We start from the raw sequence: 115,343 nt of genomic DNA on the forward strand, positions 1-115,343 counted from the left end.
TATCGATTAACAGCACGGCGCAGTTCACCAATCTCATCCTCGCGATAGATCGTTAGCTCTCGACTCGAGTTATCCTGACCCAACTGATCAATTTGACGAGTAGTACTGCGTATTTGCGCCAGCAAAATACGACCACCCCACCATCCAAGCCCCAGTAAGAGTGCCAGCAAGGGGACAATAAATAGCAGTAGATCACGTGTTAGCGTACGTGCCAAAGCCGTGACTTGTTCGCTAGGGGTTACTAATCCAAGCGTCCACCCCGTACGCGGCATGTCAAACAAACGTACTTCAGCAGGTTCTGCTAACACGCCTGCGCTTTCGATACTGGCCTGTTCATGGCCAGCACTCATCGCCGCAACAACAGGCTGAAGCCAGGGCATATCGCGGACAACGTCAGATAAACCCTGCATCTCATCCGAGGACTGCTCAACGCCCGGCAGATCAATCACATTGCGCTCTTTATCCAGCACGAAAGCGTAACCGCCTGTACCGCCGCCGTTTTCTGCAAGAAACTCAGCCACGCCGCCTAGCTGCATATCAATGGTGGCCACCCCTGAAAAAGCGCCATCGATATAATACGGAACGCTACAGGTCACCATGGCAACCCCTGTCGCTGGGTCGCGGTAAGCGGCAGACCAAACACACTGCCCTGGCGTCGCATTCCGGGCGCTGCTGTACCATGCTTCGTCGTGGTAAGGCGCAATAGTGCTCGCGTTATAATCATCCAGGAACTCCAGCTCTCCCTGGGTATTACGTGCCCAGAAGAAGCTGAAGCGCTCTACCCCTGGTGAAAAAGCGCCCGGCTCAGGCCAGATACCGCCTCCAGCAATCGTCATATTGCCGTTATCATCGACCACATTTGGCAGTGCTTGCTGGTAAATCGCTTCATCTTGAGGAAGCGACTCGGCTAGCGCTGCTAAACTAGAGGTATTCCCCTCAACGCGAGCCAACTGGCCATTCAGTGCATTCACAATAGAGCCGCCGGTACGCTCAATTAGTGACTGACTTGCATCGATCACCAGCGGCTGACCGCGCCATGCCATTACGCCGTAAATACTGACAGCCATCAGTAGTGTTAACACCACTGCAGACAACGTTAACTGCCGAGAGATTGTGTTGAACAAAGCCATTCCCCTGTCTATGAGCGTTTTGTACGCGTCTTAGTATGTAATAAGCTACATATTCAACTATCGGCCAAATAGCACGGCACTGTAATAATGCCTGTTAACGTCTACCTGACGGGTTGGCTTCACGCTTCTGGTCGTTACGATTAGGCTGATGGCGCCTCTATAGGTGTAACTACACCTCTACATCAGCAAGGTTACCGTAATCCTCCAGCCATTTTTTACGGTCACCGGCGCGTTTCTTGGCCAGCAACATATCCATCATTTCCATGGTGCCATCGCCCTCTTCCAGCGTTAACTGAACCAGACGACGGGTTTCCACTGACATGGTGGTTTCACGCAACTGTAGCGGGCTCATTTCACCCAAGCCTTTAAAACGTTGAACATTGGGCGTGCCACGCTTTTTCGCCAGCTGTTTGAGAATGGCGGCTTTTTCGCTCTCATCCAGGGCATAGTGCACTTCTTTACCTAAATCGATTCGGTAAAGCGGCGGCATAGCGACGAACACATGTCCGGCATCCACCAAGCTGGGGAAGTGCCTTACAAATAGCGCGCACAACAGCGTCGCAATGTGCAGGCCATCGGAGTCAGCATCAGCCAGGATGCAGATTTTGTGATAGCGCAGCTTTTCAAGGTCTGCGCTACCGGGGTCAGCACCAATGGCCACAGCGATATCATGCACTTCCTGGGAACCGTAGATATCGTGGGTATCGACTTCCCAGGTGTTGAGGATTTTTCCACGCAGCGGAAGAATGGCCTGGGTTTCCCGATTACGTGCCTGCTTAGCACTGCCGCCCGCCGAGTCGCCTTCGACTAAGAACAGCTCGCTTAGGGCAGGGTCCTGGCCGGAACAGTCGGCGAGCTTGCCTGGCAGCGCGGGGCCGGAAGTGACTTTTTTACGGGCGACCTTCTTGGACTTTTTCTGACGTTGCTGGGCGGCGCTGATCACCATTTCCGCCAACTGTTCGGCCTGTTCGATATGGTGGTTAAGCCATAGCGAGAAAGCATCTTTCAACACCCCAGAGACAAAGCCCGCAATCGTGCGCGACGACAAGCGCTCTTTGGTCTGCCCGGCAAACTGAGGGTCAAGCATTTTAACCGACAGCACAAAGGAGGCTCGCTCCCATAAATCATCGGCGGTTAGCTTAATGCCTCGGGGCAATAAGCTGCGGTATTCACAGAACTCCCGCAGCGCTTCCAGCAACCCTGAGCGAAAGCCATTAACATGCGTGCCGCCCTGGGGTGTGGGAATCAGGTTGACGTAGCTTTCTAATAACGCTTCGCCACCTTCGGGTAACCATTGAATCGCCCAGTCAACACCATGCTCGTCGTCACTAAAATGGCCTACGAAGGGTTCGTTGGGCACCACTTCATAGCCATCGGTAGCTTCAGCCAAATAATCTCGCAACCCATCGGCATAAGCCCATTCAGTTTTAGTACCGTCAGGCTCTACCAGCGTAACGGCCAACCCAGGACACAGTACCGCCTTGGCACGTAGCAAGTGTTTTAACTTTGAAAGCGCAAGCTTTGGGCTGTCGAAGTAACTCTCATCTGGCCAGAAGCGCACCAAGGTCCCTGTTGCCTTCTTGGCGGCTTTGCCAATTTCATGCAACTCTTCAACTTTCTCACCAAACTCAAAGGCCATGGCGTGGCGCGCGCCATTACGGGTGACTTCAACATCTAAGCGCCGCGATAAGGCGTTAACCACCGACACGCCAACCCCGTGCAAGCCACCCGAAAAACGATAGCTGGAGGATGAAAATTTGCCACCAGAGTGGAGCTTGGTAAAGATTAGTTCGACGCCCGACACGCCATGTTCAGGGTGCAAATCAATCGGCATACCACGGCCATTATCCTGCACTTCAATGGCACCATCGCGATGCAGCACTACGCTGATAGCCGATGCATGCCCGGCAAGGGCCTCATCAACACTGTTATCGATGACCTCTTGAGCGAGGTGGTTAGGCCGCGAGGTGTCGGTGTACATACCGGGACGCTTACGCACCGGCTCGAGCCCTGATAGGACCTCGATGGAACTCGCGCCGTACTGGGAGGCATCAAACTGGGTCATGTAGCGTCGGTTCCTGAAAATCGTTTCCTGAAAAATAGTCCTGGCAGCCGCACTGCGTCATTAAACCTACTGCTTCAAAGCGCGACAAGCCTCCGACAAAGGAGCACAGGATAGCGGAAAAGCAAAAAGCTGTATATCCAGCCATGACAATCGGGGTAGCGTACTATTCCTGTTCTGCCGCCCAAAACGCCTCAATCAAGCCACGGCTGGAAACATCCATGCGGGAAATATCACCCTCTCCATCAATTATCGCCTGGGTGTCGGTGGCAATTTTTTTGCCCAGTTCAACGCCCCACTGATCAAATGGATTGATATCCCAAATGACCGCCTGAACAAACACTTTGTGTTCATACAGGGCTATCAGAGCGCCCAGGGTGAAGGGTGTTAGCTTATCTAGCAGTACCGTCGTAGAGGGCTGGTTGCCGCGGTAGCGCTTATGCTCCGGGCGGGGGCCATCATCATCCAGGGCGTCATCCCCCAGCATCAAAACCCGCGACTGGGCAAAACAGTTAGCCAGAGCCAACCGGTGCTGCGCTTTTAGATGGCGACGTGTATCTGGGTCTTCCACCTCATCGTAGCGCTTCAGCGGCGCGATAAAATCGCACACGACCGGCTGGGTGCCTTGGTGAAGTAACTGATAAAAGGCGTGTTGAGCGTTGGGGCCAAGTTGCCCCCACAGCACTGGGCAGGTCGAGTAGTTAACTGCCTGGCCTTGGCGAGTCACCGACTTACCGTTGGACTCCATCTCAAGCTGTTCAAGATAGGCAGCAAAGTATTCCAAACGCCCATCGTAAGGCAGTATCGAGTGGGCACGAATATCCAGGAAATTGACGTTCCAGATACCAGCTAACCCCAGTAGCACTGGTAGGTTGTCTTCCATTGGCGCATCACGGAAGTGGCAGTCCATGGCATGGGCCCCCGCCAACAGTTCGCGGAAGTTATCCATGCCAACGACAAGCGCAATCGGTAGGCCGATGGTGCCCCACAAAGAGTAACGCCCACCGACCCAGTCCCAGAACATCAGTTGGTGGTCTGGGGAAATCCCCCATTCACTCATCTTTTCAGGGCTCGCCGATACACCAATGAAGTGCTGGCGAACAATCAACTCTGCGCTCAATGGTGCTGCACTGGGGAGATCACCATGTGCCGAGAGCTTTCCTAACAACCAGTCTTTGGCCGTATTAGCATTGGAAAGCGTGTCGATGGTGGTAAACGACTTGGACGATAAAACGAACAGAGTTGTTTCTGGATTAAAACGACTTAGATAATCCGCCAGTTGGGAGCCATCCATGGTAGACGCAAAGTGTACGTCCAATGGCTGCCCCTCTTTTGGCCGATAATCCGCCAGCGCATGGGTGACCATTAACGGGCCAAGATCCGAACCACCAACACCTAAATTCACCACATGGCGGATAGGTTTGCCGGTTGCACCACGCCACTGCCCCGCTTGCAGTCGCTGCACCAAGTGTTCCATCTGGGCAAGGCTCTCGTGCACAGCGGCCACCACATCTTCCCCTTCTACCTCAAGTGTGGCATCAGCAGGTAACCGTAAGGCCGTATGTAGCGCCGGGCGATTTTCACTGACGTTTACACGTTTCCCACTTAGCAGTGCATCAATCGCCCCAGGCATACCCGCTTCGTGCGCCAACGCGAGCAAATGTTCAAGGGTGTCATCATCCCAGCGCTGTTTGGATAAATCCAAGGTCAGTCCGGCTACCTGACGAGTGAAGTTCACCCAGCGACTGTCGTCATCACCGAACAAGTTTTTTAAGTGTACGTGCTGTAGCGCTTCAGCATGATGCTTCAACGTCTGCCATGCGGGTAGCGTATCGGGGGTTGTGCGTGTTGCTGAAGCCATATGCCTTCTCCTGTGGCGTCATTCCATGCAGCAGGAATCTGTTATAAACAGGCCTGTTCTGGTGTATCAAGGGCGCGTAAACTACGCAGCCTCATTAATAATCCTGGCTTGCCCATGAGTGATGCATCTTACCGCGACGCTATCTTTTCAACACCCTTAGATAAGGTGGCAAGGTTCTCCTTCGACGAACAGGTCGTTGCGTGCTTCCCTGATATGATCCGCCGTTCGGTGCCCGGTTACGGGCAAATCCTCGGCATGTTGAGCTTAATTGCCCAACGCCATCTGCGCCACGGCGCTCATGTTTACGACCTAGGCTGCTCGCTGGGCGCATCAGGCCTGGCGCTGGCTGGCGCACTCCCCGCCGATGCCTTTCGCTATACTGGAGTGGATCTTTCGCCCGCCATGGTAGCTAGGGCCAAACAGACTTTTTTGGAAGAGTGCCCAGACCACGCCATGCAGATCAAGGAGGCCGACATACGCACCCTTGATTATGCACCTTCCGGCATGATCATTCTTAATTTTACGCTGCAGTTTCTACCCCCCGCTGATCGCGATGCGCTGTTAAAGCGGCTTTACGACGCCCTTGAACCAGGCGGCGTGCTGATTTTGTCGGAGAAAACCATCGATGCCGATGAGCGGGACAATGCCTGGCGAGTCGAGCGCTACCATGACTTCAAGCGCGCCAATGGCTACAGCGATATGGAAATCAGCCAAAAACGCACCGCGCTGGAAAACGTGCTGATTCCCGACACACTTGATGCCTTGCATGGCCGCTTAGCCCAAGCGGGCTTCCCCCGCTCCATGACCTGGTTCCAGTACTTGAACTTTACCTCGCTGATCGCCTTCAAGGAGGATTAAGGTGCCGCTGTTACCCGACGATCATCGCGCGCTTTATCAGGCATTTTTAGATCAAGCCAGTCAGGATGCCACACTGACACCCTGGCTTGCCAAGCTGCCAGAGCAGTTGGCCAATGGATTAGATCGCCAGCGCCATGGCGACCTGTCCGCTTGGGAGAAAGCGGTTGCCAAACTACCTGCTCTGCCCGAGGAGCGCCACGTCGATCTCACCAGCGACACGGTGAGCATTGATGTCGCTTTGAGCGATAGCCAGAAGCGCCAGTGCTTTAACCTACTGCGCAAACTATCCCCCTGGCGCAAAGGCCCCTTCCGACTGGGCGGCATCGATATTGACACCGAATGGCGCTCCGACTGGAAATGGCAAAGAGTTGCTCCGCATCTCGCGCCGCTTAAGTACCGTAAGGTGTTAGATGTTGGCGGTGGCAGCGGCTACCACGCCTGGCGCATGACTGGTGAAGGCGCAGCTTTTGTGCTGGTCATAGACCCTTCGCCACGCTTTTATTGGCAGTTTCAGGCAGTGCGCCACTTCGTTGGCGATGCCGACGGTGGCCGCACGCAGTTTCTGCCGGTAGGCATTGAAGAAGTACCAGAAAAGCTAGGCTTTTTCGATACGGTATTTTCCATGGGCGTGCTCTACCATCGCCCTTCACCACTTGAGCATTTGCAGCAGCTAAAAGAGGCGCTAGCCCCCGGCGGCGAGCTGGTGTTAGAAACGCTGGTCGTTGAAGGCGATGAGCAAACCGTGTTTGTGCCTGGCGAACGCTATGCTGCCATGCCTAATGTCTACTTCCTACCCTCTTCAAAAGCGCTATGCCACTGGCTGGAGCGGTGTGGTTTTACCAATGTGCGAGTGGTCGACGAAGCGGTAACAACACTTGACGAGCAGCGCTCAACTGAGTGGATGACCTATCAATCGCTAGCGGATTTCCTCGACCCCAGCGACCCAACACGCACCATTGAAGGCTATCCCGCCCCACGACGGGCGGTAATCATCGCCAATCGAAACTAATGCGGATACGTTATGTCGTATTTTAGGCAAAACTGATTTTAATGAAACAGTTCTTAATTACATAGCCAGTAATGTCCTAGTTCATAATGACATGGCTAGTAACGACATAGCTCATAACGACTGAGCGGTTCTTGTCGGCACAAGCTCACTAACAGAACATCGAGGAGTGAAGATGGGTTTTTTAGCGTGGATTTTGTTCGGCCTTATCGCCGGTGTTATTGCAAAAGTAATTATGCCTGGTAAAGATCCAGGTGGCCTTATCATTACTATTCTACTCGGTATCGCCGGCGCATTCGTTGGCGGCTGGATCGGCTCACTGGTTGGGCTTGGCACCATGGGTGACTTTAGCTTTGGCAGTTTTGTGACCGCTATTGTAGGTGCATTGGTATTGTTGGCTGGCTACCGGATGATCAAGAAGTAATTTGTCTGCATCCAACGCACAACGCTGAAAAGCCGCTCAAACAGAGCGGCTTTTTCGTTACTCATTTAGACTACCCAAATCTCAACGCCGCAAAATCACCAGCCAGCGACCAAGATTCATCACGCTGGCCAACGAAGCAGCGACGTAGGTGAACGCACAGGCGGTAAGTACATGGCGAGCACCCGGCATATCATAGGGTGGCACGTACTCTTTAAGCAGCGGCAGCGCGCGGTTAAAACTAGCATCAAACTCGACAGGCAGCGTCACCAGGTGCACCAGCGCGGCGGTACCAAAACTGATGACTGCCATGGCGATGACCGCTGCCAGCCCACCCGGCAGCCGTGTGAGTACAAACAGAAACGGCGCTGCCATCATTAAAATAGCACCTAGCTTTTCTGCCTTTTGCGCCACTTGTACCAAGCGGCTACGAGCTAGCAGCGGCGCGTAGCCCTCATGATGTTGAATAGCATGTCCGACCTCGTGGGCTGCAACGGTCACCGCCGTCAGCGAGCGGCCATCATAGTGGTCCGGGGTAAGGCGTACGCAGCGCGATTCCGGGTCGTAATGATCGCCAAATTCGGTGCGCTCTACTGTCACGCCTTCAACACCCAAGCGCCGCAGCAGGTGCTCGGCAAGTTCCGCGCCGGTGCCCGGGTAATCATCCCGCCCACGAGTGTGGCGTTTTAACACCCATTTTGCCCATAGATTAGGCAGAACAAAAATGGCCAGCGCCAATACAATTAACACAATGACCATGATCACACTCACCGCTGATTAAGAACCTAAATTAACGACCCGCTAACCCGTGTTTAGTTTTACCATGAGCACAAAATAGGCGCACTCACCTGCAACTATTCAGGGTCATTGTGATGCGCGTCTACATCGCGTTGCACAGCCTGTAGCCCTCTGGCAGAAATGTCGCCTTTGGCGTAGGCATGCTCGGCGATCAAAACGCTGTCAGCAGCAAGCACTAATTCACAATCGATATGAGCAAGCTCCTCCCGCAACCGCTGAATAGCTTGTTCCCGCTGGGGATCTTTATCTACCCTGCGAATATAGATCGCTTTGATGCGCGTGGGATAAGCCTTCACTACCTCAGTATAAACCTCTGGATCGTGTTGGCCGCTATCGCCGATCAAAATACAGGGCATATCATGATAGAGCGTTAACATGCGGTCGATTAAATCGCGCTTGTGGGCTTCAGCTCGCCGTGGCCAGGGGCGACGCAGGGATATCCCCCACTCGCGTAGGAATAAAATAGGGCCGACAGGAATTCGGTTAAGCTGAAAGAAGGTTTCCAGCATCTCATAGATTGCCCAGGGCCCTCGGGAAACATACAAAATAGGCCGCTCTGCTTTCTCGGTTTGCCCGCGATACAGCGCTTGATAAAGCGACGCAACCCCAGGAAAGGCTGTACGGCGATGAGGTTTACGGACAAACAGGCGATACAGCATTTTGAACTTTTCGGCGACACCGGTGAACATGACGGTGTCGTCAATATCACTGATAACCAGCAGGTCTGCCTCAGGAGGCGGCACGTAAACCTCAACGCTGGTGCGGATTGTCGAGTGGCCGTCTGCATGAACCATAATATCGGCGCGATGCCAGGAAACATCGACCGGTAACGCGGTACTAATCGGCAGGTGAGCATCAAAGTAGCCATCACGGTCAGTTATCAAGCACAGCTGGTTATCACCAATGCGTATATCCACTTTGGCATTAGCGAGGCCGCGCCGAAAGATACGCCGGGCCACGTCTGCGGTGTCCCGTAACATCCCCCGCCGAGGTATCGCCCGGCCTAGTGCGGCCTGACGAAACACACGCCCCATGACAAACACTTCCTGCTGAGAGCCGTAGCCGCGATAGGGATGCACCATCATGCCCCCATGACCGCTGTCGCGCTTCATCGGCTTTGCCACCACATGAGCCAACCGCTTGGCAAAACTTACCCACGGGTGATACCACGCCATTATTGGCACCCACCCAAGAAACACTCACTCACGTCATCGGCAACCGCTATATTTTGCGTCATTCCAAACATTATTCACTTCCTGTGATGACTCAGTTAAATGGCTAAACGATAACCAGTGTGGCGTAACGGATGGGGTCCCTCAACCGCTAGAGGTCATATTGCTAAGCGTTGTACAGCACTTCTCCCAAGCCGCTCACATTATAGCCTCGCAAAGCCCTCGCCCGTTGGGTAAAGCGCTCCTGGCGAGTAAACGCGATAAGCGCCTGTAGGGCAGGTTCAAAGTAGCTACGCCGGTGCATCACCAAATCAAATGACTCTTCGATTAGCGGTATAAACTCTATGTGCTGGCGATGGGCAGCCGCCTCCACCCCAAGTCCCACATCTGCTTCGCCCTGAGCAATAGCTAGCGCCAAGTCATCTTCGCTTAACGAGACATTGGTTGCCCAGTTAAGAGTGCCCGGCTCAATTGCTGACCTCTGTAGCAGACAACGCAGTAACTGCGCCGCACCTGCATCAGGCTGACGGTGGGCAAGCGTAACCTGCTGCCGAGAAATATCATTGAGCGACTGAATACCCCGTGGGTTACCAGGCGCCACCAGCAGGCCTTGCTGGCGCTTCGCCCAATGCAACACGATTAAATCCCGCACTCCGCCTAGCCCCAATGCAGCTGGCTCGTTATAGCGCCCGGATTCGAAGTTGAGTAAGTGAATACCTGCCAGCATGGCTTTACCTTCCAGCAAGCGGCGCAGGCCATCGCCACTGCCGTGGCACAGCGAGGCCAAATCACTACCGCTTTCGCGAACCGCCCACTCCAACAATGGGTCTTGGCTACCCGCCACTATCCAAGGCAATGGTGAACGCTGCGCCTGGTCACCTTCTAAATGGCTAAGCACCCACATATCGATATGCTGACGAGGAAAGAGCAATTTTCCGGTGGCGCGGCTACAAGGGATCTGGCCCTGGCGCACCAAGTCATACACCTTTCGCTCTTTTAAGCGCAGGTAGTCGGCCACCTCTGCCGTAGTAAGGAATTCCTTTAACATGCTCATGCGCCTCGCAATTTACTGCATACAGCTGCATATATTTCAGGACAAAGTGCATTACATCAAGTTTGCGTACATTATGCTAGCTGAAGCACCTAAGGTGATTGAACACACATGATGTCGGCTGTTAAAAAACGATGCTGAATAACAAAAACAAGGGTGCGAACGGCAATGTCCCCAAGTGATAACCCCTTTTACACAGCGTTTGCATTGATTCTGGGCATGGATCAGGGGCTAATCGCTATCGTGACGCTGTCACTGCAGGTATCACTGATTGCCGTACTGCTTGCTAGTGCACTGGCATTACCACTAGGCGCTGCACTCGCCCTTTGGCGCTTCCCTGGCCGCAATGCGTTGATTGTGCTGCTCAACGCGCTCATGGGCCTCCCCCCAGTGGTCGCTGGGCTATGTGTTTACCTGCTGCTTTCCCGCGCAGGGCCGCTAGGTCAGTTTGGGCTGCTGTTTACGCCGACGGCTATGGTCATTGCACAAACCATCTTAGTGTTTCCGATTATTGCCGCGCTTACTCGCCAACAAGTAGAGACACTGCATAACGAGTATGCCGAACAGCTGCGCTCTCTTGGCCTGAAGCCGCTACGCATGATGCCTACTCTGCTGTGGGACGCGCGTTTCGGGCTCTTAACCGTAATACTCGCAGGCTTTGGTCGCGCCAGCGCTGAAGTGGGTGCAGTGATGATTGTCGGTGGCAATATCGATGGCGTCACCCGTGTGATGACCACCAGCATTGTGTTGGAAACCAGTAAAGGCAACCTACCCCTCGCGCTGGGTTTGGGCATTGTGCTGCTTAGCCTTGTGACACTGATTAATGCGTTGGCCCACATGGTCATTGAGACGGCCAAGAGGCGGTTAGGATGAACGCGTCGGTTTTTCCACCGTCTCTTTTGACGGCCGTGCCTGCACTACATTTTGAGCAGGTCAGCTTTGAGCATCGTGGTCATCAGCTACTTGCCCCCACCACGCTGACGTTATCAGGCTGCCAACGCACGCTCATTATGGGCCCCAACGGCGCGGGAAAGAGCCTGTTAATGCGCTTGGCTCACGGTCTGCTAAGCCCTAGCAGTGGCAACATTCATTGGCAAGAAAAGCCGCCCGCCCAAGCCATGGTGTTTCAGCGTCCGGTACTGCTGCGCCGCTCGGCAATCGATAACCTGACCTATGCTCTGGCGGTCAATGGAGTGCCGCGTCGGCAGCGCAAACACATCGCCCTGCAGGCACTCGATAAATTTGGTTTAGCCACCCTTGCGAAGCGCCCAGCCAGGGTGCTCTCCGGCGGCGAGCAGCAGCGCCTTGCGCTTGCTCGTGCCTGGCTACTCAATCCTGCCGTGCTGTTTTTAGATGAGCCCACTTCTGCCCTTGACCCTGCCGCTATCAAGGCGGTTGAAGATGCGGTGAATGAATTTCATCACAATGGCACGCGCATCATTATGACCACCCACGATTTGCATCAAGCCCGCCGCCTAGCTGATGAGGTGGTGTTTATGTATGGCGGCCAAGTGCTAGAGCACACACCAGCCCATCGCTTTTTTGAAACGCCAGCTTCCACCCAAGCGGGAGCCTTTCTTCGCGGCGAACTTGTTTGGTAATCCCGAGAGCAGCCTTATGAAAAAAAACACAACGTTAGCTACCGCCAGCTTATTAACCTCAGGACTAGCAGGCCTCTCGTGGAGCGCCTCGCTACTCGCTGATGATAATTTCATTACCCTAGCGTCGACGACATCGACTGAGAACTCAGGGCTATTTGACGCGATTATTCCGACCTTCACCGACGCCACGGGCATTAGCGTTCGCGTGGTTGCCGTCGGGACAGGGCAAGCGTTTGAGATTGCCCGGCGGGGGGACGCCGACAGCTTGCTGGTGCATGATACGACGGGTGAAGAGCAGTTTGTCGCCGATGGCTACGCCAGCGAGCGCCAGGACGTGATGTATAACGACTTTGTGGTTGTCGGGCCAAGTGACGACCCCGCCGGCATTAGCAGTAGTGACAGCGTCGTCGAGGCGTTGGTGCGTATCGCGGAAAGCGAATCACCCTTTGCATCCCGAGGGGATGATAGCGGTACCAACCGCGCCGAACTGCGCTTATGGGAAGACGCGGAGATCACCCCTCAAGGAGCATGGTACCGCGAGTTAGGTAGCGGTATGGGGCCAACCCTAAACACCGCTGCAGGCATGAACGCCTACACGTTCACTGATCGTGCGACCTGGGTGGCGTTTGAAAATCCGCAAGACTTAACGCTACTGTTTGAAGGCGACACTGCACTGTTTAATCAGTACGGCACTCTTCTTCTTTCTGAAGAGCAGCACCCGCACTTGAAGCATGATTTAGCGGCCCAGTGGCACCAGTGGTTGGTGTCTGAAGAAGGACAGCAAGCGATTGCCGATTTTGACGTCAACGGCCAACCGCTGTTTTTCCCTAACGCGCAGTCTTTGTCTAACACACAGTAGCACCGCCCCAAACGTAGAAGCCGCCTTGATCTCAATGACCAAGGCGGCTTCTTGATTCTGCTAACGTACTAAATTTAAATAAAGTACTAGGCTAGCGCAGCAAATCGCGCACGTCCTTCGCTTCCCAATGCGGAAAATGCTTACGCACTAGCGCGTTCAAATCACGCTCAAAGGCTGCCCAATCGGTAGCGCCGCTGGCCTGCTCGCGTACATCGGCTGTCCCACGAATCATGCCAGCGCCAACCGTTACGTTGGTCAGTCTGTCAATGATGATAAAGCTACCTGTGCCAGGGCTTGTGCGATAGTCATCCACTGGAATCGCAGCCGTTAACTCTACCTCGCAGCGTGCAATCGCATTTAAGACCAGCGAATCCGTGGCGTGTCTTTCAAGCGTATTGACGTCGATTTGGTACTCGATATCACTTACCTGACCCGACAGATCGCGGGTGGCGAGCTTAAAGTCATAAAGCTTGCCCGGTGTTAGTGCATCTTCATGCATCCATACGATACCCGCCATGAACGCATTAGAGAGAGGTAAGTCAGCATCCGCACTGACAATCCAATCACCGCGGGAAATATCAATCTCATCTTCCAGGGTAACGGTAATTGCCTGTCCTGGATAAGCGGCGCTTAAGTCGCCGTCAAACGTTACTATTCGCTCAACCCGTGACGTTTTACCCGATGGCAGCGCTTTCACTTCTTGGCCTGGGTGTAGAATGCCTGCCGCCAAGGTGCCGCAATAACCACGAAAATCCAGATTCGGGCGATTAACGTACTGAACCGGAAGGCGTAAATCAGTGAGGTTTTGGTCACGACTGATTTCAACACTTTCCAGCAGTTCAATCAGCGTTTTGCCTTCATAGCCTGCACCGAAATACCAGGGCGTCTGATCACTGGGATTAACTACGTTGTCGCCGTTCAGTGCCGACATCGGTACAAAGCGGATATCCGGCGCACTAAGGTTGGTGGCAAATGCACGGTATTCATCAACAATCTCGTTGAAGCGCTGCTCGGAGACCTCCACCAAGTCCATTTTATTTACCGCAATCACCAAGTGCTGAATGCCCAGCAAGTCGGCAATAAAGCTATGGCGACGGGTTTGAGTCTGCACTCCATAACGCGCATCAATCAAAATAATCGCTAGGCTTGCCGTTGAAGCGCCCGTGGCCATATTGCGGGTGTACTGCTCATGCCCTGGAGTATCAGCAATGATGAACTTACGCTTTTCGGTGGAGAAGAAGCGATAAGCAACATCAATGGTAATACCCTGCTCTCGCTCTGACTGCAAGCCATCCACCAACAGCGCCAAATCAACCGTATCACCAGTAGTGCCACTGGTTTTAGACGCTTGGGTAATCGCCGCCAGTTGATCTTCAAAGATCATTTTAGAGTCGTGCAGCAGTCGCCCGATCAGCGTGGATTTACCGTCATCAACGCTGCCACAAGTGATAAAACGCAGTAGGTCTTTGTTTTCGTGCTCGTGAAGGTACTGCTCGATATTGTCAGCAATTAAATTGGATTGATGAGCCATTAGAAGTACCCCTCGCGCTTTTTCTTCTCCATTGAACCGACCTGGTCACGGTCAATGGCACGGCCACTGCGTTCACTGGTTTTGGTCAACAGCATCTCTTGAATAATCTCGGGTAGCGTGGCCGCCGTTGATTCCACGGCACCGGTCAGTGGGTAACAGCCCAGCGTCCTGAAGCGCACAAACTTCTCTTCAGGCACTTCACCTGGTGCCAGGGGCAAGCGATCATCGTCAACCATAACCTGCATGCCATCACGCTCAACTACCGGACGCTTGGCGGCGTAGTAAAGCGGTACAATCGGAATAGACTCAAGATAGATGTACTGCCAGATATCGAGCTCTGTCCAATTCGAAAGTGGGAAGACGCGAATTGACTCGCCCTTGTTAACGTTGGCGTTATATACATTCCAAAGCTCAGGACGCTGACTTTTCGGATCCCAGCGGTGGTATTTATCGCGGAAGGAGTAGACACGCTCTTTAGCCCGTGAGGCTTCCTCATCACGACGCGCACCACCAAAGGCCGCATCAAAGCCATGTTTATCGAGCGCTTGTTTCAGCGCCTGGGTTTTCATGATATCGGTATATTTAGCACTACCGTGGTCGAAGGGGTTGATATTGGCGGCCCGCCCCTCTTCATTGGTATGCACAATCAGCTCCATTCCCGCTTCTTCTGCCATGCGGTTACGAAACTCGATCATTTCACGAAACTTCCAGGTGGTGTCCACATGCATCAAAGGGAATGGCGGTGTCCCTGGGTAGAATGCTTTACGCGCCAAGTGCAGCATTACCGAGGAGTCTTTACCGATGGAGTACATCATGACCGGGTTACTAAACTCAGCGGCGACTTCCCGGATAATGTGGATCGATTCAGCTTCTAGCTGCTTTAGGTGGGTCAAGCGTGCCGCATCAGGTGCGACAGGCACCTCACGCTGGGACGCCGACGGCGCAGAAAACTGGTTCATTACCTACTCCCTCACAAAACGGTGCTTGCACGTGCAAACGCTATTTGCCGCCTGACGGTAGCGTTGCCGAAAGACGGTTATTTGAGAGTAGGGTAACGCCGAGTTAATAATAACCCAAAAGAATTAATAACTATCTTTTTATATCTTTATTGCCTAACCGTGTCGTAACAGGAGTGACATCACACAACGACACGCTCCACCCAGGTCTGCCATTCACTGCCATGGAGGTCAATAATTCGATAGCCGGGCCGAGAAGCTTCATCAATCGCAAACTGCTCAGCGCCGGGTAAGAACTGGTCCGCAATGGCGGGACAGCCATAGACGTCAATCTCGATATCCTCGGTACGGTGTGGCTGGGCGTAGGCTTGGTGTGCATGGCCAAACAGAATAATTTTAACCTGAGGGCAACCGTGTAACAGTTGCCAAAACGCATCGCGATCCTGAAGGCCAATCGCGTCCATCCACACAGCGCCCACATCAACGGGGGGGTGGTGCATCACAATCAAGGTTGGGCGATCATCTTCTTCTAGACGCTCAGCCAGTGCGTTTAAGCGCTCGGCACCTAATTCGCCATACGGCTGACCTTCCACATGGGTATCCAACAACAGTAACCGCCACTGCGCTAGGTCGACCTCTTCCACCAGAGTGTGCTCCGCTTGCATGAAGGCTAGCTGATCGTGATTGCCAGGAATCCAGAACCATGGGCACGGCAACGATGCCAACGCTTGGCACGCCAATGTATAAGAAGCAGCCGTTTCGTCTTGGCTCACATCACCGCTGAATACGACGATATCAGGCCGCTCAGCAATCACCGCTTCCAACACACGCTCGAACTGCCGAAATGGGATCCCCGCTCGTGAACGAGCCTCTTTATCGGCATGAAGGTGCGAATCGGTAATCTGAACCAGTCGCATCAGGGTAACTCCGGCATATCATAGGCATGCCCATGGGCTAAGCCGTGCGCCAGCCACTCGCCCAGAAAGCGATTAAGCTGCAGCTTCTCATCTGGCTGGTGCATTCTTGCATTCGGATAACGATAGCGGCCGCTAAAGTGGCGTTCACGCTGAAAATCGGTCACTTCTGCCATGCGCACATCGTGGTAGAGATGGACACGCATTCTGGGGCCTTCGATAACGGCGTCCAGCGGCCCACTCTGGGTCACCTCCACCATCGTGGTATAAGGCGCCTGCTCGAGAATTTTGAGATGTAAATCGCCGAAATGCTGGTCGTCGCCATGCAACGCGATATCGCGTCGCTGGCCACTTTCCATATCACCTACCAAACGAAGCATGCGCATATAGTTGGCGCTGCATTCGCCTTGCAGAGACTTTAAATCGGTGACATAGGCGGTTCTAGCCATGTTCACTCCTTTTAAGATTCGCTTGGCCTAAGCCCTTGTTACCAGAGCCCTTGTTACCAAAGCCTTTTTTACCAGGGCTTGTTCTCAGGGCTTGCTACTAGGACTTATCGCAGCTCGATAAGAAGCGGCACGCAGCGAAGCGCGTTGGCTCGCTAACCAATGTAGCCCAATCAAACACATGGCGTTGTCGAGTCTTCCCTGCTCCAGGAGTTCCCATGCCGTCGGAAAAGTTACCACGTGAACACGGATATCTTCGTGCTCATCATCTAGCCCATGAATGCCCCCCATTCCCTGGGTATCAACTAAACCACAAAAGAGTGTCACGCGTTCGTTACACGCACCCGGGCTGGGGTAGTAGGTGTGCAATTTGGTCAACGCGCCGACCTGACAGCCTGACTCTTCCATGGCTTCACGGCGGGCAACATCTTCAAGGGACTCGTTTTTATCTGCCAACCCCGCCACCAACTCTAACTTCCAAGGAGAAAGCGGGTCGTCAATCGCGCCAGCGCGAAACTGCTCGACGAGCACTAAGGCGTCACGAGCTGGATCGTAAAGCAGCACGCCAACAGCGTCGAAGCGGTTATGCACCTCACGGCGCATCGTCCCGCTCCAGCCGCCTTCAAAGAGACGATGACGAAGCTCTAGCGCTTCCAAGCGAAAAAAACCCTGATAAAGGGTCTCACGCTGAATAAGCTCGACATCGTCTCGGCCTAACTGAGGCGGCGCTGACGCATCGGGCACTAATGAATTAGGGCTAGATGCCATGTAGCACTCCCAGTGTTAACAATCGTTCTATTATCAATGCTTACTACTGGGAATGCCAATACGCCTATCAACCTTAGCGCTATAAGCTTTGGTGAAGCGGCTACAGCTCGCCGAGTAACACCTCAGCATCCCGGCGCAGCGCTTCATCAGATGTTTGACGGTTCTCGCGTGCAGTACCGTTTACCGCGCGCTGGGCATGCTCGCGAGCAGCTTGGGTATTCCCTTCTTCTTTCAAGAACGCCGCGTAGTAATAGTTCACATCAATACCGTCTGGGCGGATCTCTAGTGCGCGCTGAAACATGCGTTCTGCGGTATCGCTGTTACCAAAGCCTAACGGCCTGCCTGGTGCACGGTCATAAAGTGCACCTAGTGTGACATAGGCCGAGCCATTACCGCCTTGCGGGTCAATCTCAATGGCCCGCTCCAGCACATCGCGAGCATCGCCTGCGGTACCTAATGCACCAAGTCCACCACGTTCACGTGCGTAAGAAGCCAACACAATGCCCTGCCAGATCAGTACCTCTGCTTGATCAGGGTGCTGGCTAGCCAGTTGCTCAGCCTCACTGACCAGCGCTTTTAGGGTACTCTCGCGCTCGTTAGCAGGCATCTCAGTGACCGTGTGTTCCCAGCGGTTTTTAAGCGAGAAAACCTGACCTTCATAAGCCAACGCGCTTAACGGGGCAAGTGACAGCGTGCTGCCTAACGCAGCGGCAATGAGTAAACGAGAAAAAGGGGATGTGCGCATAATAAGCTCCTGGGTTATTTTTGTGCTTTTCTAACAAGTCATACGTTTAGTTGTGGGGCCTTAAATCAGCCACCCTCATAATGTAACGAACGTTTGAATGAATCGCCAATTAATAAGCGCTTTGTGAACAACACTGCCATTAGCGTAAGCTGGTGCTCTTTGAGGAGGTGAAAAACGCAATGAAAGGCCGAAATATGACGCGCTGGCGCGACCCAGCGAAAGACCCGCGCCAAGAACCTAAGAGCAACCTGATCACTGCAGAGGGTGCGGCTCGTCTGCGCGCTGTCTTGGATCACCTAGCGCGGGTTAAACGCCCTGCCATTTCGGCCAAAGTCGGTGAAGCCGCCGCCCAGGGTGACCGCAGTGAAAATGCCGATTACACCTATAACAAAAAAGAGTTAAATCGCGTTATTGCTCGTATTGGCTAACTAACGAAACGTTTAGACGAACTGCAAATTGTTGACCGTCTGCCCGCTGACACCAGTAAGGTTTTTTTTGGCGCGTATGTGAGTCTGGAAGATGAAAACGGCGAGCAAGTTCATCTCAGAATTGTTGGCCACGACGAAATCGATACAAAAAAACGCTGGATCAGTATCGATGCCCCCATGGCCAAAGCACTGCTGGGGAAAGAAGTAGACGATGACATTACGGTGCTCACGCCCAATGGCGAAACGTTCTACACCATCACGACAATTCGATATCCGGGCATGTGATCACCGTCTACTTAAGGCGATAGGTCTACTCTTCTAACGAGTAATCTACCGTGGTGACGACTCTGATTCGTTTGATGTGGGGTGTATAGCTATCAAGATCCTCAATAGAAAAGTAGCCCTGGGTCGCTTGGCGTATTCCCCCTACACCGCTACCGGAATCTTCGGCAAACTGCTGAGCTGCATTGCGCGCATCAGCAGTCGCTTCAGCAATCATTTCAGGCTTGATCGCGTCTAGACCCGTAAACAAAAACTCGGTCCGGTATTCGTAGCTAGGCGATAGCAGCACGCCTTGACGTACCAAGGCAGTGGCTTGGGGCACTGCATCTATCACACCACTGACATCATCAGTACGCAGCAGCAACGTGGCCTCAGCACGATAACGCTCATCTGGGCGCTCGCCACCATACATATTGCTGAATTGATCAGTGATACGTGGTGGCGTTACGCTTACGTTGCCCATATCGAAACCACGGGCATCCAGAAATTGGCGAATCAACTGCTCATTGCTGGAAAGTTGCTGCTCTAAGTCAGAAAGCGAATTGGCATTAACAGTATAATTAAGTGGCCATAGCACCATATCCGCCGCCACTTCGCGCTCGGCCAAGCCACGTACAGTGACGCTGCGTGAAGATTGCTGCCAAACCTCAGCAGCCCCTTTGAAGTAACTGCCTCCCCACACTAAACCCAGCGCCAGCAAACCGCCCAAGATCAACGCACTGCCTATAATGGCCGTCGTACGAACGTTTCCTGTCATTTCCATCCCCTTCACACGTGAAGCCGAAGCGCGGCTCACTATTGGCATCATAGACGCAAATAGCAGCATAAGCGGTGATCAATAAGGGAAATGCAAAGAAAGATAAATGCGCTGCTATTTACCGGCCAGATATACTTTAAAGCGCCGATTATCTGCCAGTGTTTCAAAGTCTTGAAACACCCGCTGCAAGTGATCGGGATAAGGCAAAAAGCCGTTCGCAACGATCACCAGACGCCCCCCCGCACGTAAATGCGCAGGGGCCTCGCTGATCAAGCGCTGACTCGGGCCATAGGTAATCTCTCGCTCCTGATGAAACGGCGGATTGCTAATGATCAGATCAAACTGCTCACCTTCAAGCGCTGAATAAACGTCGCTCTCAAGCACCTGACCACTCAGTTGATTGGCTGCTAGCGTTCGGCGACACGCTTCCGCTGCAAACGCACTGACATCCACGGCGGTGACCTGATGGCCTCGCTCGGCAAGCCAAGCACTGATAATGCCGTCGCCGCAGCCCACATCCAGCACGTTGAGGGGCTTTTTGGGCAAGCTAGCCTCAATGCTTTCCAGCATTAAACGCGTGCCTTCATCGACCTTGCCGTGCCCAAAGACGCCAGGATGACTCACCAGTTTTAAATCTAGCGCTTCAAAGGTTTGCCACGCATTGTCCGGCTGCTCCATCGCTATCGTGCGAGTGGCAAACAGTGAGCAACGCCGCGCGTTATCGAGCTTATCGCAGCGCATGCCCAACTCGCTGAGTATTTTTGGCACACGCTTAATGCCGCCCTGGTGCTCGCCTACAACGTCGACTGGGGTGTTTTCAGGCAGCACGTGGCATAGCCATGTTAGCCACCAAATCCCCAGTTGATGGGCTTTCGGCCAGAACAGCACTACCTGCCCAGCCTGCTCGACAAACGGAGCATCAAACGGGCTGGCGGCTGCTTTACCACCGGCCACCCACTGCTCACGCAGCGCCACATGATCACTTATCATCGCCGTGGAATGCGCTTGCAACCACGCATCTGCAGGCGGCGCAACAGGCCATAAATTAGCCGATTGGCCATAGAAACGTTCAAGAAGTTGGCAAGCGGGCAGTTGAGCGCTCATACATCAGCCTCGGGTTTGGTAAAAGTATAAAGTAAATAGCGGCCTAGCCGCCAGTGAGGGTCTTGGCGACAATACTGCTTTTCGAGCGCCAGCAGCGTTGCCTGATCACTCTCCTCTGCAGAAGGATGGCGTAAATAATCCTGAAAAATTCGTATCCCGGCAACGGCCTCCATGATCAGGCCGTTATCCGCCCCCCACTGGCACACTTCGTCGTGGGTAACCGGTGAGATAGGCGTTAACCGCTGTCGCTTACCTTTGCCCTCAAGCTGGTCGCTAAGCGCTTTTTTTAAGTTGCCTTTGATGACGTTGGAGAAACGCAACGCATCGCGGTTAAACACCATCAAACTTAACTGCCCACCAGGGGCGAGAAGACTCGCTAGCGTTTGCACAGCCTGCTCAGGCTCACCCACCCACTCCAATACGGCATGGCAAGTAATCAGCGACCAAGGCCCAGGGGCTTGCTGCGGCAACAACTGAAGTGGCGCGGCAAGATAGCGAAGCTGTTCTGGCAGCCAGGCACCTGCGGCACGTCGCTCGGCATGCCACGCGCTGGCATGGGCCAACATATCCTGGGAAGGCTCTGCCATGGTCACCGCGTGTCCACGCTCAGCAAACCACCCTGAAAGTTGTCCTAAACCACCACCCACATCAAGCACAGGCTGCTCTGTGAGGCGCAGCATTTGCGGCAACAAATAATCCAGCATCGCCAGGCGCAGCTCGCCACGGGGCGCTTGATAAAGCGAACGGGAGAACTTATCGACCAGACCGTCGAAATAGCGATCTCCTGCTTGAGTTAACTCATAGCTTTTTGAAGTACAACTTTTTGAAATATGGCTTTTTGATGTATTAATTGGATGCATGCATGGCGCCAAGCGTTGATTCAAAGCCGCGTAGTTTAACCTGCCTAAGAGTAGAAGGCTTGCCTAGTCGCCTACTGTTCGAGCCACATTTAAAAGTAAGTGGCCAAATGCTCTTTCACGTTTAACTTGTCATCTACTAGCAGTAGCTGGCGCCACTTATCAAAGGTCAAACAGGGATGGGAGGCGCCAAACGCGACGATATCACCAACCTCAACATCCTGAGCCGCTTCAGGAAGGCGCACAAACGTGTGCTGATCCATCAGCTTCGTCACTTCCCAGCCAGCGACCGACAATGGATGCGAGAGCTCACTTCCCTCCCGGAAACGCTGTAAAGCAATGGGGAACTGGTCGTGGCCGATATCGCGCTTACCGAGCGCCACAATAGCAAGCTCAGGTTCCGGCAGCGACTGCACTTGAGCAAAGACTTCCAAGGCTGGCTCAAGCCCCTGCTGCAGATCCGGCCGACGTTTTAGTACTGCAGATTGCGCTTCACGATAAAGGCCATGATCGTGGACGACGTAGCAACCAGGGCGTAGCACTGGGGTAAATCGCCCCTGTAGCGGTGCGCCGTCAAAGGCTTCTGCAATCACGTCATACCAGGCGGAACCTGATGCAGTGACCATAGGATTCGCCTCCGAAAAACGTCCAGCGGCCTCAAGTTCCACTGCCACTTCCACTAACTGCTTGGCATAAGCACGAACACAGGTCTCCGGGTTATCGCCGTGCACCACACCTTCATAGCCTTCTAGCCCCGCCAGTGAGAGCGCGGGCTCATTAGCAATGGCTTCCGCGAGTGATAGAATCTGCTGCTTGCTGCGACAGCCACAACGTCCTCCGGGCACACCCACCTCAATTAGCACTGCTAGCGTCAATCCTCTCTCGGCAAAAAAGCGTCCCAACTGGCTTACGTTCTCTTGGCTATCGACTACACAGTAAAACGTCGCACCCTGCTCAAGCAGGCTAGCGATGATGGCCATATTAGCTTGGCCGACCAACTGATTCGCCATTATCAATCGGGTCACACCGTTAGCGTAGGCAGCACGACACTGGGGCGCGGTCGCCAAAGTGATGCCCCATGCCCCCGCCTGCAGCTGACGCTGAAAAAGCGCAGGTGCCATGGTCGTTTTGCCATGGGGTGCCAAGTAAGCACCATGAGCGTCAGCGAATCGCTGCATCCACGCGACGTTATGCGTCAGTGGGCCTTCATGCACCACTGCGGCGGGCAAGCTGACGCCTGATAGAAGGTTTGATCCTAACTCCACACCGCCTTTATCCATCGCTAACGTCGTTGTTTGCATTTGCCTATTATCCTTTGGAAAAACAATCTGCTTTTTACGCTATCATGCCGCTGATTTTCCTCTCTTTGACTGCCGCACCGCAAGCTCTACACCACGCAGCCCGCCTAGGCTGTGGATACACGACACTGCCAATCATCATGCTGTTCCATCGCAGCCGCCAGCTGTAGCAGTTGCTTATCCTCACCAAGACGCCCCACCACTTGCACGCCAACGGGCAACCCATTAGCCGCCACATGGAACGGCACTGACATAGCAGGCTGGCCGGTAAGGTTCGCCAGTTGCGTAAACGGGGTACGGCTAAGCGCATCCACTGCCAAGTGTTTCAGCATCCCTGCCTTTAGCGCCAGTGATGGCAGACCTGGAATGGCTAACAACGACATTAATCGCTCGCGAGACGCAGAGGGGTAAAGTTCCCCTATCGCTGGGGCAGTATCTGCCGCAACAGGTAACACCAAGGCATCATAGCGCTGGTGAAACTGGCTCATCTGCTCAGCGGCCGTATGCCAATAGCGCTTGGCTAGCTCGTAATCCCTCGCCGAAAGCTTAGCGCCCAGCCTACCAACGGCGCGGGTAGACGGCTCAATGGCTAACCGATGCACCGGCACACCGGTTTGCTGGCTTACCCACTGAAGGTCAGCGGCTAAATGGCCAAGGTAGAGCGTCAGATAACTATCGGCCAAGGCTTCTCCATCAACCGGTGGGTCACACCACTCCACCTCGTGCCCCATGTCGGCCAGTGCCTTTGCGGCCTTCTCAACCGCTATTTTCACCTCTGCACTTAATTGGGTATCCAGTCCGTAACTTAAAAAATTACCCAGCGACACGGCGATGCGTAGTGGCTTAGAGGAGGCTGATAAGGCATCCACATAGCCCGTTTCCCGCGGTACGGGGTAAGGCCCAGAAGGCGCCATGCCGTTAATCTGTTCTAGCAACGCTGCACTATCGCGCACGCTACGGGTGATGGCGTGCTCGACCACCGCGCCCTGCCACACTTCGCCATGGGCAGGCGCAAGCGGCACCCGCCCGCGGGAAGGTTTAAAACCGAACAAACCACAATAACTGGCGGGAATGCGGATAGAACCACCGCCATCGCCTGCCAGCGCAATAGGCACCATCCCGCTAGCGACCGCCGCTGCGGCACCACCGCTTGATCCGCCGGGGGAATAGCCCTTTCGGCATGGGTTTTGCGGATGGGGAAATGCCTTGGGTTCCGTAATCCCCATCAGCCCTAATTCCGGCGTGGCCGTTTGTCCAACCAGCACTAGCCCTGCCTCCCGCACACGACGGATAAGCAGCGAGTCTTCTTTGGGGCACCACGCTGATAATGATGAACTTCCGAATGCCAGCGGCTCACCCGCTAATGCCATCAATAGATCTTTACTTAACGTTGGGACACCAGCAAATATCGAGCTTCCCGACACTTGGTCACGCTCGTGTTTCGCTTTGTCGAAGCGCGTTCTAACCACCGCATGAAGAGATGGGTTAAGCGTTTCAATCGCAGTCACCGCCGCGTCGAATACCTCAGTCTGGCTGACGTCTCGGCGGCGAATGAGTTCAGCAAGACCGGTGGCGTCGTACTTCTGGTAGTCCTCAAGTTGCATCGCATTAACTCCGTTTAATTAAAAACGACGCTTTATGCGCATCTAGCGTCGCTTAATGACAATCGCTATCTCGCTATCTCGCCATACTTAAGTACGTTTTCCATCGCTACTGTCAAGGAGCGGCCAATGAACCGCAACGTTATTTTGACCTGTGCTGTCACCGGCGCAGGTGACACCACAAGCAAGAACCCCAATGTTCCTATCACGCCCGAACAGATCGCGAACGACTGTATTGACGCCGCAAAAGCCGGTGCCAGCGTGGCACATATCCATGTACGTGACCCTAAAACCGGCGGCATCAGCCACTCTCTCGAGCATTTTCGTGAGGTGATGCAGCGTGTGCGCGAGGCCGAGGTGGATATCGTCATGAACATTACCGCCGGTGGAGGCGGCGATTGGATTCCTGACGCTCAGGATCCCACCCGCGGTGGCCCCGGCACGGACATTCAAACGCCCGCCCAGCGCCACGAGCCGATAGGCGAACTCTTGCCTGAGCTCTGCACCCTAGATTGCGGCAGCCTCAACTTTGGCGATATGGTCTACGTAAACCCCGCCAACTGGCTACGCGAACACGCCCGCTTGGTACAAGCTGCTGGCGTCAAACCGGAGCTAGAGTGTTTTGACTTAGGTCACGTGAGGTTCGCCCGCCAGTTACAGCAAGAAGGGCTAATTGAGGGCACCCCTCTTTACCAGCTCTGCCTGGGCATTCCCTGGGGGGCTGAAGCCGACACCGAAACCATGCTAACCATGCGCAATAAGCTGCCGGAAAACGCTCAGTGGGCAGCCTTCGGTATTGGACGCCACCAGATGCCCATGGCAGCTCAAGCGGTACTACTAGGCGGCCATGCGCGCGTTGGCCTTGAAGATAATCTCTTTCTGAAAAAAGGCATCCTGGCCACTAACGGCCAACTGGTAGAACATGCCGCCACTCTGATTGCGAACCTTGGCGCCCGAATAATGACACCTGCAGAGACACGCGCTCACCTGTCCCTACGCGATCCACACACCGGGAATATCAGCACGGGAGGTGACGTATGAGCCGCCAACTTAGCGTGATAGGAACCGGCGTCATTGGCAATGGCTGGATTGCTCGCGCCTTGGCACAAGGCTGGGATGTCGTGGCCTTTGACCCAGACCCCAATGCACCCGAACGCACGCGTGCCTTTATTGACAATGCCTGGCCCTCTTTACAACGTCTTGGCTTGGCAGAAGGCGCTAACCCAAAACGCTTACGGTTCGTCGATAGCGTAGAAGAGGCGGTTATTGGCGCTGACTTAATTCAGGAAAACGTACCTGAGCGACTTGAGCTTAAGCGCGAAATGCTTGCGGCGCTGGATTCAGCTGCGGAAAAGCACGTCATTATCGGCTCTTCCACATCCGGCTATAAACCCAGCGACTTGCAGCAAGACTGCCACAATGCTCCTGGGCGAGTTATCGTGGCTCATCCCTTTAATCCGGTCTATCTGCTACCGCTAGTGGAGCTCGTTGGCGGTGAAGCGACCGCGCCTGACGAGTTAGCACGCGCCCACGATCACTATCAAGCACTTGCCATGCGACCACTGGTGGTGCGCCGGGAAATTGAGGGGCATATTGCAGACCGCCTGATGGAAGCGCTTTGGCGCGAGGCGCTGCACCTAGTCAACGACGGCGTCGCCACTACCGAAGAGATAGACGCGGCGGTGGTCTATGGCTGTGGCCTTCGCTGGTCACTGATGGGCACTTTCCTCACCTTCCATTTGGCTGGCGGCGAGCCGGGCATGCGCCATATGTTGGAGCAATTCGGTCCGGCGCTAAAACTACCGTGGACAAAGCTTGAAGCTCCTGAGCTTACCAACGAACTTATTGATCGTGTGGTGGCAGGCTGTGAACACCAGGCCGCAGGACGCTCGGTGGCCGAGCTTGACAGCCGCCGTGATGACTTTCTGGTGGAGCTACTCGGCCTAGTACAAAAATATTGGCCTGAAGCCGAAGGCTTGGAAGGACGTATCTGATGGTGATTTTAGAAAGCCGCGTCAATTCGGGATGGGTCGATTACAACGGCCATATGAACGATGCCGAGTATGCCCGTGTATTCTCGCTGGCAGTAGAAGCTTTGATGGAACATATCGGCTTAGATACCGCAGGCCGGGCACGCCACGGCTACACGATTTACACCCTTGAGACGCACCTCTGTTATCGCCGCGAGGCCCACGAAGGGCAGCCACTAAGCGTAGAACTGACCCTGTTGGATCGCGATAACAAGCGCCTGCATGTCTTTTTCAAGCTGAATGATGAAGCAGGCAACCTGCTAGCCACCAGCGAGCAGATGCTGATGGGCATTGACAGCAACACCGGTCGCCCCGCGCCGTTCCCGGCCCCCATTGAGGAAACTGTTGCGGCTCTGCCTCAAGCCGCCCCTTCGGCCTGGCCGGAGTTGGCGAGCCGCACTATCGCTATACGTCGTTGAAGCCTCAGTGAAAAAACAAGAACCGTCCGCTAACCCGGACGGCTGATCGGGACTGCCGGCCCGACGCCCGGCCCATGAGGATAAGAATATCGCTACGCCAACTCCCCCCCATCGTCCCAATCCGCCTTCGCACAACAGCTCACCTAAGGTCGAGCTCAGCACTGACTACATGGTGACTGAGCTGGCACAAGGCGGTTTCTTCCAAGGCATGCACAAAGGCATGACACTTACTGCTAGCGGCCTAGTGCTGCTCTTCGTACTTTTTACTGGGCTTGGCTCAGATATAGCCAGCAGTGTATTTGGTGCAACACGCACCTGGATTGAAAGCACTTTCAGCGGCTACTACCTAGTTACCGTCATGCTACTACTAGTGGTATGTGTTTTTATTGTCTCCAGCCGCTATGGCAGCATACGGCTCGGCCCCGACGACAGCCGCCCCGAGTTCAGCAACTTTGCGTGGTTTGCAATGCTCTTCTCTGCGGGTATCGGCATTGGCATCCTGTTTTTTGGCGTCGCTGAGCCAATCTTTTATCTTGACGATACCGGCGCGTTTGGCTACCCCAACAACCCCCATGCAGACATGGCGGGAGCCACTTCCATTGGCTACGAACGCGCTATTGATGCATTACGCGTTACCGTTTTTCACTGGGGGCTTCACGGTTGGGCTATTTATGTGATCGTCGGTATGTCGCTGGCTTATTTCGCTTATCGCAAAGGATTGCCTCTCGCACTGCGCTCAGCGCTTTACCCCTTTATAGGTGAACGTATCTTTGGCCCTATCGGCCACCTCTTCGATATCCTCGGTGTGCTGGGCTGCGTCTTTGGTGTAGCTACGTCGCTGGGGCTTGGGGTCAGCCAGATGGCCGTCGGTTTAGAGCGACTTGTGGGTATCGATCCTGGGCTAAATACTCAGCTGATGCTCATCGCCGGCATTTCAGTTATCTCAATACTTTCCGCAGTGACTGGCGTGCGCGGCGGTATTCGACTTATTTCTGAAATGAACATTTGGGTGTCATTGGTCGTGGTGGGGATTTTTCTCATTGGCGGACCCACGCTGTGGCTAATCATGGCGTTTGGCGAGACCTTGCTAGACTACGCTATCAACGTCATTCCCATGGGACTTTGGTACGCAGATGAGACAGGAACAACCACTTGGCAACAGGGCTGGACAATCTTCTATTGGGGCTGGTGGCTGGCCTGGGCTCCCTTTGTCGGGCTGTTCATCGCCCGCATTTCCAAGGGCCGCACTTTGCGTGAGTTTGTGCTTGGCGTCCTGTTAGTCCCTACCCTGATCATCTTCATTTGGCTAATCATTTTCGGCGGCAACGCCATGCATCAGGAGCTTTATGCAACGGGTGGCCCTGGCAGCGCCGGTATTATCGAGCTTGTTAACGCCTGGAACCTGCCCTCAGCACTGTTTGCCACGGCTGATGGCATTGTCGGAAGCGGCACGTTTGGCTGGATACTCTCCGCCATGATGGTCTTCCTGCTGATGAGCTGGTTTGTCACCTCTTCAGACTCCGGCACCTTGGTACTAACCACCATTTTGTCACTAGGCGACAGTGAGCCACCCAAGCGCTTCCGCATTTTCTGGGGCGTGGTCATTGGTTTAGTGGCGGCAGTGTTGTTGGTTGCCGGAGGCCTGAACGCACTGCAAACAGCGCTTATTGCTGCTGCCTTACCGCTAAGTGTTGTTGTGCTCGTGATGACCGCAGGTGTACTACTTTCGCTATTCCGCGAGACGCTCGATGCACGACGCAAAAGACGCTGATCTAACCATCCCGATGACATCAGGCGTGCTTAACGGCAGCGCCTGATTGTCAGTGAGAGACAGCATCAAACCAACGCAGCAACGACTTACGGGTGGAGCCACTAATGGGCATTAACGCTTTTATAACCCGCTTCGATGCGGGCTTAAAAGATATCGAAAATGGCTCTCCTGCAGTGGCACGCCAACGTTACGATCAATTATGCCAAACGTTTGCGCCGCCTAATCCGTCAGGCATGACAATCACTGACGAAACCTGGAAAAGCTTAGCCCTCCGACACTTTATCCCTGCATCCGCTCAGTCTGGCCAAGTGCTATACATTCACGGGGGAGGATTTACCCTGGGGTCTATTGACAGCCATCATGGCGTTGCAGCAAGCCTTGCAGAGCAGCTAAAGCGCCACGTTATCAGTGTCAGCTATCGCTTAGCGCCGGAGGCGGGCTACCACAACATGCTAGAAGACTGCCTCAAGGTCGCTGAGGTTATAAAGCCCATCGCAGTGGTAGGTGACAGCGCTGGCGGTCGCATAGCCATAGATTTAGCGCCCTTACTGCACCGTCCCGTGCCCCTAGGACTCATCTATCCGCCGGTCGGCAAACTAAACCAGCAGACGCTGGGGGCCGATGCGCCGTTACTTAGCCGACACGATGTCCTGTCACTCATTCCCTACTGCCCGTGGATTGGGAACCATGTCGATACACTTCCACCGGAAACGCAGATTGAGGTTCTTTCAGTTGAGCACGACCCTTTGACCGCACCGCTCGAAAAAGCCATTGCGGCCTGGAGGAACAACGGTATGCCGGTAGGCTATCGCTGTGCAAAAAACATGGTTCATGCGGCATTACATGCCCACGCGAACCTGCCTGAAATGCAAAGCGCTTGGCAAGATTTTTGCCAAGCGCTTAACAAACGGTTAACACGAAATATTGGTTACTGGTAAGTCGAACGTACCGCCTGTATCGCTGGCTGCCCATCTTTGCTCGTCACGCCATCCAGCCATGTCTCTACCGTGTCTAAATTAGCACTAATCCACTCAGACGCTACCTCGTCGGCGGGACGATCCTCATAGCTGTAGTCATGCACCCACGCGTTTTGATCCTCAATATCCACTACATACTGTGAAAGAAAACGATGCAGTTGGGGATCATCTTCGGCCATATTGGCCGGAACGATGGTCCAAACAGTGCTCTCAATTTGAGCAATGCCCGCCTCATCGGCGTCATCCAGATAAGCTATGTCGAAACTGACGTTCATCCAGTGGGGCTCCCAACCAACAAAGGTCACCCACTCTTCATTCGCCATTTTTTGCTCTGCCTGCGCCAACATAGCGGCGGTGGAACTTTCACGCAGACGCCAGTCTCCTAAGCCTGCAATGTCATTATCAATAGCCGCCAGAATGGCCGTGTTAATCCCGGTGCCCGCCTCGATGCCCTGAATATCACCGTCGAAACGGTCACGGTAGGCGTCCAGGTCGGCCACCGATGTCACACCGGCATCATAAACGTACTGAGGGACAACCAGGCCAGAGTTCGCCCCCTGGATATTGGAGACCAGCTTTTCAATTTTATTATCAGCAACCAGTGGCTCAACCATATCGGTTTGCACCGGATACCAGCCTCCTAGATAAACATCCACATCGTTACGCGCTAGCCCTTCAAGAATCACGCTCACGGCCAAACCACGTTGGCGTGTTTGATAGCCCATGGCTTCCATGAGTTGCGCTGCCACTTCAGATTTCACGGTGACACCTGGCCAAGGGGGAACGCCCAAACTTACTTCGTCAAGTTCAGCGGCGGCAGGGCCAGCAATCGTAAGCGCTGCCAGTCCTGCGGCGCAAAGCGTGTAAATACTCTTTAAACCACCGTGCGCGTTCTTCATTGTAATGTCCTCTTTTATCAATATACGACATCAGTTTGCCTGCTAAGCCGCAGCAGAAACGACACTAAGCGACATTACTTACGCACAAAGCGACATTCGCTTCGAGAACACTCAACTATCTGCTTGTTGGCGCGCTTCAATCGGTGAGCGGCCAAAGTGTGCACGGAACGCACGGGCAAAGCTCGAACTAGAAGTAAAGCCACAGGCCACACCTATGGCAAGTACGCTCATATCGGTCTCCGTCAACAACCGCTGGGCACGGCGTAAACGAAGTTGCTGATACCACTGGCGAGGAGATACATTCAAGTGCTGTTCAAAAAGCCGCTGTAACTGGCGAGATGACACCCCACTCCGGTGGGCAATATCAGCCAATGGAAGAGGCTCTTCTAGATGCCTCTCCATCAGTGCAACGGCCTCGACCAAACGCCGATTGTGGGTGCCTAAACGCTGAGCTAGCGACATTCGCTGCTGATCGCTACGGCTACGTAAACGCTCGTGAATAAGCTGCTCGGAAACATCAACCGCCAGCTTGGTTCCGTGACGCCTGGCGATCACAGCTAAGGCCATGTCCATGGCAGCGGCACCACCCGCACAGGAAAAACGCCGCTCCCCGATCTCAAACAACTCATCGGTTGTTTCAATCGTTGGAAAACGCTCACGGAATACCGGCAAGCTTTCCCAGTGCAAGGTGACCCGCTCACCCTTCAGCAATTGGGCGGCTGCTAATATAAAGCCTCCGGTGTCCAACCCACCCAGGGCACATCCCGCTTGATCAAGCCGATGCAGCCATGAAATGAGCGCTCGGCTTAAATGATCTTCAGGCTCAAAGCCGCTACACACCGCCAACGATGGTAGGTCGAGACCCTCGCCCATCGGCTGATCGACTAATAGCGTCATACCATTGCTTGCGGTGACAGGCTCACCATCACGACTAAATAGCGTCCACTCAAACAACGTTTGGCCACTAATACGATTGGCAATGCGTAGCGGCTCCACCGCAGAAAAAAACGCCATCATTGAAAAGCGCGGTAGCAATAAAAAACCAACGCGCTCAGGCAGTGGACCAGAATAGTTCAGGCGCAAAAAAACTCCTCAGCTCAGCGGTTTGTTCTGATATCGCTCACGATTACTAGTGAATAAGAGACAGCATATTAACAATAATAACGAACCGTTATTCAGAGCATCACACATCTTGGCACCCGCTTCCGACAATATCGCTAAGCGTTTGCTAAACACCAGGCAGCAGTGGTAGCTTTGAAAAAAACGATAAGAAGTGTTCCCCCATGTCGCACGATTACCTGTCATTGTTATCGCAGACCTATCGGCTTTTACGTAGCCGCTGGGTAGATGCGGTAGTGCGCACAGGTGCTTACCCCCTCACCCGTACTGCTCTCAGCGAGTGGTATAACGAATAGCCTGATCGATCCGTCATCAGATTTTCCCGAGCTCGTCAATTGCTGACGAAATCAGACGTATCGATTAAGGAATTTATTCATGTCGACTATCACGACGCGCCGTACCCTGAAACACTCCCTACTCGCCCTCTCACTGGGTGGTGCATTAATCAGCAGCCAAGCAGCTTTTGCTGACTCACCCGGGGCGCTCATTATTGCAGGTGGTTTCTTACAAGAGAGCCACCAAGATATCTTCCAAGCGGTCATCAACCCCATCGACAAATCCGCCGCCGACATTCGCCTTGGCGTCGTACCCGCTGCTACCGGCAATATTTCCGGCAACTATGGCAAAATTGTTGAGGCGTTCACTCGCCTTGGTCTTGCAGAAGAGAACATTCGCCTGCTTCCACTAGCGGTTAACGATGACAAACGGACCGAAGACGTTGATGAATCAGAGTGGGTAGACAATGGTCGTGATGAAGAACTGGCTGCTTCTATCGACGAGCTAGATGCCATCTGGTTCCTAGGCGGCGATCAAACCCGCATCACCGCAGTGCTACTGGAGGAAGATGGTAGCGATACGCCAGTGCTCGCCGCTATACGTGACTTCCATTCACGGGGTGGCGTTCTGGCAGGCACCAGCGCTGGGGCAGCAATTATGTCTTCCTCCATGCTCGCAGGTGGCGATAGTCAAGGCGCCCTTTTTAAGGGGTTCAGTGATGACTATGAGAGCATGAATAATCAAGAGTTTGGCCCTGCCGTTGTACGCCCAGGATTAGGCTTTTTCGAAGCCGGGCTGATCGACCAACACTTCGACCGCAAAGCCCGTCTTGGCCGACTGCTAGCCGTGATGCTAGAGCATGAAGATGGACAGCCACTAGGCATCGGCATTGATGAAGGCACCGCGCTCATTGTTGATAACGACGAGTGGCAAGTGGCAGGCAGTGGGGGCATAACACTAGTGGATACCAGCGAAGCGACTCGCCCTTCATCAGGATTTCCAATCAGTGTAGAAAACGTTCGCCTAGGCTATTTACTACCGGGTGATCGCTACCTACCTGAAAGTGGTGAATATCACGTTCGCGAAGGTGCTTATGAAACCTCGGGGAATGAGTATTTCGATGTCCCTGTGAGCCTGCAGAGTGGCTTTCTGAGCGCCAACCGCAACTTGCAGGAACTTATTGGCTTTGACCTGCTAGATAATTCAGCCACCGAACAAGTCACTTCGCTGCTAGTAGGCGACGAAAACCAAGGACTTCGGATCGTTTTTAGCCAAGACGAGCAAACCCAAGGCTACTGGAGTCAGGACATGACGCTAGATCGCTACAGCTTTGAGAACGTCCGGATGGCTCTAGAACCACTGCGTGTAGAACTGCATACACCTTAACGCAGCCATGAACGACCATCACCAGCGATAAAAATGCGTTGCCGCCGGGCCTTTCTGACCCGGCGTGCCATCAGCAACAGGATGCTCTCAGCCTTCGCACAAGGTACACTGGATATGTATAGACATTAGATTCATTTGAAAGGCACGTCATGACCAGCGCTCCCCCGCTTTACCTGCAAATACAGCAGCACCTGCTAGAGAAAATCCAGGGCGGTGCCTGGCCAGCACACCACCAGATCCCTCCCGAAGAGCAGCTTGCCCGAGATTTTGGGGTAAGCCGAATGACAGCCAATAAAGCGATTCGTGATCTCGTCCAAAAAGGCTACCTTACACGCCAGCCAGGGCTAGGCACCTTTGTAACAGATCGCAAGGCAGAGTCGTCTCTGGTCGAGGTGTACAACATTGCCGATGAAGTCCGCTTCAGGGGGCACCATTACAGTAATCGCGTACTCGTCTGTGAAGCCATTGAAGCTGATGACGAAATCGCTTTGCGCTTGGGCGTGCGTCTTGGCAGTCGCGTGTTTCAGACACTGCTCGTGCACTTGGAAAACGACACACCCATTCAGCTTGAAAACCGCTATGTTAACCCCCGCTGGGTACCCAATTATCTAAAGAGTGACTTTTCGGTACATACACCCAACGAAATATTGGTAGCGGCCTGCCCGATTACTGACGTAGAACACATCGTTGAAGCCGTGCTCGTCGATCAACAAACCGCCGACTGGCTAACTATCGATACCTCAACCCCCTGCCTGAGCATGGTTCGGCGTACCTGGTCAGGCGAACAGCTCATCAGCTATGCCCGCCTACTGCACCCAGGCGACCGCTACAAGCTGCGTTCCTCGGTGCATCGCCAAGCATCATAATGGCTTAGCTGATAAGGGCTTGCACAAAATAGCCTGTTGGTATGGCGAGCATCAGGCTTAATGCAACGCGAATAAACCACACCACGACCATGCGCCCTACGGAAAGCGGAATACTCGTAGAAAGGATGCAAGGAATTGAGGCTGAGAAGAACAACACCGAAGATACCGATACCACGCCTGCAGCAAAACGCGACACAAATTCCGCTTCTGCCATCAACAGCGCCGGTAAAAACATCTCAGCAAGACCTGCAGCGGATGCCTGTGCAAGTGCTGCAGCATCAGCAATGCCCCATACCGCCACGAAGGGGTAGAAAAACCAGCCTAACCACTCAAACAGTGGCGTGTATTTAGCCGCAAGCAATCCCAGCAAACCAACCGACATGATAGAGGGTAGGATGCTAATCGCCATCACTAACCCCTCTTTAAAGTTGATCGCGACACTTTTATGCAATGCGGGCGCTCGGGCAGCTACTTCCAGCCCGGTTTGCCATGCCGTCAGCAACCGTTTACCTGCCACCGCCGCTGGTTCACCATCGTCAGCACTGTCATCCATACCGGATAGTGGCGGTAAGCGAACGGTTACGGCCGTGACAATAAACGTGATCAACAACGTTAGCCAAAAATACAGGTTCCATCCCGCCATTAAGTCCAGCGTGCGCGCCACGATGATCATAAACGTTGCCGATACGGTAGAGAACCCCGTGGCGATAATGGCGGCCTCGCGCGCTGAATACTGCCCTGCCTGATACACCCGGTTGGTAATCAATAGGCCAATAGAGTAGCTACCCACGAATGAGGCAACCGCATCGATAGCCGAACGTCCTGGCGTTCGCCAAATGGGCCGCATCACCGGCTGAACCAGTACACCAATAAGCTCAAGCAACCCATAGCTGATCAACAAAGCGAGAAAAATCGCGCCAATGGGAACAATCAAACCTACCGGAATCACCAGCTTATCAAACAGGAAAGGCAGCATATCCGGTTCATGCAGAAAGGCAGCCCCCCAGCCGGTCAGCGCCATCAGAGCGGCAATTACCCCAAGTAATTTTAGTGCGGTAAAAATGCGCTCGGTAACATTACGATTCCAGTAGCCTCGAATCAGCGGGTACGCAGCACCGGCGACAATCAGCGCCAGCGCATAAAAGCCACTAGCATCACCTAACCAGCGTCGGGCACCGGTCACCATATGATCGAGCAATATAGTGCTGCGGCCTCCTATTTCAACAGGCACGAAGAAAATCAATATCCCCAGTGCACTTGGCAGAAACAGTTTGAGAATCAGCGCGGCACTGGGCCGCTGATGGGTTGTTGTATTTGGGGGGAGCATGAGCATGCCTCTTGTTGTGTGACAGCGTTTAGTGAGCCTTCCACGCATCTTCAACACTTAATGTATATACATATACACATCAATTGAAGACCATCCTCCAATCAATATAAGTAGACATTAGTCTAACCAATCACTCTAAAAACACGCTTTATCAAAATAAAAAAATACATAAACAATTGTTTGTAAAAACAAAAATATAACAACCCTCCTTTTCACGTGTTGCATCTTTCACATTATTTTGTAACAACCATCTTGACGAATCCTCTCATATTGACCTTAATTGTATATACATTAAGGTTTGAAGATAAATTTTTGAAAGTCGCCTTTGAAAGGAGCTCCTCATGACGAATTCAACGGATCGTCGCCTCTGGCGCGATATCAGCGTCTTCGATGGCCTGCGGACATTGCCTGACCGCATGGCCGTTATCACCGAGGGAGCACACATCATCTCCTTGTCGCCCATGAGTGAGTTCGACGAGCAGCTCGCCGAAAACTGCATTGAGATGGGTAGCGGTGGCGTGATGACACCAGGTCTCGTGGATTGCCACACTCACCTTGTGTTTGGCGGCTCGCGCGCTGAAGAGTTTGAAGCGCGGCTTGAAGGGGCTAGTTATGAGGAGATCGCTAAACGCGGCGGCGGTATTCTCAGCACCGTTCGCGCTACGCGCGAAGCTAGTGAAGATGAGTTGTTAAGGCTCGCTAAACCGCGTCTTGAAGCGCTGATTGCCGACGGCGTTACCACCGTAGAGATCAAGTCTGGCTACGGGCTAACCGTCAAAGATGAACTCAAGATGCTGCGCGTCGCGCGTCGCCTCGGCAAGATGCTGCCCGTAAAAATAGTCACTACGCTGCTGGGTGCTCATGCCCTTCCCCCAGAGTACAAGGATGACAGCGACGGCTATATCGACTTGGTCTGCCAGGAGATGATCCCCGCCGCAGTGGCCGCAGGACTGGCCGATGCGGTTGATGTTTTCTGCGAAAAGATCGCCTTCTCGGTGGAACAGTGCGAGCGAGTGTTTAAAGCCGCCAAGGCCCATGGCCTACCCATTAAGGCCCACGCCGAGCAGCTCTCTAACCTGGGGGGAACGGCCATGGCCGCTCGCCACGGTGCGCTGTCTGCTGACCACATTGAATACCTGGATGACACTGGCATCGCCGCCATGCGTGAGGCAGGTAGCGTGGCGGTCATACTGCCCGGCGCATTCCATACCTTACGTGAAACGCAACACCCGCCTATCGCCGCCCTGCGCAACGCTGGCGTTCCAATGGCGGTGGCTACCGACGCCAACCCCGGCAGCTCCCCACTATTTATGCCCACGCTAATGCTCAACCTGGCCTGTACACTTTTCCGCCTGACACCCCAGGAAGCGTTGTCAGGCATGACGGCCCACGGGGCAACTGCACTAGGGCTAGCGGGGAAAGGGCTCATCCACGAAGGTGCAGAAGCCGACGTCTGCGTATGGGATATCGATGCGCCAGCTGAGCTCGCTTACGCCGTGCAGCCTGGGCGCCTTCGTCAGCGTTTATTCCAGGGAGCGCTTACCCATGGCAATTAACAGCGCCTCTACCAGTACGTTTACCAGTACATCCGTCGAGACAGCCCTCGATATGTCACTCTGGGCGGGCCGTACAGATCCAGAGCCCAACAGCGAGCGCTGGCATCAGAAAATTCAGCCGTTGAGTGAAACGGCAGCGCCGGGCTGTGCCTTATTAGGTTTTGAAAGCGATGCAGGTGTTGCCAGAAACCAGGGCCGCACCGGCGCCGCACAAGGCCCTTCGGCACTGCGTAAAGCGTTGGCACCGCTGGCCTGGCACCGCACAGGGCCAGCCTACGATGCGGGGAATGTGCGCTGCGAAGGCGATGCCTTAGAAACAGCCCAACAGGCCCTCGCCGATCACGTATCGGCGCTGCTTAAGGCGGAGCATTTCCCCATTGTGCTGGGTGGTGGCCATGAGGTGGCCTACGGCAGCTGGCTGGGGCTTGCCCAGCATCTCGCTGACAACGGTGAGAAGGCCCCGCGCATCGGCATTATCAATTTTGATGCCCACTTCGATTTACGCGCCCCCTCCCACGTGCGTTCTTCGGGCACCCCCTTTACGCAGATTGCCGATCAATGCGCCCAACGCGGCTGGCCATTTCGCTACGCCTGCTTAGGCGTAAGCCGCGCTGCCAACACCCGCGCCCTGTTTAACCGTGCCGCACAACTCGGCGTCATGGTTCGTGAAGACCGGGACTTTCAAGCGGCACACCTTGAGCGCATTCAGCGCGACCTAGAGCGCTTCATGGTGCGCTGTGATCATCTCTACCTGACCATCGACCTGGATGTGTTGCCCGCTGGGGAAGCCCCTGGGGTCAGCGCCCCTGCCGCTCGGGGCGTCTCACTTGCGTTGATTGAACCGCTGATTGAAGCCATCCGCGACAGCGGCAAGCTTCGCTTAGCCGATCTAGCCGAGCTAAATCCCGCTCACGATATCGATAGCCGTACCGCCCGCGCGGCAGCCCGGCTTGTCTTTCAGTTGGCGCTCGACACCTAGCGTCCTGAATCAATTATTCAATTAATAACCAATCCATCACTAGCCAATAACTAATCAACTAACAACAAACCGCCACACCAGAGGAGTCTCGCCATGTTAGCGAACGATAAACGTCACGACGCATCCCGTAAGATTGCAGCCCCCACCGGCAGCCAACTCAGCTGCAAAAGCTGGCTGACCGAAGCGCCAATGCGCATGCTGATGAACAACCTCCACCCTGACGTGGCTGAACGCCCCGAAGATCTGGTGGTGTATGGCGGCATTGGCCGCGCCGCCCGTGACTGGGAGTGCTACGACAAAATTGTTGAGACGCTCCAGCGACTGGAAGACACGCAAACCTTACTGGTGCAGTCCGGCAAACCGGTAGGTGTATTTGAGACCCATAAAGACGCCCCGCGAGTACTCATTGCCAACTCCAACCTGGTGCCCGCCTGGGCCAACTGGGAACACTTCAATGAGCTGGATCGCAAGGGTCTGATGATGTATGGCCAGATGACCGCAGGTTCCTGGATTTACATCGGCTCTCAAGGCATTGTTCAAGGCACCTATGAAACCTTTGTTGAAGCGGGCCGCCAACACTTCGACGGCAACCTAAAGGGGCGCTGGATTCTCACTGCTGGCCTTGGCGGCATGGGTGGCGCACAACCGCTGGCTGCCACCCTGGCCGGTGCCTGCTCGCTGAATATCGAGTGCCAGCAAACCAGCATCGATTTCCGTCTGCGCACCCGCTACCTGGATGAGCAAGCCGACGATCTTGACGATGCACTGGCGCGGATTGAGCGCTATACAGCCGAAGGTAAAGCCATCTCAATTGGCCTGTGTGCCAACGCGGCAGATGTACTGCCTGAACTGGTCAAGCGCGGCGTGAAGCCCGATATGGTGACTGACCAAACCAGCGCCCACGATCCGCTACACGGCTACTTGCCGGCAGGCTGGACCTGGGAAGAGTACGTCGCCCGTGGTAAATCACAACCCCAAGCCACCGTTAAAGCCGCCAAGCAGTCGATGGCAGTGCATGTTCAAGCCATGCTCGACTTCCAGAAAATGGGCGTGCCGACTTTCGATTATGGCAACAATATTCGTCAGATGGCTCAAGAAGAAGGCGTGACGAATGCCTTCGATTTCCCCGGCTTTGTGCCAGCCTATATCCGTCCTTTATTCTGCCAGGGAATTGGCCCGTTCCGCTGGGCGGCGCTATCCGGCGACCCAGAAGATATTTACAAAACCGACCAGAAAGTCAAAGAGCTGATCCCCGACGACCCGCACCTGCACAACTGGCTGGATATGGCGCGGGAACGCATCAGCTTCCAAGGTCTTCCGGCACGTATCTGCTGGGTCGGCCTGAAAGATCGCGCTCGTCTTGGCCAAGCCTTTAACGAGATGGTCAAAAACGGCGAGCTTAAAGCACCGGTGGTTATCGGTCGCGACCACCTGGATTCCGGCTCTGTGGCGAGCCCCAACCGCGAGACCGAGTCGATGATGGATGGCTCTGACGCCGTCTCCGACTGGCCGCTGTTGAATGCCCTACTTAACACCGCCGGTGGTGCCACTTGGGTATCGCTACACCACGGTGGCGGTGTCGGCATGGGCTACTCCCAGCACTCGGGTGTGGTTATTGTCGCCGACGGCACCGATGATGCCCACGCACGCCTTGGCCGCGTGCTGCGTAACGACCCAGGTACTGGCGTTATGCGCCACGCCGATGCAGGCTACGAAATCGCTAAAGAATCTGCCCGTGAAAACGGCCTCGATTTGCCGATGCTGAACCGCTAGACATTTAACAACGACAAGGAGTACGAATCATGCCCCACCTTGATATTCAGCCCGGCAAAATGACACTGGCGCAGGCGCGCCAGGTCTTTCAATCACCGGTCAAGGTTAGCCTGCCAAGCAGTGCTGACGAAGCCATTCAAAAAAGCGTGGATTGCGTCAACCGTGTGGTCGACGAGAACCGCACGGTCTACGGCATTAACACTGGGTTTGGGCTGCTTGCTCAAACACGTATCGCCGATGAAGACCTGGAAGCGCTGCAACGTTCACTAGTGCTCTCCCATGCCACCGGCGTGGGCGCTGCGATGGATGACAGCCTTGTACGGCTCATCATGGTGCTTAAGGTTAACAGCCTGGCGAGGGGCTTTTCCGGCATTCGCCGGGAAGTCCTCGATGCGCTGATCGCCTTGATCAACGCCGAGGTGTATCCGCATATTCCGCTAAAAGGCTCGGTGGGAGCCTCCGGTGATCTTGCGCCGCTGGCCCACATGAGTGTGGTACTGATTGGTGAAGGCAAAGCGCGATACAAAGGCGAATGGCTCTCCGCTGAGGAAGCGCTCAAAGTCGCCGGTCTTAGCCCCATTGCGCTGGCTCCCAAAGAGGGCTTGGCACTGCTCAACGGCACCCAGGTATCAACCGCTTACGCGCTACGCGGCCTGTTCGATGCCGAAGACCTGTATGCCGCCGCCACGGTCTGCGGCTCCCTGACGGTTGAAGCCACGTTAGGCTCGCGCTCGCCGTTCGATGCGCGCATTCATGAAGTGCGTGGCCAACGCGGCCAAATCGACGCAGCGGCGGCTTATCGGCATCTGCTCGGCGAAACCAGCGACATCGGCGACTCCCACGCCAACTGCGATAGAGTGCAGGATCCTTACTCCCTGCGCTGTCAGCCGCAGGTAATGGGGGCAGCACTGACTCAAATTCGCCATGTTGCCGACATACTGGCGGGTGAAGTCAACGCGGTATCCGACAACCCATTGGTGTTTGAAGATACCGACGACATTATCTCCGGTGGTAACTTCCACGCCGAGCCGGTCGCCATGGCTGCCGACAACCTGGCGCTTGCCATCGCTGAAATCGGTTCGCTGGCGGAACGACGCATCTCCTTGATGATGGACAAGCACATGTCCCAGCTGCCGCCCTTCCTGGTCGAAAAAGGCGGCGTCAACTCCGGGTTTATGATTGCCCAAGTCACAGCAGCCGCCCTGGCCAGCGAAAACAAAGCGTTGGCGCATCCGCATAGCGTAGACAGCCTGCCCACCTCAGCCAACCAGGAAGATCACGTTTCCATGGCACCGGCGGCGGGCAAGCGGTTATGGGAAATGGCCGATAACGTGCGTGGCATTCTCGCGATCGAATGGCTAAGTGCTTGCCAAGGGCTCGATATGCGCCACGGTTTAAACACCACCGAGCCACTGGAACAAGCCAAACAGTTGCTGCGTAAGCATGTTACCCATTACGACCAGGATCGCTTCTTTGCCCCAGACATTGAAGCAGCCAGCGACCTATTAGCCGCCAGAACACTAAGCCACCTGCTTCGGCCTGGCACCCTACCAAGCCAGCACTAAGCGGCTTTTTCTATCCCGCAGCAACAGGCTGCGGGGTTCCACTGCATTCAATCTCAACTAAGCCCAATTAAAGCTAAATCTAATTCCAGCTAAATCCAATTCTAACGACAAGAGTAGCTATTCATGAATGCTATCGTTTTGGCCATTTTAGTGATGGTCAGCCTCAGCTTGGCTCGCGTTTCCGTTGTCTTTGCCTTAATCGTCGCTACATTGGTCGGTGGGCTTTATGCAGGCATGCCCGTCAATGCCATCCTTGATGCCTTTAACGACGGCCTTGGCAACGGTGCCACGGTGGCACTGGCCTATGCCGTGCTGGGCGCTTTCGCCGTCGCACTCTCACGTTCAGGCATCACCGAAGTAATGGCAAACCGTGCCATTGCGCGTTTTCATGTGGATGATTCCGGCAGCAGCCGCCGCATGGTGACCTATACCTTACTAGCCGCCTTGCTAGCCGCGGCGGTCAGTTCTCAGAACCTTATTCCGGTTCACATTGCCTTCATTCCTGTGCTGGTACCACCGTTACTGAAACTGATGAACCACCTTCAGCTCGACCGCCGCCTGGTGGCCTGCGTAATTACCTTCGGTATTACTGCCCCCTATATGCTGTTACCAGTGGGCTTCGGCGCTATCTTTCTGAACGACATTTTGCTCACCAACCTGAATGAAAGCGGTGCCGAATTTGGATTGGAAATCACCCGCCAGATGGTGCCCATGGCGATGGTGATACCTATTGGAGGCATGGCATTAGGCCTGGCCGTAGCGGTATTGTTTAGCTATCGCAAAGGGCGTAACTACCAAGACCGCGACCTTGCCAAGGGTAATGAAACCCCAGCAGAAGCAGCCCAGCATTTGAAAGGTTGGCAAAAAGCCGTGCTGGCGATAGCACTGGTTGGAACCGTGGTCGTTCAGCTCTACACCGGTTCGATGGTGCTGGGTGGTATCTTTGGCTTTGCTCTGCTTTCACTAAGTGGCGTTTTCCGCTGGCACGAACAGGACGGCATTTTTACCGAAGGTATGCGCATGATGGCCCTGGTCGGGTTCATTATGATTACCGCAGCGGGATTTGCCAGTGTGATGCAGGCCAGTGGAGAGGTTGAAGCGCTAGTAAGCAGCTCCACAGAAATAATTGGTGATAACAAAGGCTTGGCAGCGCTAATTATGCTGCTTGTGGGCCTTTTCATTACCATGGGTATCGGCTCTTCTTTCTCGACGATTCCCATCATCGCCTCACTTTACGTACCGCTTGCGCTGAATTTTGGCTTTTCACCGCTGGCCACCGTCGCGCTGGTAGGTACCGCGGCCGCCTTGGGCGATGCAGGCTCACCCGCCTCCGATTCGACGCTTGGCCCGACCGCCGGTCTCAATGCTGACGGCCAGCACGACCATATCTGGGACAGCGTTGTACCGACCTTCTTGCACTACAACATCCCGCTGATTGCCTTTGGGTGGATAGCCGCCATGATCCTATGACGCGCAACCCCATATTTTTACAGCAATGACTTTCCCCCAAAACCAAACTACCCCGCTCGAATGAGCGGGGTAGTTTCGTCAATAAACGCTAGTACATCACTGTCTTTATTAGCGGTAATTACTCGTTATTGCTATTCATATCGCTATCACTTGGACGCAACACCTTCGGGTTGGAGTTTCCCCATACCGTATAAAGGTCGGCGAGTAACGCACCATTGAGGTCTTCAAGTTCACCAATCGTGATTCGCTCCTCGCCCTGGAGCCCGTAAAGCACCACTTCATCACCCGGCGCAACTCCCTCCACATCCGTAACATCGACCATGGTCGTGTTCATTGACACTTTACCCATGACCGGTACTCGCTCACCGTTGACCAGAACAAAGGCGGCGTCTGTGAAAACACGCCGATAGCCATCAGAATAACCAACTGGCAAATTCGCCAATAAGCTATCGCGCTCCAACACCCTCACGTTATCGTAACCAACCCCGCTGCCTTGCGCGTAATCGTTGACAGACGCTACCCGCGTGCGAAACGACATTACTGGCTTGAACTGCTCATAATGGGGTAGATCTCCATAGAGCAAGCCACCCGGACGCACCATATCAAGGCGTGCTTCAGGCACTTCCATGGTGGCAAACGAGTTGGCGGCATGAAGAATTAACCCATCACGGTCCAGGTTTGCGGTCTCGATTAACCAATCACTTTGCTCGTGAAATACTTCCAACCCTTGGCGGACAAAGTCCTCATCCTCAAAGGCAAAGTGGGTCATGATGCCCACCAATTCCAACGATGCTAAGCCTTGCAGCTCTAAGGCTTCCTGGCGACCTGCTTCACTATCAAGCGCCATACCATTACGCCCCATGCCGCCCGCATTCAGGCCTAAATGATAGCGCAGTGTCACTCCTGCCTCAGCCGCATCGCTGGCCGCTTGGCGCGCGGCTGTTATATCCCCGAACAGCTCTTCCATGTCGTAATCGAATGCGCCGCGCACCTCTTCAGGTGTCGCACTACGGACGCGCATTAAACGTCCATCGAAGCCAGCCGCCCTAACAACGCGGGCTTCTTCATTACTTGCCACACCAATACAAGGAATGCCTAACGCGATCACGGAAGGCATTAAATTAGCAATGCCATGACCATAAGCATCGGCCTTCATAATGGCGCAAAGGTCCGCTTCTTCGCCCAGCAGTTCCTGAACACCACGAACGTTCCCTTCAAAAGCCGATTGCGAGATTTCCACCCAGGCATTGGCACTCAAGTGCTCAGGGCTATCAACCAGCAATGCCTGGTCGCTAAGCAACGGCGCCGCATAGCTTGTAGTGGTAACGGTGGCAGCAACAGCGGCAGCTAACAGGGTTAGTGGATATTTCATTATCAAATCCTTGATTAGTTTTCATTGTTAAAAACCCACTGCTCACACTAACCTGCCCTAACAATTCTTAACGATAGCGCGTGCCGCGTTTATTAAAAAAAGCAGTACTAGGACGCAATAAACTGACGCAAGTCCCCTTCTCTAGCGTGCTTCCAAATACTTAAGCTAAGATTACTTTAACCATGCATCAAGTGACGTCTCAAGCGCCATCTCAAGTGCCGTCTAACCTAAGATTTGGCCAATAACAGACTCAACGAGTGGTTGGCTACACCTTTTATCAACGTTTCGAGCATGAGCTTGGCCAACAATACTTGCTTTTTAAAACACTAACTCTTTGAAAAAAATATTAAAAATCATGTCGCGACACGAATAATACCTGGTTAACTGTTAATCAACGTATCGTAAAAATGTTGATGTTAGACGATTTTATAGAAATTTTTTATGGCATGACCACCGCGCGTGTGATTAAACTGGAGGTGCAACATCGTTTCGAAATAGAAACATTGATGCCCTCTATAACTCTAAACGCTACCAACAAAGAGGTTTTATGAAGCTCTCAACATCCGTGAAATGCGCTCTTGCGACCTCCATCGCCGCTTCCATCATGGCTAGCCAAGCGCTCTATGCAGATACTGTTCGTTTACGCATGCATACGTTTTATGGCACCGAAGTTGATCATATAGCAGCTGACTTGCGGGACCGGGTAAGTGAAGCAAGTGATGGCACCATCAACATACAATTCTTCCGTGGTGGCGAGCTGGTTAGCAGCGATCAGTTTGTCGAAGCCGTAGCCCGTGGGAGCATCGATATCGGCCACGGTGTTGGTAGCTATTGGCCTGGCACCGTTGGCATCGGCACTATCGAAGGGGGTCTCCCTGGAGCTTGGGTAAACGTTGAAGAAGCTCGTGACATATTTGCCAATCAAGGTCTTGATGAACTCATCGCTGAAGCTTACGCAGAACAAGGCGTCAAACTGATTGGCCGTGGCTTTGGTAGCGATTATGGCTTAGTCACCCGAGAGCCTGTCACTAGTCTGGAAGATCTATCCAGCATGCGCATCCGCGCAACCAGCTCCATTGCAACGGTGCTGGAAAAATTCGATATCCCAACGGCCTTTATTCCCGGTGAAGAGCTCTACGTAGCACTCTCGACTGGCGTTATTGACGGAGCCGTTTACGGTGGCCCTGTAGAGTACGAACAGCTGCGAATTAATGAAGTGGCGGGGTACTACACCGATATCAACTTACTCAACCCAGGCTGGACAGAAAACGCGTTCATCAATCCCAACTCCTGGGAACGTATGAGCGAAGAACAGCAGCAAATTTTGGTAGATGAATTGGCTCAGTATCTGGACGACGTTCACAACTGGCTTGAAGAAGGCAACCAACGCATCATCGATGAAGGTGAGCTGTTTGAATTCGCCACGCTGCCGGAAGAAGACTCGCAACGTCTAGCCGAAGCATCCTTGCCAATTTGGGAAGAAGAGGCAGCCCGCTCTGAGCGAAACGCAAAAGCCGTTGAAATCTTAATCAACAACGCCAAAGCGCAAGGACGACTGAGTGAGTAAGATCAGCCGATATCTACGTTTTCAGGATGGGCTTTCCGACTGGGTCGGACGAGTCACCGCCTGGCTGACGCTAGGTATTATCGGTGTACTGCTCTATGAAGTAGTCGCTCGCTATATACTCAATGCCCCCACTGTGTGGGGGCACGAACTAGCGACGATGTTCTTCGGTGCGCTGAGTATCCTGGCTGGCAGCTATCCCCTCCGCCACCAAAGCCATGTGCGAAGTGATGTCATCTATCGCCTGCTGCCTATGCGCACGCAAGCGTTCTGTGACGTGATTGTGTTTTCACTAGGCATTTTGGTGCTGAGCATATTTTTCACTATGGCCGTGGAATTCGCCCACCGCTCCTGGCTAATCGGCGAGTATTCCAACCGTAGCATCTGGCGTCCACCGCTCTGGCCGATAAAAGCGACCATTCCAATCGCCGTTGGATTTCTAATTCTTCAGAGCGTAGCAGAGCTAGTGCGGGCCATCGTGCGTTTACTTGGCATTCCCTATGACGATCCGCGAGACGACATTAGCGACGCTGATTAAAGACAGCCTGGCGTTGTTTAAGCCTAGACTTAGCTCAAGTTTATAAGCCCCGTTTATAAGCCCCGTTTAGTCGTTGTGTTTACTAGCGCTGCTTGAACAACGGACTGCTTAAACATCGTGCTGCTTAACCCTCGCTCTATTTCAACGTGGCTTTACCGTGAAAAATAAGAGACACACCCCGGCACATCCTCCTGGGTATGCTATGCAAAGGGTATCCCTATGTTAAATTTAGACCCCATGATAATTACGGCGATCATGTTTCTCTCCATGATCGTCCTAATGGCAATAGGTGCTCCGCTAGCGTGGGCATTGATGATATCGGGCATGGGAAGTGCCTACATGATGTTTGGTCCTGGGGGCTTGGACTTCTTGTTATCATCGGCATATAGCACCATGGATAACTTTCTCCTGGTGGCCCTCCCGCTCTTCATCTTTATGGGATTGGTACTGGAACGCTCCGGCATTACAGATGATCTCTTCGAAATGATGCATAAGCTAATGGGGAGCCTTCCAGGCGGACTTGGGATTGGCACCATTCTTATTTGCGCCCTTATCGCTGCCATGGCGGGTGTTTCAGGGGCTGCTACCGTCAGCTTAGGGATCATTGCATTGCCAGCAATGCTTAAGCGCGGTTATCACAAGCGGCTTGTCACCGGTACTATCATGGCAGGTGGCGCACTAGGCTTTTTGATCCCACCCAGTATCTTAATGATTGTCTATGCGTTTCTTGCTCGCGAATCCGTAGGAAAGCTATTTGCTGCGGGCTTAGTACCTGGCCTAATGCTGGCCGGTATTTACATGGCGTATATATTGATACGCTGCCGCATAAATCCTGCCTTAGGCCCCGCAGCGCCAGTAGAAGAACGTTTTAGCGCCAAAGAAAAGCTGATCTCTTTACGCCATGTTATTGCTCCTGGCCTTTTGGTCACCGCCGTACTGGGCTGCATCATCGGAGGGGTCACCTCACCTTCTGAAGCTTCAGCAGTGGGGGCAGGCGGTGCAATGCTTATTGCGGCGCTAAGGGGCCGGCTTAATTGGAGCCTTCTACGTTACGCAATGCTCAGCACGACCAAAATAACGGGTATGTTGCTTTGGATTGCCATTGCAGCGGTGTTCTTTAGCCGTATTTATATGGGCTTGGGCGCAGGTATGATCGTCAGTGATTTTATCGATGACTTCGCGCTGTCACCCTATACCGTCATCATCATCATGCTGGTTAGCTTTTTTGCGCTTGGCATGTTTCTGGATGACTTTGCGATCCTGTTCATCACGATTCCGCTTTATGTGCCGATCGTACGTGACTTAGGGTTCGATACTACCTGGTTTGCGGTGCTGTTCATTATAAGTATGCAATCCGCTTATCTGACACCACCCTTTGGGTATAACCTGTTCTATATGCGATCAGTCGCACCAAAGTCTATTACTATTGTCGATATCTATCGTTCGGCGCTGCCTTATGTTGCTCTGCAAATAATTGGTTTAGCTCTTATCGTACTATTTCCAAGTATTGCGCTGTGGCTACCCAACCTACTGTTCTAAACAAACGTATCAAACGGCTATAGACAGAAACTCAACCCAAAAGGCCCTAATCATTAGGGCCTTTTCTTTTATTCTTTCTTCGATCCCTTCTTTTGCCTTGCCTTATGCCACGCCTTGTTGACGCATCACCTGTGTAATAATAGGCACAGGGGACATCAAGTGTTCGTGCATCAACGACACTGCTTTATCTTTCCGACGCTCAAGCGTGGCGTCTACTAAAGCGGCATGCTCTTGGCGTTTTGCTTCAAGGGCCTGAGCAGAAAACACGGTTTCCTTAAGCCACAAAAAGCGGTAGCGCTGAACTTTATCAAATAGCCCAGCGCGCACTTTCATCAAATGAGGGGAGTTGCAGCCAGCTACCATGGCAGTGTGAAAATCACTATGCCGTCTGTCCCAAATATCTAACAGCCCTTCTGACGAGCTCATTTCTGTCAGCTTTGCTAATTGATAAGACTTTGCCAGAATATTGGCTTTCCAGGCATCATCGCCACGCTCTATCGCAAGCCCCAACATCATGGCTTCGACCTGCGCACGGGCATCATAAATATCTTTAAGCTCAGCGAGCGACATGGGTGCCACACGATAGCCACGCTGGCTAATGGCCACCACTAAATGCTCAGCAACAAGCTGGGAAAGTGCTTCTCGCAGAGGACCAATACCCAGTTCATAGCGCGCTTTAAGAACACTCATACGCAATTTTTCGTCAGGCTGAAAAATGCCTTTAATAATGTCTATCTTAAGTAGCTTATAGGCACGAATACCCAAGTTTTCCTTGGCATCTGCCGTTTCGTCTGGGAAGAATGATGAATTCATGAGTATGCATTTCGCAAAGTGGGTAAAAATCATAGCACAATTTGTAACACCTGTTTGAATGTGCTCAACCCCGCGCACTCAATAACTCAGTGCAATAAGAAATAAAAAAGCCGATGCAGACTAGCTGCACCGGCTTCTATCATCATATGTAAGGACTTAAATCAGGGCTTAAATAACCCACAAGCATCAGACGCTACGCCGTAAGCTCTTCCAGCAACGCTTCAACAATCGCCAAGCCTTCTTCAAGTATCGAGTCTTCAATAGTGACCGGCATTAAGAAGCGGATTGTATTACCGTAAAGCCCACACGAAAGCAGGATAAGACCCTTCTCGCGTGCGCGCTTACACATTGCTGCGGCCAGTTCTGCATCCGGTTCTTGGCCAGCTGAAACAATATCCAATGCCGCCATAGAGCCTAAATGACGTACATTTTCTACACACGCAAAACGTTGCTGCCACTGAGTAAAACGCTGCCCCAGCACTTCTCCTAAGGCCTGGCTTTTCTCAAGAATTTTTTCCTCTTCCAGCACTTCAAGCACGGCTAAAACAGCAGCGCAAGAAACGGGGCTGCCCGAATAGGTGCCACCCAAAGAGTTAGGGCCTGATGCATCCATATGCTCAGCCGTACCTACCAGCGCGGAGATTGGCATGCCCCCCGCCATGCTTTTGGCCATGGTAATGATATCCGGCTGAACGCCACTATGTTCAATAGCAAACAATTTGCCGGTGCGGCCAAAACCTGACTGAACCTCATCGACAATCATCAGCATGCCGTGCTCGTCGCAAATTTCACGCACCGCTTTAAGGAAGCTGGCCGGTGCAGGATAGAACCCACCTTCACCCAACACAGGCTCAATGACGATAGCGGCGGTGTCCTTCGGATTGGCATCGGTCTTAAGGGTCATTTTAAGGCCGCGAAGAGCGTCTTCTTCACTCACCCCATGGAAAGGAACCGGATAAGGCGCACGGAACACATTGCCAGGCATGCTGCCGAAGTCAGCCGAGTAAGGCGCCACTTTTCCGTTCATGGCCATGGTCATAAACGTACGGCCATGGTAGCCACCATCAAAGCAGATGACGTTATTCTTACCTGTGGCGGCACGGGCCACCTTCACAGCGTTCTCTAGCGCTTCAGCCCCAGAGTTGACGAGCATGACTTTGGCATGACCGCGCACAGGGGTAAGCTGACTGAGCTTCTCAGCCACTTTAACGTAGCCTTCGTAGGGAATGACGGTCTGGCACGTGTGCATCACTCGACCTAACTGCTCACGAACAGCCTCGACTACCTTCGGGTGACAATGGCCAATATTAAGCACGCCAATACCGCCCGCGAAATCAATAATACGGTTACCATCCGCATCCCAGATAATCGCGTTCTCAGCACGGTCAGCGAATTGGGTTGCGGGGCTGGCGGCACCATTAGCGACATATTTTTGTTTAAGCTCATTCAGCTGTGCATTGCTCATTTTCATTTACTGCTTTCCTTATTAAATTAGTGAAAATCGCTTACAGGCCGCCAACACAGACGTATTTCAACTCGGTAAATTCATCAAGGCCATGACGTGAGCCTTCACGGCCCAGCCCGGACTCTTTCACCCCACCAAAGGGCGCTAGCTCGGTAGACAGAATTCCTTCGTTAACCGCCACCATGCCGTACTCCAGCCCTTCCATGACGTGCCAAATCCTGCGGTAGTCACGTGCATAAAAGTAGGCTGCTAGCCCGAACTCAGTCGCATTCGCCATGGCAATGGCTTCGTCATCCGTCTCGAAACGGAACACAGGCGCTAAGGGGCCAAACGTCTCTTCACGGGCAACCCGCATGTTGTCGGTCACATCAGCAATAATCGTTGGCTCGAAGAACGTGCCGCCCAACGTGTGAGGCTTGCCACCACAGACCAACCGCCCACCCTTTTCCATCGCATCAGCAATGTGGGACTCGACCTTTTCAACTGCGGCCTGATTGATCAACGGGCCTTGCATAACGCCTTCATCCAGCCCATTGCCCACGTTCAGTTGCGCCACGCGCTTAGCCAGCTTTTCGACAAAAACGTCGTAAACGCCACTCTGAACCAAGAAGCGGTTCGTACAGACGCAGGTCTGGCCAGAATTGCGATACTTGGAGGCAACAGCACCCTCAACGGCGGCGTCTAGGTCGGCGTCATCAAACACGATGAAAGGTGCGTTACCACCTAACTCCAACGATACTTTTTTGACCGTACCTGCACATTGAGCGAGCAGCTTTTTACCAACAGGTGTGGAGCCTGTGAAAGAGAACTTACGCACGCGGGGATCGGTGGTTAGCACCTCCCCTATCGGTGCAGGCTGGCTGGCAGTGACCACATTGATCACCCCAGCGGGAAAGCCAGCGAGCTCAGCCAAGCGCGCCACTGCCAACGCCGTTAGAGGCGTTGCTTCTGCAGGTTTGATCACCACCGTACAGCCTGCTGCTAAAGCGGGGGCGCACTTACGAGTGATCATAGCCAGCGGGAAGTTCCAGGGCGTAACAGCGGCCACAACGCCAATGGGTTCGCGAAACACCAGAATGCGTTTATCGACACCATGACCCGGCAAGGTTTCACCTGCCATGCGCTTGGACTCTTCGGCATAAAATTCGACAAATGATGCGCCATAGGCCACTTCACCCCGGGATTCTGCCAGCGGCTTGCCCTGCTCCAACGTCATTAGCCGAGCCAAGTCTTCTTGGTGCGCCATGATGGCATCGAACCAGGCGCGCAACAGCGTCGCACGCTCTTTCGCTGTACGCTTTTTCCAGCCAGGTCCTGCTGCCTCCGCTGCGGCAACCGCTGCTCGTGCACCATCCGCATCCAGGTCTGGAACTTCTGCTAATAGCTCACCATTTGCAGGGTTAGTGACCGCAAAGCGCTTTTCAGCACCGCACCACTCTCCGCCAATAAATGCGTCAGGTATCAAAATATCGGGTAACTTACTCATCTTGTTTTCCTTTTTGCCATGACATTAGAGCTTGCTCTCGAACGCTGGCCGCGCCTCCCACGAACTCACTACAACGCCATTGCCTGTACTTCCGAAAGCACTACCGAGCCAGCTTTTTCATTTTTCAGATAGGCAGTATCAAACGTAATGACCAACAAAAATATCTACATTTAAAAAAAACGTCAAAATATATTTTTAACATATACATAAAAAAGTGCAGAGATATTTGATGACATCGAAAATGATGACTAGGCTGCTAACAGGATTTGTACAAAAAGCGAATCACCTCAGACAGCTTTGGTATAAATTCTTGTCAACGAAGATGGATCAAAATCGGCATCTTGAAACTGTCGTTCTTGAAAACATGTTGTTCTTGAAAACATAAGGAGTGTGACGCTATGTCCAGCCCGGAGCATAAGCAGAAAATCTGGAAGATGATCAAGGATATTAAAGTAGGTATGTTGGTGACGTTGGATAACGAGGTTCCACGAGCGCGCCCCATGCACCTAGTGCAAGACGAGTATGATGGCAAGCTGTGGTTCTTCACACGACGCAGCGCCGAAAAGGTATTTGAAACAGAAAGCGATCACGACGTTTGCCTTAGTTTCTCCGACCAGGAAGATGGCGTTTATGTATCGCTTTCAGGTAAAGCCAACCTGACCGATAACCGCGAGCTGATTGAGCGCTACTGGAACCCCTTTATTGCCGCTTGGTTTCCAGAAGGTAAAGACGACCCTGACGTAGCACTGCTAGAAATTGACGTGCAAATGGGCGAGCACTGGAAAGCAAAAGAGAGCAAAGCCTTCCAGCTCTATGAAATCGCGAAAGCCAATCTGAAAAAAGATGCCACCCCCAACATGGGCGAAAATGAAAAATTCGGCGGCTAACGTCACCTTAAAGCGCCCTACCCACTGGGCGCTTTTTAGTCTGGTAACACTGATGCTGATAGGCAGCGGAACGTGGGCCGATGATGACTCCCGCGCCGACAGTACTAATAGCGACAGTACCAACAGTGACAGTGCTAACAGCGAGTGTGGCCTGACTGATCAGCAACAGGAAATGCTAACGCGGGTGAACGAGGCACGAAACAACGCCCGTCAATGTGGTGATCAATCATTCCCAGCAGCCAGCCCGTTAACCTGGAGCTGTAAACTGGAGGCCGCTGCCGCCATGCACGCCAACGATATGGCCAAAAACGACTACGTTAGCCATTCAGATCCTGACGGCGCAGGGGTTGAGCAACGCGTCAATCAACAAGAGTACGCATGGCAAGCGGTGGGTGAAAATATTGCCGCTGGGCATACATCTGTCGCTGCCGTGGTTAACGGTTGGTTAGAGAGCCCCAGCCATTGCAGCAATATGATGAACGACACCTTCACCGAGATGGGCATGGCAAAAGCCGACAATGCTGACTCGCGGTATACCACCTTTTGGGCACAGGTGCTGGGACACCCCCGCTAACCCTTCTTAAAACTCACCGTAGTTGACCGCTGAAATTGCGTTCTTAGGCGAACCATCTACCAGCTTGGTGCTGTAGGTCAAATACACAAAGGTTTCAGTTTCGACATCGTGCATACGCACCACGCGCATGTTTTTGAAAAGTGCGGATCGACGTTGGTTAAAAACAACCTCTTGCTCGTCTACCTCGTCAGGGTCGAAGACGATCTCTCCCGTTTGCCGACACGCCACGCTCGCCTCGCTAGCTTCCTCAGCAAGCCCTACCGCACCTGAAATCCCGCCCACTTGGGAGTAGGAAAGATAGCAGGAAATCCCTTGTACTTTCGGGTCGTCAAAGCGCTCCACTTCAATCGTACTGTTCGGTCCGATCAACCTAAACTCTGTACGCACGCTGCCAATATGGGCATCCTGCGCCAGAAGCGAAGTAGTCAGCATTAACGTAGACATCATCACAAGCGACGTAATGGCAACCGGTGTTGAGAAACGCATAGCAATGTCCTTAGCAGGTGCAGCAGAAACGGCAAGCCAAGAGCATACCTGATACGACGACCAGCTGTGCTACTTCGAGCCGGAATTCAGGGCTGAAATTACGTTTTGGCGTTCTAGCCATGCTGCCATCTATTTGTTTATTGGTGCATATTAGCACCTGTAATTAGACGGCCAAATTCACTATGCCACTACACAGCTCTGATTAAAGTGTCAAAGCGGATAGCGCGTGTTATTACACCAAATTGGTGAAATATTGATGCTGGTGAAAGGAGTATTTTTATATGCCGCTCTGGGAATAACCAGAAAATGCAAACTACTTTTTAAACCTATAGCAGCAGGATGATCTATATATTTCCCCTAACCGAATTCTATCCGGTTGCGACCATGCATTTTTGCTTGATACAAAGCTTTGTCTGCACGTGCATAAAGATGCTTAAAAGTAGCTTCGTTTTTACATGCTATCGCTACTCCTAGACTCATTGTAACTGAGGTAGCAACGCCTAATTGTTTTTGTGTTAGATCACTCGTTTTTTTACGCAGCCGTTCTGCTAGCTGCATGGCGCCATCAACATCTGTATCTGGTAATAGTATACAGAACTCTTCACCTCCAATCCGAGCTAACACATCTATTTTGCGAGCTTCATCTTTTAGCACTCCCGCAACTACCTGAAGTATTAGATCACCGGCAGGATGACCAAATGTGTCATTTATATACTTGAAGTTGTCAATATCAATAAGAATCAAGCCCAAAGGACTACCAGAGCGCTGGCTATGTTTACAACAATGTTCTGCAAAGCTCAGCAAATAGCGACGATTGCCTAATTTTGTTAGCTCATCAAACTGACTGAGGCGCTTAACTTTTTGGTGTTCGCGTTTAAGTCTAAATAATGAAATCAGAAGTCCTAGTATCAGTATCAGGGTCATAAAAGCCAGCACCGATATGGTGCGCCCCAGTCGCTCCATGACAATGCGCTGCTTGGCTGCTTCTGAGTGCACCATTCCTTCAAAGGTACTGTAAACCTGAGCCAAGTCGTTTTCGATCACTTGGCCTTGATACAGAAACTTTTCGATTGAGTCACCTAAGATAATTCCATCGAGCTGCTGTCGCATCTCAGACAGACGCTCCTTAATATCCTGTAACCTTGCCAGAGAGGCATGATAATCTGATTCGGAAAGCAGATTAGTCTGCAGACTAAAACTTATTCCATCAATATGTTGCGGTATCCGCCACAGAAGATTCTCCAGGCGACTAAATACTTCAGGATCTCCAGGATGATCGCGTAAATCCTCTAAAGCGTTTCGAAACATAACGGCATGCGTCTGAGAACGTACAATCACTGCTACAAGCGAAGTATAATTAGACCCCATTTGCTGACGAACATGTAAACCATATAACGCTATGGCAATGGCACAAGTACCCGTTATCAGAATAAAAGCTAACCCCAGCTTCCAGCCTATTGACTTTATAGCCCGCAACTTCATTGGACGATGATATCTCGAATTGACCAGACCCAATGGGTCATGTCGGCTGTTCCTGCTTGAACAGACTCTGCCTCAGCCGGGACAATCAACAACGTGGGTCCAAAGTCAGTCAGCGTTAGAGGTTCTCCATCGAGGCGGGTAACGAGAAGATAATCCCGTTTGAGACGATCTTCTGAATTTATAAAAACGCTGTAATCGTCATGAGCGATGAAACGAAGCGTTGCCGCTTCATCAATATTTTGAGCAGAGAGCAGATCTTTCAGCCATACGCCTGCAAAACTTCCATACAAACCTTTGAAATGCTGAAAATTTGTAGCATAAAGTGGCAAGGTTTCGATGTCAGCACGGCTAATATAACGGCGTCCTTCCTGAGTATCCACCATCAATATAGGAGCCTCATCTTGTGAAGAAGCAAAAGTGCCTGGAACGGGCTTAACTTCAGCTGCCAGTAAAATAGTAGCAAAGAAAACCAGCGAAACTGAGTGTAACCACCATATGTATTTTCGTAAGCCAAACGACGGGATATTATTCATTATTTTTATAACTCATTGGAAAAAAAGGTTTCTATAAAAGTTACTTACTGACCAAATTATATCCAGCGTATCTTGTATCAAACGATAATGTACTGTCTCTCAAGGTAGGTCAAAGTTTGTATCAAATGTTTATGTGCCCTTTGGAAATAGTGCTGAACTTAATGCTCAAGCACCTTTTCTGTGGTTGTAGATCATGGACAGCCGTAAAGGAGGCGGCACTTCATTGAGCTTGTCACTGCCTCCCCCTTTCCTGAAGTGCTTCTTATCCTCTCTATGTTTATATGCCGTTTTCTGAAGCCATTTATCTTTCTGAAAATATCCCCAGAAGAGACCTCGCGGAGGCAGGCTGGAAGTTGGTGACAAGACAGGGAACAGCCATGACGCCTACCCAACAATCTGACGACACAGTCCGCGCAGCTGATCCAGCCAAGGAGGAAGCACTCAGCTGGGCTGCGTCATGATCGGTGAAACTCTCCAAGGCCCGCCTCGTTCAGATGTTCTACGGTTATCGTTTCTGCCTTCCCATCCGCGCCCATGGTGAATTCGACCTGCGAAACCGAGCCCTCTGGTTGGTTCTCTGTCACCGGGAAGGCGACAAAGCGGTCGCCGTCCCAGTGGATCAACCGCAGGCGCTGTGGTGCGGGGCCAACCTCGAGCACCAAGCCGTCAGCGGTCTCACGTACCTCAGCCGCCCCGAAATAGGCATTGTCATAGATCCCAGTATAAGCTTCGGCAGGCCGGGCTTCGGTGGGCTCAGCCGGAGGTGTCACGCCCAACAGATCCCCGACCGGGGCCGAGAGCGGTGCGATGCGCGGCCCGTAGGCCGCTAGCCAGTCGCGTTGTTCCACACCAAACTCTGCGCGATCAAGAAAGCTGGCAGTCAATGCCTCGGGGAGGCCGGTGGGGCTGGCATTGGTCAGCACGATGATCCCAAGCCCTAGGTCCGGCAGCATCGAATAGGAGGTCGCCGCACCAAAGGCGAAGGCGCCCGAATGGCTCAGCACAACGCGTCCGGTGGGGCGCACGCCGACACCAAAGCCGTAGCCATAGGTGCCAGCCCGATCAGCCGCTTCACTGGGATGGCCGCTGATGGCATGCGGCGAAAGCGCAGGCACGAGAGCTTCGGGTGCAATCAGCTGCTGCCCTTCAAAACGCCCGGTGGAGAGCACCAGTTTCATCCATTTCGCCATGTCTCGCGCGCTGGAACTAACCCCGCCCGCCGGACTTTGCGCATCGGGCTGGCGCAGATCTGCCACTCTGAAGCCGTTGGCATCCGGCACATGGCTTGCCGCGCGATTATCGCGCGCCATGTAATCCGAGTGGCGCGAACTGGTCACCTCCATGCCGAGCGGACCATAGAGCGCCTCTTCCGAGAGCGTTGACCAGTCCTTGCCGGTTGCGGTGGCTCCCGCCTCGGCCGCAGCGGTCAGGCCGAAGTTCGTATAGGCGTAATCGGCCCTGAACTGCCCCATGGGCAGCTGCGCCAGCCGCTCCAGCACCGCGCGACGGTCATAGCCTATATCCTCGAGATCATCACCAGCGTGATCCGGCAGACCAGAGCGGTGCGCATAGAGATCCCCGATGGTGACATGATTGCTGACCCACGGATCGCCCAGGTCGAACCATGGCAAGTGGTTGCGAACCGGATCGTCCCAACTGACGATCCCATCCGTGACCTGTGTGGCCACCACTGTGGCTCCGACAGATTTGGACAACGAAGCGAGCATAAAGACTGTATCCGCATCAACCTGTTCCTCCGCGCCCTCCGCCCGCAGCCCCCAGCCGCGCATCAGCAGTGTCTCTTCCCCATGCACCACGGCAACGGCGAGGCCTGGTACTCCGGTCCGCTCCAACATATCCTGCACCAGCTCATCCAGCGAGGCGACTGCTTCGTCGATCCGCGTCTGCGGCACCGGCAACAGGTTCACCCGTGCAGGAGAGATCGCAGGGTCCGGCAAGGCAATGGTCGGCAGCGTCCCCGCATGGAGCGGGGCATTGAGTGCAAGCAACGCTGCGGCAGCGCTTAGAATGCCCAAGGCCGACCTCAGAAGGGGGCGTGCGGCTTTCGGTGCGGTCATATCAGGGTCTCCTGTGGGATGGATAGCGCGACGGGCGAGGCGATGCCTCCTGCCGGATTAGAATGGCATTGCCAGCTGGAAAATTAGCTTGCCCCCCTTGTCTTCCACTATGTCAGAACGGGTCCAGGGAAGCGCACCGATAACCTGGAAATTCAGCTGTTCCTCTAACGTTCCACCAAGGCCTACTCCATAGGAGCCAAGATACATGTGTCCGGTGACGTCGTCGGACCAGGCTGCGCCGTAATCCACGAAGGCCGAGGTTGAAAGCGTGGGCAGGAATGCTAGCCCGATATCGATCTCGTGGCTTAACTGGGCCGAGGCCGCTGCACCTTTGTCGCCAGAGATAGTGCCGCTATCGAAGGCTCTGCCATAAGTCTCGCCGCCAATACCGAACTGAACAGCGCCCGGCAGGGGCCTGCCAGCGTATTGGCCGCGAGCCAGCAATGTCATTGTCGTCGTCTCGCTGAAAGCCTGTGTGTAGTCCAGTTCGGCGGTAACAAAGTGGAAATCATCCGGCACCGCGCCCATATCAATATCCGAGTTCGTGCCGAGATTCACCGCTCCTTCGAGGTTGATCTCGGATGTCTCAAAGCTCTGACTATATTGCAGTGAGTTCGTCACCCAGCGGATCCGGCTACGGGCAGCGGCCGAGCCAAGAACGTCGACGTCATCGTTACGCACCGTCAGTTCAGCCTGCCCCCAGAGCGAGCGGTCCAGCGTCCTCAGAAACGGGTAGGACATAAACGCCGTGCCCATGGCGGATGTCACATCGATGTCCGGCGCGCCGGCTCCCCCGTCGGGGTGTTGGCGCAGGTAAACAAAACTGTAGCCCGCGTTAAGGCCGTTCGATCCGAGCGGATAGCTTTGCATCATTTGAAGCAAGGTCATCCGGTCAAGGTGTTGCGGTGTGATGACACCGGTCAAATTGGTGGTCTCGAACTGGTTCAGGACATCGTTAAAGGTCACCACACCGGCCATTTGTAATGGGCCAACGGTGTCGGATCCCAGATTGTCGAGTCCGATCATTCCTGAGCTTCGATATTGTCCGATCTCCAGGCGCAGCACCCCGCCGCCCGTCGCGCCTTCGGGGCGCACAAAAGTCCCTTCAATCGAAAGTCCGGCAAGATCACTCATCAACAACAGTTCACGCTCGGCCGCCTTTACCCGAATAGGATGCATGTCGAGAATACGTTGCAGGTAGGGTGCCAACCGTGTCTCGATGCCAGGAATATGACTGTTGATCTCGATGCGGTCGACATAGCCTTCAAATACCTGCAGCCGGATCTGTCCGTCAGAAAAATCCTGCACCGGCACCACTGTCTTGGAAAAATAGCCCGCAGCGAGATAGGCCGCGTCAACAGCATCTGCCATGCGGTAAAGATCAGCCAGCGTAATTTCGGCACCGATTCGGCCCTGCCAGATCGGCGTCAACGTCGACAAAGGTAGGGTCCGCGCCCCATCAATGCGCACCGAAGCCAGGCGAATACGGATGCTTTTGGCGCGCTCTAAGTCGATCCTGTCGCGCTCGTCCTGCACGCCGATGGCGACACGGCCGACCTGAGGCGGCGGTTCGTAGCGCTGTAGGATAACAGTTTGCCCAGATAGGATGCGGTTGACGTCTGGCAAGCCCTGCGACAATGCTGGGCTCGCGTAACAGGCACAAAGCAGAGCGGCAACACCCAAGCGGAGAGCTGAGGAACGGCTGTGCTGGAACAGCAATGTCAGCGCGCTCACTCTGCTGAGGCCGTCGATGTCATAGAAAACGGATGCCCGAGGGCAACGGATAGCGCTTCAAACACGCGACTAGCGGGCGAGCTGCATGCAAGGTCGTCGGGGTTGTCCGGTAGCACGTCCTCATCCCCGCAATTCCCCGAAGGGATGTCGCTGTTGGCCTGTACGACTACCGTTGTATCCGTCGTCGTGTCGTAGAACACCGTCGTGTTGTAACCGGGCAGCTCACCTGTGTGGCCGACCCAGCCGTCAACGCACCCCATAGCGATGCCGTAGCCCGCCGGCTCTGGGAAGGACCGCAGACGCTCCTGCTGCGCCTCAGCGCCCAGCAGGCCCTTGCCTGTGCCGAGGGAGCGTCCATACACCAGCAGGTCGTCGAGGGTCGAGATCATTCCACCCGCTGTCCATCCCCAGGACGGATCCCAGTGTGTCGCGTTTGAGGGTGCAGCCGGCGTTGCAGCATCGCCTTGCAGGGTAAATCCCTGCGGATAAGGTTCTGGCATGAGGGCAGCACCGTCAGGGCCGGTGGTCTCTGTCAGGCCCAGCGGGTCCAGGATCATCGAAGTAAAGACAGTGTCTATATCTTGCCCGGTCACCTGTTCGATCACGAGGCCCAGCAGCACAGTATTGGTGTTCGAATAATTGAACTTCTCCCCTGGTGCAAAGATCGGCGAGCCGGGGAAGGCAAAATCAAGCAGGTCTTGCGGAGTATAGTGCAAGCTAGGATCTGAGAAAAAAAGATCAAGGAAGGGATCCGCCTGAGTATAGCTCAGCAAGCCGCTGGTCATGCTGGCTAGATGGCGCAGAGTGATGATATCGCCGTTGGGAACGCCAGGCACATACTGGTCGATCGTATCGTCGAGCGATAGCTTGCCAGCCTCGGCCAACTGCATCAGGGCGGTGCCGGTGAAGGTCTTGGTGACCGATCCGATCCGTGTGTGCATGCCGACTTCCATCGCAGCATCGGTTTCGGGGTCCGCGCCCCCCCAAGCACCGCTCCAGCGGCCCTCGGGTGTGACAACGCCCGCAATAACCCCAGGCGCAGCGGCCCCGTCTAACGCCCTGCGCGCGGCAGCGTCGAGGGCGCGGGACAGGGCCTCAGGCAGCGGCGTGTCGGGTAGCGGGATGGCCGCGGGAGCCGTCACTGCAGCCGGGTCGGCCACGCAGAGCTGCTGCGACTGATCCTGAGCCTGCGAGGTAACGGGGGCAGCGAGGGCTAAAGCCACGGTGCAAACCGAGAGGCCGGGCCGGAACCAGCGGGCTGTTCTGTGTTGGAACCGGATGACTGTCATGTGCCTGCCCCTCTTCTGTTGTGCGCATTTTTGCTTATATTTTCTCGAAGGCGAAGATAGCTCATTTCTGATTGCAAACAAATAAGTGTAAAGTTCAATTAGGGTTCAATATTGGTATAATTCGCGCTTTACTAAGCCATTTACTTAACTGCTGCCGCCATTCACGCGCAATGGCTTCCGGCAATAAGTCTTGAGGCCCCATAAAACATGACTTCGGAAGATATCGAGGTAAACCTATGCGAAGGCATCCTACAGTGCGGTGAAGTACAGATACGCCTACGCCCCAAGACACTGTCCGTACTGGTGGCACTGATAGAGCAGCAAGGAGAAGTGGTCAGCACGACTGATTTGCGGCGCATGATATGGGGCAACGGCCCTGGTAACGAGGCGGGACCCAAACAGTGCATCCGCGAATTACGCCAGATGCTGGATAACAACGCCCAAGACATCAGGCTAATCGAGACAGTGGGCCGCCGGGGCTACCGGCTAACGCGTCCGATCCCGCTGATCGGCGATGCGTCTGAAGATCTCGTGGCGGCATCGACAGTGTTCTGCATCGGACGGGACAAGGAGCTGGAAACCCTAAGTGAAAGGGCCGCCGCCGCCAGGCATGGTCGACGGGCGATGGCTTTGATTTCGGGCGAAGCAGGAGCCGGAAAAACACGCCTTCTGGAAGCATTTGAGGCTAGTTTACCCCAGCGCACGCCACTGTGGATTGCTCGGGGTCAGGCCATCGCTCACCCTGGCGCACGCGAACCCTACGGGCTGCTGATGGATGTATTGACGCAACTCATGGTCGGACCTGAGGAGGCCACGCTGGCGCGGCTTCTGCCACTCGTCGCTCCCTCTTGGGTCAAGCAACACTCCCCCGGGCGTCGCTTGGAGGCCGAAGCGTTGGATCGTACTCGCCACAACTCAATGCTGCGGGAATTCTCGGCGCTGATGGAACGACTGACCCGTAGCCGTCCTGGAGTTCTGGTGCTAGAGGATCTGCACTGGGCAGACCCTAGTACGCTCGCCTGGCTAGCCGCTTGGGGGCTGCAACGCACACCGGCGCGATTACTGGTTCTGGGCAGCTATCGCGATGACGAACTAGACCGCGCCGGGACGCTTGCGACCACGCTGGGTCAACTAAGTCGGCAGCCAGACTGCAGGTTGATCACCCTTGACGGTCTAGATGAGTCTGCAGTGTCTGGATACCTTGCAGAACGGTTCAAGGACAACTCCTTTCCTCCTGGTTTGGCGCAGGCCCTCGCCCACCGAACCGAGGGCCATGCCATGCTCATTGATGCGGCGACAGACGTTTGGCAGGCGCAAGGCCTTGTGCGGCGTGACGAGGCCGGCTGGCGGCTTTCATCCACACCCGAGGCGCTGGTCGCAGCCATCGCCCCAAGTGTCCGTACCCTGATCGAAACCGAACGCACCAGCCGCCTGCTGGCTGAGGAACGCAGCTTGCTTGAAACCGCCAGCGTGGCGGGACCGACCTTTCCCGCCATCGATCTAGCCGACAACCGCGACGGGGTGGAAGCGGCGGAGCGGCAGCTAGAGCACCTCGCGCGGAACCGACGATTCATCACCCGCGCGGGCCTCAGCCATCGGCCCGACGGAACAGTGGCCACGCGCTATGCTTTCCGGCACGCGCTACATCACGAAGCGCTCTACGATGGGCTGCCGGCAGCGAACAGGCAAGGCACGCACAGAAGGGTCGGTCTCCGACTAGAGATCAGCCACGGTCACGCAGCGGGCGAGATCGCCCCCGTGTTGGCTGATCACTTTGAACGCGGCGCCGACTGGCCGCGCGCCGCACACTATCGTGTGCTATCGGGGCGGCGTGCACAGGCTCGCGGCGCCTCCATAGATGCCGTAGAGCAGTTCCGCCGTGCGCGGGATCTCCTAACTCGAGGCAGCGGGATTGGCACGACGAAGCCCGAGGTCGATCGCGCTACCGAACTCGATGCCCTGCTCGGGCTCGGGGCGGCACTCATCGTCTCGGATGGGTTTACTGCGCAAGAACTTCGGGAGGTCTACCGCCGCGCGGGTCAACTAGCTGCCGAGGTCGGCGATCCCGCCACAACGATCCCGGTTCTTGCAGGGCTCTGGAACGATCACCTGACGCGTGCTGAACTGACCCGTGCCGAAGATCTCGCGCTAGGGCTGCAGTCACTCGCGGGGCAGGCACCGGCCCATATGGCGATGGTAGCCCATAATGCCGTCGGGCAGACCCGGTTTTTCACCGGCGACCTACAGGCCTGTACCACGGAAATCGCCGCCGTGCTGGAGATCGCACCGCGACATGCCGAGCAGGACGGTAATGTACTTTTCGGTGAGGACCCCGAAGTTGTTTGTCGACAGTACGCGGCTTGTGTCGCCGAATTAACCGGCACCTCGGCAGAGGCAGAGCGGCACCTCGCCGCTGGCAGTGCGCGCGCTGACCGATTGGGCGCCGCCTTCGGGCGCGCCCAAATGCTATGGTGCGGGGCGGTCTGCTCACGTCTACGTAGCGATATTGAACTAACCCGTGACCGGGCAGAAGCGTTAGTCGCTCTGTGCCGGACTGAGGCGGTGCCCGTTTGGGGCGACGCAGGCGAGATGCTGGCAGGCTGGGCGCAGGCAATGTCCGGAGACACAACCGGGGCCTCGCGGATTGCGACGGGTCTCTCGGCCTTCAGTGCGATGGGCGTCAGGATCACGCTACCCTTCTGCCACGGACTCGCCGCAGAGGTTGCGGGAAACATGGGCGATCCAGTCGCTGGGATGCACGCCTTGCGTCAGGCTTTCGCGATCGTCCGGGCGAGTGGCGAGCGCTGGTACCTCGCCGAGCTTCACCGACTACGTGCTGGGCTGGCCCAAGAGGCGGGCCGCCTCGACATCGCCCGCCAGGCGCTCGCACGTGCCGAAGCCGTGGCACGGGCACAGGGGAGGGTCGAACTGACCATGTGAAAACGGCGGTACGAAAGTTGGCCGCCCTAGCGGCAGGATGAGCCGACTTTTAAAGGCGGTAAGGTTGTATTCAATATCAGGTGGTAATCGTACTAAGTTGGGTAAAGATTCGCTAACATCCAAAAGAAATACCAACGGGAAACGGCGATGCGGATGCTGCTGGTTGAAGACCACCCTACCCTGGCCGAAGCGGTGGCCCATGCCTTGGGCGATGCCGGTTTTGCCGTTGATACGGCCCGCAACGCATCCAGCGCACTCGCGATGCACCAAGCGGCTAACTATGATCTGGTGCTGCTGGATCTTGGCCTGCCGGATGGCGATGGCCTGACGCTGCTGCCACGTCTTAGCGCCAATGGCCAAACACCCGTGATTGTCATGACGGCCCGGGACCTGCTCTCTGACAGGCTGGCCGGGCTTGACGGTGGAGCCGACGATTACCTTGTCAAACCCGTGGAAATGCCCGAGCTTATTGCCCGGTGCCGGGCTATATTACGGCGGCCAGGCAAACGCTCCCAGACAATACTCAGCTACGGCTCGCTGGCGTTTGATACGGCTTCCCGAATGATCAGTGTCAACAACACCCCCTTGCCTCTCAGCCAGCGTGAAATAGGGGTTCTGGAACAGTTGATGCGAGCCCAAGGGAGAGTTCTATCACGGGAGGCACTGGAAGCTTCGATTTACTGTTTTGATGATGACATTGGTCCCAACGCCCTTGAAGCCTCCCTCTCACGCCTGCGGCGAGCGCTCAAACCCACGAAGTGCGGGCTGACGATCATCACCATTCGCGGTGTGGGCTGGATGCTGGTGGAAGATACCTCCTCATGAGCCCCAGACCGCCTACACTGGCCAGGAACCTGACCTACCGTCTGGTCTGGATACTGCTGGTCACCATCGTGATGAACGTCATCGTGGTGGGGACGTATTACAGTGCCGATCAACCGTCACTGGAACGGGAGGCCATCGAAAAACAGCTTTCCCTGCTGCAGGAGGCCATGGAAAGTACCGACCCAAACCTCCATGCACAGGCAACCGCGTTATACCGCTCTTATCCACATAGTTATGGCTTTGCCTTGCTGGATGCCCAAGGCCGCCTGCTGGATGCCGAGAACACCGCGCTGATACCGCCAGAGGCGCTGGAAACAGACCTGTTTACCCAGCACTGGCAGACCCGCCTAACAACAGCGGACGGGGAGGTCATTTTAATGTCAACGGCGATTCAGCGCCCTGAAGGAAAGGTCAGGCTGGTCTTTGTCATGCACGATGATCCTGGCCACCTTGTCCGACGCGCCCTGGCCCGTGAGTTTCTGACTCATATCTGGATTCCCATTCTTCCGGTGGCCGTCATCATGCTCGCGGCCAACCACTTCATGATCCGTCGCGGCCTGAGCCCTGTCACGCATGCCGCCAACTGGGCGCGAACCATCCAGCCCGGCCAACCTGCACCGCCGCTCAAAGATACCGCGCTTCCCGCTGAAATTGACGACCTAGTTCACTCCACTCAGCGCACCCTGAAACGCCTGAACATGGCCCTTGTGGCCGAACAGCGCCGAGGTGCAGAAATCGCCCACGCCCTGAGAACACCCATTGCCGTGTTGACGGCACGTCTAGCCGCCCTTCCCGACGGTGAAACCCACACCAAACTGCGCGCCGATCTGGCCGCACTTTCCCGCACCGTCCACCAGGTGCTGGCTAGTTCTAAGGCCGATTCGCTCGATATTTCCTCGCTCTCCCGCAGCGACCTGAACAAAATTGCCAGAGATGTCATAGCGACCCTGGCTCCCTTTGCCTATCAGAACGGCGTCTCGCTCTCCTTACACCCATCTTCAGAGCCTGCCATCGTCAAGGCCGCTCCCGAGGGCGTCGAGCTCGCGCTAACCAATCTGGTGGAAAATGCAGTGCTGCACTCAAACAGCCAGCGGGTGGATATACGGGTAAGCCCTGAAGGTACGCTGAGTGTGCGTGATTTCGGCGACGGTATTGCCACCGATGCCCTTGCCCATCTGTTTGACGCCTTCTGGCGAGGGGAAAATGCCTTCCCCGGCGGTAGCGGCCTGGGGCTTGCCATTGTTCAACGCCTGCAGCTGGCCCAGAAAGGCGCTATCAAGGTATCCAACCATCCCGCAAGGGGTGCTGAATTCATTCTGATCTATCGTAATAAAAACTATCGAAATAAAAATAACGTTTAAATAAACGCACCTTCGTCAGGTTCCCGTCAGGTTGTCGACGTAATCTGCAAGGGCAATAAAGGATTTGCCCGCAACCAGGTTTGGAGGTGCGCAATGAAAAATATCAGACAAGTAAATTTACGCAATACCAACGAGTGGCTCTCTGGCGATATTGATATACGGGTGCCCAAAAAATGGCTTGCCATTGGTGCGGCCATTCTTGTCACCCTGATTCTGATTGCTCTGAACTGATGGAGGAAATACCCATGAAAGCATTGACCATTGCACTCCTCGCACTTCTTTCAGCACCTGCTTTGATGGCGAGCCAGATCACCCCCATCGGCGACGCGCAAAAAGGCAATATGGTGACCTTATCAGGCACTGTTGAGCGCATTTCGGATACCGACGAGTTCCGGTTGCAGGATGCGACAGGCAGCATCAATATTTACGTTGGGCCAAACTGGGTGCCCACTCAGGTAGGCGAAGCCATCCAGGTGACCGGTTTTGTGGATGATGGCTTTGGCCCCAGGGAAGTCTATGCCCGCCAGCTCATCCACGCGGACGGCAGTGTGGTTCAGTTTGAGCACCAGTATGAGTGACTGCTCCCCGCCCTGAGTCGCTACGCGACCACGGGCGAGGCTTCTCACGTCTTAGGCCGATGCAGGTGCGTTACCGGTCTTACACAGGCCTCAATGGGCAGAAGCCGACAGTCCTTTGGCCTTTAATTTTAAGATGCCTTGCTGGCAAATATTGATCGCGGCGTTTACGTCACGGTCAATATCCTTTGTGTCGCAACTAGGGCAGTCCCAGGTGCGGATACTGTGGGGCATTGACTCAACCTTGTGACCACAGCAGGAGCAGGTTTTGGAGCTGGCAAACCACTGGTCGATTTTTACCAGATGTTTGCACTGCTCCTTCGCCTTGTACGCCAGTTTTTCGCTCAGGCTACCAACTGGCATCAGCAAGTGGAGGATCCGCAAGGAGGCCTGCAGCTAAGGAAGCAGTGGCTACTTGGTATCAATATAAAGACTCGAGCATTTTAGAACGCATTGAAAAAGGTATCTAAAATTCATGCTGATTTAGTCGAAGGATATCGTCGCGATTTTGGCAAGTATGCAGGCAAAGTCGATGCAACGCTGATTGAATCTGTGTTCAACAACATTACGTCACAGCTGTCTCAAGTTGCCGATGCGTCCGTTAAGCGCTTTAAGTTTAAATATGTGCATGAGCGTAAATCACGTTATAGCGATTTTGAGACTGCCATCCACTGGTTAACATGTTGCCGACTAGCCTTGGCGAACTACCCCTTTGAAGGACAGCCAAGATCACCTCTGGCGGCCTACAAAAAAGAGAATATGGTGAAACTATTTCTGTTTGATGTTGGGCTGCTCAACCACATGCTGGGTAGCAGTTACAAAGAGCTCAAACAACAAAACTATGAGTACAAAGGGTATGTGGCAGAAAATTTTGTGCAACAAGAGCTCACGGCCATTGGCGTTGATCCAAGCTATTCGTGGAATGACGCACGCGCCGAAATTGAATTTATTTTAGCAATGGACGAGGGGGGCATTGTCCCAGTCGAAGTCAAAAGTGGGAAACGCACGCGAGCCAAATCACTGGCGTCCTACATCGAAAAATGCTCACCAAGCAAAACATTTAAGTTAACGGGCACACAGGGTCCCTCAGCCCTAGAGCCAACCAATATTGTGATGCCCCTGTACTATACCCAGTTTTTACCGCAAAGGATCTGGGCTGGAGAATGGCAGCTAGCCCCCAGGAAACTCCAATAAAGATATTGCCCTGAAAGCATTCCTTTTAAACGTGACGGGTAGATCGATATTCTTCCTAGCCGCTGCGCTTCCAAATATACCCCCAGCTCATCCAGTTCAGCGTATTCGTCGCTTGTGAATCTGGCATGTCTTTGAGTAGTGGCGCGCCCCGCGATAGGCCTTCCATCCATGGATAGCGTCTCACCCCAGGTCACAAGGGACCGATGGTTCGCAGTATGACGGCCAAATCACTGGGTAGCCTGGTGAACGCTGGGATGTTTACAACTTCATCCGTTAACGCCACCAATACGCTAGGTGATGTGATCGCCAGCGATTCAAACACGGAGCGAATATCACTTCCACCACCGCCTTGGCGCTGCCAGTGCGCCAGCTCATGGAGCTGACCTTCATGCAGCATGCTACGCTGGATAATCTGGCTATCGAACTCGATGACGTCTACCGGCAGGCGATCGCAGGCCGCTAAAATACCGACAAGCTCGCTTAAAAAGTACGGTAACGCCCGCTGACAACTGCTGCTAGTTGGTAGTAGCTTTGAATTTTTCGGCGGCTTTAGCACACAAGCATTGACGCTTTAAGCTAGCAGCCACTGTCTTGCGGTTGATCGGTATTCCATCATCTTGCAGATCCGGGGCTAAGTTCTAACCCCATGCTATCTGGAGGGTAATAATTTTCGTGCTAGGTTTGGTTGAGTTTATCTGTCGAACGGTTAGTGCCATGGCGGTATACCGAGCATCTTCGAATGGGGGCATATACCATTCTGTATACCATTTAGCAGCGGGATTTGGAAGGAACAGCTAGGAACGATGAGGAGCTAAAGACTTTTTATTTCAGAGTATTGTACTCTTTTTAGGCCTTCTCAGGACTTCTCAATAACCCCAGTTGGCGTCCCTGGCAGGAGTCGAACCTGCGACCTGCCGCTTAGGAGGCGGCTGCTCTATCCTACTGAGCTACAGGGACTTATGGGGCGCATAGTATAGCGTGTTGGTGAGTGTCAGCCAACCGCGCAGTTAAATCCATCCTACAAGGCGCAGCACAAAGATACCCGTGGTGACGGTGACGCTGGCCATTAAGGTGGTTATCGCGATGATATTGGCGGCCAACGCTACATTGCCGTTAATTGCTTTTACCATCACAAAACTGGCGGCAGCGGTTGGGCTGGCGAAGAATAGAAATAACAACCCTAGCTGCTCTCCAGAGAACCCCACCGCCCATGCGGCTAGCGTGGCGAGCAGCGGCAGTACAATCATTTTCATGCTACTGGCGCTTAATGCTGTTTGACTGCCGCTACGCATGGTGGCAACCGAGAGCGTGGCGCCGACACAGATCAATGCCAGGGGTAACGTTAGCGAGGCGAAGTAATCACCTGAGGTAATCAGCCAACTGGGAAGTGGAATCGAGAATGCAGTGAATGGCAACGCAGCAACTACAGAAATAATCAGCGGGTTGGTGATGATATGCTTTAGCAGGCTGCGCCACTCTGTTGACTGGCCGGGCTGATAGGCCGCCAGAGCCACCACCGAAAGTGCGTTATACATCACAATAACCACACCAAGCAGCAGGCTACCGGCCGAAAGCCCGAAATTGCCGTACATCCCCGCCGCCAGCGCTAACCCAACGATGCCGCAGTTACCACGGAACGCGCCCTGCACATAAATACCGCGGTCGGCTTTGGGCACTCGATAGCTAGCCCATACCCAGCTGATAAAGAACTGGCCGAGGGTAGCGGCGGCAAAAAACAGCAGTAGAGGCAAATCCAACGCAACGCTTAGGTCGGCTTTTATCAAACTCAAAAAAATGAGGGTGGGAAGCGTTGCTTTGAAAACGAGAGCTGACGCCGTGGAGACAAACCCACTGTCGATCCACTGCAAACGCTTCAAGCCAATACCTACAAACACCATGGCGAAGACAGGTAACGTGACATCTAGCGTGCGGGAAAATAGCTCGAGTAAGTTCACGAAAGCCCTCTCAATCGAATAAGCAGACGCTTATATTCTACCGTCACCCGAGGTTTGTCGACTGACGGGAATGAATAAGAGACTCAACACAGAAGGCTAGCTCGGAATTGCGACGGCCACGTGTTATTCAAAGCATGCCGCTATTCAAATAACGACAGTGGGTCTAATGCCCTTGTCAGTTTGACTACTACACTGTCACGCCCCTTCCCTTTGGCATCGTAACTGGCGGAGTCCGCCCGGGAAAGCGCAGCGTCTACGTTAGTGTCGGTCTCATCGAAGCTGGTCACACCAATGCTCAGCGTCACTGAGTACTCTTTGCCCTCGTGAACAACCGATACTTCACTCACTGCTTGGCGTAACGATTCAGCGATACGTTGCGCTTGGCCTAACGTACAGCTGGGCAGCAACACGCCGAACTCATCGCCACCTTGACGCGCCACGTGGTCGCTGCGGCGAACTTCCCACGCCACTACCTGAGCGATACGGCGCAGCATTTCGTCCCCTAACGCATGCCCACCTTCATCGTTAATGGGTTTGAAATGGTCAAGATCGAACATTAATAGCGCTGACGGCGTACTGGTTTTTTGGAAGTCGGCAAAGGCTTCTTCAAGACGACGCTCAAAACCACGGCGGTTGAGCAGCCCAGTTAATGGATCATGCTCTGCTTCCCAGCGTTGAAGCGCTTCTTGCTCACGGCGCTCGGTAATATCTTTCACCACGCCAACCAAGCCAAGCGAGTTACCGCCTTGGGAAAGCATCACCACACGGGCGTGAACATCCAGCCATAGCATCTCTTTGTCACTGCGAATAAAGCGCAGCTGACGCATGTAATCATTGCCGGTTTTTAAGCTATGCATCCACATGTCTTTCGCGCCGGAGCGATCATCTATATGGATCTGCTCAAGCCAGGCTTCCATAGGCATATCAGACTCAATACCCAAGATGTCTAGTAGCGCGGGATTCATGTAGGTAATGTTGCCGCCAAAGTCAGCCACAAACATTCCTTGGGGCGAGGCATTAAGCACCGAGTCCAAAAATGCTTCACGCTCTTGAAGGTGCCCAACAAGCTGCTGACGTTCACCTTCAACACGATTAAATGTGCTGGCTACTTGTTCCAGCTCTTGCATATTAGTCGCAAGATCAACGTAAGAACGGCGGCCAAGCCCTACATCACCAATTTGTGCTTCCAGGCGACTGAGTGGCGTTAAAATACGCGCCAGCAACCACCATAAAACGGGCATCATTAATAACGCCGTAACACCCCAGATCCACCATAGCTTATGAATAAAACCAGAAAGCGGTTGCTGCGCTTGTTCGATGGGTAGATAAAGCCCTACTACCCAATTCGCCGGCCACACCTGTGCGTAGGACTGCAGACCAATTCGGCCATCAAGCAAAGTACCAACGCCATCGCCCTGCCAGCCATCTAGCGCCAGATCCAACAGAGGGATAGCCGTTGCATCAAAGGTATCATCGTTAATTAGCGTTCTATTCGGGTGGTATAACACTCTGCCAGTGGCAGTGGAAACCGCAGCGTAACCTTCACTACCCAATCGAATAGTTGCTAGGCGTTTGAATAACCCGCTGCTATCTAAACTAACCACACCGCCAATCATGCCTCCGAACCGGCCTTCACTGTCTAATCGCGGCACGCTCACTAACACCATCGGCATTTCGCTAGCTCGGCCAACAAAAGGCTCGCTGACATAAGGCCTGCGCGTACCTTTCAGCATTTTAAAATATTCAAGCTCCGCTGTATCAAGGCCCACGCGCCCCGCAACAGCTGGCCAATCTGACACTATTGTCCCATTGCTATCGCTAACAACAATGGCGTCAAACCATGCCAATAGCGCATCGTTTTTGCGCAGCTCATAGCCAAGCCATTCGGGATCATCAGACATTCCAAGGACGCTACTTAGCCGGTCTAATGCTTGGAAACGGTGGTCGATCTGTTGGGTAACTTCATCTGCTATCAGGTCAGCTTCGTAACGCATGTGGGCCATGTTGGTTTCTTGCACCATGATTTTACCCACCTGCCACGCCATCCCTAGCACCAAGCCGGCCATCAATAACAGCGCACACAAAAGCCCCAGCAGCAGCCGGCCTTTTAATGTGCTAAGAATCGGTTTACTCAGCATCGATTTCCTAAACATCGATCTTATGAACATCGGCGTTCTGCAGGCAGGGATCAGACGCACCAATCACCCTTTTTCCGTAACCATTTACTACCACTGCGTCCAATGAATCTGCCCCAATCGCGTTGTAAACCGACAACTTACCAAAATGGCGTGAGAAGTGCGCGTTGGTGTAATTCAACGTGGTTGTTTTTTTGACATGTATCATTATGTAACAAAGGACCCTCTTGCCGTAAGACCACTTTAGGCTTAATTGATAAGCTAGACCTTTTCACGTATGTTCGCCGCTTTAATTGTTTGCGTTTATATTTACGCTTGTTTTTGACACCATTCGGCTCTTTCATGGCAAAACTAATAGCAGGCTATACATCTCCCGGTATTACCAAGATCAACGCTCTTGCTTCTTTTTTGCCTGAATACTCACATTTTTCACGCATAAGGCCACTGAGCCCTAAACCGAATGTGGTCGTTGGATGGGGTCTTAAGCCCACTAGTGATCGTGCTCGACATTATGCCTCTCGCCATAGCCTACCGTATGTCGCTCTAGAGGATGGCTTTCTTCGTTCTTTAGGATTAGGGGTTGAAGGCTATCAGCCTCATAGCATGGTAGTCGATTATACGGGCATCTATTATGACGCCTCTCGACCTAGTGATTTAGAAAACTGGCTCAATCATGACACGTTTGACGACGATGAACTTGCTCAAGCCCAACGCTGCATTGAGCAACTATCACGTTATCGCTTATCAAAATACAACCACGCGCCTGATTATCCGCTTCCCGCTGTAGGAACCGACAATGCTGGTACTAACAGTGTGTTGGTCGTGGATCAAACCGCAGGCGATGCCTCTATTCACCATGGCGGTGCTAACGCAGACAGTTTTCGGCAAATGTTAGCGTGCGCTCTAAATAATCATCCTGACGCCGATATTTTCATTAAAGTACATCCTGACGTCATCGCAGGCAAAAAACAGGGCCATCTAGCAGACGCTCACGAGAATCCTCGTTGCCACATTGTTAGCGATAACATTAACCCTTGGGCGCTATTTGATAGGGTTAAGACCGTTTATGTCGTAACAAGCCAGTTGGGGTTCGAAGCATTGATGGCTGGCAAGCAAGTACACTGTTTTGGCCTCCCCTTCTATGCGGGGTGGGGGTTAACCCATGATCAGATCAGTTGCACTCGCAGAAGGGTTCCGCGACGCCTGGAAGAAGTATTTGCCGCAGCCTATCTTCGCTACACCCGGTATGCCAACCCCTACACGGGCAACACCGCGACGCTAGAAGAGACGATTGCCCTGATTGCTGACCAAAAGCGCCAGCAAGAGCGTCTGCGTGGGGAGTGGGTGGCCTGCGGTTTCTCGTCGTGGAAAAAGCGCTTCATTGGCTATTTTCTTGGCCCAGCGGCAAAAATTGTATATCAGAAAGAGCTGCCAGCTGCTTTCGAAGCAGATGTTAAAAAACCAAATTTACTGGTGTGGTCCAGTCGTATTAACGATGACTTTAAAGCCCGCCACCGCGACCATTTAGCGACATTATGGCGAATGGAAGACGGTTTTATCCGATCGGTTGGCCTAGGGGTAGATCTTGCTCAGCCACTATCCCTGGTCATTGATCGCCTGGGCATTTACTACGACCCCAGCCAACCTAGCGAGCTAGAAAACTTGCTTAATACCGCCGACTTCAGCGATGACTTATTAGAGCGGGCGGCACAGCTGCGCGAACGGTTAGTCGCGTTAAAGCTTTCCAAATATAATGTACCGGGCAAAGAAGCCATTGAATTACCCGCCAACAAACACATTATTTTGGTGCCTGGCCAGGTAGAAAGTGATGCGTCAATTGCCACTGGCTCACCAGAGATCAGTACTAATAGTGCGCTTTTGAAAGCCGTTCGAAATGCTAACCCCGATGCCTTTATTGTGTATAAAGCTCACCCTGACGTGATTACCGGCGCTCGTATCGGAGCACTCGATACCCACGCCAAACGCCTGTATGATCTTGATGCTAGTCATATAGATATCACCGTGCTGCTAGCACGCGTTGATGCAGTGCATACCATGAGTTCGCTCACCGGCTTTGAAGCACTGCTTCGTCAACGCCAGGTATACACCTACGGCCTCCCGTTTTACGCAGGCTGGGGATTAACCCAGGATGCCATGCACTGTCCGAGACGAAACCGGGTGCTGTCACTGGATGCGCTGGTAGCAGGAACACTGCTTCTATACCCAAGCTACGTCGACCCTGGCTCTCGGCAGCTGTGTAATGCTGAAACGGTAGTCAGCCTGTTGGAGCAGGCTAAATTACAACAATTTAAGTCTCAAAAACATATGCTTACATGGAAGCAGCGACTATATCGCTGCTATCGTAACTTATTCATTGGAAGTCATTAAGTTGAAGCAAAAGCGCGCATTCTTATTTCTCCAAGGCGTCTGCTCGCCCTTTTACCAGCGTCTAGCCCGTCGGCTAACCGACGACGGACACCGCGTGGTAAAAGTTAACTTCAACGCTGGCGATATCGTCTACTGGCAGCGCACTCACAGTCAAAACCATTTGTTTCGCGGCCCGTTAAGCGAGCTACCGGCTTATATCCAGTCGCTCTGGCAACGCTACGACATTACCGACCAAGTTCTGTTTGGTGACCGCCGCCCAATTCACCGCCCGGCGGTAGACTTAGCGCCCGCTGCTGGCATTCGTACTCACGTCTTTGAAGAAGGCTATTTTCGTCCTTTTTGGGTCACCCTCGAACGCGAGGGCGTTAATGGACACTCGCTGCTACCCAGGGACCCCAAATGGTTTTTCGAAACGGGCAAAGCGCTGCCCAAATTACCCGCACCGGTCCGCTTTCGCTCATCTTTTAAAATCCGTGCCGCTCACGACATGTGCTATCACCTAGCGGGGTTAGCGAATCCCCTGGTGGCTCCGCACTACCGTAACCATGCGCCTATCACTGCACCGGTGGAGTATGCAGGCTACGCCAAACGCTTTACCTTACTTCGATACTGGAAAAGGCGCGATGCAGTACGGATTAAAAACCTGATAGAGGGCGGAAAGCCTTATTTTATGTTGCCGCTGCAGCTCAACACCGATGCTCAGATTCGTGACCATTCGCCTTATGCCAATATGGAAGAGGTGATGGACCACGTCATGGGTTCATTTGCTCTGCACGCCCCTAGCGATTCACTGCTGTGCATAAAAAACCATCCGCTAGATATGGGGCTGGTTAACTACACGGACATTATTCAAAGGCTCGAGGATTTTTACGGCCTCCAGGGGCGTATCGTTTACCTGGAGTCAGGCAACCTCAATCCATTGCTGAAACACGCTACGGGCACCGTCACAGTGAACAGCACGGTCGGCATTGTTTCCCTTGAAAAGCAGTGCCCCACTTTTGCGCTCAGTGACCCTATCTACAATTTAGCGGGCCTCACTTACGAAGGCGCTCTAGATGAGTTTTGGCATCAGCCACCGCTGCCCAGCCAAGCGCTGTTTAGCTATTTTCGCAATGCCGTGATGCACACCACGCAGATTAACGGTGGCTTTTACTGCCAGCCCAGTATCGATTTAGCCGTGAACAATGCAGCGCGTATACTGGAAGCCTGCCCCTCACCGTTGGAGAAGTTGCTGTGAGCGCTGGCGTAACGACACATCTCTCTTCTAGCACCCCACGCTGCGTGCTGATTACCGGAGCCACCGGCGCAATAGGCGGGGCGCTAGCCCATGCTTATGCAACCCCCAATACGTACTTGGTGCTACATGGCCGCAATCAGCAGGCGCTTGAAGGGTTGGCAACGGCGTGTCGAGAAAAAGGCGCGCAAGTATCGCTTTCATCGGCCAGTTTGACAGACGAAACCGAACTCAACGCTTGGCTCGATACACTATGCAACGAACACGTACCAGATATTGTGATTGCCAATGCGGGTATCAATACGCACCCAAGCGAAAGCACACTAGAGCCATGGGACGAGGTTCAAGCGCTATTGGATATTAATTTGAAAGCGCCGATTGCGATGGCACAGCGCCTTGTGCCTGCCATGCAAGCACGAGGCAGCGGTCAGTTGGTGTTTATTAGCTCATTGGCGGGCTGGCACGGCTTACCAACAACGCCTAGTTACAGTGCCAGCAAAGCGGGCATTAAAGCCTACGGAGAAGGCCTAAGAGGCTTACTTGAACCCCATGGTATTGGCGTGACCGTGGTGATGCCTGGCTACGTCACCTCACCCATGTGTAACGCCATGCCTGGCCCGAAGCCTTGGGAGTGGTCGCCAGAGCGCGCTGCCAACGCCATACAACGTGGTATTACCGCTAACCGCGCTCGTATTAGCTTTCCCTTTCCGCTGAACTTCGGCACCTGGTGGCTAGCTGTTCTACCTGCTGGCATTTCTCAATGGCTCGTTAAACGCCTTGGCTTTAATCATACCGGGGGCGTGTAGCGTGCAGCTCTTACTGTCATCCACGTTTATTAGCCCGCTTTTAGTAGGTTTACTAGGCAGCCTATTGTTCGAGGCGCTGCTAAGCCCTCGCCCTCGCCCGCTCTGGAAGCGCGGCGTTGCTACAAACATCGTCCACCTTGGCAGCTGGTTACTGTTGTTTGGGATCTTTATTCTGCTTCTGCAGCGCCCTTGGTTTGCTGTCGTCTTCGTTCTATCGCTGCAACTCGTGGTCGTGCAGTCCAGCAATACCAAATCACGCACGTTGAACGAACCCTTTATCTGTCACGACTTTGAATACTTCTGGGATGCTGTTTTGCACCCACGCCTGTATGTGCCTTTTTTTGGCATTGGTCTTGCCATTGCTGCCAGCAGTGCCGGGGCGATTGCCATTGGTAGTTTTTTGGTTTTTGAACCATCGCTGATCCGCCACTGGGGCGGCACAGCGTTTCTAGTTAATAGCCTAGCGCTGATAGCAACCGGTGCGCTGTTTGTTTGGCTGGGGTGGCGCAAATTGCCGTCTATCACGCTTAACCCTGTGATTGACCTAGATCGGCTGGGGCTATTTTCCAGCCTGTGGACATACGGCATTGCCCTGGCCCACTCCAAACCGCCCACACCAGACGCATCGCCCTTCCATCGATTGACTCAACACTGCCTTGAGCAAGACGCCCATGCGACGCTGCCTAACGTTGTGTTGGTACAGAGTGAATCGTTTTTTGATCCTCGCCCATGGTGTAGCGAGATTGCCGCTGACTTACTGCCGAATTATGATGCTACGTGCAGGGAAGCTGTAGCCAAGGGAGCGCTGAATGTGCCCGCATGGGGCGCAAATACAGTGCGAACCGAATGCGCCGTGTTAACTGGCATAGCACCTGATGCCTGGGGGCCGCGCCAGTTCAATCCTTACCGCACGCTATCGCGTCATACGTTGCCCAGCATTGCCAGCGCCTTTAAAGCCCAAGGGTATCGAACTGTTTGTGTTCATCCTTACCCTGCTACGTTTTATCTGCGAGACAGCGTTATTCCAAAACTGGGGTTTGAGACGTTTGTCGACATTAGCGCCTTCGAAAGCCAGGATAAGCATGGTCAGTACATTGGCGACCAAGCGGTTGCACGAAAGATTGGACGCCTGCTTGAAGATAACGATAATAGGCCACTCTTTGTATTTGTGATTACCATGGAAAATCACGGCCCTTTACACTTAGAAGCACCCGAAAAGGCCGGGGTAGCGTCAACATTGCCTGCAGCGCCGTGGCCGCTGCCGCATCATTTGCGCGATTTGGCCGTTTACCTGCACCATCTAGGTGAATCGGATAAAATGCTCGAAAGCGTTAAAGCAGCGCTAAACTCAGCTGTAAGACCAGGACTGTTGGGCTGGTACGGTGACCACGTACCGATACTGCCTGCCGCATATAGGCACTATTCGCCTCCTGCTAGCAGCACCCCGTACATGATATGGTCAACGGAAATAGATCGTAATTTGCATGACAAACCGCCCATTGAGCGCGAGTCGTGCACGCTGGAAGCAAACGAACTTGGCGTCTACCTATTTAAACAAGCGTTTGGACGCGATATAAGTAGCGATGTGATCAAGGCAGAACCAGAACCTCAGGAGCAAGAATGACTAAACGCGTTGCCATTATCGGCGCCGCCCATCGTTTCCCCGGCACCACACCTGAAACGTTCTGGCAGGACCTGCAAGCCGAAAAAGACCTCGTCACCCAAGTGGCCCCCGACCGTTGGAGCCACGATGCTTTCTGGCATCCTGACAAACGCCACCCTGGCACCAGCGTCACGTTTGCCGCGGGTAGCCTGGGCGATATCAGCGGCTTCGACGCAGAGTTTTTCGGCATTTCGCCCCGTGAAGCGGCGAACATGGATCCGCAACAGCGCATGCTGTTAGAACTTACCTGGGAAGCCATGGAAAGCGCGGGCATCGTGCCCAGCACCCTCCGCGCCAGCCAATGCGGCGTTTTCCTTGGCGTCGCCAGCCTTGATTACTCCTATCGCCTGGCCGATGACATGTCAGCGATTGATGCCTCTACCGCGACAGGTAATACCTCAAGTATTGCGTCTAACCGGCTTTCTTACGTCTTTGATCTGCATGGCCCCAGCATGTCGCTGGATACCGCCTGCTCATCTTCTATGGTCGCGTTCCATCAAGCGTGCCAATCAATTCGCAGCGGCGAAACCAACATGGCGCTGGCGGGGGGCATAAGCCTGCACCTGCACCCGTATGGTTTTATTATTTTCTCGAAGGCCAGCATGCTCTCCCCCACTGGGCGCTGCCAAGTCTTCGATGAAGCCGGCAATGGCTACGTGCGTTCAGAAGGCGCCGGGCTATTTTTGCTAAAAGATTATGATCAAGCCGTGGCCGATGGCGATAATATCCTAGCCGTGGTAGCAGGCTCAGCGGTTAACACTGACGGCCACAAGTCCGGCCTCACCGTGCCCAATCCCAGCGCACAGATTGATTTAATGCGCCGCGCCTACGAACAAGCGGGCATTTCGCCGGACGAGATCGACTACCTTGAAGCTCACGGCACCGGCACCGCCGTTGGCGACCCCATTGAAACTCGTGCTATCGGCGAAGCACTCGGCAAGCACCGTAAAACGCCGCTCCTGATTGGCTCAGTGAAAAGTAACCTTGGTCATTTAGAAACGGCCTCTGGCGTTGCCGGACTTGCTAAAGCGCTCTACAGCCTGCAGCACCGTGAAGTGCCCGCCACGATTGGCATACGCAACCTTAATCCTCGTATCAAATTTGATGAGTGGAACATTAGCGTTGTTACCAAAGCCCAGGCGCTCAAAAAACAGGGCCGCTTGGTCATTGGCGTTAACTCCTTTGGTTTTGGCGGTGCCAACGCTCACGTCATACTGGAAAGCGCTCCAGAAAAAGCATCAACACCTCGCCAAGTGCCCGATACCCCGCTGCCACTTCGCATTAGTGCACGAAGCCAGGAAGCGCTGGCAGATAATGCCCGCGAACTAGCGAATTTCTTACGCGAAAGCGATCATGCTTTTTATGATATTGCTCATACGCTGAACAGCCACCGTGAACAACACACGCATGGCGCGCTCTGCTTCGCCCAAACACCGGAAGCCGCCGTCAGTGCGCTCAGCCAGTTTGCCGAAGGTGAAACCAACAGCGTTGTGACACTTGAGCGCTTAGCTAACGCCCGCGGCCCAGTGTTCGTATACGACGGCAACGGCTGCCCATGGGAAAACATGGGCCACGACCTGCTGGATAGCGAACCAGCGTTTAGCGATGCCATTGATCGTGTGGATGCCCTATTCCAGAAACATGGCGATTTTTCACTGCGTGACGAGCTGGCGGGCCGCAACCAGTCAGAAGCCGGCGTTGGCCGCTTTGATCGCACTGAAATCGCTCAGCCGGCACTGTTTGCACTGCAGGTAGCGTTAACCGAATGGCTTAAATCCAAGGGCATTGTGCCCACCGCCGTATTCGGCCATAGCGTTGGCGAAGTGGCTGGCGCGTGGGCGTCCGGCGCACTGACGCTAGAAGACGCCGTTAACGTTATTTACTACCGCAGCTTCTACCAAGGCAAAACCCGTGGCCTTGGGGAAATGACGGCCGTCGCCATGAGCGCGGAAGAGATCGCTCCCTGGCTTGAAAAACCCGAATTTAGCAACATCAGCTTGGCGGGCATTAACAGTCCCAAAGGCATCACCTTAGCGGGTGACCGTGACCAACTAAGCGCCATTGAAGCAGCCCTTAGCGAACAGAGCACCTTTGCTAAGCGCCTGCCATTGGATTACGCCTTTCACAGCCCCGCCATGGACAGCATCAAAGCTGGCGTTTTAGAAGCCTTGGCTGACATTCGCCCGCGCACCACAACGATTCCTTATGTATCCACCGTCACGGGCACTATCAGTGAAGGCACACAACTGGATGCCCATTACTGGTGGCTCAATATTCGTGAACCTGTTCTATTTGATAACGCCGCGACGGTGCTTATTGAGCAGGGCTATAACGTTTTTGTGGAAGTCGGCGCCCATCCTATCCTACGCCGCTATCTGAACGAGTCCCTGCGCCAGCAAGAGCGCAGCGGATTAGTGCTAGGCACCATTGAGCGTCATATGTCAGGCGTAGACGGCTTAACTCGCTGCCTTGGCCAATTGCTGCTAAGCGGGTTAACGCTTAATAGCCACCACTTTTTCCCCGTGGAAGGCCAGCGAGTGCTGCTGCCACGCTACGCCTGGCAACGCACCCAGCTTTGGGTGCAAGGCACTAACGATGGTCAGGGGCTGCTTTCCCGTTATTACCAGCACCCGCTATTGGGCTACCCATTGGCGCAGCAGGATCACACCTGGGAAAGCCAGTTGGACACCAAGCGCCAGCCATGGCTTGCTGACCACGTCGTCGGCGAAGGCGCAGTCTTCCCGGGCGCTGGGTTTGTGGAGCTGACGCTTGCCGCGGCCCTGCAGCAGAAAGACACTCCGCTTTTAGACATTGAAGAGCTGGAGATTCGCGCCCCGTTGCTTCTGGATGGCCCCAATGGCCGCACCATGCGCTTAACGCTGGACCCAGACGACGGCCGCTTAGCGATCCACTCCCGCGAGCCTGCAACCGGCAGCGAATGGCAGCTAAATGCTGTTGCTCGCCGTATGCGCGAAAGCCGAGGCTTTTTGCTCAACCGCCAAGTGCCTAGCCTGCCTAACCGCGCACCTGACTATACCCTGGTCGAGCATTTGCAGATGGCCGAGCGCATCGGACTGCATTACGGCCCTGCGTTCCAAGCCATTAGCCGTGGCTGGATTGAAGGCGACTGCGTCATAGGTGAAATTACCCTATCCGATAGCGTTCAGTCGCAGCTCGATACGCTGCACGTTCATCCGGGCATTCTGGACAGTGCTTTCCAGATGTTTATTCCGCTGCTGGCTCAACACAGCGAGTTTGCAGCGCAGTTAGCCTTCGTGCCAGTTCGCGTTGGGCGCATTCAGGTTAACGCTGAAGCCGGTGCCCCCGTGCTAGCACGGGCCGTGATGGGTAAACGCGCACCTCACTCCTTCACCGCCGACTTCGAGCTGTATGATGCTGCTGGCAACGCCGTGGCCGTACTCAGTGAAACTCGCTTCAAAGCGATTCGCCTGAACCGCGCCCACCATCAGCATTTTAGCTACCTGGATGTTGAGTTAACGCCTGCCCCGCTGACCGCGGCAAAACTACCATTGCCTGACAATGCATTCACCCGACTAGCAGGGCTAAGCGATGCGTTTGCCGCCAGCACTGGTCAACGCTATGCCCAAGAAGTATCACCGTTACTTGATAGCCTTAGTGAAGCTTTTTCTGGCGTTAATGTTGACAGTGGCGAAGATCAACTCGCACCCGAAACCATTTGGCAGTTACTGGTACAGGATTACCCCGATTATTTTGCCCCTATTCATATGGTGGGCCGCTTAGGGCTGCACCGTGAGCAACTCACCAGCGGCAGCGATACACTTGAAAGCTTAGGCATTACGGCTGAGCACCTGGCGGGCATTAACCGCGTCCTTATCGGCGAAGACGGCTGGCAAGTGCTAGCGGCCGAGCTTGGCGCATTGATGGAGGCCACGCTAGCCACGCTGCCCAACGGTCAGCGAGTGCAGCTGTTGGAAGCGGGCCCTTGTGCTCCTGCCCTTGGCCAGCGCCTGCTCGAACAGTTGGCTAACACGGCACTCATCGCGAAAGATGCGCACCACTACCGTGCCATCACCACCAGCGACACAGCTCGCCATCAGGCGGAACAGCTTCAAGAGCGCTTCCCGCTGATAGATGTTCAGCCGCTGGACGACTCATTGCCCACGCTTAGCAGTGCAGAAAAAGCCCAACTGGCGTTTATCAGCGTGGACGTGACCCAGCCCGAACGCACCCGCCAACTGATTGAAGCCCTGCCTGCCCAGCTTGCCCCTGGTGCTCAGGTAATGGTGATCAGCGTTCACCCCAGCCGTTGGCTGGATGATTTGCTGGCCACACCAGGCATCGACCAAACGGCCCTGGAACAAGACACCCTACGCGATTGGTTAACCAACCAAGGCCTTAGCGTTTCGCCGCCAGTCGAGCTTGAAGAAAACGGCGCTTACCTGCTTCATGCCCAATACGCAGCAGGTGATGACTTACCGATTCAAAATGCGGCAGAGGCATACCACCTAATTGTCTCTGACGCTGAGCACGAAACACTCGCCGCCCAACTTGCAGAGCGGCTAGGCACGACCAACACATGGCTAACCGTCAGCGATGCAACTCCGCAAGCACTGTTAAATACAGCGCTGAGGGAACGCCAAGACGCACCTGCCGCACTCAATGTGATTGACCTACGTGGGCTAAAGGGCAGTACAACCACCGCCCAAACCCAACGCTGTTACGCAGCACAGCAATGGTCGCTGGCATTAGAAGCAAGCGGGCTTGAAAGCCAAGGCAGCCGCGTCACGCTTTGGCTGTCGACCCAGGATGCCAGTACAGGCGATGACGCCGCGCTATGGGGCTTTGGCCGCTCGCTAGCAAATGAAGCGGTTGGCCATAGCGTCACGCTGATCGACCTACCAGGCACACCCAGCGATGCGACGCTAAACGCGTTTGCAGCGTCACTTGCCATGCCAGATAATGAAAACGAGCTGGTAATAACCGTTGAAGGCGAACGGTTTGCCACGCGTCTTCGCACCCTGCCCGCGCCTCATCCAGAGAAACAGGCAAGCGCTGCGCCTCATCAAGCAATGACGCTGGGCTTTACCTTGCCTGGACAACTGCGCCAGCTGCAGTGGCGGCCACGCCCGCTGCCTGAACTGGGTGCAGATGAGGTAGAAATTCGCGTCAAAGCAACCGGCCTCAACTTCCGCGATGTCATGTACACCCTTGGCTTACTGTCCGATGAAGCGATTGAAAATGGCTTTGCCGGGCCAACCCTAGGGCTTGAGTTTTCGGGGGAGGTTCTCGCGGTTGGCGCCAATGTCCAGCACATTGCGCCCGGCCAAGCGGTCGTAGGCTTTGGGCCAGCCAGCTTCAGCGACCGGCTGATTGCCAGCCAGCATGCCGTAGCGCCACTGCCTGAAGGCGTGAGCTATGCCGCCGCTGCGACGATTCCTACCACCTTCTTTACGGTGTACTACGCGCTGAAACATCTGGCACGCCTGGAGCCTGGCGAAAAAGTACTGATTCACGGCGCCGCTGGCGGCGTAGGGATCGCCGCGCTGCAAATTGCCCAATGGCTGGGTGCCGACATCTATGCCACGGTCGGGTCTGAAGAGAAGCGCGACTTCCTGCGCCTCATGGGTGAAGAACGCATCTACGACTCCCGTTCGCTGACGTTTGCTGAAGAGATCCTAGAGGACACTCAAGGCGAAGGCGTAGATATCGTACTGAACTCTTTGGCAGGCGAAGCGATCAACCAAAACCTCCGCGCATTGCGCCCGTTTGGCCGCTTCCTAGAATTAGGCAAACGTGACTTCTATGAAAACACCCATATTGGCCTGCGCCCGTTCCGCAACAACTTGAGCTACTTCGGCATCGACTCCGATCAGCTGATGAAAGTGCAGCCTGCCCTCACCCAACGCCTGTTCGGTGAAATGATGGCGCTGTTTAACGATGGCACATTAAGTCCGCTGCCGTTCACAGCGTTCAGCCACAGCCAGGTGATTGACGCCTTCCGTTACATGCAGCAAGCACGCCAAATCGGCAAAGTCGTGGTCACCTACGAACAACCTATTGCGCCGCCGCGTGACGAACTCTTAGGCACGGGCGCCATGACACTGGCTGCCGATGCCAGCTATCTGGTGACCGGTGGACTAGGTGGCTTTGGCCTAAAAACTGCCCAATGGCTGGTCAGCAAAGGCGCACGTCAGCTTGTCCTGCTAAGCCGTAGCGGCCCCGCTAGCGAAGAAGCCCAGTCAGCTATCGCAACCTTCGAAGCCCAAGGCGTGAAGGTACTAGCAGCAGCATGTGATATTACCGATCACGATGCGCTAGCGAGCGTTATGGGACGCGTCCAACGCGAACTTAGCCCGCTGCGTGGCATCGTGCATGCCGCGACGGTGATCGACGACGGCTTGATTCGCAACTTAGATGCTGAGCGCATTCAAAAGGTACTGGCTCCTAAAATTGACGGTGCCCGTCACCTGGACGTCCTCACCCGCGACATTGAGCTAGACTTCTTTGTGCTCTACTCCTCGGCTACCACGCTATTTGGTAACCCAGGGCAGGCCAATTACGTTGCCGCTAACCACTGGCTAGAAGCCTTTGCTGCCCGCCGCCGCGCCGCTGGCCTTCCTGCCACCTGTGTACGCTGGGGTGCCATTGAAGATGTCGGTTTCCTGGCACGCAACACGCGCACACGAGATGCGTTGCAAGAGCGCTTAGGCGGTTCTGCGCTGCGCTCTGATGATGCCCTCAATGTGCTCGAGCAAATGTTGCTAACACCTGGGCCAAGCCTTGGTGTTCTTGAGCTTGAGTGGGGAGCACTGGCGCGCTTCTTGCCCACAGCCCAAGCACCACGGTTCAACGAAATTGCCCGCGCCAGCGATGATGATGGCAGCATTGACCACGACGACGATATCAGTGCTCTACTGGCCGACCTTTCGCCCGAAGAGTTACATAGCACCATTACCGACCTACTGCGCGCAGAACTGGCCAGTATTCTGTTGATTGATGAAGAGAAAATCGACATTAATCGCTCGGTGTACGATATGGGCTTTGATTCACTCATGGGCGTTGAATTGATGACCGCCATCGAGAACCGCCTAAATGTGCAAGTACCGGTAATGGTGCTGAGTGAGGCGTCAACGTTGAACAAGCTGGCAGTTGTGCTGATTCAAAAGTTACATCAGCATGACAATGATGTTGAAGAAGCGCCACAAGATGCGTTAGCCTCTCTGGCCGCTCGCCACGGGGCGGACGGGCTCAACAATGAGACGGCTTCAACATCGACCACCGAGACACCATGACCGTAAAGCGCTCTGAACTGAAACGACAGCTGCTGGAACAGGCACGCAAGCGCCCAACGCCCCGAGCCACCAGCCCCCAAACGCCTGCTACGTCAGGCGCTGAGGCAACTCGGACGGTTCCCGAGCGCTTTACACGATTTGATGCCCACCCGGGCTATCAACAGCTAGTCATGATGCGTCAGGGCGCAAAACAGCTAGGCCTGATAGACCCGTTCTTTAAAGTCCACGACGGGCTCGCCGGTGCCACCAGCGTGATTGATGGACATTTGTGCATCAATTTCGCCAGCTATAACTACCTGGGTTACTCCGGCGACCCGCGGGTTGTTCAAGCAGCATCCGATGCAGCGGCTCACTACGGCACATCCGTATCGGCCAGTCGCGTTGTGTCGGGAGAACGTCCTATTCACGGTGAACTAGAACAGGCGATCGCCAACATCTATGGTGTTGAAGACGCCGTTGCTTTTGTCAGCGGTCACGCGACAAATGTGTCCACCCTTGGTTATCTGTTAGGCCCGAAAGACCTCGTGCTTCACGACGAGTACATTCACAACAGCTCGTTAGTCGGCGCGCAACTTTCCGGCGCTAAGCGCATGTCTTTCAGCCATAACGATCCCGCCGCACTGGACGCCCTGTTAAGTCGTCACCGCCATCAATTTGAACGCGTACTTGTCGTTATCGAAGGGCTTTACAGCATGGATGGCGACATCCCCGACTTGCCCCGCTTTATTGAACTAAAGCAGCGCCATCAGGCGTGGTTGATGGTAGATGAAGCGCATTCGTTTGGCGTCATGGGCGACACTGGCCTAGGCTTACGAGAGCACTTTGCGGTTGACCCAACCGATGTTGATATTTGGATGGGCACCATGAGCAAAACGCTATCAGGCTGCGGGGGCTATATCGCAGGCAATAAAGCGCTGGTAGAAACGCTGCGCTACTTTGCACCCGGCTTTCTTTATAGCGTCGGCATGCCCGCCCAAGTGGCTGCTCCCTCGCTTAAAGTACTGGAATTGATGCCCCAGGAAACCGAGCGCGTTACCCAGTTACAGACAATTTCGCGCTACTTCCTAGAGCAGGCACAAGCTAGGGGAATGGACACCGGCCACAGCATTGGCTCTGCCGTCGTACCCGTTATTGTGGGAAGCTCGCCGCTCGCGGCACATCTCTCTCATGCGCTGTTTGCACAGCACATTAATGTGCAGCCTATTCTGTATCCTGCGGTTCCTGAAAAAAGCGCTCGGCTACGCTTTTTTCTTTCCTGTGAACACACGAAAGCCCATGTTGACCAAACGCTGGATGCACTCGCGCTACTGCTCGCAAACGCCAAAGGGTGATTTATGGAGGAGCTCGAAACCCAAGCAAAGTGGACCAACCCCTGCTGGTATGTGATTCAATGCAAAGGCGGCGAGTCATTTCGCGCCGCTGAACACCTCACCAACCAAGGGTACGAGGTGTTCCACCCCGTACTTAACGCCAAACGTAAGCGCCAAGGCAAACTCACGCTGGTGACCGAACCACTTTTCCCCTATTACCTGTTTATTCGTTTGGATCAGATCGTCAGCAACTGGCGGCCAATTCGCTCCACCCGTGGCGTACTGCGCCTACTCACCTTTGGCAATACGCCCATTGCCGTGCCGGACGCCTTGGTAGATACCCTACGTGCACAGCCGCACCGTCAGGAAGGCAGCCACAGCTACTTCTGCGCAGGGGAAAAAGTGACGATCACCGACGGGCCATTCAGAGATTTAGAAGCCGTCTTTAAACGCTGCAAAGGCGAAGAGCGCGCCATTGTGCTGCTTAACGTGCTACAACGCCCACAGGATGTCGAGATATCTGTCGACAGCTTACAAAAGCGCGAGGGGTGATACTCTCACATCGCGGGTGTCACGAATCTCGCGAGGGACGAGCGAATGAGGCACCCGCGTTGGCGGCAGAGCCGCACAACCTTATCGATGAAATTGCTTCTCTCGCTCGGGCTGCCAGAAAATAGCATCAATACGTAGACGTACTTCGGTGTTGTTGGGTAACGGCCATTCAATAACATCGCCTACTCGCAAGCCAATTAACGCTGCGCCAATCGGTGCCATCACCGAAATGCCATCCTCGACGCTTTCAAGCGCATGAGGATACACCAACGTTCGAATCATCTGACGCTCGCGGGTCAGGTCAGTAAAGCGTATCTGGCTATTCATACTGACCACATCCTCAGGTATATCCTGAGGGTCAAGCACCTCTCCGCGGGCCAACTCTTCTTCCAGTAGCTCCGCCACCATCATGTCTTTTTCAGATGCAGTATCAATCAGGCGCTGAAGTCGTTCAGCATCAAGACGGTTAATGATAATAGGAGGACGCTGCCCCATTTCTACTCTCCTTGGAAAGCAATCAATAGTGATGTTAGTGAGTGTAAAACGCACCAACGAAAACAGCCCTTCCCCAAAGGGAAAGGACTGTGTCACGACAGTGTATGTGGTTTAGCTAATAAAAGCGATTAGATAACGCCCTGCTCAATCATCGCATCGGCCACTTTGCGGAAGCCCGCAATGTTTGCTCCCAATACAAGATTGTCAGGTTCGCCAAATTCGCTTGCTGTATCCGCACACTGACGATAAATATCCGCCATAATCTGTTTAAGCTTCTGGTCAACCTTCTCTAACGGCCACTGTTCCATACTGCTGTTCTGGGCCATCTCCAACTGGCTGGTCGCCACACCACCCGCATTAGCTGCCTTGCCAGGCCCATAGGCAATTTTAGCCTCCAAAAAGACATCTACCGCCTCTTTGGTAGAAGGCATGTTCGCCCCCTCGCTCACGCAGGTAACGCCATTGGCTAACAGTGCCTTGGCATCGGCTTCGGTCAGCTCGTTTTGCGTCGCACAAGGGAACGCCGCCTCGCCTTCAATACGCCAAACCGCGTGGCCATCCTGCGGATAATCGCGAGCCGGAATATAGTGGGCTTCGGGATGATCGTGCAGATAGCTTTCCAGCGATACACGCTGTACTTCTTTTAACTGTTTTAGCAAACCTAAATCGATGCCGCTCGGGTCGTGAATCATCCCTTTTGAATCACTACAGGTAACTGGCCTCGCACCTAGCTCATATAGCTTCTCAATAGTATAGATCGCCACGTTGCCCGCGCCAGATACCAAGCATGTTTTACCACGCAAGGCTTCATCTTTAGCTGCCAGCATGTTCTCGGCAAAATAGACCGCACCGTAGCCAGTGGCCTCTTTCCGGCCAAGAGAGCCGCCCCAGTTTAGCCCTTTCCCAGTCAGCACGCCTTCGTAACGCCCCGTTAAACGCTTATATTGGCCAAATAGGTAACCAATTTCTCGCCCACCAACGCCGATATCCCCAGCGGGCACATCAGTATGCGGCCCGATATGACGATAAAGTTCCGACATAAAAGCCTGGCAGAAACGCATGATTTCGTTGTCAGACTTCCCCTTCGGATCAAAGTCAGCACCGCCTTTACCACCACCAATCGGCAACCCCGTTAACGCATTTTTGAAGATTTGCTCAAACCCTAAAAACTTAATGGTGCCCGACGTCACGCTGGGGTGAAAACGCAAACCGCCTTTATAAGGGCCAAGCGCCGAATTAAATTGCACGCGATAGCCTTTGTTCACCTGTACACGGCCGGCATCATCCACCCAGCTCACCCGAAACATCACTTGGCGTTCCGGCTCAACAATACGCTCAATAATGCTGTGCTGATGGTAATGCGGCGCACGCTCGAACAACGGGCGAAGACACTCAAGCACTTCCTCAGTGGCTTGATAAAACTCAGTTTGTGCAGGGCTACTTTTCGCTAAACGCGTCAGCGTATCGTGGACATAAGGCATAAACAGGCACCCTTTTATAGTTAAAAACGTCGATTTGCTGGCCAGAGCGATGACGTATTTAACTGCGAGCACGTAAACCTGCATACCCTATGCCGGTTCGGTATAGGCAAAAATCGCATCAAAAATAGACTAAAGTGGTAGCTAAATCGCCCCGTTTTGGTGCAATTAACAAAATCTAATAAACGATTTATTAACGAAAAAAAGAAAAAAGCCCCACATACCGTGCGTGGCGTGGCATAAAGAACCGCGCCAAGAACGAGCGAATGAGGCACCCGTGATTTAGACACGGCTACCCTAAGTCATCACATTCAATGTTTCTAAACAACAAGCAGGCCTACCAAACATTATCAAGCAGTCGCAAAATACCGCCCCACCAACTGCCGATACCAAAACATTCTAAAAATATTGATGACGCCTAGCAATATAGGCAATAAATAAATAATAAAGAATGCATTTTTCATAGCTGGCAAAAGATTAGGTAACATAAAAACAACTATGACGCCTAAAAAAACAGCAAGGTTAAAATAAAATGCTTGTCGCTCATATCCACATAAATTAACCATAACAGACTCAACAACACCAAGCTGAGCGGTAGCAATATAAAACCCAAGCGCAGCCACAAATACAATCGATGCTAAAAAATCATCAATCTCTACAAATACATACAAATAAATAAAAATAAAGAGCGTTAAAGAAGGAAACAACGTAGCGATAATAAGCTTCACCTTATAGCGCAGGCTTAATACAAACTGACTATCAAAATGTTTCGCCAATATCATTTTAGATAAAGCAGCCGTGCCGTTATTGATCACCCCCCTAGGAACGGCAGAGATCGAGCTAAAAACCAAGGCCGCAATGGAGGCAACAATCGCGATCTCGCCGCCGCCCAAAGCGGCAAAAAAGGAAGGAAGAATGAACCTCACGCCCCCGCTTGCCGCATTAGACATACCTACTACTAGGCTAGAAACCGCTTTATCTTTAGATATCAAGGCTACACTATCTTCGCTAGGTGCCTCGCGCGCTTGATAAAAACGCCAGGCAAAGACAATACACAACGATGCTAAATATGAAAAAGATAAAAAAACAAAAACAGCAGAACCATCAACCTTACCCTGAACAACATAGACACCTAATAAACAAAAAACAAATAACAAACCTATCAAAATATCGTTAACCAATAGCCGATAAAAATCTTTTTTAAAGATAAGATAATTTCTAAAAACCTGATAAACCGACGTAGAAATTATCAAGAAAAACAATGATAAAAAATCCGGAATAATCAAAAACCACGAAACCATCAGCAAAGCGACAAGGGACACCGCCCCCCCTACAACAACAGATGACAAAGAGTAGCTTAAAAAAGTATTAATGCTATCTTCTTGCGCCATCCCTTTAACCAATATCGTAGAAAACCCTATACCACAAATCATCACAAAGAACGCGGCAAGCGTATACTGCGTAGAAAAAGCCACAACCTCTTCGCCAGCGATAAAGAACATAGAAAATGTAATAACAAATATTCTAAAAGCACCAGGCGTAGCTGCTGTAATGATTGGTAATGAACGTAAAACAAAGCTCGGCAGCGGTGCCATAAAGCAATCTCTTGTAGCCAAATGAAGAAACTAGCGCAGGTCAAAGTATACTCGCCAATGGCTATACGATGGAAACCAATCAAAAGTAGCCTGCTAAGCACACCCCTCCTCCGCACCGCTCCAACCCAGCCGCGGGTGCGCCGTAGGCTTACCACGCGCTACAAAACCACTGAAATCAACCGATAGCACCTACCGTAGCGCGGTGTAACGAATCTCGCGAGGAACGAGCGAATGAGGCACCCGCGTCATCGCCAGCGCCGTGGGCTTACCACGCGCTACACAACCACTGAAATCACCCGATGGCCCTACCGTAGCGCGGTGTAACGAATCTCGCGAGGAACGAGCGAATGAGGCACCCGCGTCATCGCCAGCGCCGTGGGCTTACCACGCGCTACACAACCACTGAAATCAACCAATGGCACTACCGTAGCGCGGTGTAACGAATCTCGCGAGGAACGAGCGAATGAGGCACCCGCGTCATCGCCAGCGCCGTGGGCTTACCACGCGCTACACAACCACTGAAATCAACCAATGGCACTACCGTAGCGCGGTGTAACGAATCTCGCGAGGAACGAGCGAATGAGGCCCCCGCGTCATCGCCAGCGCCGTGGGCTTACCACGCGCTACACAACCACTGAAATCAACCGATGGCACTACCGTAGCGCGGCGTAACTAATCTCGCGAGGAACGAGCGAATGAGGCACCCGCGTCATCGCCAACCGAGCCACCGTCGCGGGTGCGCCTTAGGCTTACCACGCGCTACAAAACCCCTTAAACCAACCGATGGCCCCTACCGTAGCGCGGTGTAACGAATCTCGCGAGGAACGAGCGAGTGAGGCACCCGCGTCATCGCCAACCGAGCCACCATCGCGGGTGCGCCGTAGGCTTACCACGCGCTACACAACCACTGAAATCAACCAATGGCACTACCGTAGCGCGGCGTAACGAATCTCGCGAGGAACGAGCGAATGAGGCACCCGCGTCATCGCCAACCGAGCCACCATCGCGGGTGCGCCGTGGGCTTACCACGCGCTACACAACCACTGAAATCAACCAATGGCACTACCGTAGCGCGGCGTAACGAATCTCGCGAGGAACGAGCGAATGAGGCACCCGCGTCATCGCCAACCGAGCCACCGCCGCGGGTGCGCCGTAGGCTTACCACGCGCTACAACCCCCCTTAAATCAACCAGTGGCACCTACCGTAGCGCGGTGTAACGAATCTCGCGAGGAACGAGCGAATGAGGCACCCGCGATGGGTGGGCCGCCCCATAGCTTCAAATCCGCTAAGTGTTGAATAACTATTTAAACACAACGTCAGAATGGAATTTTCATCGCCCACTCATGCTATTAAGCTAATAAGAAAGAGCTTGCTGCAAGGAGGCATCGTGGCTACTTATCGACGGGCATATATTCCAGGCGGAACGTATTTTTTCACGGTAGTTACCCATCACCGTCAGCCGCTACTTGCTGAGCAACAAAATATAGATGCTCTCGGGCAAGCTTTCCGTCGGGTAAAAGAAAATGCTCCTTTCATCATGGATGCTTTTGTCCTACTTCCTGACCACTTGCATTGCCTTTGGACGCTTCCCAAAGATGACACTGATTACTCATCTCGATGGCGTGATATTAAGAAATACGCTTCAAAAAACTTTCTACTTCCTGGTAATGCCACCGGCACTTGGCAACGGGGATTCTGGGAGCATGTCATACGCGATGAGCAAGATTGGCAACAACACATGGATTATATTCATTACAATCCGGTAAAGCATGGATGGGCCAACGCACCTCGCGATTGGCAGTGGTCCAGCTTCAAACGGTGTGTGAAAAAAGGATGGTATCAAGATGACTGGGGAGCAAACGACGCACCATCCATAGCAGATATCAATGGCGAATAACGATCTTCAACTGCATTCGCATCAGAGGCCACCGTCGCGGGTGCGCCGTAGGCTTACCACGCGCTACACAACCACTGAAACCAACCGATGGCACCTACCGTAGCGCGGTGTAACGAATCTCGCGAGGAACGAGCGAATGAGGCACCCGCGTCATCGCCAACCGAGCCACCGTCGCGGGTGCGCCGCAGGCTTACCACGCGCTACAAAACCACTGAAATCAACCGATGGCACCTACCGTAGCGCGGTGTAACGAATCTCGCGAGGAACGAGCGAATGAGGCACCCGCGTCATCGCCAACCGAGCCACCGTCGCGGGTGCGCCGCAGGCTTACCACGCGCTACAAAACCACTGAAATCAACCGATGGCACCTACCGTAGCGCGGTGTAACGAATCTCGCGAGGAACGAGCGAATGAGGCACCCGCGTCATCGCCAACCGAGCCACCGTCGCGGGTGCGCCGTAGGCTTACCACGCGCTACAAAACCACTGAAATCAACCGATGGCACCTACCGTAGCGCGGTGTAACGAATCTCGCGAGGAACGAGCGAATGAGGCACCCGCGTCATCGCCAACCGAGCCACCGTCGCGGGTGCGCCGCAGGCTTACCACGCGCTACAAAACCACTGAAATCAACCGATGGCACCTACCGTAGCGCGGTGTAACGAATCTCGCGAGGAACGAGCGAATGAGGCACCCGCGTCATCGCCAACCGAGCCACCGTCGCGGGTGCGCCGCAGGCTTACCACGCGCTACAAAACCACTGAAATCAACCGATGGCACCTACCGTAGCGCGGTGTAACGAATCTCGCGAGGAACGAGCGAATGAGGCACCCGCGTCATCGCCAACCGAGCCACCGTCGCGGGTGCGCCGTAGGCTTACCACGCGCTACAAAACCACTGAAATCAACCAGTGGCTCCTGCCGTAGCGCGGTGTAACGAATCTCGCGAGGAACGAGCGAGTGAGGCACCCGCGTCATCGCTAACCGAGCCACCATCGCGGGTGCGCCGTAGGCTTACCACGCGCTACAAAACCCCTTGAATCAACCGATAGCACCTACCGTAGCGCGGTGTAACGAATCTCGCGAGGAACGAGCGAATGAGGCACCCGCGATGGGTGTGCCATGCACGATAAAATGGTGCAGCTTCCTTGTGTGAATAAGCTCAACTAAAAAAGCCGCTACAGTGTGAACTGAGCGGCTCCATATACTTACATTGATACCCGTGAATCTTACACGTCATAACCTGCTTCGCGGGCGAGCGTGGTGTTGGCTTTCAGCCAGCCTTCAATATGCCCACAATCAAAGGTGCGGCCATGCATACGGAACGCCTGCACGGTTTTACCTTCCTGCATCAAGCGGTCGATGGCATCTGTTAGCTGGATTTCATTACCCGCACCAGGCGGCTGGTCGCGCAGCAGCTCCATGATGCGATATGGCAGCACATAGCGGCCAATAACCGAAAGCCGTGAAGGCGCTTCCTCAGGCGTCGGCTTTTCTACAACACCGCGCATATTTGCACTCTCACCGGCGGCAGGCTCGTCGCAATCAACAATGCCATAACGGTAAACGTCTTCCTGGGGCACCGCTTCCACCATGATTTGCGAAGCGTTATTTGTATTCCAACGCTCTACCATGCTCCCCAGGTCACAGGCCGTATTGCCAACTTGTGGCTTCACCAGCACATCCGGAAGAATGACCGCAAATGGCTCGTCTTTATCTAACAGGTGCGCGGCACAGAAAATCGCATGACCCAAGCCTTTGGCATTAGGCTGACGAACGCTAGTCACCTTGAGCTTTTTAGGGGAAATCGCGGAAAGCGTCTCTAGCAACGCATCCTTACCCTTACTGGCCAGTGAATGCTCAAGCTCAAAGTGGGCATCAAAATGGTCTTCAATGGCTGATTTACCAGCCCGAGTCACCAAAATGATTTCATTGATACCCGCCGCCAGCGCTTCTTCCACCACGTGTTGAATGAGTGGGCGATCCACAACGGGTACCATTTCCTTCGGGATCGCCTTGCTGATGGGCAGCAGACGTGTGCCGAAACCGGCTACCGGAATAATCGCTTTACGCACTTGGGTCATCATTAACGTCCTTTCTGTTGCGGGTGCGCTGTAGGCTTACCACGCACTACAAAACCGCTCTATTGGTTGCCATTGGCTATTTTAACATTATGTCTTCAAAACGCCGGAAAGCAGCGTGGTGGCACTCTCAATTAACTCATCCAAGTGCTGTGGGCCTTTGAAACTTTCAGCGTACACTTTATAGAGCGATTCAGTACCACTGGGGCGGGCAGCAAACCAGCCATTTTCGGTAGTCACCTTCAAACCACCGATAGCCTCTCCGTTACCAGGCGCATTAACCAACACAGCGGTAATCGGGTCACCGGCTAGCGTGGTTTCCGTAACACTATCAGCGCTAAGCTTCTTAAAGGCCGCTTTTTCTTCTGCTGTACAGGCAGTATCTACACGCTTGTAGAATGGCTCACCAAAGCGCTCGGTTAAAGAACGGTAGTATTCACTGGGTGTTTTCCCAGTGACCGCGGTAATTTCAGCCGCTAACAAGCAAAGCGCAATGCCGTCTTTATCGGTAGACCAAGCATTACCATCGCGCGTTAATAGGCTCGCTCCGGCGCTCTCTTCACCACCAAAGGCAAGCCAGCCATCGTGCAGCCCTTCAACAAACCACTTAAAGCCAACCGGCACTTCAAACAGTTCACGCTGATGGGAAGCGACAATCCGATCAATCATCGAAGAGGACACCAGCGTCTTACCGATATTGAGCGTTTCCGCCCACTCAGGTCGATGACCAATCAAATAATCCACGCACACCGCTAGAAAGTGATTCGGATTCATTAACCCATTAGCATCCACAATGCCGTGGCGATCAGCGTCAGGGTCGTTGCCAAAGGCGAGATCAAAGCGGTCTTTGATCTTTAACAGGTTAGCCATGGCATCAGGACTAGAGCAATCCATGCGAATCTTGCCGTCATGATCCAACGGCATAAAACCGAAGCTGGCATCTACCGACGTATTGACCACCTCAAGATTCAAACCATAATGCTCGGCCACCGCCTGCCATACGGGCAGCGCTGTTCCGCCCATGGGATCAACACCAAGAGTGAGATTAGCGTTTTGGATAGCGGTCATGTCCACCACGCTGCCCAACTGAGCCACATAGTGAGCAGTGAAATCGTACTCTTGAGCACATGCTAACGCCTGCTCTAACGGTACCGGAGAAATATCACATAGCTGGCGTAGCAAATAGGCATTCGCGCGAAGCTCAATCCATTTTGTTGCTTCAGTATCAGCAGGCCCACCGTGGAAGGGATTGTACTTAATGCCACCATCTTCCGGCGGATTATGGGATGGGGTAATAATCAAACCATCAGCTAACGCAACGTCTGGCAGAGCCTGATCTTGAGGATGCTGTTGTTGAGGACGATTGTGCTGCAGTATCGCACGGCTGATCAGGGGCGTAGCGGTAACACCATGGTCTTTTTCAATGAATACGGGCACTTTATTAGCGGCCAGCACCCGCAAAGCACACTCCCATGCGGGCTTTGAAAGCGCATGGGTATCGAAGCCAAGGAACATAGGGCCTTGATAGCCTGCCTCAGAGCGGTAATCAACCACCGCTTGAGTAATCGCAAAAATGTGTGCCGCGTTAAAGGTGCGATCTGTGGCACGTCCTCGATGCCCCGATGTACCAAATGCGACACGCTCTTTTGCTATTGAAGCATCTGGGGTTTCATCAAAAAACGCTTTAACGATGGCATCCATTCTACTTGCTCCCTTATTAACATTTGGCTGGTCCACACGCGCCTGCCAAAACCTTATTGCACGCTGCAGATTACCGATTTCACAGGCGTCTTTTGCGGCCTGTTGCGCCATATTAGCAGTCGCGGCTGGATTATTAAGTAGCTGCTCAATGGCAGACTGCCAAGCTTCAGGTGAATCCTCTACCAATAGCCCATTAATGCCATGGCTAATCACGTCAGTATACGGATAACGGTTAGAATAGACGCCTACGCCGCCCATCGCAGCAATATCCAGAAATTTAATAAATGACTTGCCCTGATTAAAGGGTGTGTTTAGCAACGGTGCCAAACCAATGTGCAGCTGGCACCTAGATTGATAACTGCGAAAAGCGTGCCAAGGTAGCGGGTCAGGCGCCAAAACATTGGGTAACTCCGCCAGAGCTTTGGGAGTGTACTTGCCTAACATCAGCTCAAGTTGTGTATCGGAGCGCGTTTGTTGAAGCGCCTTCAAGGCAGGGGCAATGTGCATCAAGTCATTCAGATGCGCCCGAGTACCGTGAAAACCGATTCGCCACGGCGTTGAGGATGAAGGCGGTAGTTCAAAGTGCCCCCTCTCTGGCAGCGTAGCGATAAGAGGCGGCGTTAACACTGAAACGCAGCGGTGATAAGGACGAAAACGCTCGGCTAACCCATCACTGCAAGCAATCACCTCATCACTTAATGCTAAAAAGCGGGGTTGAAGCTTAGCAATACGCGCCATGCGTTTTCGATAAGCGGGCGGCAGTGTGGGATCGTGGGCGGCTGCCTCGATATCATCATCAATTAGGTAACCGATATAACCAAATGCTTGGCGATGACGCTCTAACCAACGCAGCCAACTCAGCGGTAACGAGCGGCATAACAACACATTTGCGCCAGCATAATGGCGTAAAAAAGAGCGTCCATAACGCCAAGCCGCACCAAAAGAGCGCGAAGTAACAGCGCGCTCAATCGTTGCCCCCTGACGTCGCAGCGCCGGAGCTGCTGATTCGAGAAAGTAGATATCTTCAGTCGGCAGGCCACCATCACTAAGAACGACCCAACGCGTGTGGTTACTACTCACTCTAGCCCTCACTTGAGAGAAAAATCTTCATGCACAAGCGTTAAATTGGGATTGTAAGCAGGGTCACTGTCCAGATGATTACCCCAGGTACGGCGCATGTAAGCAACTTCGCTTAGCCAGCGGGCACGCTTGGTAGGCGTATCATCGGCACCGCGAGAGATAGATTCATGGTGGTAAAGTTCAGCAAACGGAGACCACAAGTTGCGGTAGCCTGCTTGTCTAACCTTCAAGCACAAATCAACGTCGTTATAGGCAACGCTTAATTTCTTTTCGTTTAAACCGCCCACGTTATTGAACACGTTTTTACGCAGCAGCAAGCACGCCGCAGTCACCGCAGATAAATTCTGAACCAACTTCAACCGTCCCGTGTAACCGTCACTCTCACGGGGGAAGAAACGATGCGCATGGCCTGCAACGTCCCCCAAACCAAGTATTACACCGCCATGTTGCAGCATACCGTTTGGGTAATAGAGTTTGGCTCCGACACAGCCAATTTCAGAACGACAGGCTTGGCTTACCATTTCGGTTAGCCAGTGTTCATTTACCGGCTCTACATCATTATTGACCAAACCAATGATGCTGCCATGGGACTGCGCAGCGCCAAAATTATTGATCGCTGAGTAGTTAAACGGATGATTCCAACGCAATACACGGACACGCGGGTCGCGCTTTGCCACGTCATCCATGTACGCCATGGTTTCTGGGCAGTCGCTCTGGTTATCCAGAATCAGCAGCTCAAAATGAGTGTAAGCAGTGCGTTCTAAAATGGCATCCACACAAGGCCGCAAAATATCAACACCATTGCGGGTTGGCACCAACAAGCTCACTAGCGGCGCTGGGTTGGGTATTGGCCACTCAATCCGCACTGAGCTCTCCAATAACCCTGGATGCACCACCGCTTTTGCGCTAGCTACTTGCTGCTTCAATACGCTGCTAACCAGCGAAATAGCATCCTGCTGGTGAAGCGGATGAGGAAAGTCTTCGCTACGGTGATACAACATAGCAGGCAAATGACACACCGACTTTTCGTTGCCGTGAGTCACTTTCCACATCATAAAGGTGAGCGCCAGCGCATAATCAACCGCAGCCCGACTGGTCAGGTGAGACAGCAGATCCGTCTGCTCAGACTCCAGCTGCCAAAGCAACCGCCGCTTATACAACGCTATGCGGCCAATGTAGTTAGTCGAAAGCAACAAATCCGGGTTCCAGCCCGGCTTAAAGTTGGGCTTGCAACGCTTGCCATCAGCTCCTAGCACGTCTTCATCCGTGTAGAAAAGCTGCGCGTCAGGGTGATCGTTCCACGCTTTCGCCAACTGGCATAAGGCTTCTTTCGCTAACTGATCGCCCCAGCTAATCCGCATGACCCCATCGCCCTGGGTTTGAATAAACCCTTGGTGGTCTAACTTTGCCAAGGTGCGATGATAACTATGGATCAAGTTGATACGGCTAGTCGTAGGAATATAGCGCTCTAACGCTTTCCGCTGTGTATCGGTGATCTCAGCGGAAAGCACAATAAAGACTTCCCAAAAAAAGTAACTTTGTGCTTTTAAGGAATTAATTGTGGCAATGAAAGGCGCTTCCCCCTGCTCTAAATCACTCAGCGTCACTGGCATGATGATTGAGAACAGGGGCGCTGATTTCAGGCCCGCAATAATCGACTGAGGATCTTCAACAGCCTCTTTCTCGGTTGTATTTACCCACCGTGAATAGTCTTCAGACACATGCTGTTTTGCGTGGGTTTGGTTATATTCTTCCAGAGCGATACTGCGCCAGCTACGTGCTTGGGCAACCGACTCCGTGTGGAGATAACGCACCACGTCACGCGTTCTCATCCCCTTATAACTGGCGTGATTATTGATCAAACGGCGCGCTAAGCGGCTTTGGGCAAACCAAGGCGTTAGCCACACCCATTCCACCGCCAAGTGGGCCAAGGCCGCTTCGCTGGCCAAAAAAGAGAACGCGATTTTTTTTACGCCTCGCGGTACCCAAAGAATCCGCTTAGTCGTTTTACCTGGGCGCAACGACACCGACGTTTCGATAATGCCTTTGTGGGTATAGAGAAGAATCGTGGCAGCGCCATAAGCATCTGCCCCTAACCCATCCAACTCCAGCATATTCCAGCCAGGAAGTGGCTTTTCTCCATCACAAACACAGTAGGTACTTGCCTTTACTGGTGTATTAACATTTGCTGCAGCTTCACTTTTAAAGACAGGCGCATCTACTACGCGAATACTGGGATTACGCCGCCAGAATGGGGGCACACTGCTGTGCCTCCCAATGGCAGCCATCATTTCTTTTAAACTGACAATATGCTGCCTCATCGCCATCCTTAACCCATTCCGTTACCAAGGCAACACTCACACAAGTAGGCTGCTGGCAGTCTGTTCCCAACGCAGCAGCCCCAAGGCTTGAAGGTAGTCATCTGATGCGATGATACGCTTTTCATGAACGTCTTCAAACGCCTTCTCATCCAGCTGTGCACACTTTTGGTGAATCACCTCATCCAAACTATGGGTAACCGTCGGTATCTGCACTACAAAACGAGCATTGGTCTGAGTCGCCAGATACGCGGGAGCGACCGCTTTAACCAACTCAGGGTCAACACTCCCCGCGCTATGCACAAACACAATGCGCTGAAACACTCGGCATAAATAATTAAACATGGAGTAACTAGAGGAAGAGCCGAATATCAGACACGTGCCCGACATTAACGCCTCAGGATACTCAATCACCAGTAATCGGCCAAAGTTAGGCAAGCCATTATCGTAGGTCTTGTAACGAGAATGACTAAAAGAAATCAGTACATCAACATTAGACGTTTGCTTCGGGGTTAGCTTATTACCAAGATCGCCGCCCATGGCCTTATTTTTATAGCGGTCTTTTTTAAACAGCGCCGCACAGGCTTTCTTTTCCACACCTAGCTTTACCGCTAGGGCAATCGTTGCGGCCAACGCCCCATGATGGGTCCAGTGAGTATCCGTAGGAATAAACGCTCCATCGCCCAGGGCTTTCAGTTCCTTAACAGGATAAACCACACCAGCAGAAGCAGTTAAGCTAAGCACTTGGTGCATAGGGCCGGAAGCGCCCTCTTCCCGTGGGTGATAACTTGCCCCCATCACACTCTCTTTAGAAGGGGCTACCAATAATGCCCAGGGCACGTTACCAGCAGCATTTTCAAGCTGATGAAGATAATCATCCCAGCCTTTTATACCGGCTTTAGTAAGACGCATGCGCCCCATAAATTGGTCAACGCTACCGTTAGTGTCGTTATCTAAAAACAGCCAACCCTGCTTACCTTGCAACACTTTCAGTTGCTCTGCGGCTTCGACATCCCGCGTATCAACCGTAACGTCTTGCAGTAGCCAGCGTGCATCCTCAAGCGCCAGCCATAACCGGAAGCTACCCAGCTTGGGTGGTACAGTAAAACGAAAACCACACACGCGTTGGGGGTGACCTTCAGCCGGCACTGCAAAAATATTTTTGATAACGTCCGGGCGATCAACGTCCAGAGGATGGCACAGCTCAAAGGCAGACTGCCATTCCGCCACAATACGCACTTGTGAATGCATTTCGGCCAGACTTGCTGGCAGTAGCAACCACCCTTGCACAACCCGCCCTGAAGGTTGAAAGCGTGAACCGCGCTGTTCAGAAGGGTAATCCAACGCCCAACGATCAACAGGAGAGTGCCCATTCGCGGTAGTGGAAGACCACTCTTTCAAACGGCGTTTCAGCCACCGGGTTAAATCCGAACCAGAAGAAGGCTGAGCGGGAGATATTTTATTGGCTTGCTCGTTTATCTCCGAGCCACTCCTGACCTGCTTTTTATCAGCAAGTTGCTGCAACCATTTCATTTGTTTTTTGACCTTAGGCGCGAGTTCAGCGGCCAAATGACACGCGGCATCGTTGCGGTCATGGCGCATAAAATAGTCGCGCTGCTTTTGATAATTAGGCGTAGCCGCACTGCCCCGTTTAGCTTTGCCTAGTACAAATTCTTCTACTGACTTTACCAAATAGTGATTAATACGCGCCCCGTCCCAAACAACGTTTCCGCTTAGTCCAAATCGCTGCTTGCCTTGCTTATCCTTACGCGGCACCAACGGTTGGCCAAGACTATTCACGTAACAGCCTCGTTTTAAACGGGCAAAGTGCGGATTATCGAAACGCTCTACATAGTGCGGGCGAACCACACTTTTAATATGATGATTAGGCCCGAATTCTTGGTTGGCGCGCTGGGTAAAACGTTCAATAACTAACCCATCATCGCGGAATTTTGCTCCATTGGAACCAAAACAGGCCCAATTCAAGCCTAGCGCACCAACGTCAGGCGAAACAAAGCGCTCTTCTAACCACGCCAATAGCGTTAGCCCTTCAAGATCTGGTAATAAATACTCGTCAGCATCAATAAAAGCAACTAAATCTATGTTTTTAGGACATTTTTCTAAAAGCGACTGGTAGGCAGGCAGTTGAGGAGGCGTCTCACCTGTTGGCACTGAGATCAGTGTTACTAAGCCCTGATCAGCGAGTACCGATAAAAATTCTTTGGTGCCATCAGTGCTCTCATTATCAGCCATCAAAAAATGGCTGGCCCCCACCGCAAGATGGAACGCCAGCCACTCAACCAAGCTGTCTAGTTCATTTTTAACAATGGCAGCAATCGCAAGCTTCAAATAAAACCCCTCATCATTCGAGACTACATACAAAATTCATCGCACTGCGTGAGTGCGTAAGCGTTAGCCAATGCTACGCGCAGCTCAACAGCGCTAAAGCACGCTTGCGCACGATGACGAGCAGATTGCCCTAACTGTCTGCACTGAGCAGGATCATTCGCCAACATCGCCACCTGTTGGGCAGCAACCGATGAGTCGCCAAATGGCACCAATATGCCAGTGTTAACATCGCCATTTTTAGCAGCAACGACCAGCTCGCTCAAAGCGCCCCAATCATAGGCTACAACAGGCCTAGCAGCGGCCATCGCTTCTAGTACAGTACGCCCAAAAGACTCCTGGAAGCGGGATAGGTTCACCACTATATCCAACTGAGCCAGAGCCGCTTCAGGATGTTCCACATAGCCTGCAAAACGCATATTACTGGGTGCTTTTCCCTGAGCTTGGCGGCGAAGCAGATCATCAATAGCAGGCGTTTGCGCACCAAACAGCACCACCTCAACGAGGGGAGACAAGGCCTGTAGATGCCTCGCCATTTGCTCTACATCCTTCAGACCTTTTTTAGCCACGTTGCTACTTAACATGCCCACGCGAACGCCTGCCTGCGGTACGAAGTTCACCTCTGGCAAGGTAAGCAACGGCAGCATATCGATGGTATTCGGCACAATAGCAAGGCGTTTGGGTGAACCAAACAATGCAAACGCCTCGGCCACACACTGGGAGTTCGCCACGACAATATCTGCTAGCTTATGCACGTGGCTCACTAACTCATCGGGCGTCGCTCCCAGAAGGTCACATAAGCTCTCGTCGAAAGCAGGCAGTTCACGCACATGCACAAGGGAAGGAATGCCCGCCCGCTTTGCCGCAAGGTATGGCTCATGCAGCACCGCCGTATTACCATGCAGTGCCTTGACGTTGTAGCGAGATAGTAGCGCTTCAAACTGTGCCACTGTTGTTTCGTTGGCTTGTTTTCCCCCCTGCCACCAACCATAGGGCATCACCACCAATGCTTTACAACGCTTCAGCAGCGCCTGTTCGTAGGCCACGTTGTTGGCTTCTGGTAGCGTCACCACCACATTCCAACGCAATTCGCCCATCGCATCCAGCACATCTAGCAGGCTGCGTTCCGCACCAAACAGCGTACTGCCCGCTTGATGAGCACAAAGCATCACGGTAGGCCGGTTTGCAAAGGCTTTCTCACCTTGCCATTCGGGCAGTGGCTGATAACCCTTTGCCTGCCCCACACTTAGAAAATGAGCCAGCGGATTAAGGTTAGTTTCTCCCACTTCTGGATAACGGCGCACATAACCAGAGGTCGAAAAACCTGGGCCAGGATCACGCCCTTCGCTTGCCCCGCTTTCCACGTAGTGGTTTAACGGTTCAACGGGCGTCTGCTGCAAATCTATATAGCGGGTAAGGTACCAACCCGCATCCAACAGGCCAGATTCACTAATCAGCTCAAACTCACTAGGCGGAGGGTTGGGAGGTGCCGTGTCTCTAAGCATTCCTGCCGGGGCCGTAAACAACCGCTCAGCGGGTGCAATAGGCATATTCAGGCCCTGTTTCAGCCCCTGTGCCGACCGATGCCAACGCGCTGCCGCCTGCATATAACGAAAGCGGTTGCCGGTGAACTGGCTTACTAAGTGAGACGAGGCATGCTGACTTAACGAACCACCATCGGCGAGCCCAAAGGAAAGTGGTACGCCTGGCAGCACGTCACTAACGCTGCCCGCACCGAAAGCGGCCTCGACCCGCCAGCGCCATTCAGTATCCGCATTGACCTTGACACCATCCCAATAGCCTAGGGCTTCAAATACCTCACGACGAAACATCAACGACGACATGTTTGGATACACCCAACCGAACTCATCCAATCGCCAACGGTGGAACATAAGTTCAGGAGTGACCCGTACCCAGTGAGACAAACACGCTTTTATAGCGGACTGCCCGATTAACGCCTGGCATTGCAGGGCTAGCTTTTGAGGATGCGACCAGTCATCGCTATCGTGGGTAGTAATAAATGGAGCAGTGGCCGCCGCCATACCCGTATTACGGGCAGCGTAAGCCCCCTGGTTTTGGGAATGACGCAGCACCACCAGTTCTATATGGGGCGGTACACTGGCCTGAAGCTGTTCTACCTTGGCAACGCTGCTATCGGGGCTAGCATCGTCCACCACGATAATTTCCAAGCGCACATCACGCTGACAAAACAGGCTGGTAAGTGCCATTGTGATAGTGCGCTCCGCGTTATACAGCGGAATAATGACACTAACAAAGGGGGAGTCGTGAAGGGTGAAGGGTGAATCGTGAGTGGTGAGGGGTGAGGGGTGAAGAATAGCCCCACTAGCGCGTGATAAGTCTCCACCAAAGTCAGTACTGGAATAGTCAGGCGCAAGATTATTCAAATGCAGCGGCTGCTCAGGGTCAGCCAACGCAAGCGGCTGCAATCCCTGAGCTTGAAAACAGCGATTAATCACCGCCAGCCACTCTGATTCAAGGTCTGGATCGGGCGTTAAGCTTAGCCGCTCTTTCGATAAGCTGAGCGCATTTGCCCTGGCCAACGTGGTATCTGCTTGGTGTGGGTAATACATTTCTAAAAACGCTAACGCTTCAGCTAACGCGTTATCGCACTGAGAGGCATGGTCAGCCTGCTGGCAGCAAGCGTCTACCACCAGCAACGCCGGGCCAGGAAAACCGAAGCTCGGCAGTTTTCCTTCGGATAGCAAAACCTCTAATACGGCTGACCAGTTCGCTTGCCAGGCATACCACCGAGCGAGCTCCCAACGAGCGGACAAGCGTTCAACTGTCGTCGCATTGTTAGCGGTTAGTAAGCGTTGCAAGCGTGGCAAAACAACGGCTTCAGCCCCTCGCCATAACGCATCCCCCCAGCCAATGGCTTGGTTGCGGCATGCCAAACGCCCTTCTGCTTTGCCATGGTGCTGGTAATGCTCCCATGGGTCGATACCGGCAGCCGCCACATCGGTGTAAGTAGCCAAATACCACTGAGCATCAAAGACTTCCGCATCAAAACCGCTTTCAGTAGCGTTGGTTGCATTCTGATGAGCAACGCGTCGCCACTTATTTAATAAGGACTTGGCTAACAAGGACTTGGTCAGAAAAGAGAGCATGGCAACCTATTATAAAAACACACTAAGCTTAATCGCTGCCAAACAGATCACGGGTATACACTTTATCCGCCACATCCTGCAGCTCATCCACCATGCGGTTCGCCAAAATCACATCGGCTTTTTGTTTAAACGCATCGAAATCACGCATCACTTTAGAATTGAAAAATTCATCGGCATCAAGAGCCGGCTCATAGACCACCACTTCAATGCCCCTGGCTTTTAGGCGTTTCATCACACCTTGCATAGCGCTGGCGCGGAAATTATCAGAGCCAGTTTTCATAATCAGCCGGTACACACCCACCACTTCTGGGTTACGACGCATAACGGATTTTGCGATGAAATCCTTGCGAGTGCGGTTTGCCTCAACGATGGCCTGAATCATGTTGCTAGGCACGTCTTGATAATTGGCCAGCAGCTGCTTGGTATCTTTAGGCAGACAATACCCGCCGTAACCAAAACTTGGGTTGTTGTAGTGCTTACCAATACGCGGGTCTAAGCCTACGCCTTCAATAATCTGCTTGGCATTCAACCCATGCGTTTCTGCGTAGGTATCTAGCTCATTAAAGTAAGCCACGCGCATCGCCAAGTAGGTATTAGCAAACAACTTGATGGCTTCGGCTTCGGTACTGTTGGTCAGCAGTACATCAATATCCTGTTTGATCGCGCCCTGCTTCAGCATCTCGGCGAAGACCGCTGCACGCTCAGAACGTTCACCAATGATAATCCGCGATGGATAGAGGTTATCGTGAAGCGCCTTTCCTTCACGCAAAAACTCAGGAGAAAAAAGCAGGTTTTGGGTATTAAAACGCTCGGAAGCTTCGGTGGTGTAACCTACCGGCACGGTAGATTTAATCACCATCACCGCATCCGGGTTAATGCGCATTACCTGAGTAATCACTGCCTCAACACTTTGGGTATTGAAGCAGTTGGTTTCTGGATCGTAATCGGTCGGCGTAGCGATAATGACGAACTCCGCCTGTTTATAGGCGGCTTCAGCATCCAAAGTAGCCGTAAAGTGCAAGTCTTCCCTCTTTAGAAACGCTGAAACCTCAGCGTCTTCAATCGGAGAGACACGGTTATTTAGCTTTTCAACTTTCTCAGGCACGATATCAACGGCCACCACCTCGTGGTGCTGTGCCAATAACATCGCGTTTGAAAGGCCCACGTAGCCCGTGCCAGCGACTGCAATTTTCATCTATCCTCACCCAAAGTCATTACACACGATGCCAGATTATTGATTAATCACGCTTATTTACCAAGCGATTAGGTTAGATAGAAGGTAATGCTTTGGCAATATGCTCGGCGCACCATTTGGCTAGCTTTGCATCACCAGCTTCTACCATCACACGAATCAGCGGCTCAGTGCCGGACTTGCGTAACAGCACACGGCCATTGGCAGCGAGCTTTTCTTCTGCCTCAGTAAGCGCTTGCTGAACCTGTGCACTTTCGAGAGGGTCTTCATTTTTACTGGCTTTAAAGCGCACGTTAACCAACACTTGGGGTAATTTGTTCATGCCCTTCTTAGCCATATGAAGCGTAGTGCCCTGGTTTAGCAATGACGTCAGCACGCGTAGCGAAGCAATTACCGCGTCACCTGTAGAGGCATGATCAAGACTCAGCAAATGACCAGAACCCTCCCCTCCTAAGCGCCATCCCGTACTTTTCAGCTGCTCCATGACATAGCGGTCACCTACTTTGGCGCGCACAAACGGCACGTCAATCGTAGCCAATGCTTGCTCAAGCCCCAAATTGCTCATCTGGGTGCCAACAATACCGCCTGTGTAGCCCGCAGCTTTGGCATCTTTCGCCAGCAAAAACAGCAGCTCATCACCATCAACGACCGCTCCGGTGTGGTCAACCATCATCAGGCGGTCGGCATCGCCATCCAATGCGATACCAAGATCGGCTTCGTTCTCTAACACCGCAGTACATAGGCTGCGCATAGAGGTCGCGCCACAGTTCGCATTAATGTTTACCCCGTTGGGCTGGTCATGAATGCTAATAACGTCAGCACCTAACTCTTTGTAAACAGCCGGCGCAACTTTGTAGCCAGCGCCATTCGCGCTATCCACTACAATTTTCAGCCCGCTTAAGCTTAATGTACTAGGCAGCACAGCTTTGCAGTATTCGATATAACGGCCAGCAGCATCGTCTACACGGCGCGCTTTACCTAATGCTTCTGAACTTACACACTCCATACCGCCTTCCAGAGCGATATGCAGCTTATTTTCAATCTCCTGCTCTTGAGCATCGGTCAGCTTGTAGCCACCCTGCCCAAATATTTTGATACCGTTGTCGTCAAAAGGGTTATGAGAAGCACTGATGACCACCCCCGCATCTGCGCGGAAGGTAGAGGTGAGGTAGGCCACCCCAGGCGTAGGCAGCGGCCCGACCAGCGCCACGTTGACCCCCCCCGCCGAAAAGCCCGCTTCCAACGCAGACTCCAGCATGTAGCCACTTGCTCGGGTATCTTTGCCGATCAACACTTCTTTAATACCTTCTGCCCCCAGCACTTTGCCAGCGGCCCAACCCAGCTTCATTGCAAAGTCCGGGGTCATGGGGAATTCGCCAACACGGCCACGAACGCCATCGGTGCCAAAATATTTACGCATGTTAAAACCTGAATAGTGAGTGGTGAATAATGAAAAGTGAATGGTGAGCACCCCCGCGGGTGCGCTGACGCTTACGCCGCGCTACAAAACCTGTTTATTCAATACGTTTGTAGCGCGGTGTAACGAATCTCGCGAGGAACGAGCGAATGAGGCACCCGCGAAGGCGGCGAAGCCGCCCCTGGATTTACTCCACCGTGACGCTTTTCGCCAAGTTACGTGGCTTATCTACGTCCGTGCCTTTTACAAGCGCCACGTGATATGACAACAACTGAAGTGCAACCACGTGTAACACGGGCGAAAGCAAGCCGTAGTGTTCCGGCATCATCAGTACATTCACACCTTCGCTCGACTTCACGGCACTATCACCATCAGCAAACACGTAAAGCTGCCCGCCACGAGCGCTCACTTCCTGCATATTGGCCTTTAGCTTTTCTAACATCTCATCATTGGGCGCCACCACCACCACTGGCATATCCGCATCAACCAACGCTAACGGGCCGTGCTTCAACTCCCCAGCTGGGTAAGCTTCTGCATGAATATAAGAAATTTCTTTAAGCTTCAGCGCACCTTCCAACGCAATCGGGAAGTGGCGGCCACGGCCTAAGAACAGCGCATGGTGCTTATTAGCAAAATGCTTCGACCACGCTTTGATGCTTGGTTCAAGTGCCAGCACCTTTTCAACTGCGATGGGCAAGTGGCGCAGCTCGTCCAGATAGGCTTTCTCATCTGCTTCATCTAGACGCTGATTCGCTTTTGCCAACAAAAGCGTGAGCAAAAATAGCGCGCTAAGCTGAGTGGTAAAGGCCTTAGTAGAGGCAACACCAATCTCCGGGCCAGCACGGGTAATAAAACGCAGCAGCGTTTCACGCACAATGGCAGATTCAGGTACGTTACAAATCGCAAGCGTATGGGTGTGCCCCATTGATTTAGCGTGCTGCAATGCGGCGAGCGTATCAGCGGTTTCACCAGACTGTGAAATCACTACCACTAGCTGGTTAGGATTCGCCACGCTTTTGCGGTAACGGTATTCACTGGCAATTTCAACATTGCACGAAATACCGGCGACTTGCTCGATCCAGTATTTAGCCGTCATGCCCGCGTAGCTAGAGGTACCACACGCCAAGATCAGTACGGAATCTACCTGCTCAAAAACGGCTTGCGCTTCTGCACCAAAAATACCCGGCTGCAGTTGGCCTGCGCCGCTCAGCATTTCTAGCGTGTTACCCAACGCTTGCGGCTGCTCAAACATCTCTTTTTGCATATAGTGATTAAACTCACCCAGCTCGACTGCATTGGCAGAAAGGCTGGAGGTAATCACTTCGCGCTGAGCCGGTTGGCCGAGAGCATCGACCAGGGTGATAGAGTCGCTGGTCAAACGCGCGACATCACCATTTTCTAGGTACATCATCTGCTGAGTGACAGAAAGCAGTGCCGAGGCATCTGAAGCGGCATAGTGGCCGTCATCAGCAATACCTAACATCAATGGAGAACCCTCACGGGCAACGACTAAGCAATCCGGCTCCTCTTCGCTAACCACCGCCAGGGCGAAAGCGCCTTGCAAATGCGCCACAGCGCAACGCACTGCAGAAAATAGATTTTCCGCTGGTTCGCCAACTTCACCTTTAAAGCAGGCTTGAATCAAGTGGGCGATGGTTTCAGTGTCGGTGTCTGAAGTGAACTCATACCCCAACCCCTGAAGTTTCTCACGCAGGGCTTCATAGTTTTCAATGATGCCGTTATGCACCACCGCCAAACCACTAGAAATATGCGGGTGAGCGTTACGTTCAGCAGGAACACCGTGAGTCGCCCAACGGGTATGGGCAATGCCCACATTACCCTCGACGCCCTTCTCTGAAACGCGGGCTTCCAGTTCTGATACTCGGCCCTTGGCACGGGCCCGCACCAAAGCTCCAGAAGCATCTAGTACGGCTAACCCAGCAGAGTCATAGCCACGGTATTCAAGCACCCTCAAGCCTGAAAGCAAAAACGGGGTACATTCCCTTGCGCCAATGGCGCCAACGATTCCGCACATACTCAATCCTTTAATAACGACTTATAACGACGATGGCTTTCACTCGCATGCAAAGAGCCATGTGCAAAAAACCATTTGCAATAAACGAAGAGCAAAGGGCCATTTGCAAAGGGCTATTTACAAAGACCAGTCACATAAAACAGCTACAGAAGATCGGCCACAAGAGACCAATCACAGCCACCTTTAGAAAACCGATCATAGAAAGTATCCCATGAACGGCCCCTTAAGGGGGAGCATCTTACACTCCCTATGGTTAAGGCTTCAAAGTACAGCCTTCACCCATTTCCCCAAACAACAAAATACGGATTAAGCTTTTCGCTGGGGTTGGCGTAGCTAAGCTGTTTACCCTCTAACGCTTCAACCCGGCCACCCGCTTGAAGCACGACTGCATGAGCAGCACCAGTGTCCCAAAGGCAGGTAGGGCCTAAGCGGGGGTAAGCATCAGCCTTTCCTTCTGCAATTAAGCATAGTTTAAGCGAACTGCCCATGGGCAGCATTTCATGCTTGCCCAGCTTTTCAAGCCACGCTGCTAAATCCGGGCTGGTGTGCGAGCGACTACCCACGACACGCCAAGCCGACGCGGCTTCCGGTTTACCTGCAACTCGAATTTCATGGCGTTCGCCATTCGCTTCCACCTTGAAAGCACCTAAACCTTCAGCGGCGACATAAGCGGTTTCAAGCGCCGGCGCGGTAACAACGCCCAAAATCGGTTTGCCGTTTTCAATTAGCGCAATATTAACGGTGAACTCGCCGTTGCGCTTGATAAACTCTTTTGTACCATCTAGCGGGTCTACTAACCAATAACGGCCATTGCTATCTACTCCCGAAAAGCCTTCTGCATCTTCCTCAGAGAGTATTGGCAACTGTAATTCAAGCCCCTGCAAGCCGCGCACAATCACATTATGGGCCGCTTGATCCGCTTCAGTTAGCGGGCTTTTGTCTTCTTTTTCTTCCACGCTAAATTCGCAGGCATAAACCGCCATGATGGCATCGCCCGCTTCACGAGCAATACGCTCTACAGAATCCAATAACGCTTGATCAATCATAGTGCCATTCCCTTATGATTAAGCCACCAAACAACGGCTAGCTGCTTGGTGGCTTATCGATGCTTACATTACGCGTTCAACATACATACTATGAGAGATCAGCTAATTAGGCCACGCTCACGCAACGCATTAATCACGCTATCAGCCGCTTCTTCGGCACTCATCTCTGAGGTTTTCAGGTGAATATCTGGCGACTCAGGTGCTTCATAAGTTGAGTCAATGCCAGTGAAATTCTTCAATTCACCTCGGCGAGCCTTTTTATAAAGGCCTTTAGGATCCCGGGCTTCTACTACATTCAGTGGCGCATCTACGAAAATCTCGATGAACTCATCCGCTTCCAGCAAGTCTCGCGCAAATTGACGCTCACTGCGGAAAGGCGAAATAAACGCGGACATAACGATCAACCCAGCATCCACCATCAGTTTGGAGATTTCCGCGACACGGCGCACATTTTCAACGCGATCAGCATCGGTAAAGCCTAAGTCACGGTTTAAACCATGACGGACGTTATCACCATCGAGTAGGTAGGTATGTTGCCCCTGGGTAAATAGCTTTTTCTCAACCAAATTAGCGATCGTTGATTTACCAGCACCAGAAAGACCTGTGAACCACAGAACTGCGGGCTTCTGGCTCTTCGCCAACGCACGTGCCTGTTTATCAATATCCACGTGTTGCATATGAATATTCTGGCTACGACGAAGAGCAAAATGCAGCATCCCTGCACCCACCGTATTGTTCGTCATACGGTCAATCAGGATGAAGCCACCGGTATCGTGGTTATCTTGATAAGCATCAAAAGCAACCGCACGATTCAAACTAATCGTGCAGACACCAATGCCGTTCAAATCAAGCTGCTTCCCAGCCGTATGTTCCAGCGTATTAACGTTAACCTGATATTTAATATCGGTAACGGTCGCTGACACCATCTGGGTGCCTAGCTTCATTAAGTAAGGGCGGCCTGGCAGCAGCGGCGCCTCATGCATCCACACCAACGTTGTTTCGAACTGATCAGCCGTATGAGCAGGCTGCTCTACACCGGAGATGACATCGCCCCGAGAGATATCAATTTCATCGTCTAGCAGCAGTGTTACAGACTGACCTGCCACCGCCTCGTCCAAGTCACCATCAAAGGTGTAGATGCGTGACACCGTGCTGGATTTACCAGAAGGCTGAACGCGAATTTGATCGCCAGGGCGAACAACACCACTGGCTACCATTCCAGAAAAACCACGGAAATCCAGGTTAGGACGGTTCACCCACTGCACTGGCATCCGGAAGGGAGAGCGCTGCAAATGCTCGGCATCCAGCTCTACGGTTTCCAAATAGCCCATCAGCGTAGTGCCGTGATACCAAGGCATGTGCGGGCTTGGCTCAATAACGTTATCGCCTTTCAACGCCGACATGGGGATAAACGTAATGTTTTCCAGACCGAGCTGTTTGGCAAACGTACGGTACTCTTCGACGATTTGATCGAAACGCGTCTTAGAGTAATCCACCAAGTCCATTTTATTGATGGCAACGACGACATGCCGCATGCCCATCAATGACATCAAAAAACTATGACGACGGGTCTGAGTCAAAATTCCGTGACGTGCGTCAACCATCAAAATGGCAGCGTCTGCCGTGGAAGCGCCGGTCACCATGTTGCGGGTGTACTGCTCATGCCCAGGTGTGTCGGCAACGATAAACTTGCGCGTCTCAGTAGAGAAAAAGCGATACGCCACATCAATAGTGATGCCTTGCTCACGCTCTGCTGCCAAGCCATCGACCAGCAGCGCAAAGTCCATGTCGCCGCCCTGAGTACCGTATTTTTTAGAGTCAGCTTCAATAGCAGCCAGCTGATCTTCAAATAACAGTTTGGATTCAAACAGCAAGCGGCCAATCAGGGTGCTTTTACCGTCATCAACGCTGCCACAGGTAATAAAACGCAGCAGGCCTTTATGTTCGTGGGCCTTCAGGTAGCCTTCGATGTCTTCGGCAATAAGTTCAGATGAATGCGACATTAGAAGTACCCCTCTTGCTTTTTCTTCTCCATGGAAGCAGCGCTATCGTGATCAATCACACGCCCCTGGCGTTCTGACGTCTTGGTCAACAGCATCTCTTGAATGATGGCAGGAAGCGTATCGGCTTCAGACTCCACCGCGCCGGTAAGTGGGTAGCAACCCAACGTACGGAAACGGACCTTGCGCATCATCGGTACTTCGCCCGGCTCTAGCGGCATGCGCTCATCGTCCACCATGATCAACGCACCGTCACGCTCAACTACAGGGCGCTCTGCCGAATAGTAAAGCGGAACAATTGGAATATTCTGCAGATGGATATACTGCCAAATGTCCAGTTCAGTCCAGTTAGAGATGGGGAACACGCGGATAGACTCTTTAGGGTTCTTACGCGTGTTGTACAGCTTCCACAGCTCAGGACGCTGATTTTTCGGGTCCCAACGGTGCTGTGCAGAACGGAAAGAGAACACACGCTCTTTGGCACGAGACTTCTCTTCATCACGACGAGCACCACCAAAAGCCGCATCGAACCCGTACTTATCAAGTGCTTGCTTCAAGCCCTCAGTTTTCATCACATCGGTGTGAATCGCCGAGCCGTGGGTAAACGGGTTAATGTCTTTCTCAACCCCTTCCGGGTTGATATGCACCAAAAGATCCACACCGATCTCTTCGGCCATTTTATCGCGGAATTCATACATCGCGCGGAACTTCCAGCGTGTATCCACATGCAAGAGTGGAAATGGCGGTGAACCAGGCGCAAACGCCTTTCGTGCCAAGTGCAGCATAACTGCGGAATCTTTACCGACGGAATACAGCATTACCGGGTTTTCAGCCTCGGCGACCACTTCGCGCATGATCTGGATGCTTTCCGCTTCCAGTCGCTGCAGATGGGTGAGTGATGTCATCATTTTTCCCAACGTTGTGTGAAAAATTGTTCTCAAGTGGCCGGTCGTGGCACTACCTTAAAAAACCTAAGTATCCAAACGTCTAAATATCTACGTATAGAACTTAATTACATGCCCAGTGCCAAATCAGCAGGCACTGGCACTAGCCAAAATGAAGGCTGCTGCTCTAACCAGTCAGTTACCTCTGGGCTTGCTGACAACAAATCCCCACGAAATACCAGGGCAGCACCACCAGATGAATTTAGTGCACGAAACACCGATAGGTACGCTTGTGCTTCAGGCAGTTTTTTAAAACAACGCATTAATAACCGCCTCCCAGGGGCCATGCAAATAAATCTGGTACACGGAACCGGATGGATGAGTCACCCGCCGAACACCACCTTGCCAGCGCTGGTCGCCACCCTTCAGCTTGGCAAAAGCGGGGGCCCCCCCCTGCGAAACCAGCGCCCCTCTTGGGAGCGCTGTTTTGCTAAATGGCTATTTTCTAAGTGGCTATTTGTTAAGCACTTAAGCTTCCAAGGTTTATGCTTCAACCCTTGCGCTTCCCACCAGTGCTCAATCGCCCGCTGAGATAGCACAACGCCGTGGTGCGTAGTAAGCCATTCAGCCAAACCAGCACTGCTCCAACCTGGTGCTGGGTGCAATAAACTATTTTGTGGCTCCTGGTAAAGTGCTTGCCACAAAAGCGCCTGAACATCTAACCCGAGAACGCTGGCCTGCCCTTTTAAACGCCCACGGGACTTTACGGGTACCGCCGCCCACCCGCCTTCACGAAAAGCCTTCCAAGCAGCCGAAACGGTCGGAGCGGAAAGCCCAGTTTGCTGGCAGGCAACCGCAACGGTATGGCCGTCTAAACGGAGCTTAACCGCCTGCTTACGGCGTTCGTTTAGCAATTCAGGCGATAAATGTTTAATGGCCGGCGGATGCAGACTCTGAGTGCAACACACTCATTGGATGGTTGATGGGCTTTCATGGTACTTGGCCATCAGCTCGCTCATCACTTCTATCGGACATTTAAATCCAAAGCGTTTTCGAGGTCGCATATTCAGCTCAAAGGCAATGGCGTCCAGCTCTTCCTGGCTATGTACTGAAAGGTCCGTTCCTTTCGGTAAATATTGACGGATAAGGCCATTGATATTCTCATTGGCCCCACGTTGCCAGGGGCTATGGGGATCGCAAAAGTAAATCGCAACGCCGGTTTCTTGAGTGATTTTTGCATGTTGTGCCATTTCACGCCCCTGATCATAGGTCATGCTTTTTCGAGCGGTGGTCGGCATTCGATTCAGAGCAGCACTAAAGCCTGCTACGGCGGAGGTGGCGGTGGCGTCGTCCATTTTTGCGAGGATCAGATAGCCACTACTAAGCTCTACCAAGGTGCCTACCGCGGACGCGTTATTCTTACCTTTGATCAGATCGCCTTCCCAGTGGCCGGGCATTTCACGCTTACTGACCTCGGGCGGACGTAAGTGAATGCTGACCATGTCAGGGATCTGGCCACGTCGATCCACTTCGCCACGGCGAGGCTTGCGTGTGGTTTTACCTTGTCGCAAGCAGTGAATCAGTTCCTTGCGAAGGTGGCCAACAGGCAAGGCATAAATGGCCGTGTAGATGGTCTCTCGGCAGACGTAGGCATCGCGCAAATCAGGTAGTTTCATCGTC

The 115,343-nt window shown here is 53.4% G+C and carries 88 protein-coding genes, 1 tRNA gene and 2 pseudogenes (2 of these 91 running past the window's edge); 39 read left to right on the forward strand and 52 right to left on the reverse strand.

All coding sequences use genetic code 11. The features are described from left to right. The 3 genes from REH51_RS02170 to pgi form a co-directional block, all read right to left on the reverse strand. Window positions 1-1,130, reverse strand: the 5' portion of a protein-coding gene (locus REH51_RS02170) for a methyl-accepting chemotaxis protein (RefSeq protein ID WP_009721915.1). It extends 844 nt beyond the left edge of the window; only the first 1,130 of its 1,974 coding nucleotides appear in the window; its start codon is at window positions 1,128-1,130; the stop codon falls past the left edge of the window. Window positions 1,131-1,299: 169 nt separating this feature from the next. Continuing rightward, on the reverse strand, window positions 1,300-3,195 hold the full coding sequence (gene parE / locus REH51_RS02175) for a DNA topoisomerase IV subunit B (RefSeq protein WP_009721914.1): 1,896 nt from the start codon (window positions 3,193-3,195) through the stop codon (window positions 1,300-1,302). 163 nt (window positions 3,196-3,358) lie between these two features. Then, the gene (pgi, locus tag REH51_RS02180; protein WP_009721913.1) at window positions 3,359-5,053 is read right to left on the reverse strand and encodes a glucose-6-phosphate isomerase; all 1,695 of its coding nucleotides are present in this window, start codon (window positions 5,051-5,053) and stop codon (window positions 3,359-3,361) included. A 114-nt stretch (window positions 5,054-5,167) separates the two neighbouring features. Between pgi and cmoA the strand changes: the two genes are divergently transcribed. The 3 genes from cmoA to REH51_RS02195 all read left to right on the forward strand — a co-directional run bounded on the left by cmoA (window position 5,168) and on the right by REH51_RS02195 (window position 7,341). Next, complete coding sequence (gene cmoA / locus REH51_RS02185) at window positions 5,168-5,911, forward strand: carboxy-S-adenosyl-L-methionine synthase CmoA (protein ID WP_234667750.1); 744 nt, start codon at window positions 5,168-5,170, stop codon at window positions 5,909-5,911. A 1-nt stretch (window position 5,912) separates the two neighbouring features. Then, the gene (cmoB, locus tag REH51_RS02190) at window positions 5,913-6,920 is read left to right on the forward strand and encodes a tRNA 5-methoxyuridine(34)/uridine 5-oxyacetic acid(34) synthase CmoB (RefSeq protein ID WP_009721911.1); all 1,008 of its coding nucleotides are present in this window, start codon (window positions 5,913-5,915) and stop codon (window positions 6,918-6,920) included. 172 nt (window positions 6,921-7,092) lie between these two features. Then, entirely contained in the window at window positions 7,093-7,341 is a 249-nt protein-coding gene (locus REH51_RS02195; RefSeq protein WP_009721910.1) for a GlsB/YeaQ/YmgE family stress response membrane protein, read from the forward strand. A gap of 81 nt (window positions 7,342-7,422) precedes the next feature. On the opposite strand, the gene REH51_RS02200 is transcribed toward REH51_RS02195, so the two are convergent. The 3 genes from REH51_RS02200 to REH51_RS02210 all read right to left on the reverse strand — a co-directional run bounded on the left by REH51_RS02200 (window position 7,423) and on the right by REH51_RS02210 (window position 10,356). Beyond that, on the reverse strand, window positions 7,423-8,097 hold the full coding sequence (locus REH51_RS02200; RefSeq protein ID WP_009721909.1) for a zinc metallopeptidase: 675 nt from the start codon (window positions 8,095-8,097) through the stop codon (window positions 7,423-7,425). A gap of 95 nt (window positions 8,098-8,192) precedes the next feature. Beyond that, window positions 8,193-9,311: an App1 family protein phosphatidate phosphatase gene (locus REH51_RS02205; RefSeq protein ID WP_009721908.1), complete on the reverse strand. Its 1,119-nt coding sequence runs from the start codon at window positions 9,309-9,311 to the stop codon at window positions 8,193-8,195. A gap of 163 nt (window positions 9,312-9,474) precedes the next feature. Further along, window positions 9,475-10,356, reverse strand: a complete 882-nt coding sequence (locus REH51_RS02210) for a substrate-binding domain-containing protein (RefSeq protein WP_009721907.1) — start codon at window positions 10,354-10,356, stop codon at window positions 9,475-9,477. 171 nt (window positions 10,357-10,527) lie between these two features. Here REH51_RS02210 and REH51_RS02215 point away from each other — a divergent pair, with 171 nt between their 5' ends. Genes REH51_RS02215 through REH51_RS02225 form a run of 3 tightly spaced genes read left to right on the forward strand, consistent with a single transcriptional unit; the run spans window position 10,528 to window position 12,819 of the window. Next, entirely contained in the window at window positions 10,528-11,232 is a 705-nt protein-coding gene (locus REH51_RS02215; protein WP_009721905.1) for an ABC transporter permease, read from the forward strand. Further along, window positions 11,229-11,960: an ATP-binding cassette domain-containing protein gene (locus REH51_RS02220; protein ID WP_009721904.1), complete on the forward strand. Its 732-nt coding sequence runs from the start codon at window positions 11,229-11,231 to the stop codon at window positions 11,958-11,960. The genes REH51_RS02215 and REH51_RS02220 overlap by 4 nt, the downstream gene beginning before the upstream one ends. 16 nt (window positions 11,961-11,976) lie before the next feature. Then, a complete protein-coding gene (locus REH51_RS02225; protein WP_009721903.1) occupies window positions 11,977-12,819 on the forward strand; it encodes an ABC transporter substrate-binding protein in 843 nt (280 codons plus the stop codon). Between the two features lie 91 nt (window positions 12,820-12,910). On the opposite strand, the gene cysN (REH51_RS02230) is transcribed toward REH51_RS02225, so the two are convergent. From cysN (REH51_RS02230) to REH51_RS02255, 6 genes are all read right to left on the reverse strand, one after another. After that, window positions 12,911-14,350 (reverse strand): sulfate adenylyltransferase subunit CysN, encoded by a 1,440-nt coding sequence (cysN, locus tag REH51_RS02230; RefSeq protein ID WP_498936732.1) that lies wholly within the window; start codon window positions 14,348-14,350, stop codon window positions 12,911-12,913. After that, entirely contained in the window at window positions 14,350-15,309 is a 960-nt protein-coding gene (cysD, locus tag REH51_RS02235) for a sulfate adenylyltransferase subunit CysD (RefSeq protein WP_009721901.1), read from the reverse strand. The genes cysN (REH51_RS02230) and cysD (REH51_RS02235) overlap by 1 nt, the downstream gene beginning before the upstream one ends. A 179-nt stretch (window positions 15,310-15,488) precedes the next feature. Further along, entirely contained in the window at window positions 15,489-16,223 is a 735-nt protein-coding gene (locus REH51_RS02240; protein WP_009721900.1) for a metallophosphoesterase, read from the reverse strand. Continuing rightward, a complete protein-coding gene (locus REH51_RS02245; protein WP_009721899.1) occupies window positions 16,223-16,669 on the reverse strand; it encodes a DUF1249 domain-containing protein in 447 nt (148 codons plus the stop codon). The genes REH51_RS02240 and REH51_RS02245 overlap by 1 nt, the downstream gene beginning before the upstream one ends. 84 nt (window positions 16,670-16,753) lie before the next feature. Further along, window positions 16,754-17,434, reverse strand: coding sequence for an NUDIX domain-containing protein (locus REH51_RS02250; RefSeq protein WP_009721898.1), 681 nt, complete (start codon window positions 17,432-17,434; stop codon window positions 16,754-16,756). Between the two features lie 100 nt (window positions 17,435-17,534). Then, entirely contained in the window at window positions 17,535-18,179 is a 645-nt protein-coding gene (locus REH51_RS02255) for a hypothetical protein (protein WP_009721897.1), read from the reverse strand. A 179-nt stretch (window positions 18,180-18,358) separates the two neighbouring features. Here REH51_RS02255 and greB point away from each other — a divergent pair. Continuing rightward, window positions 18,359-18,892 (forward strand): annotated as a pseudogene (gene greB / locus REH51_RS02260) (transcription elongation factor GreB). A gap of 25 nt (window positions 18,893-18,917) precedes the next feature. Here the strand turns inward: greB and REH51_RS02265 are convergent. The 5 genes from REH51_RS02265 to REH51_RS02285 form a co-directional block, all read right to left on the reverse strand. Next, window positions 18,918-19,646, reverse strand: coding sequence for an SIMPL domain-containing protein (locus REH51_RS02265; protein WP_009721895.1), 729 nt, complete (start codon window positions 19,644-19,646; stop codon window positions 18,918-18,920). Window positions 19,647-19,760: 114 nt separating this feature from the next. Further along, complete coding sequence (locus REH51_RS02270; protein ID WP_009721894.1) at window positions 19,761-20,750, reverse strand: methyltransferase; 990 nt, start codon at window positions 20,748-20,750, stop codon at window positions 19,761-19,763. Next, on the reverse strand, window positions 20,747-21,610 hold the full coding sequence (locus REH51_RS02275) for a methyltransferase domain-containing protein (protein WP_498936734.1): 864 nt from the start codon (window positions 21,608-21,610) through the stop codon (window positions 20,747-20,749). Before REH51_RS02275 ends, REH51_RS02270 begins: the two co-directional genes overlap by 4 nt. Window positions 21,611-21,699: 89 nt before the next feature. After that, the gene (locus tag REH51_RS02280) at window positions 21,700-22,908 is read right to left on the reverse strand and encodes an amino acid deaminase (RefSeq protein ID WP_009721892.1); all 1,209 of its coding nucleotides are present in this window, start codon (window positions 22,906-22,908) and stop codon (window positions 21,700-21,702) included. 104 nt (window positions 22,909-23,012) lie between these two features. After that, window positions 23,013-24,509 (reverse strand): amidase, encoded by a 1,497-nt coding sequence (locus REH51_RS02285; protein WP_009721891.1) that lies wholly within the window; start codon window positions 24,507-24,509, stop codon window positions 23,013-23,015. A gap of 126 nt (window positions 24,510-24,635) precedes the next feature. Here REH51_RS02285 and REH51_RS02290 point away from each other — a divergent pair, with 126 nt between their 5' ends. From REH51_RS02290 to REH51_RS02310, 5 genes are all read left to right on the forward strand, one after another. Next, the gene (locus tag REH51_RS02290; protein ID WP_009721890.1) at window positions 24,636-25,547 is read left to right on the forward strand and encodes a beta-keto acid cleavage family enzyme; all 912 of its coding nucleotides are present in this window, start codon (window positions 24,636-24,638) and stop codon (window positions 25,545-25,547) included. After that, window positions 25,544-26,500 (forward strand): L-carnitine dehydrogenase, encoded by a 957-nt coding sequence (locus REH51_RS02295; protein WP_009721889.1) that lies wholly within the window; start codon window positions 25,544-25,546, stop codon window positions 26,498-26,500. Before REH51_RS02290 ends, REH51_RS02295 begins: the two co-directional genes overlap by 4 nt. After that, window positions 26,500-26,955 carry a thioesterase family protein gene (locus REH51_RS02300; RefSeq protein WP_009721888.1) on the forward strand — a complete coding sequence of 152 codons (456 nt, stop codon included), beginning with the start codon at window positions 26,500-26,502 and terminating at the stop codon, window positions 26,953-26,955. Before REH51_RS02295 ends, REH51_RS02300 begins: the two co-directional genes overlap by 1 nt. A gap of 169 nt (window positions 26,956-27,124) precedes the next feature. Then, window positions 27,125-28,726, forward strand: coding sequence for a BCCT family transporter (locus tag REH51_RS02305; RefSeq protein WP_498936736.1), 1,602 nt, complete (start codon window positions 27,125-27,127; stop codon window positions 28,724-28,726). A 104-nt stretch (window positions 28,727-28,830) separates the two neighbouring features. Beyond that, window positions 28,831-29,664 (forward strand): alpha/beta hydrolase, encoded by an 834-nt coding sequence (locus tag REH51_RS02310; RefSeq protein WP_009721885.1) that lies wholly within the window; start codon window positions 28,831-28,833, stop codon window positions 29,662-29,664. Here the strand turns inward: REH51_RS02310 and REH51_RS02315 are convergent. Together REH51_RS02315 and REH51_RS02320 are read right to left on the reverse strand one after the other, a co-directional pair. Then, a complete protein-coding gene (locus REH51_RS02315) occupies window positions 29,655-30,602 on the reverse strand; it encodes an ABC transporter substrate-binding protein (protein WP_498936738.1) in 948 nt (315 codons plus the stop codon). The genes REH51_RS02310 and REH51_RS02315 overlap by 10 nt on opposite strands. Window positions 30,603-30,713: 111 nt before the next feature. After that, window positions 30,714-31,685, reverse strand: a complete 972-nt coding sequence (locus tag REH51_RS02320) for a GlxA family transcriptional regulator (RefSeq protein WP_009721883.1) — start codon at window positions 31,683-31,685, stop codon at window positions 30,714-30,716. 200 nt (window positions 31,686-31,885) lie between these two features. On the opposite strand from REH51_RS02320, the gene REH51_RS02325 reads away from it, so the two are divergent. The 3 genes from REH51_RS02325 to hutC all read left to right on the forward strand — a co-directional run bounded on the left by REH51_RS02325 (window position 31,886) and on the right by hutC (window position 34,249). Continuing rightward, entirely contained in the window at window positions 31,886-32,017 is a 132-nt protein-coding gene (locus REH51_RS02325; protein ID WP_260648502.1) for a hypothetical protein, read from the forward strand. A 79-nt stretch (window positions 32,018-32,096) separates the two neighbouring features. Further along, window positions 32,097-33,383, forward strand: a complete 1,287-nt coding sequence (locus REH51_RS02330) for a cyanophycinase (RefSeq protein WP_498936740.1) — start codon at window positions 32,097-32,099, stop codon at window positions 33,381-33,383. A gap of 149 nt (window positions 33,384-33,532) precedes the next feature. Further along, window positions 33,533-34,249, forward strand: a complete 717-nt coding sequence (gene hutC / locus REH51_RS02335) for a histidine utilization transcriptional repressor HutC (RefSeq protein WP_009721881.1) — start codon at window positions 33,533-33,535, stop codon at window positions 34,247-34,249. A gap of 4 nt (window positions 34,250-34,253) precedes the next feature. Here hutC and REH51_RS02340 read toward each other — a convergent pair whose 3' ends face one another. Continuing rightward, entirely contained in the window at window positions 34,254-35,576 is a 1,323-nt protein-coding gene (locus REH51_RS02340) for a YjiH family protein (protein ID WP_498936742.1), read from the reverse strand. A gap of 341 nt (window positions 35,577-35,917) precedes the next feature. Between REH51_RS02340 and hutI the strand changes: the two genes are divergently transcribed. The 5 genes from hutI to REH51_RS02365 all read left to right on the forward strand — a co-directional run bounded on the left by hutI (window position 35,918) and on the right by REH51_RS02365 (window position 42,919). Then, window positions 35,918-37,132 carry an imidazolonepropionase gene (hutI, locus tag REH51_RS02345; protein ID WP_498936744.1) on the forward strand — a complete coding sequence of 405 codons (1,215 nt, stop codon included), beginning with the start codon at window positions 35,918-35,920 and terminating at the stop codon, window positions 37,130-37,132. Further along, window positions 37,122-38,111, forward strand: a complete 990-nt coding sequence (hutG, locus tag REH51_RS02350; protein WP_009721877.1) for a formimidoylglutamase — start codon at window positions 37,122-37,124, stop codon at window positions 38,109-38,111. Before hutI ends, hutG begins: the two co-directional genes overlap by 11 nt. Before the next feature lie 93 nt (window positions 38,112-38,204). After that, window positions 38,205-39,884: a urocanate hydratase gene (gene hutU / locus REH51_RS02355; RefSeq protein WP_009721876.1), complete on the forward strand. Its 1,680-nt coding sequence runs from the start codon at window positions 38,205-38,207 to the stop codon at window positions 39,882-39,884. A 29-nt stretch (window positions 39,885-39,913) separates the two neighbouring features. Beyond that, window positions 39,914-41,449, forward strand: coding sequence for a histidine ammonia-lyase (gene hutH / locus REH51_RS02360; RefSeq protein WP_498936746.1), 1,536 nt, complete (start codon window positions 39,914-39,916; stop codon window positions 41,447-41,449). Between the two features lie 123 nt (window positions 41,450-41,572). Next, window positions 41,573-42,919, forward strand: a complete 1,347-nt coding sequence (locus tag REH51_RS02365; protein ID WP_009721874.1) for a Na+/H+ antiporter family protein — start codon at window positions 41,573-41,575, stop codon at window positions 42,917-42,919. A 118-nt stretch (window positions 42,920-43,037) separates the two neighbouring features. Here REH51_RS02365 and alr read toward each other — a convergent pair whose 3' ends face one another. Next, window positions 43,038-44,291: an alanine racemase gene (gene alr / locus REH51_RS02370; RefSeq protein WP_009721873.1), complete on the reverse strand. Its 1,254-nt coding sequence runs from the start codon at window positions 44,289-44,291 to the stop codon at window positions 43,038-43,040. A gap of 547 nt (window positions 44,292-44,838) precedes the next feature. Here alr and dctP point away from each other — a divergent pair. From dctP to REH51_RS02385, 3 genes are all read left to right on the forward strand, one after another. Further along, the gene (gene dctP, locus REH51_RS02375; protein ID WP_009721871.1) at window positions 44,839-45,858 is read left to right on the forward strand and encodes a TRAP transporter substrate-binding protein DctP; all 1,020 of its coding nucleotides are present in this window, start codon (window positions 44,839-44,841) and stop codon (window positions 45,856-45,858) included. Next, on the forward strand, window positions 45,851-46,393 hold the full coding sequence (locus REH51_RS02380) for a TRAP transporter small permease subunit (RefSeq protein WP_498936748.1): 543 nt from the start codon (window positions 45,851-45,853) through the stop codon (window positions 46,391-46,393). Before dctP ends, REH51_RS02380 begins: the two co-directional genes overlap by 8 nt. Window positions 46,394-46,612: 219 nt before the next feature. Next, entirely contained in the window at window positions 46,613-47,932 is a 1,320-nt protein-coding gene (locus tag REH51_RS02385) for a TRAP transporter large permease (RefSeq protein ID WP_039868455.1), read from the forward strand. 102 nt (window positions 47,933-48,034) lie between these two features. Here the strand turns inward: REH51_RS02385 and csiR are convergent, their stop codons facing one another. The 3 genes from csiR to REH51_RS02400 form a co-directional block, all read right to left on the reverse strand. After that, window positions 48,035-48,745, reverse strand: a complete 711-nt coding sequence (gene csiR / locus REH51_RS02390; RefSeq protein ID WP_498936750.1) for a DNA-binding transcriptional regulator CsiR — start codon at window positions 48,743-48,745, stop codon at window positions 48,035-48,037. Between the two features lie 193 nt (window positions 48,746-48,938). Beyond that, window positions 48,939-50,210 (reverse strand): 4-aminobutyrate--2-oxoglutarate transaminase, encoded by a 1,272-nt coding sequence (gene gabT / locus REH51_RS02395; protein ID WP_039868559.1) that lies wholly within the window; start codon window positions 50,208-50,210, stop codon window positions 48,939-48,941. A gap of 40 nt (window positions 50,211-50,250) precedes the next feature. Next, window positions 50,251-51,696 (reverse strand): NAD-dependent succinate-semialdehyde dehydrogenase, encoded by a 1,446-nt coding sequence (locus REH51_RS02400; protein ID WP_498936752.1) that lies wholly within the window; start codon window positions 51,694-51,696, stop codon window positions 50,251-50,253. Between the two features lie 398 nt (window positions 51,697-52,094). Here REH51_RS02400 and REH51_RS02405 point away from each other — a divergent pair, with 398 nt between their 5' ends. Together REH51_RS02405 and REH51_RS02410 are read left to right on the forward strand one after the other, a co-directional pair. After that, window positions 52,095-52,583, forward strand: coding sequence for a pyridoxamine 5'-phosphate oxidase family protein (locus REH51_RS02405; RefSeq protein WP_009721863.1), 489 nt, complete (start codon window positions 52,095-52,097; stop codon window positions 52,581-52,583). Continuing rightward, window positions 52,564-53,157 (forward strand): CAP domain-containing protein, encoded by a 594-nt coding sequence (locus REH51_RS02410; RefSeq protein WP_009721862.1) that lies wholly within the window; start codon window positions 52,564-52,566, stop codon window positions 53,155-53,157. Before REH51_RS02405 ends, REH51_RS02410 begins: the two co-directional genes overlap by 20 nt. A 6-nt stretch (window positions 53,158-53,163) precedes the next feature. On the opposite strand, the gene REH51_RS02415 is transcribed toward REH51_RS02410, so the two are convergent. The 6 genes from REH51_RS02415 to REH51_RS02440 all read right to left on the reverse strand — a co-directional run bounded on the left by REH51_RS02415 (window position 53,164) and on the right by REH51_RS02440 (window position 60,759). Beyond that, on the reverse strand, window positions 53,164-53,643 hold the full coding sequence (locus REH51_RS02415) for a CreA family protein (RefSeq protein ID WP_009721861.1): 480 nt from the start codon (window positions 53,641-53,643) through the stop codon (window positions 53,164-53,166). A 357-nt stretch (window positions 53,644-54,000) separates the two neighbouring features. Beyond that, the gene (locus REH51_RS02420) at window positions 54,001-55,125 is read right to left on the reverse strand and encodes a sensor domain-containing diguanylate cyclase (protein ID WP_009721860.1); all 1,125 of its coding nucleotides are present in this window, start codon (window positions 55,123-55,125) and stop codon (window positions 54,001-54,003) included. Beyond that, a complete protein-coding gene (locus tag REH51_RS02425) occupies window positions 55,122-55,658 on the reverse strand; it encodes a hypothetical protein (RefSeq protein ID WP_009721859.1) in 537 nt (178 codons plus the stop codon). Before REH51_RS02425 ends, REH51_RS02420 begins: the two co-directional genes overlap by 4 nt. 455 nt (window positions 55,659-56,113) lie before the next feature. Further along, window positions 56,114-57,736, reverse strand: coding sequence for a serine hydrolase (locus REH51_RS02430; protein ID WP_498936754.1), 1,623 nt, complete (start codon window positions 57,734-57,736; stop codon window positions 56,114-56,116). A gap of 57 nt (window positions 57,737-57,793) precedes the next feature. Continuing rightward, window positions 57,794-59,470, reverse strand: coding sequence for a ShlB/FhaC/HecB family hemolysin secretion/activation protein (locus REH51_RS02435; protein WP_009721857.1), 1,677 nt, complete (start codon window positions 59,468-59,470; stop codon window positions 57,794-57,796). Next, window positions 59,467-60,759, reverse strand: a complete 1,293-nt coding sequence (locus REH51_RS02440) for a serine hydrolase domain-containing protein (protein WP_498936756.1) — start codon at window positions 60,757-60,759, stop codon at window positions 59,467-59,469. Before REH51_RS02440 ends, REH51_RS02435 begins: the two co-directional genes overlap by 4 nt. Before the next feature lie 207 nt (window positions 60,760-60,966). Between REH51_RS02440 and REH51_RS02445 the strand changes: the two genes are divergently transcribed. The 5 genes from REH51_RS02445 to REH51_RS02465 all read left to right on the forward strand — a co-directional run bounded on the left by REH51_RS02445 (window position 60,967) and on the right by REH51_RS02465 (window position 66,463). After that, window positions 60,967-63,699: an AAA family ATPase gene (locus REH51_RS02445; RefSeq protein WP_498936758.1), complete on the forward strand. Its 2,733-nt coding sequence runs from the start codon at window positions 60,967-60,969 to the stop codon at window positions 63,697-63,699. Between the two features lie 147 nt (window positions 63,700-63,846). Then, complete coding sequence (locus REH51_RS02450; protein ID WP_498936760.1) at window positions 63,847-64,524, forward strand: response regulator; 678 nt, start codon at window positions 63,847-63,849, stop codon at window positions 64,522-64,524. After that, window positions 64,521-65,885 (forward strand): sensor histidine kinase, encoded by a 1,365-nt coding sequence (locus REH51_RS02455; protein WP_009721853.1) that lies wholly within the window; start codon window positions 64,521-64,523, stop codon window positions 65,883-65,885. The genes REH51_RS02450 and REH51_RS02455 overlap by 4 nt, the downstream gene beginning before the upstream one ends. Window positions 65,886-65,978: 93 nt before the next feature. Then, entirely contained in the window at window positions 65,979-66,116 is a 138-nt protein-coding gene (locus tag REH51_RS02460; RefSeq protein ID WP_009721852.1) for a hypothetical protein, read from the forward strand. 14 nt (window positions 66,117-66,130) lie between these two features. Continuing rightward, window positions 66,131-66,463 (forward strand): single stranded DNA-binding domain-containing protein, encoded by a 333-nt coding sequence (locus REH51_RS02465; protein WP_009721851.1) that lies wholly within the window; start codon window positions 66,131-66,133, stop codon window positions 66,461-66,463. A gap of 90 nt (window positions 66,464-66,553) precedes the next feature. Here REH51_RS02465 and REH51_RS02470 read toward each other — a convergent pair whose 3' ends face one another. Next, complete coding sequence (locus REH51_RS02470; protein WP_234667742.1) at window positions 66,554-66,823, reverse strand: zinc ribbon domain-containing protein; 270 nt, start codon at window positions 66,821-66,823, stop codon at window positions 66,554-66,556. Window positions 66,824-66,861: 38 nt separating this feature from the next. Between REH51_RS02470 and REH51_RS02475 the strand changes: the two are divergent. Continuing rightward, window positions 66,862-67,654, forward strand: a pseudogene (locus REH51_RS02475) (DUF8612 domain-containing protein); the annotation flags it as partial. Between the two features lie 190 nt (window positions 67,655-67,844). Here the strand turns inward: REH51_RS02475 and REH51_RS02480 are convergent. From REH51_RS02480 to REH51_RS02495, 4 genes are all read right to left on the reverse strand, one after another. After that, the gene (locus REH51_RS02480; protein ID WP_234667740.1) at window positions 67,845-68,210 is read right to left on the reverse strand and encodes a VWA-like domain-containing protein; all 366 of its coding nucleotides are present in this window, start codon (window positions 68,208-68,210) and stop codon (window positions 67,845-67,847) included. 324 nt (window positions 68,211-68,534) lie between these two features. After that, window positions 68,535-68,611, reverse strand: a tRNA-Arg gene (locus tag REH51_RS02485). A gap of 50 nt (window positions 68,612-68,661) precedes the next feature. Beyond that, window positions 68,662-69,609, reverse strand: coding sequence for an AEC family transporter (locus tag REH51_RS02490; RefSeq protein ID WP_009721847.1), 948 nt, complete (start codon window positions 69,607-69,609; stop codon window positions 68,662-68,664). 140 nt (window positions 69,610-69,749) lie between these two features. Continuing rightward, entirely contained in the window at window positions 69,750-71,747 is a 1,998-nt protein-coding gene (locus tag REH51_RS02495; protein ID WP_009721846.1) for a sensor domain-containing diguanylate cyclase, read from the reverse strand. Window positions 71,748-72,086: 339 nt separating this feature from the next. Between REH51_RS02495 and REH51_RS02500 the strand changes: the two genes are divergently transcribed. From REH51_RS02500 to rfaH, 7 genes are read left to right on the forward strand one after another with little or no spacing between them, the layout of a single operon-like run. Then, window positions 72,087-74,132 carry a capsule polysaccharide biogenesis protein gene (locus REH51_RS02500; protein ID WP_039868450.1) on the forward strand — a complete coding sequence of 682 codons (2,046 nt, stop codon included), beginning with the start codon at window positions 72,087-72,089 and terminating at the stop codon, window positions 74,130-74,132. A gap of 1 nt (window position 74,133) precedes the next feature. Continuing rightward, window positions 74,134-75,369, forward strand: coding sequence for a capsule polysaccharide biogenesis protein (locus REH51_RS02505; RefSeq protein ID WP_009721844.1), 1,236 nt, complete (start codon window positions 74,134-74,136; stop codon window positions 75,367-75,369). Further along, on the forward strand, window positions 75,366-76,172 hold the full coding sequence (locus tag REH51_RS02510; protein WP_009721843.1) for an SDR family NAD(P)-dependent oxidoreductase: 807 nt from the start codon (window positions 75,366-75,368) through the stop codon (window positions 76,170-76,172). Before REH51_RS02505 ends, REH51_RS02510 begins: the two co-directional genes overlap by 4 nt. Before the next feature lies 1 nt (window position 76,173). After that, a complete protein-coding gene (locus tag REH51_RS02515; RefSeq protein ID WP_009721842.1) occupies window positions 76,174-77,796 on the forward strand; it encodes an LTA synthase family protein in 1,623 nt (540 codons plus the stop codon). Beyond that, window positions 77,793-85,109, forward strand: coding sequence for a type I polyketide synthase (locus tag REH51_RS02520; protein ID WP_498936762.1), 7,317 nt, complete (start codon window positions 77,793-77,795; stop codon window positions 85,107-85,109). Before REH51_RS02515 ends, REH51_RS02520 begins: the two co-directional genes overlap by 4 nt. Continuing rightward, on the forward strand, window positions 85,106-86,440 hold the full coding sequence (locus tag REH51_RS02525) for an aminotransferase class I/II-fold pyridoxal phosphate-dependent enzyme (RefSeq protein WP_009721840.1): 1,335 nt from the start codon (window positions 85,106-85,108) through the stop codon (window positions 86,438-86,440). The genes REH51_RS02520 and REH51_RS02525 overlap by 4 nt, the downstream gene beginning before the upstream one ends. 3 nt (window positions 86,441-86,443) lie before the next feature. Beyond that, window positions 86,444-86,971: a transcription/translation regulatory transformer protein RfaH gene (rfaH, locus tag REH51_RS02530; protein WP_009721839.1), complete on the forward strand. Its 528-nt coding sequence runs from the start codon at window positions 86,444-86,446 to the stop codon at window positions 86,969-86,971. 81 nt (window positions 86,972-87,052) lie between these two features. Here rfaH and rnk read toward each other — a convergent pair whose 3' ends face one another. From rnk to REH51_RS02545, 3 genes are all read right to left on the reverse strand, one after another. After that, on the reverse strand, window positions 87,053-87,466 hold the full coding sequence (gene rnk, locus REH51_RS02535) for a nucleoside diphosphate kinase regulator (RefSeq protein WP_009721838.1): 414 nt from the start codon (window positions 87,464-87,466) through the stop codon (window positions 87,053-87,055). A gap of 128 nt (window positions 87,467-87,594) precedes the next feature. After that, window positions 87,595-88,947, reverse strand: coding sequence for an NADP-specific glutamate dehydrogenase (gdhA, locus tag REH51_RS02540; RefSeq protein WP_009721837.1), 1,353 nt, complete (start codon window positions 88,945-88,947; stop codon window positions 87,595-87,597). A gap of 347 nt (window positions 88,948-89,294) precedes the next feature. Further along, window positions 89,295-90,539 (reverse strand): hypothetical protein, encoded by a 1,245-nt coding sequence (locus REH51_RS02545; protein WP_498936764.1) that lies wholly within the window; start codon window positions 90,537-90,539, stop codon window positions 89,295-89,297. A gap of 1,388 nt (window positions 90,540-91,927) precedes the next feature. On the opposite strand from REH51_RS02545, the gene REH51_RS02550 reads away from it, so the two are divergent. Then, window positions 91,928-92,437, forward strand: coding sequence for an REP-associated tyrosine transposase (locus REH51_RS02550; protein ID WP_009721835.1), 510 nt, complete (start codon window positions 91,928-91,930; stop codon window positions 92,435-92,437). Between the two features lie 1,227 nt (window positions 92,438-93,664). Here REH51_RS02550 and REH51_RS02555 read toward each other — a convergent pair. From REH51_RS02555 to REH51_RS02620, 14 genes are all read right to left on the reverse strand, one after another. Beyond that, window positions 93,665-94,519 carry a UTP--glucose-1-phosphate uridylyltransferase gene (locus tag REH51_RS02555; protein ID WP_009721834.1) on the reverse strand — a complete coding sequence of 285 codons (855 nt, stop codon included), beginning with the start codon at window positions 94,517-94,519 and terminating at the stop codon, window positions 93,665-93,667. An 87-nt stretch (window positions 94,520-94,606) separates the two neighbouring features. Then, window positions 94,607-96,253 (reverse strand): phosphoglucomutase (alpha-D-glucose-1,6-bisphosphate-dependent), encoded by a 1,647-nt coding sequence (gene pgm, locus REH51_RS02560; protein ID WP_409559423.1) that lies wholly within the window; start codon window positions 96,251-96,253, stop codon window positions 94,607-94,609. A gap of 1,052 nt (window positions 96,254-97,305) precedes the next feature. Beyond that, window positions 97,306-99,618, reverse strand: coding sequence for a glycosyltransferase family 2 protein (locus REH51_RS02565; RefSeq protein WP_009721832.1), 2,313 nt, complete (start codon window positions 99,616-99,618; stop codon window positions 97,306-97,308). A gap of 36 nt (window positions 99,619-99,654) precedes the next feature. Beyond that, window positions 99,655-101,964 (reverse strand): glycosyltransferase family 92 protein, encoded by a 2,310-nt coding sequence (locus REH51_RS02570; RefSeq protein WP_234667738.1) that lies wholly within the window; start codon window positions 101,962-101,964, stop codon window positions 99,655-99,657. 23 nt (window positions 101,965-101,987) lie between these two features. Continuing rightward, window positions 101,988-105,089, reverse strand: coding sequence for a glycosyltransferase (locus tag REH51_RS02575; protein WP_498936766.1), 3,102 nt, complete (start codon window positions 105,087-105,089; stop codon window positions 101,988-101,990). Window positions 105,090-105,117: 28 nt separating this feature from the next. Next, window positions 105,118-106,284, reverse strand: a complete 1,167-nt coding sequence (locus REH51_RS02580) for a nucleotide sugar dehydrogenase (RefSeq protein ID WP_009721829.1) — start codon at window positions 106,282-106,284, stop codon at window positions 105,118-105,120. Between the two features lie 73 nt (window positions 106,285-106,357). Next, on the reverse strand, window positions 106,358-107,701 hold the full coding sequence (gene glmM / locus REH51_RS02585) for a phosphoglucosamine mutase (protein WP_498936768.1): 1,344 nt from the start codon (window positions 107,699-107,701) through the stop codon (window positions 106,358-106,360). 184 nt (window positions 107,702-107,885) lie between these two features. After that, the gene (glmS, locus tag REH51_RS02590) at window positions 107,886-109,733 is read right to left on the reverse strand and encodes a glutamine--fructose-6-phosphate transaminase (isomerizing) (RefSeq protein ID WP_009721827.1); all 1,848 of its coding nucleotides are present in this window, start codon (window positions 109,731-109,733) and stop codon (window positions 107,886-107,888) included. Window positions 109,734-110,008: 275 nt separating this feature from the next. Next, the gene (gene cysQ, locus REH51_RS02595; protein ID WP_009721826.1) at window positions 110,009-110,779 is read right to left on the reverse strand and encodes a 3'(2'),5'-bisphosphate nucleotidase CysQ; all 771 of its coding nucleotides are present in this window, start codon (window positions 110,777-110,779) and stop codon (window positions 110,009-110,011) included. 98 nt (window positions 110,780-110,877) lie between these two features. Next, window positions 110,878-112,782: a sulfate adenylyltransferase subunit CysN gene (gene cysN / locus REH51_RS02600; RefSeq protein WP_009721825.1), complete on the reverse strand. Its 1,905-nt coding sequence runs from the start codon at window positions 112,780-112,782 to the stop codon at window positions 110,878-110,880. Beyond that, a complete protein-coding gene (gene cysD / locus REH51_RS02605) occupies window positions 112,782-113,684 on the reverse strand; it encodes a sulfate adenylyltransferase subunit CysD (protein WP_009721824.1) in 903 nt (300 codons plus the stop codon). Before cysD (REH51_RS02605) ends, cysN (REH51_RS02600) begins: the two co-directional genes overlap by 1 nt. 107 nt (window positions 113,685-113,791) lie before the next feature. Continuing rightward, window positions 113,792-113,986, reverse strand: a complete 195-nt coding sequence (locus REH51_RS02610) for a hypothetical protein (RefSeq protein WP_009721823.1) — start codon at window positions 113,984-113,986, stop codon at window positions 113,792-113,794. 102 nt (window positions 113,987-114,088) lie between these two features. Beyond that, window positions 114,089-114,577, reverse strand: a complete 489-nt coding sequence (locus tag REH51_RS02615) for a helix-turn-helix domain-containing protein (RefSeq protein WP_039868446.1) — start codon at window positions 114,575-114,577, stop codon at window positions 114,089-114,091. A 54-nt stretch (window positions 114,578-114,631) separates the two neighbouring features. After that, on the reverse strand, window positions 114,632-115,343 hold the 3' portion of the coding sequence (locus REH51_RS02620) for an IS30 family transposase (RefSeq protein WP_234667734.1). 305 nt of this gene lie beyond the right edge of the window; the window shows 712 of its 1,017 coding nt (coding positions 306-1,017); its start codon lies beyond the right edge, outside the window; it ends in the stop codon at window positions 114,632-114,634.

This window comes from Halomonas bluephagenesis, assembly GCF_054790765.1.

Coding starts and splice junctions, on each gene's coding strand:
- REH51_RS02415 (WP_009721861.1), bottom strand. CDS start 53,643: ATGCGTTTCTCAACACCGGTTGCCATTACGTCGCTTGTGATGATGTCT.
- REH51_RS02455 (WP_009721853.1), top strand. CDS start 64,521: ATGAGCCCCAGACCGCCTACACTGGCCAGGAACCTGACCTACCGTCTG.
- REH51_RS02270 (WP_009721894.1), bottom strand. CDS start 20,750: ATGAGCGCTCAACTGCCCGCTTGCCAACTTCTTGAACGTTTCTATGGC.
- REH51_RS02300 (WP_009721888.1), top strand. CDS start 26,500: ATGGTGATTTTAGAAAGCCGCGTCAATTCGGGATGGGTCGATTACAAC.
- REH51_RS02465 (WP_009721851.1), top strand. CDS start 66,131: ATGAAAGCATTGACCATTGCACTCCTCGCACTTCTTTCAGCACCTGCT.
- REH51_RS02305 (WP_498936736.1), top strand. CDS start 27,125: ATGGTGACTGAGCTGGCACAAGGCGGTTTCTTCCAAGGCATGCACAAA.
- REH51_RS02545 (WP_498936764.1), bottom strand. CDS start 90,539: ATGGCACCGCTGCCGAGCTTTGTTTTACGTTCATTACCAATCATTACA.
- REH51_RS02565 (WP_009721832.1), bottom strand. CDS start 99,618: ATGAGGCAGCATATTGTCAGTTTAAAAGAAATGATGGCTGCCATTGGG.
- REH51_RS02310 (WP_009721885.1), top strand. CDS start 28,831: ATGGGCATTAACGCTTTTATAACCCGCTTCGATGCGGGCTTAAAAGAT.
- REH51_RS02610 (WP_009721823.1), bottom strand. CDS start 113,986: ATGCGTTGTTTTAAAAAACTGCCTGAAGCACAAGCGTACCTATCGGTG.
- hutU (WP_009721876.1), top strand. CDS start 38,205: ATGTTAGCGAACGATAAACGTCACGACGCATCCCGTAAGATTGCAGCC.
- rfaH (WP_009721839.1), top strand. CDS start 86,444: ATGGAGGAGCTCGAAACCCAAGCAAAGTGGACCAACCCCTGCTGGTAT.
- cysN (WP_009721825.1), bottom strand. CDS start 112,782: ATGTCGCATTCATCTGAACTTATTGCCGAAGACATCGAAGGCTACCTG.
- cysD (WP_009721901.1), bottom strand. CDS start 15,309: ATGAACCAGTTTTCTGCGCCGTCGGCGTCCCAGCGTGAGGTGCCTGTC.
- REH51_RS02245 (WP_009721899.1), bottom strand. CDS start 16,669: ATGGCTAGAACCGCCTATGTCACCGATTTAAAGTCTCTGCAAGGCGAA.
- REH51_RS02200 (WP_009721909.1), bottom strand. CDS start 8,097: ATGGTCATTGTGTTAATTGTATTGGCGCTGGCCATTTTTGTTCTGCCT.
- REH51_RS02255 (WP_009721897.1), bottom strand. CDS start 18,179: ATGCGCACATCCCCTTTTTCTCGTTTACTCATTGCCGCTGCGTTAGGC.
- REH51_RS02195 (WP_009721910.1), top strand. CDS start 7,093: ATGGGTTTTTTAGCGTGGATTTTGTTCGGCCTTATCGCCGGTGTTATT.
- REH51_RS02240 (WP_009721900.1), bottom strand. CDS start 16,223: ATGCGACTGGTTCAGATTACCGATTCGCACCTTCATGCCGATAAAGAG.
- glmS (WP_009721827.1), bottom strand. CDS start 109,733: ATGTGCGGAATCGTTGGCGCCATTGGCGCAAGGGAATGTACCCCGTTT.
- REH51_RS02315 (WP_498936738.1), bottom strand. CDS start 30,602: ATGAAGAACGCGCACGGTGGTTTAAAGAGTATTTACACGCTTTGCGCC.
- REH51_RS02225 (WP_009721903.1), top strand. CDS start 11,977: ATGAAAAAAAACACAACGTTAGCTACCGCCAGCTTATTAACCTCAGGA.
- REH51_RS02500 (WP_039868450.1), top strand. CDS start 72,087: ATGGCAAAACTAATAGCAGGCTATACATCTCCCGGTATTACCAAGATC.
- gdhA (WP_009721837.1), bottom strand. CDS start 88,947: ATGCCTTATGTCCACGATACGCTGACGCGTTTAGCGAAAAGTAGCCCT.
- REH51_RS02495 (WP_009721846.1), bottom strand. CDS start 71,747: ATGCTGAGTAAACCGATTCTTAGCACATTAAAAGGCCGGCTGCTGCTG.
- REH51_RS02470 (WP_234667742.1), bottom strand. CDS start 66,823: ATGCCAGTTGGTAGCCTGAGCGAAAAACTGGCGTACAAGGCGAAGGAG.
- hutG (WP_009721877.1), top strand. CDS start 37,122: ATGGCAATTAACAGCGCCTCTACCAGTACGTTTACCAGTACATCCGTC.
- dctP (WP_009721871.1), top strand. CDS start 44,839: ATGAAGCTCTCAACATCCGTGAAATGCGCTCTTGCGACCTCCATCGCC.
- REH51_RS02440 (WP_498936756.1), bottom strand. CDS start 60,759: ATGACAGTCATCCGGTTCCAACACAGAACAGCCCGCTGGTTCCGGCCC.
- parE (WP_009721914.1), bottom strand. CDS start 3,195: ATGACCCAGTTTGATGCCTCCCAGTACGGCGCGAGTTCCATCGAGGTC.
- hutI (WP_498936744.1), top strand. CDS start 35,918: ATGACGAATTCAACGGATCGTCGCCTCTGGCGCGATATCAGCGTCTTC.
- REH51_RS02575 (WP_498936766.1), bottom strand. CDS start 105,089: ATGCTCTCTTTTCTGACCAAGTCCTTGTTAGCCAAGTCCTTATTAAAT.
- REH51_RS02525 (WP_009721840.1), top strand. CDS start 85,106: ATGACCGTAAAGCGCTCTGAACTGAAACGACAGCTGCTGGAACAGGCA.
- REH51_RS02290 (WP_009721890.1), top strand. CDS start 24,636: ATGAACCGCAACGTTATTTTGACCTGTGCTGTCACCGGCGCAGGTGAC.
- hutH (WP_498936746.1), top strand. CDS start 39,914: ATGCCCCACCTTGATATTCAGCCCGGCAAAATGACACTGGCGCAGGCG.
- REH51_RS02265 (WP_009721895.1), bottom strand. CDS start 19,646: ATGACAGGAAACGTTCGTACGACGGCCATTATAGGCAGTGCGTTGATC.
- rnk (WP_009721838.1), bottom strand. CDS start 87,466: ATGGGGCAGCGTCCTCCTATTATCATTAACCGTCTTGATGCTGAACGA.
- REH51_RS02275 (WP_498936734.1), bottom strand. CDS start 21,610: ATGCATCCAATTAATACATCAAAAAGCCATATTTCAAAAAGTTGTACT.
- REH51_RS02250 (WP_009721898.1), bottom strand. CDS start 17,434: ATGGCATCTAGCCCTAATTCATTAGTGCCCGATGCGTCAGCGCCGCCT.
- REH51_RS02205 (WP_009721908.1), bottom strand. CDS start 9,311: ATGGCGTGGTATCACCCGTGGGTAAGTTTTGCCAAGCGGTTGGCTCAT.
- REH51_RS02400 (WP_498936752.1), bottom strand. CDS start 51,696: ATGAGTAAGTTACCCGATATTTTGATACCTGACGCATTTATTGGCGGA.
- REH51_RS02330 (WP_498936740.1), top strand. CDS start 32,097: ATGTCGACTATCACGACGCGCCGTACCCTGAAACACTCCCTACTCGCC.
- alr (WP_009721873.1), bottom strand. CDS start 44,291: ATGAAATATCCACTAACCCTGTTAGCTGCCGCTGTTGCTGCCACCGTT.
- cmoA (WP_234667750.1), top strand. CDS start 5,168: ATGAGTGATGCATCTTACCGCGACGCTATCTTTTCAACACCCTTAGAT.
- REH51_RS02420 (WP_009721860.1), bottom strand. CDS start 55,125: ATGAAGTTGCGGGCTATAAAGTCAATAGGCTGGAAGCTGGGGTTAGCT.
- cysN (WP_498936732.1), bottom strand. CDS start 14,350: ATGGCTCATCAATCCAATTTAATTGCTGACAATATCGAGCAGTACCTT.
- glmM (WP_498936768.1), bottom strand. CDS start 107,701: ATGCGTAAATATTTTGGCACCGATGGCGTTCGTGGCCGTGTTGGCGAA.
- REH51_RS02340 (WP_498936742.1), bottom strand. CDS start 35,576: ATGCTCCCCCCAAATACAACAACCCATCAGCGGCCCAGTGCCGCGCTG.
- REH51_RS02210 (WP_009721907.1), bottom strand. CDS start 10,356: ATGTTAAAGGAATTCCTTACTACGGCAGAGGTGGCCGACTACCTGCGC.
- hutC (WP_009721881.1), top strand. CDS start 33,533: ATGACCAGCGCTCCCCCGCTTTACCTGCAAATACAGCAGCACCTGCTA.
- REH51_RS02325 (WP_260648502.1), top strand. CDS start 31,886: ATGTCGCACGATTACCTGTCATTGTTATCGCAGACCTATCGGCTTTTA.
- cysQ (WP_009721826.1), bottom strand. CDS start 110,779: ATGATTGATCAAGCGTTATTGGATTCTGTAGAGCGTATTGCTCGTGAA.
- REH51_RS02555 (WP_009721834.1), bottom strand. CDS start 94,519: ATGACCCAAGTGCGTAAAGCGATTATTCCGGTAGCCGGTTTCGGCACA.
- gabT (WP_039868559.1), bottom strand. CDS start 50,210: ATGAGCAATGCACAGCTGAATGAGCTTAAACAAAAATATGTCGCTAAT.
- REH51_RS02580 (WP_009721829.1), bottom strand. CDS start 106,284: ATGAAAATTGCAGTCGCTGGCACGGGCTACGTGGGCCTTTCAAACGCG.
- csiR (WP_498936750.1), bottom strand. CDS start 48,745: ATGAATTCATCATTCTTCCCAGACGAAACGGCAGATGCCAAGGAAAAC.
- pgi (WP_009721913.1), bottom strand. CDS start 5,053: ATGGCTTCAGCAACACGCACAACCCCCGATACGCTACCCGCATGGCAG.
- REH51_RS02215 (WP_009721905.1), top strand. CDS start 10,528: ATGTCCCCAAGTGATAACCCCTTTTACACAGCGTTTGCATTGATTCTG.
- REH51_RS02410 (WP_009721862.1), top strand. CDS start 52,564: ATGAAAAATTCGGCGGCTAACGTCACCTTAAAGCGCCCTACCCACTGG.
- REH51_RS02295 (WP_009721889.1), top strand. CDS start 25,544: ATGAGCCGCCAACTTAGCGTGATAGGAACCGGCGTCATTGGCAATGGC.
- REH51_RS02460 (WP_009721852.1), top strand. CDS start 65,979: ATGAAAAATATCAGACAAGTAAATTTACGCAATACCAACGAGTGGCTC.
- REH51_RS02365 (WP_009721874.1), top strand. CDS start 41,573: ATGAATGCTATCGTTTTGGCCATTTTAGTGATGGTCAGCCTCAGCTTG.
- REH51_RS02445 (WP_498936758.1), top strand. CDS start 60,967: ATGACTTCGGAAGATATCGAGGTAAACCTATGCGAAGGCATCCTACAG.
- REH51_RS02220 (WP_009721904.1), top strand. CDS start 11,229: ATGAACGCGTCGGTTTTTCCACCGTCTCTTTTGACGGCCGTGCCTGCA.
- cysD (WP_009721824.1), bottom strand. CDS start 113,684: ATGACATCACTCACCCATCTGCAGCGACTGGAAGCGGAAAGCATCCAG.
- REH51_RS02385 (WP_039868455.1), top strand. CDS start 46,613: ATGTTAAATTTAGACCCCATGATAATTACGGCGATCATGTTTCTCTCC.
- REH51_RS02285 (WP_009721891.1), bottom strand. CDS start 24,509: ATGCAACTTGAGGACTACCAGAAGTACGACGCCACCGGTCTTGCTGAA.
- REH51_RS02430 (WP_498936754.1), bottom strand. CDS start 57,736: ATGACCGCACCGAAAGCCGCACGCCCCCTTCTGAGGTCGGCCTTGGGC.
- REH51_RS02280 (WP_009721892.1), bottom strand. CDS start 22,908: ATGCAAACAACGACGTTAGCGATGGATAAAGGCGGTGTGGAGTTAGGA.
- REH51_RS02450 (WP_498936760.1), top strand. CDS start 63,847: ATGCGGATGCTGCTGGTTGAAGACCACCCTACCCTGGCCGAAGCGGTG.
- REH51_RS02425 (WP_009721859.1), bottom strand. CDS start 55,658: ATGAATAATATCCCGTCGTTTGGCTTACGAAAATACATATGGTGGTTA.
- REH51_RS02520 (WP_498936762.1), top strand. CDS start 77,793: ATGACTAAACGCGTTGCCATTATCGGCGCCGCCCATCGTTTCCCCGGC.
- REH51_RS02405 (WP_009721863.1), top strand. CDS start 52,095: ATGTCCAGCCCGGAGCATAAGCAGAAAATCTGGAAGATGATCAAGGAT.